Source organism: Aeromonas enteropelogenes (assembly GCF_020097295.1).
Lineage (GTDB): Bacteria > Pseudomonadota > Gammaproteobacteria > Enterobacterales > Aeromonadaceae > Aeromonas > Aeromonas enteropelogenes.
The window spans coordinates 3,454,172-3,569,514 of record NZ_CP083625.1; the positions used below are offsets into that span (position 1 = coordinate 3,454,172).

The window sequence follows — 115,343 nt, forward strand, 5'->3', positions numbered from 1 at the left end:
TCATTACGATCCGGCCCGGCAGATCTCGCTGCTGCTCACAGCGCAGGATGGTCATCCGTTGGCCCAGGCCCAATCCATCCGTCGTCACCGCCATCCGGAGCGGGCCGAGTTTTCCTGCATCGTGGCGGATCATTTCCAGCACAGGGGGGCGGGCAGGCGCATCCTGCTGGCATTGGCCCTGCTTGCCAGGTCGGAAGGGATCCGGGAGTGGGTGGCCGAGGTGCTGGCCCAGAACCGCCCCATGCTGACTCTGCTCAAGCGATTGGGGTTGCCCCTGACCCTGGTTACGGGGCGCGAGCTGGTGTTCGTCAGGCTGGATCTCAGCGTGCTGGATGAGTGGCTCCCCGTCCACGCCCTTAATACCAAGGGCGAATAGAGCCCCATTTTCCCCTGTGCTAAGGTCACAGCTATGAGCAGGGATGAAAAGGAAGATGTCATGGGACAGACGTTCAAACATATAGTGATCCTGACCGGTGCCGGGATCTCTGCCGAATCCGGGATCAAGACCTTCCGTGCCTGCGACGGTCTGTGGGAGGAGCACAGGGTGGAAGACGTGGCGACGCCGGAAGGCTATGCCCGGGATCCGCAACTGGTGCAACACTTCTACAACTCCCGCCGCAAGCAACTGCAGCAACCCCAGGTTCATCCCAATCCTGCCCACTATGCCCTGGCTCGACTCGAGCGCCTCTTCCCGGGGTCGGTGACCCTGGTGACCCAGAATATCGACAACCTGCACGAGAGCGCGGGCAGCAAGAACCTTATCCATATGCATGGCGAGCTGCTTAAGGCGCGTTGCCCCGAATCGGGGCAGGTGATCGAGTGGCGCGGCGATCTGTCTCAGCACGAACTCTGCTCCTGCTGCCAGTTCCCCCAGCCGCTGCGCCCGCACGTCGTCTGGTTTGGCGAGATGCCGCTGGGGCTGGATCGCATCTACAGCGCCTTGGCCCAGTGTGATCTCTTCATCTCCATCGGCACGTCCGGCGCCGTCTATCCTGCCGCCGGTTTCGTGCATGAGGCGGGTTTGAACGGCGCCCATACCATAGAGCTCAACCTGGAGCCGAGCGAGGTGGGCAGTCAGTTTGACGAGAAGCGTTATGGCCCGGCATCACTGCTGGTACCCGCCTATGTGGACGAGTTGCTCGAGGCGTGTGGCATCCATCAGCCCAGGATAGTGGATGGACACAACTGGATGGAGATGCGTGGCTCCTGACGTTTCGGAACTACTTGTAGGGGAAGGGAAAAATCCATCTTGATTACAATATCTACAGTTGCAATGGCTCATTGAAGTCGCCACACTGACAGCCAAATGATGGGATCTAGTTGGCGCAATAATCATGAATAGAATGAAGCAATGGAGTGCTTTTATCCTCCTGGTGCTGGCCAGTGCCTGTGCATCGGCCGCTTCCCCCCTGATAACGCTGGTGTTGCCGGATGGCCAGCAGCGTCAGCTCAATGAAACCGACCTGGCGACGCTGCCGCAGACCGAATTTCAGACCGTGACCCCCTGGACCCGAGGCACTCATCGCTATCGCGGTCCGACCCTGACGACCGTGCTGGCTGCGCAAGGAGTGCCACAGGCCCGCAAGATCGCCGTATCGGCTCTCAATGGTTATCAGCAGGAGGTGGATCTCGCCCTGTTTGACGGGGTGCCCCTGACCCTGGTTCGCCATGAGGATGACAAACCGCTGACCCGGCGCAACAAGGGGCCGCTCTGGCTGCTGATCCCCTTTTCCGACTATCCCAAGCTGGACGTGCCGGCCATCCACAACAACATGGTGTGGCAGGTGAACCGCATCGAGGTGATCCGCTGATGGGGCGTCGACGCCACAATGGATTGCTGATCGCCATTATCCTGCTGTTTCTGATCTCCTCCGGCTGCGGCCTCTATCTGCAGCACAAACAGGATCAGCTGCTCGATACCTACTACCGCAATGTCCACTGGAACATCAGCCAGGTGATGCTGGAGTCCCAGCGCTTTCTCTTCGATCTGCGCCTCTATCGGGCTGGCTGGCTGGAGATGGAGACCCTGAGCCTTCATTACGATCTGCTGTGGAACCGGCTCGATATCTTCCTTATCGGCAGCGAGACCGCCGAGGTTCGGGAGCGCTATGGATTAGGCAGGCATGTCGCCCGGCTGTTCGAGCAGCTCAAGCAGCTCGAGCCCCTGATGGATGGTGGGACAGTGCCTTGGCGGGAGTTGGACATCTTGCTGGCTCAGATGGGCGAGCAGACCCGCCAGATTGAACAGATAGGCGAACACATTCTCTCCGGCCAGGAGCGGGAGGTGTCGGTCAACCAGATCCGCGATACCCTGTTCTGGCTGCAGATCTGGCAGCTCGTCCTGCTGGCGACCGGTGGCGTGCTGGTCTATGCCCTGATCCGGGCCAATTTGCAGAACCGGCGTCTCTCCTTAAGCGATCCCCTGACCCGGCTCGGCAATCGTCGGGCACTGCAGGAGGAGCTGGCGCGCGCCCTGCAAACCCCCGGCGTACTGGCGCTGGTGGTACTCGATCTCAAGCGCTTCAAGCAGGTCAACGATCTGCTCGGTTATCAGGTGGGCGATCGGCTGTTGCAAACGGTGGCCAGCAAGCTGCAGCAGGCCCATCAGGGGAATGCCTACCGGCTGGGCGGTGACGAGTTTGCGGTGATCTTGACCGCCGGCAAGCAGCCGCTGGCGGTGCAGATCCGCGATCTGATGGCGCTGCTTCACTTCGAATTCGTGACCCGGGAGAGCCGTTTCGATCTCGCCTGCAGGCTGGGAGGGTCTGAGGTGTTGCCACCGCAGGATCCCGTGCGCCTGCTCGATCAGGCCATCCTCGCCCTCAATCAGGCCAAGCGAGATGGCAGCTGCGAGCCAGTCTGGTACCAGCCCGGCATGCAGCAACAACTGATGCTGAACCAGCAGCAGGCCCAGCGATTGCGCGACTGGCTGGCCGACGAGGCGCCTTGCCCCTTGCTGATCGACAGGCTGGCGCTGTGCAGTGAGCAGGGGGAGCGTTTGTGGCAGTGGTCCCTGCGCTGGCAGGAGAGTCTGGCTCCCTGTGAGGTGAGCTGGTTGCAGGAGGGGGGACTGCTTGGGCCCGTCATGGCCCGGTTGCTGCAAGAGGATGACACGGCGGCGAGTGAGGGCGAGTCACGGCTGGTGGCGCTGGATAATCAGGTGCAGTTGGCCCATGTGCTGGCTTATCTGCCGGATGTGCTCCCAAACCCCCTCGTGCTGCGAGTGCCCACCCTGCAAAAGGAGGCGGCGCTGCTGGCGCGGGTGCAAGCCTGCGGCTGCGTGCTGGCCCTCGCGCAATTGGGCTCCTGCACGCCCGCCACGCTGGCGGCTGGCTGGCCGGTACGCTACTGGTTGCCTGAGCCTGCAACCCACGGCGATTTGTTGCAGCCGCTGGCCAATCGACTGGGATTGCAGTGGCTGCGCCCGGTCGATACGCCCGAGGCGAACAACCCGGCAAATCCATGACAAAGGGCGACCCCGGGGTCGCCCTTGTTGTCTCTGCGAACGTGTCGGTTTAGGCCTTGGGGGGAGGGGCGCAGGAGGTTCTGATCACCAGATCCGGCTCGACCGTGATCATCCTGTTTTCCACCTGTTCGCCATTGATCCGCGCCAGCAGGCGAGTGACGGCGAGGCGTCCCAGCTCCTCCTTGGGTTGGTTGATGGTGGTGAGGGGCGGTGACATAAATTCTGCCAGCGCCACGTTGTCATAACCGACGATGGAGAGATCGCGGGGTATGTGCAGTCCCACTTGATGGGCGGCACTGATGGCTCCCATCGCCATCATGTCGTTGCAGACAAACAGGGCAGTGGGGCGCGAAGGTTGCGCCAGCAGACGTCTCATGGCCTGATGGCCGCTGGCACAGTCAAAGTCACCCTCCTGGATCCAGGCTGGGTTCACGGTGAGCCCCGCTTCCTGCATCGCCTGCTCGAACCCCGCCTGACGCTGGTTGGCGGGGGCGCGGTTGTGGGGGCCCGTGATGCAGCCGATGGCAGTGTGGCCAAGTTCGATCAGGTGGCGGGTTGCCAGGTAACCGCCGCGATGGGAGTTGTCGGCGATAAGATCCACCTCCCGGCTATCCATGCCCCAGTCCATCACTACCACCGGCAGGCTCTTGAGCCAGTCGAGCTGGTTGAACACCTCCTGCTGCCCCTCGCTGCACATGATAAGCAGGCCATCCACCCGTTTGCGCAGCATCATCTTGAGGTAGGAGAGGGCGGTCTCGGCTTGCCCCTCTGTGTTGCCCAGCATCAGGTTGTAACCCTGTTCGAAGCAGTAGCGTTCCACCCCGCGCACCACTTCGGCGAAGAAGGGGTTGCTGGAGGTGGTCACCAGCATGCCGATACTGTTGGTCTCTTTCACCTTGAGGCTGCGGGCCACCAGGCTCGGGGCATAGTTGAGCTCGCGCATGGCGGCAAAGACCCGCTCCCGGGTCGTATCGCTCACGAAGCGAGTCTCGTTGATGACGTGGGAAACGGTGGTGGTGGAGACCCCCGCCAGCGCCGCCACCTCCTTGATATTGGCCATCAGTGCCCCTGCGCTGCTTGGGCCTGCAGGAAGGTGTCGACCTCCTGCTTGCCGGGGATGGAGCTCTGGGCACCGAAGCGGGTGACGGAAAGCGCCGCCGCGCCGTGAGCAAAGCGTACCGCGCCGTTGAAATCGGCCCCGGCGAGCTGGGCGGCCAGCAGGGCGCCGTTGAAGGTATCCCCGGCCGCCGTGGTGTCCACCGCCTCGACCCGAAAGCCCGGAATGAGCTGTTGCTGCTGGCCGTTGCTGCAATAGACCCCTTGCGAGCCTAAGGTGATCATCACCTCCGCAATACCCATCTGGTGGAAGCGATTGGCCGCCTCGCGGGCGCTCGCTTCATCGCTCACCTTGACCCCGGTCAGCAGCTCGGCTTCGGTCTGGTTGGGGGTGATGAGATCCACCAGTGCCAGCAGCTCGGCCGCGAGGGGCCGGGCGGGCGCGGGGTTGAGCACCACCCGGGTACCATGGGCGCGGGCCTGGCGGGCGGCTTCAAATACGCTTTCGAGCGGCACTTCCAGTTGCAGCAGCAGGGTGTGGGCATCGGCGATCATGGTTTCATGGCGTTTTACCACAGCCGGGGAGAGGGCACCGTTGGCCTCGGCGGAGATGCCGATGCTGTTCTCCCCCTCATCACTCACATAGATGATGGCGATGCCGGTGGGGAGCTTGTCGTCGAGCTCCACCGCGCTGACGTCAATTCCGTCCTGCGCAAAGCCCTGACGCATCTGCCGGCCGATGGCGTCATCGCCGATGCGGGCGATAAAGGAGACTTCTGCACCTAACCGGGCGGCGGCGACCGCCTGGTTGGCCCCTTTGCCACCCGGCACCACCTGGTAGCTGTGGCCGGTCAGGGTTTCTCCGGGGCGGGGAAAGTGGGGAACGCGCAGTACATGGTCTGCATTGACACTGCCCAGAACGACGAGACGATTCATGTTGACTACTCCTGATGCATCTTGGCCTGGGGATCAGGTGGGCGTGAGCCCAGGCCGAGAGACACCGAGGGAAGGGGGAGGCGATCCTCCCCCCATCCGTTTACTCGATGCGCTTATTTGGTGACCACTTGCAGCGGTACCGGGATGGATTTCTCCACCGGCTGACCCTTGAGCACCTTGTCGGCGGTTTCCACGCCGATGGCACCGATGAGCGCCGGTTGCTGGGCCACGGTAGCGGCCAGTTTACCCTTGGCCACGGCAGCCTTGCCATCGTCGGTGCCGTCGAAGCCGACAATCATCACCTCTTTGCCGGCGGCCTGCACGGCGCGGATGGCACCCAGCGCCATCTCGTCATTCTGGGCAAACACCGCCTGTACACCCGGGTGGGCGGCCAGCAGGTTTTCCATGACGTTCAGACCCTTGGTGCGATCAAAATCGGCGGGTTGGGAGGCGAGCACCTCCAGCTTGTTGGCGGCCACGGCCAGGGCGAAGCCTTCGCCACGGTCACGGGCGGCGGAGGTACCGGCGATCCCTTCCAGCTGAATGACCTTGGCACCCGGGCCCAGTTTCTCGGTGATGAAGTCGCCAGCCAGCTTGCCACCGGCCACATTGTCGGAGGCGATGTGGGCCTTGACCTCACCCTGCGCGGCGCCGCGGTCCAGGGTCAGCACCGGGATGTTGGCCCGGTTGGCCAGACGGATGGCGTTGCCCACGGCCTCGGAATCGGTCGGGTTGATCAGGATGGCATTGACCTTGCGCACGGTGAGATCTTCCATGTTGGAGAGCTCCTTGGCCGGGTCATTCTGGGAATCCAGCACCACCAGCTCGTAGCCAAGCTCCTTGGCTTTGGCCTCGGCACCCTCCTTCATGGTGACGAAGAAGGGGTTGTTGAGGGTGGAGACCACCATAGCCAGGGTGTTGTCGGCGGCGTGGGCGGTGCCCAGCACGGACATGATGGCGGCAGCGAGCAGGGTATTGAGCTTTTTCATCATTTCATTCCTTGTGTGTGGCGTGGCTAGTGTTATCAACGGTTGCTTTTGTTATCGATCATCACGGCAAGCAAGATCACGCTGGCCTTGGCGATCATCTGGTAATAGGAGCTGACATCGAGCAGGTTGAGGGCGTTGTTGAGGAAACCGATGATGAGGGCACCGATCAGCGTTCCCATGATGCGCCCCTTGCCTCCCATCAGGCTGGTGCCGCCCAGCACCACGGCGGCGATGGCATCCAGCTCGTAACCCATGCCGGCGGTCGGTTGGGCAGAGGAGAGACGGGAGGTGACGATAAGGCCGGCCAGGGCTGCCAGGGCACCGCACAGACCATATACCGCGAGCTTCACCCGATCCACATTGATGCCGGAGAGGCGGGTGGCGGACTCGTTGCCGCCCAGGGCATAGATGTAGCGACCCAGGCGTGTGTGGTTGAGCATGAACCAGGCCAGCAGAAAGACGATGGCCATCAACCAGATGGGGACCGGCAGGCCGAACAGGTAGCCGGTACCGAGCCAGGCGAAGTGATCGGCGCCGTCGCTAAAGCCGGTGGAGATGGGGCGACCCTCGGTGTAGACCATGGTCACGCCGCGCAGGGCGGTCATGGTGACCAGGGTGGCGATGAAGGCCTGCACCTTGCCCTTGGCGATGATGAGACCGCTGATCCCGCCGAGCAGGGTGCCGGCGATCAGGGTGAAGGGGATCACCATCCAGATTGGCAGATCCATGGCCACCATGCTGGCCGCCAGGGCGCCGCACAGGGCCAGCACCGAGCCGACCGACAGATCAATACCCCCGGTCAGGATGACCAGCGTCATGCCGACCGCGATGATGGCGTTGACCGAGGTCTGGCGCAGGATGTTGAGCAAGTTGTCGGCGGTGAAGAAGTTGGGGCTCAGGAAGGAGACCACGCCGATCAGCACCAGCAGTGCGACCAGGGATTTGTTCTCGATCCACCATGCCTTGCTCATGACGCCGCGGCGGGGAAGGGTTTGGGTTGTCATTGTGCTGCCTCTTGCTCTGCTTGCCACTGTTTACCGACTGCCGCCGCCATCAATTTCTCCTGATTGGCGCCCTCGGTGTTGAACTCTGCGCTGATGCGCCCTTCGTGCATCACCATGATGCGATCGCTCATGCCGAGCACTTCCGGCATCTCGGAAGAGACCAGAATGATGCTCATCCCCTCCTTCTTGAACTGGTTGATAAGCTGATAAATCTCTTTCTTGGCCCCCACATCGACGCCGCGGGTCGGCTCGTCCAGGATCAGCACTTTGGGCCGGGTCAGCAGCCCCTTGGCGATGGCCACCTTCTGCTGGTTGCCGCCGGAGAGCAGCTTGATGAGCTGTTCACTGCTGGGGGTCTTGATGTTGAACAGGCGCACATAGTCGCTCACCGCCTGACGCTCGGCCTGGCCGTCGATGCGCCCGCCCTTGTTGAACTCGTCGAGGGCGCACAGGCTCATGTTCTCGCGTACCGACAGTTCCAGCACCAGACCGTCGCCCTTGCGATCCTCGGAGATGTAGGCGATGCCGGCCTTGAGGCCATCGGCAGGGCTCTTGGGGCGTAGCGGGTTGCCATCGATGCGGATCTCGCCATTGTGGATGGGGCTGGCGCCATAGATGAGCTTCATCAGCTCGGTGCGGCCGGAACCCATCAGGCCGCTAAAGCCCAGGATCTCCCCCTGGCGCAGGGAAAAACTCACCCCGCGCACGCCGGGGCCGGCAAGATCTTTCACCTGCAGGCTGACCGGGCCGAGCTCACGCACCAGACGCGGGTACTGCTCCTCCAGTCGGCGGCCCACCATCATCTCGATGATCTTGTCTTCATCGAGCTCGCTTACTGCCTTCTCTCCGATCCATTTGCCATCGCGCAGCACTGTGACCCGGTCGCAAATTTCGAAGATCTCCTTCAAGCGGTGGGAGATATAGACGATGCCGCAGCCCTGCTCACGCAGTTCGCGGATGACCTTGAACAACTGCTCGGTCTCGGTGTCGGTCAGGGCATCGGTGGGCTCGTCCATGATGATGACGCTGGCATCAAACGACAGCGCCTTGGCGATCTCCACCATCTGCTGTTCACCGATGGAGAGATCCCCGAGTCGGGTATCCGGGCCGTGCTTGACTCCGAGACGAGCAAGCAGGCTGGCGGCACGTTCGCGCAGCTGCTTGTGGTCGATATTGCCAAAGCGGGTGCGCGGTTCGCGGCCAAGGAAGATGTTGGCGGCAATGGAGAGTTCCGGCAGCAGGTTCAGCTCCTGGTGGATGATGCTGATCCCCTGATCCTGGGAGTCGCGAGGCCCTTTGAAGTGAACCGGCTGACCGCGATAGCTGATGGTGCCGCTGTCGGCCTGATAGATGCCGGTCAGCACCTTCATCAGGGTGGACTTGCCGGCGCCGTTTTCGCCGAGCAGAGCCATTACCTGACCCGGGTAGACCTTGAGGCCTGCCTCATCGAGCGCCCGCACTCCGGGGAAGGTCTTGACGATCCCGGTGAGCGACAGAATGGGCGAGGGGGTTGTACTCATGGCTGATTCCTTGAAAGGGCTTAAAACGCCACACCGGCGCAGAGGATCAGGTTGGCGTAGGGGGTCACCTCGCCACTGCGCACGATGGCCTTGCTCTGGCGAGTGCGGGCCTTGAACGCTTCGTGCAGGCAGTATTCGATGGTGATGGGTTTGCCCTGGCTGATGGCGTGGGCCTCGATCTGCTCAAGCAGTGCCTGGTGAGCCTCTGGACTGATCTGCTTGATCTCGCTCGCCATGATCACCTTCTCCACCACCAGATCGGTGAGCAGGGCGCCCAGCACTGTCTCGAGGCTGGGGGTGCCCGCCATCAGCGCCAGATCGATGCGCTCGGGGCCCGTCGGAATGGGCAGGCCCGCATCGCATACGGTGATCTCGTCGGTGTGCCCCATCTGTGCCACCAGGGCACTCAGGGGGGCATTGAGCAGTACGCCTCGTTTCATACAGCACCTCGTCAGGTCTTGGCCTGTCCATCTGTTTTTGTCTAAAGCAACCGGTTACGCAACCGGTTGCGTGATGGCGCAAAGATAGGCCTTTCGAGTGCCAAGAGCCATCCCGATGGGGCAAAAATGTGAAAACGATCTCAAAGGTGCCAACAGAAAGGGCGGCAAGGGTGCCAGCAGAGGCCAAGCTTCCAGATGAATGCAACTCCGTTGGCGAGGGGCTGGATAACGGCGTGCAGGTTAACCCGCCCTGATGGTTATGGAACTGACAGTGCCCAACCGCCTTGCAAGCCAGGCGAGTCAGACCTCGTGTTGTGCCGCCAAGGTTTCCCGCTCACTTTCTTGCAAATGAACGAAGCGATGGAAAGGGCGGCAGTGCAGATGCAGGGAGGATCAGGGCGCCTGCGTCCTTCGGCAGGGACTGAAAATATCGAGACGCTTGTCATAGACGGTCGTCTTGACGTCCCAGATCCCCAGCATGGACGAGAACAGATTGTCATGGGAGTAGGGGGTGGCGTTGGCATTTTTTTGCAGGCAGAGGATGTTCAGCTTCTTCTCCTTGATAAAGCCTGGCGACATCCAGATCTGCATCGGTATGCGAGTCTGTTCATCGGGGGCGATCCGGTACGGGGCCGAGTGCAGATAGAGCCCCATTTCACCGAGGGATTGGCCGTGATCCGATAGGTAGATCAGCGCCGTGTTGTACTTCTCTTCATACTGCTTGAGTCTGGCGATCAGCCGGGCAACCACCAGGTCGGCATAGCGGATGGTGTTGTCATAGGTATTAACCAGCTGCTCGGTCGTGCAGTTCTCGATGTCGCTGCGCGGACAGTCCGGCACAAACTTGCGCTGCTCACTGGGGTAGCGCTTGTAGTAGGTGGGGCCATGGCTGCCAAGCAGGTGAAAGGCGAGCATCTTGTCCCCCTTCATGTTGGCCACCTCATCATCCAGCCCCTGCAACAGTACCTCGTCGTAACAGGTGCCGCCCTTGCACAGGGTGGGATTGGTCGTGGGCTGGATCTGGATATTCGGGACCCGATCACAGACCCCTTTGCAGTTGCTGTTGTTGTCCTTCCAGTAGATGGAGATGCCTGCCTTTTGCAATACGTCCAGCAGTCCCTCGCTGTTTCGGGCCAGATTGCCGTCAAACTCCTCGCGCCCCATGTTGGAGAACATGCAGGGGACCGACACGGCAGTGGCTGTGCCACAAGAGCGCATCTGCCTGAAAGAGATGACGCCACCTGCCTTGCTGGTAAAGGGATTGGTCTCCCTGGCATAGCCATTCATCGAGTAGTTTTTGCTGCGGGCGGCTTCCCCCAATACCAGAAACATCAGGGTAGGTTTGGCCGAGCTGGCCGTCCGTTTGGCATCATCTCCCAGGGTTGTGAAGGGGATGGGCTCGACCAGAAAGCGCTTGTAGATAAATTTGGTGGTGCTGTTGACGACGTTGGCCGGCACGATTTCACGCTTGAGGCTCGAATTGTTGCGACCTACCGAGACGTAATCCTGATAATAGAGTGCGGCAATAGCTGTCACTATGGCCAGGGAGACCAGCATGGAGAGGGAACGAGCGAGGAGGCCTTTGTACCAGCGGTTGGCATAGTTGATCTTGATGAAAAACAGGCCGATCGCGGGGAGGATGCCGGTTACCGTCACCCAGGCGACGATGGGCGCACTGACATAGGCCAGGGCTTCGCTCTGGTTGGTCTCGAAGACGTTCTGGATCATGGTCTGATCAAACTGGACGCCATATTTGAGCATGGTGTAACTGGCAATGGCGCTGATGACGAAGAGGAGCGCGAAGAAGGGCTTGAGCAGATAGCGGATGGAGAATGGCACAAACACGAAGTTGAGCGCTGCGACCAGCAGGATGGGGAGCGAGATGACAAAGCCCGTCTTGACGCGCTCCAGCTGGGAGAGAATGTCATAGAGATGCAGCCAGATGGGCCAGTTGAACAGGCATGCAAACACGACCGCCAGCAGGGCAATGAAGGGGACAACTCTTGTTTCCATCACAAAGGGCATACAGGCATCCTGATCGCAGATGGTGAAAATGGCATTCACGACAACGGCAGCGGATCACTTGGCATGGTCGCCAATTTTCAGTGAATGACGCTGTGGATTACCGATATACGAAGTGGTTTATGAATGTGGCGTTAACGCTGGCATTGCTTGCCTGTGGCGCACGGCATGGCAGATTTGGTGGGAAAACAGCATAAAAACCCCCGGCGTGGCCGGGGGCAATGGACTTAATTGGCGTTGGCCACCATGGCCTTGAGCTGCAGGAAATACTGCTCGTAGAGCTGGGAGGCGTCCCCCACATCGGACTGGAACACCCCTTTTTGCTTGGTTTCGTCGCTTGGGAAGACCATGGCATTGTTACGAAACTCGGGAGAGAGCAGGGGGATGGCATCCTTGACCGGGGTCGGGTAGCCGATGGTTTCGGCCACCTTGGCCGCCACGTCCGGGCGCATCAGGAAGTTGATGAGGGCATGGGCCTCTTTCACGTGTTTGGCCTTGGCGGGAATGGCCAGGTTGTCCATCCACAGCACGGCCCCTTCCTCCGGATAGGTCATCTTGATGGCCGGGTATTCGCGCTGGGCGCCGTAGGCGGAGCCGTTCCACAGCATGCCGATGTTCACTTCACCGGCGATGAAGGGGTCCGCCGGGTTGTCGGAGTTGAACGCCTTGACGTTGGGCATCAGCTTTTTCAGGTACTCGAACGCCTCGGTGATCTGGGCCTTGTCCTGGGTGTTGGGGCTGTAACCCAGCTGAACCAGGGCGATATGGAACACCTCGCGGGCGTCATCCATCAGCAGCAGGCTCTCTTTCCACTCCGGTGCCCAGAGCTGCTTCCAGCTGGTGACGGGTTCGCTAATCATCTCGCTGTTGACGCCGATGCCGGTGGCGCCCCAGATATAGGGGACTGAGTAGCGGTTTTGCGGATCGTACTCGTGGTTGAGCAGGGTGGGGTCCAGGTGCTTGAAGTTGGGCAGCTGGGCACGGTCGAGGGGTTGCAGCATCCCCTCCTTGGCCATCTTGGAGATGAAGTAGGTGCTCGGCACCACCACATCGTAGCCGTCACCATGGGTCTTCAGCTTGGCGTAGAGGGTTTCGTTGGATTCATAGGTGGAGTAGATCACCTTGATGCCGGTCTCTTGCTGGAACTGCTCCAGCAGACCGTCCGGTACGTATTCCGACCAGTTGTAGAAGTAGACCACCTTGTCTTCGTTGGCCTGTACCGGCGTGCTCAGCAGCGGGGCGGAGAGGGTGAGGGCGACGGCCATCATGGCGCCCGCCTTGTACTTGATTGTCATCAGAAACTCCTTGAGGTAATGGGGCCTTGCGGCCCACCGTGACAGAGTTCGCCTGCGCCAGCGGTGTTGCTGCGTGACGCCGTCATGTGGCGAAAAGGGGCTGCGCCGGGGCGCAGCAAACAACCCGAGCAAACGGGCAGGCTACGCCTGCCGCTTGCGCAGTAACAACTGGGCGACCAGCACCATTCCCAGTGAGGCGATGAGCATCAGGGTGGCCAGGGCGTTAACCTCGGGGGAGATCCCCACCTTGACCATGGAGTAGATCTTGAGGGGCAGGATCTCGTAGGCCGGGCCGGTGACAAAGGAGCTCACCACCACATCGTCCAGGGACAGGGTGAAGGAGAGCAGCCAGCCCGCCATCACCGCCGGCAGGGCCAGCGGCAATATGATCCGGCGAAAGATGATCCCCTCGCCAGCTCCCAGATCCCGGGCCGCCTCCAGCATCCGCACATCGAAGCCGCACAGCCGCGAGTAGACGGTGATGACCACGAAGGGCAGGCAGAAGGTGATGTGAGCGATGAGCAGGGACCAGAAACCCAGGGCAACGCCGGTAGCCACGAACAGGGTGAGCAGCGAGATGGCCATCACGATGTCCGGGGACATCATCACCACGAACAGCATGCCGCTGACGTACTGCTTGCCCCGGAAGCGATAGCGAAACAGCGCCACTGCGGTGAGGGTGCCGATCAGGGTGGCCGACGTGGCGCTAAGGGCGGCGATGGTCAGGGAGTGCTGGGCCGCCTGCATCAGGCTGGCGCTGGCGAAGAGCTTCTCGTACCAGCTCCAGGTAAAGCCGCGCCAGTCGATGCCGTACTTGGAGAGGTTGAAGGAGTTGGCGATCAGCACCCCTATGGGGACATAGAGGTAGGTGAACACCAGCAGCAAAAATCCCGCTTTCAGTGCGCGCATCATGCCAGTTCCCCCTTCTTGCTCAGCAGTTTGCCCGCTCGCCAGTAGCAGTAGACCAACAGGGCCATCAGCACCGTCAGCATCACGCTGATGGCAGCGCCGAAGGGCCAGTCACGGCTGTTGAGGAACTGGGTCTTGATGAGGTTGCCGATCAGCAGGTGCTTGGCACCGCCCAAGAGATCGGAGACATAGAACATCCCCATGGCGGGCAGAAATACCAGCAGGCAGCCTGCGATGATACCGGGCAGGGTGAGCGGCAGCACGATGCGGTGCAGCCGCTGCCAGCCGTTTGCTCCCAGATCCCGCGCGGCTTCAAGCAGTCGGCCATCGAGCTTCTCGATGCTCGAATAGAGGGGCAGCACCATGAAGGGGAGCAGCACGTAAACCAGGCCGATGATGACGGCCACCTCGGTGTACATCATCTGCAGTGGCCGCTCAATGAGCCCCAGATCCAGCAACCAGCCGTTGATGAGGCCACGGGTGCTGAGCAGCACCTTGAGGGCATAGGTGCGGATGAGGGAGTTGGTCCAGAAGGGGACCACCACCAGAAACAGCAGCAGGGGGCGAATGCGGCTCGGCAGATGGGCCAGCAACCAGGCAAAGGGGTAACCCACCAGCAGACAGATAGCGGTGGCCACCAGCGCCAGCCACAGGGAGTGGAGCAGCACCTCAAAATAAAGGGGCTCCAGCAGTCGGCCATAGTTGCCCCAAGTGAAGATCGGGCTGATGAGGGTCGACTCGTCCCGGGTCAGGAAGCTGACCCCGAGGATCATCAGGTTCGGAAAGAAGACGAACAGGGTCAGCCAGCCGAGGATCAGCGCGATGGCCCCGTTGCGAAAACCGTTGTGGGCAAAGCTCAGGGGAGCCCGGCCGCGGCGTGAATTAGTGAGGTTCATAGGGCAGCACTACCTCCCAGCTGTCGACCCAGTGGATGGCCACCTCCTGGCCCAGCCGATAGTCGAAATCCGGGTCATCCTCGTCGAAGAACTCCGAGATCAGCAGTTGCTTGCCACTCTCGAGCTCGATCATCGAGTCCAGGGTTGCGCCCTTGTAGTTGCGCTCACAGATCTTGCCCGCCAGTGCGCCCGCCTGATCGTCCCCGTTGTCGAGAATGCGCAGATCTTCGGGGCGCAGCAGCACCAATACCTTGTCGGCGGGTTTGAAGGGCAGGGCTGTGTGGAGCAGGCACTCGCGTCCTTCCACCTCGGCGCGCCAGACGCCGGGTTCGCTCTGGCTGATCAGGGTGCCATCCATCACGTTGATCTCGCCGATGAAGCGGGCAACGAACAGGTTGGCCGGAGATTCGTAGATGTCGCGCGGGGTGCCGCGCTGGATGATGTTGCCCCCCTCCATCACCAGGATGCGGTCGGACATGGTGAGCGCCTCTTCCTGATCATGGGTGACGAAGACGAAGGTGATACCGAGGCGGCGCTGCAGTGCCTTCAGTTCGGTCTGCATCTGCTTGCGCAGCTTGTAGTCCAGCGCCGAGAGAGATTCATCGAGCAGCAGCAGGCGTGGCTTGTTGACCACGGCGCGGGCGATGGCAACCCGTTGCTGCTGACCGCCCGAGAGCTGATCCGGACGGCGGTTGGCCAGATCGGAGAGCTGCACCATGGCCAGGGTCTCCTCGACCCGCTGGCGGATTTCGCTTGCCGGCACCTTCTGCATCTCGAGGCCAAAGGCGACGTTTTCGAACACCGTCATATGGGGAAAGAGCGCATAGCTCTGAAACACGGTATTGATGTGTCTGTGTTCGGCGGGAATGTGGGTGATCTCGTCCCCGGCCAGGTGGATGGTGCCACTGTCTACCGATTCGAGCCCGGCCAGCAGGCGCAGCAAGGTAGTCTTGCCACAGCCGGAGGGACCCAGCAGCGTGAGGAATTCCCCGTCATAAATATCAAGGTCAAGGTCATTGAGAATCACCTTGCCATCGTAGTGTTTGCTGATCTTGTTCAGCGCGACAATTACCTGTTGGTTTTTCATCATCCGCCAGTCTCACCCCAGCCAGTGGCCATCGTGTTGAAAGAAGGGTCGCATTCTATTGCAGCCGACACATGAAATTAAAGGCTTTTTAGCCCGAACAGGACAGGAAAAACGGCTACGAATACCAGATCAAACCGCTATAATGTGCCACCTGATTCGTTCGTTTTCGATGTTGGATAGTCAATTGAGTAACAAAATGCGTATTGGTGGCTCCCTGGAGCAGTCCCTGAGCCAGGGTTATCGCCTCGATTTGAAAGGGGTGATCCAGGAGGGGTGGCAACAGACCCGCCGCACCGGATTTGGCCTGCTGCTGGCCATCGTCGGGGTCACGGCAATCTGGATCCTGCTCAGCAACATCTTGCTGGTGCCCTATATCGGTGACGATGCGCAGATGAACGTGGCCATGGTGCTGAGCCTGCTCATTACCGTCATCATGGCACCCATGACCAGCGCGCTGGACATGCTGGGGCTGCAGCAGTCGGTGGGGGTACGTGCCAGGGCCAACCAGGTGTTCGACTTTTTTCGCCACTTCGTACGCCTCGGCATGCTGAGCCTGCTCGGCAGCGTGCTCACCAGCCTGTTTGGCCCGCTGTTCGAATTGGTCGGCTTGCCGGTGGTGTTCTCTTTTGTACCTTCCGCCCTCATCGGCATGGGCCTTATCTTCACCGTGCCCCTGGTGCTGGAGCGCGGATTGACGCCGGTGCAGGCCATTGTGGTTTCCCTGCGGCTGTTTGTGCGAGGCTGGCCCAGCCTGGTGCTGTTTCATGGCGTCATGGCGGCGCTGCTGTTTCTCGCCCTGCTCCCCATGGGGCTGGGACTTATCTGGATGGCCCCTCTCTACTTCAACTGCAAGGGGATCCTCTATCGGGACCTGTGCGGTGTGGCAGTAGAGGTCAATGAAGTGACCGAACGGGAAGGGCCCGATCATTTCAACGCATGATGCATAAGGATATTGAATGACCTGTCGCAATGGAGTGACCTCGGCGTTGCGCCGTGCCCTGCTGGCAAGCCTCTTGCTGCCGGGACTGGCGGTGGCGGCCCCTACGCTGGATCTGCAATACAGCACCTTCTACAGCCAGATGAAGAGTGTGGCCAAGGGGGATTTCGGTAATGCCAGGCTGGGATTTTATCTGACCGATCCGCAAAATGGCCGGCGCTGTACTCTGACCTCGGCCCGGGTGTCGACGCCGGACAGGGATGTAGCCGCCGAGGTAACGGTGGACAGCGAACTGCGCCTGCCTTTTGACGGGGATCTCAATCTCGACAAGGCCACTGTGGTGGTGGAGCTGCAAGAGCCCCATACCAGCTGTGACATGGCGGTACAGGTGATGGCCGATGCGCCGGCAGGCAGCCAGTTTCCGGTAGCGGAGATTGCCACTCGCCAGCAGCAGATGCAGCAGTTGCTCGACAAGATGGCGGGCATGGTGGGCAAGTATTTCCTGCCGTCCATGGAGGGGGTGCACATCGCGTTGGTCGAACCGAGCGGGACGGCCTATCTCGTTGAGGGGGCCCGGCAGGAGGCGTTGCCCTGGCAAGATGGCCAGCTGCAGTTGAACAGGGCTCAGCTCGCCGATTTTGCGGACGGCACCTTGCGCCTGCAGGGGAAGGTGCTGCGACTGACCCCCTGGCTGCGCAAGGAGTAACGGGGCAGAGCCAGCCACAGGGATAGAAAAAAGGAGCGACGGGTCGCTCCTTTTTCATTGTTGTTGATTATTGCTGTTTTGGCAGCAGAGGGCTTAGCGCACCTCAATCACATCCAGCATGTCCATCTCGTCGATGTCGAGGTGGGGCACCTTCGGCATCTCGGGGGGATCAAACGCCTTGTCGCCGCCATCTATGATGCCGGAGTCGCGGTTGATGCTCTTGAAGTCAAACAGCTTGTGATCGAGCAGGTGGCTCGGGATCACGTCCTGAATGGCGGTGAACATGGTTTCGATGCGCCCCGGGAAGCGGCGATCCCAATCCTGCATCATCTGCTTGATGGCCTGGCGCTGCAGGTTCTCCTGGGAGCCGCACAGGTTGCAGGGGATGATGGGGAAGGCCTTGACGTCTGCATAGCGGATCAGGTCTTTTTCCTTGCAGTAGGCCAGCGGGCGGATCACCACGTTCTTGCCATCGTCACTCACCAGCTTGGGCGGCATGGACTTGAGCTTGCCGCCGTAGAACATGTTGAGGAACAGGGTCTCGAGGATGTCGTCGCGGTGATGGCCCAGGGCAATCTTGGTGCAGCCCAGCTCCTGGGCGGTGCGGTAGAGAATACCGCGGCGCAGACGCGAGCAGAGCGAGCAGGTGGTCTTGCCCTCGGGTACCTTCTCCTTGACGATGGAGTAGGTGTCCTCTTCGACGATCTTGTACTCGATGCCGAGGGTGTCGAGGTATTCCGGCAGGACGTGCTCGGGGAAGCCGGGCTGCTTCTGATCCAGGTTGACGGCGACCAGATCGAAATGGATGGGGGCGCTGGCTTTCAGGTTCATCAGTATGTCGAGCATACCAAAGCTGTCCTTGCCGCCGGACAGACACACCATCACCTTGTCACCCTCTTCAATCATGTTGAAGTCGGCAATGGCCTGACCCACGTTGCGCCGCAGGCGCTTTTGCAGTTTGTTGAAACTGTATTTTTCTTTGGCGTTCAGCTCTTCTAGCATGCTCGTAAAACCCGGGACACAAATAAGCGCGTTATTATAGCCATGTCCCGGGGGAGGGCAAGGTGCCTTATGCCTGATTGCGGCGGCTGTCCACCGGGCAGCTGTAATCGGCCGGTTTGAGGATCAGGATGTCGCACGGCAGCCTGTCCACCACATGCTCGGCGGTGTTGCCAAGCAGGGCGGCCGAGAGGCCGGTACGGCCGACGCAACCCATGATCATCAGGTTGGCATTGAGCTCTTCTGCCATGTCCGGCAACACCTCTTCGGGCAGGCCTTCCGCGACCCGGGTCCAGAGGTGGCCGATCCCGAATTTGTCGGCGTGGCTCAGCAGCAGGTTTTCGTGATGCTTGCGGATCGCCTCGTTGTAGGCTTTGGGATCAAACTCCGGCAGTTCGATGGCCACGTTGACCGGCGTGCCTGGGTAAGTGTTGACCAGATAGAGATTGGCCCCCAGCAGTTCGGCGATGTCTGTGCCCTCCTGGGTGATCCGCTCGTTGAGTACCTTCTGATCGGGGTCGTCGCTCGAGCAGTTGATGGCGGCGATGATGTTGCCGCCACGCTGCCAGTGCCCTTCTTTCACCAGCAGAACCGGGCAGGGGCATTTGCGCAATAGGTGCCAATCGGTGGGAGTAAAAATGAAGGTTTGCAGGAAACTGTGATGGTGGGTGGCCTTGACCACCAGATCGTGGCGCTGCTCCAGCACCTCCTGAATGACGCACTCGAAGGGGCGGTTGTGCCAGACGACTTTCACCTCGCAGGTGATCCCTTTTTCCCGGTAGGGAGTCAGGATCTCGTCCAGCCACTCTTGGCGCTGGGAAATGACACCGTGGCGCATCTCTTCCCGCTCCTCCGCCGACAACATGGCGGTCATCTCGTATGAGAAGTCATAGATGGTGAGCAGCAGGGTCAGATGGGCATTGTTGTCCAGCTCGGCGATCTTGACCGCCCGTTCGAGGGCGATTTGCCGCTCTTCTTCGGGGTTGATAACCACCAGAATGTTCTGATATTTGACCATCTTCTCCTCCTTGGAAAATACCAATGTCAGCAGGACTTTAGCATTTACAGCTTAGCGCAGGAGGCAGGTGGCGGTCGTGTGCCGGATCAAATTCCAGAGGAAAGGATCCGGCAGAGGAGAGGGGAAATGGCGGGGAGATCAGCCGCAGGTCGGACGGGTGGCGCCAGCCATCTGGCCGAGTGCTGCGTGATCGAGCACGGTAATGTACTTACCCTTGACGCTGATAAGACCGGACTTCTGGAAGCGACCAAGCAGACGGCTGATGGTCTCGACGGTGAGGCCCAGATAGTTGCCGATGTCGCCCCGGGTCATGGAGAGACGGAACTCCTTGGCGGAGAAACCGCGCTCGGAGAAGCGTACCGACAGGTTGTGCAGGAAGGCTGCCAGGCGCTCTTCGGCATTCTTCTTGGAGAGCAACAGGATCATCTCCTGATCGCCCATGATTTCGTTGCTCATCAGTCGCATGATCTGCTGGCGCAGCTTGGGCATCTTGCCGGAGAGATCGTCAAGCACTTCGAACGGGATCTCGCACACCATGGCGGTTTCCAGCGCCTGGGCGAAGGAAGGGTGAGCCTGTTTGTGGATGGCATCGAAGCCGACCAGATCACCAGCCAGATGGAAGGCGGTGATCTGCTCATCCCCTTGCTCTGTGATGGTGTAGGACTTGATGGTCCCGGAACGGATGGCGTAGAGAGACTTGAACTCGTCGCCGGCCTTGAACAGCTCTTCACCCTTCTGGATCGGCTTCTTGCGCTCGATGATGCTGTCGAGCTGATCCAGCTCGTTGTCGTTCAGGGTAAAGGGAATGCAGAGCTGACTGATACTGCAGTCCTGGCAATGAATTGCACAGCCACCGCTCTGGATACGTCTGCCAGGTTTCTTTTCCGGGATCATAGGCTCATACGAATAATTGATTTATATCAAACAAGTTTACCATCAACTCATCCGTTTTGGATAGGGTTTCAAAAGGATGCAATGCTAACCCACAGGGTGTGAACCCCATAAAAAATGAGCAACAGGGCGCCTCCGAGGCGCAAACTGCGCAAGGTCAGCCAGTAGCGCAACCGATCCGCGAGCCCCCCCAGAGCAAACAGAGTGGGCAGGGTGCCCAACCCAAACGCAAGCATGATGAGAGCGCCGCCGCTGGCCGAGCCCGCTGCTGCGCTCCAGGTCAGCATTGAGTAGACCAGCCCGCAGGGCAGCCAGCCCCAGACCATGCCAAAGGGCAGTGCCTGCAGGGGGGAGGTAAAGGGCAGAAACTTGCCCGCCAGCGGTTTGATGTGGGGCCAGAGTCTGGCGCCGATGCGTTCGAGTAGCAAAATGCCCTGCCACCAGCCTGCCAGATAGAGGCCGAGGGCGATCATCAAGAGGGCCGCGATGAGCCGCAGTCCGGCGATGGCGTGTTTGCCTGCCCCAAGCTCGCTGGTGGTGGCAAGCAAGCCCCCCACCAGGGCTCCGGCAATCACATAGCTGAGGATGCGGCCTAGGTTGTAGTTGAGCAGATAAGTGAGGCGTCCCCAGAAGTGCTGTTTGTCGGCCGGGATAGCCATGGCAAGGGCCGCCGAGACACCGCCGCACATGCCGATGCAGTGTGCCGAGCCCGCCAGTCCCACCAGCAGGGCCCCAAGAAGATCAAGATTGTGCGTCATCTGGGCTGTGCTTGGTTGGTTTCTGGGCAGGTTGGTCTTCATCAAACAGGATGTTGGAGCCCTGTCTGTCGAGGTCCTCAAACTGCTCGGAGCGAATGGCCCAGAAGAAGACGACTCCGGCGATGATCACAAACAGGATGGCGATGGGGATCAGGACAAAAATGATGTTCATGGTCTCTACCTTGGCAAATGCCTCCTTGGCGACTAAGCCCCATGGTAACCCTGTTCGGGTCGTCGGCCAGTCGCCACGAGTCAAAAATGTGGCCTGCGTCGGTGGCAGGCCATCGAGTCAATGGTCATGTCAGCGATTGAGGCGCATGGAGTTGGTGACCACGATGAGGGAGCTCAAGGACATACCGGCCGCCGCCAGATAGGGGGGCAACCAGCCGCTGGCGGCCAGCGGCAACACCAGCAGGTTGTAGCCGATGGACCAGGCAAAGTTCTCGATGATGATCTTGCGGGTGCGCAGGGCCAGCGTCCTGGCGTCCAGCAAACGATTCAGATCGTCGGCAAGCAGGATGGCATCGGCGCTGTTTTTGGCCAGGTCCGTGCCGCCCGCCATGGCGAACGAGGCATGGGCCCCGGCCAGCACGGGAGCATCGTTGATGCCGTCACCCACCATGATACTGATCTCCCCGTCAGCCTCCCGCCCCCTGAGGTAGGCGAGCTTGCCATCGGGGGTGACCCCCTTGATCAGCTCGTCCACACCAAGCTCACGGGCTATCTCGTCGGCCTGGGCCGAACTGTCGCCGGTGAGGATGGTGGTCTGCAAATCGGCCGCTTTGATGGCGGCGATGAGAGCCTTGGCGTCGGGGCGCAGGGTATCTTCCAGCTCGAAGCGGGCCAGGACCTGGCGCTCGTCGGCCAGATAGATGGCAAGGCCGCGGGGGCTGACGAGGTCATCGCCCAGTCCCAGCCAGCCAGCGCTGCCGATGCGATAGCGCATGCCATCGACAATCCCGGTGACACCGTGGCCGATGACGGGGGTGATGTCGCTCGCATGAGGCAGCAGGGCGATGCCATCTGCCGGCAGGCGGAAGGCGCGGGCGATGGGATGTTCGGACTGTGCCTCCAGGGCGCGGGCGATGGCAAGACAGGTGTCGCTGTCGAGATCCCCCAGCACCTGGGTGTGGCAGAGGCGAATTTCCCCCGTAGTCAGGGTGCCCGTCTTGTCCATCACCACTCGGTTGGCCTTGGTCAGCACATCCAGCACGTGACCGCGACGCAGCAGTATGCCGGAGCGGGTGAGGTGAGCCGTGGCCGAGGTGAGTGCGGTTGGCGTTGCCAGCGACAGGGCACAGGGGCAGGTGGCGACCAGCACCGCCAGGGTGATCCAGAATGCCTGCTCCGGCTGGTGAAAATGCCAGAAGGTCCACACCAGGGCCGCGATGATGAGCAGCACCAGAATGAAGTGGCGCGACAGCACATCGGCCATCTGGGCGATGGCGGGCTTGTCGTCGAGGGCGTGATCCTGCAGGCGCATGATCTGGGCGATCCGCGACTCCTCGATACGATGGCTGACCCGGATCTCGAGGGGGGCGTCAGTATTGATGGTACCGGCATAGACCTGATCCCCATGCCCCTTGAGCAGCGGCAGCTGCTCGCCGGTCAGCATGGATTCGTTAAGGCTGGCTTCCCCCCGCACTATGGTGCCGTCGGCCGGCAGGGTGGCGCCCGCCAGCACACGCACTCTGTCTCCAATTTGCAGGGTCTTGGCGGCGACCTCATGTTCACCGTCCTCGTCGATGCGGGTTGCCATGATGGGCACCAGTCGCGCCAGGTTGGAGCTCGACTCGGACGCCTTGCGTCTGGCCCTGAGTTCGAGAAAACGCCCCAGCAGCAGGAAGAAGACGAACATGGTGATGGAGTCGTAGTAGACCTCACCCGTGTTGAAGACGGTGGCCCACATGGAGGCGACAAAGGCGCCGATGAGGGCCAGGGATACCGACACATCCATCGAGAGGTGACCCTGCTTCAGGCTGCGCCAGGCGTTCACGTAAAAAGGCTGGGCCGAATAGATCATGATGGGGGTGGAGAGCAGCAGGCTTATCCACTTGAAGTAGACCATGAACTCCTCCTCCACGCTGATGAAGAAGTCCATGTAAAGGGCCACGGCGCACATCATCACCTGCATGGAGCCGAGCCCGGCAAGTGCCATCCGGAACATGTAGCGGCGCACCTCTTTGGCGTAAAGCGCCTCTTGCTGATGGGTCTGGAAGGGGTAGGCGCGATAGCCAACCTTGGCGAATCCCTTGAGGATGTCGCTTAAAGAGAGCTTGTCCGGATCCCACTTGATGCGGGCCCTGTGGGTGGTGGTGTTGACGTTGATATAACGCAGTCCGGGGAGGGTCATCAGGTGGCGTTCGATAAGCCAGGCACAGGCGGCGCAGGTGAGCCCCTCTACCGTCAGCTGGATCTCCCGCACGTTGCCGCTGTCGGTGACAAACTCCTGCTGCACCTCGGCCAGATCGTAGTGGGTGAGGGCGGCCAGCTCCTCGGGTACCAGATCCCCCTTGGCACCCGGTGCGGTGCGGTGATCGTAATAGCTGGCCAGGCCGCATTCCAGGATGGTTTCCGCCACCGCCTGGCAACCCGGGCAGCACATGGGACGGACAATGCCCTTGATCTCGAGGGCATAGTGACTGTCGGCGGGAACCGGCTCGCCACAGTGAAAACAGCCGGTCATGGTTTAACGTCCTTTGGGATCGAGTTCGACAGGGGCCTTGGTGGGCAGTTGAACCGTTTCTTGCAGTCGCCATTCGTGGTTGAAGGCATCGACCCTGAGGTGCCATTTACCGGTCAGGGGGCGTTCAAAGTGGAAGCGATAGGTGCCGCTGCCATCGGCGGTGATCAGGTGCTCGCTGTCCTGACCGGCCAGGGTGGGGTGGAACAGGGAGAGGTACAGCGCCTGTCCTGGCGGGATGTCGCCACTGAGCGGCTTGAGGGTCAGCTCCTGACCGTTGACCTCCAGCGCAAAGCGGATGTTGAGCGCCTCGGCCCGGTCAAACTTGCTCAGATCCTGATTGATCTCTTTCCCTTGTTTGTAATAGTCCTCTGCCACCAGATTTACTCCATCCTTGCTGGCGATGATGGCGGTGGCGATGCTGCCGACAACGGCGGCGGTGGGGAGGGCGATGATAAACCAGGGCCAGAATTGGCGATACCAGGGTCGGGTCATGATTGCTACTACCGTGAAACGAATGATTAACGAGGAGGGTGGCTTTTACGCAACACAAGATAACAAAAAGCCTCGAGTAGTCGAGGCTTTTTGCTGTGTAATCACGTGTTTATCACATGTTACTTCGGGTGTGGCCGACCTTATTTGTCAGTCTGTGGGTGAGACAGGCTGTAAACGTAGGAGGCCAGCAGGTGCACCTTGTCTTCGCCCAGAATGTCTTTCCAGGCCGGCATCACACCGTGGCGACCGTGGGTGATGGTCTGGACCACCACTTCGCGGGAGCCACCGTAGAGCCAGGTGCTGTTGGTCAGATCAGGCGCCCCGACGGCGATGCCGCCCTTGGCATCCGGACCGTGACAGGCGGCGCAGACCGCAAAGCGGGCTTCACCCTTCTTGGCTTCCACCAGATCAACCTTGCGACCGGACAGGCTCAGCACGTAGGAAGCGACTTCCTGCACGCCATCCTTGCCCAGGATCTCGCCCCAGGCCGCCATGATCCCCTGACGACCGCCCATGATGGTGGTCTTGATCTGATCCGGGGCACCGCCCCATTGCCATTCGCTGTCGGTCAGGTTCGGGAAACCGCGACCACCGCGGGCATCGGAGCCGTGGCACTGGGAGCAGTTCTGCAGGAACAGACGCTGACCCACCTTGCGGGCTTCCGGGTCGGCGGCGATCTCCTCGATGGGGCGATAGCTCTTGCCGTCAGCCTGGTAGGCCAGCTCGCGGAACTTGGCGCCGTAGATCTCGTCAGCCTTGGCGATCTCGCGGTCATATTCCACCGCACGACCTTCCGACTTGGCAGACTCGGTCGCAGCGCGGGATTCGGCCAGCGAACGGACATCCTGGTTGGAACTTTGCCAGCCCAACAGACCCTTGAAGTTGCCAAGGCCCGGGAAGGCGACCAGATAGACTAGACCGGTGACGATGAAGAAGAGGAACATGTAGGTCCACCACTTCGGCAGCGGGTTGTTGATCTCTTCGATGCCGTCGAAGGAGTGACCCATCGACTTGCCTTCTTCAACACCCATCTTGTCCTTGCGGCACCACATCAGCAGCAGGAAGCAGCCGAGGATGGTCCCCAGGGTAATGACGGTTACGAAAATACTAAACAGAGTGCTCATTATTGTTTCGCTCCTGCGTTCTTTTTATCAGCACCGGATTGCTCATCATCGGCGAAAACCAGATTGGCAGCCTCGTCGAAAGCGGTCTTGCGGCGTTTGCTGTAAGCCCAGACGAAGATGCCGATCATGATGGCCATCAACAGCAGGGTGTACAGACCGCGAAAAGTGCCGTAGTCCATCTCCACACTCCTTATTTCAGGGCATGACCCAGTGATTGCAGATAGGCCACCAGGGCTTCCAACTCGGTCTTGCCCTTGACGGCATCACCGGCGCCCTGAATATCGGCATCGGTATAGGGCACGCCGAAGTGGTCGCGGAACAGCGCCAGTTTCTTGCCCGTCATCTCGCCAGTCAGCACGTTGCGATCGAGCCAGGGGTAGGCGGGCATGTTGGACTCGGGCACCACGTCGCGCGGGTTGATCAGGTGAACCTTGTGCCACTCGTCGGAGTAGCGACCCCCGACCCGTGCCAGATCCGGACCGGTACGCTTGGAGCCCCACAGGAAGGGGTGCTCCCACACGCTTTCACCGGCGACCGAGTAGTGACCGTAACGCTCGGTTTCGGCACGGAACGGACGGATCATCTGGCTGTGGCAGTTGGTGCAGCCTTCGCGAATGAAGATATCGCGCCCTTCCATCTGCAGGGCTGTGTAGGGCTTGAGGCCCTCCACCGGCTCGGTAGTCTGCTTTTGGAAGAAGAGCGGGGTGATTTCGACCAGGCCACCCAGGCTGATGGCAAATATGATGCCGACCACCAGCATGGGAACGCTTTTTTCAAAGATCTCGTGACGGTTATTGTTGCTCATGCTTTGACCTCTTCAATCATGCTGGCTGGGCGACGGGTTCCAGGGAACCCTTGGGCGCGGTGATGGTGCGATAGGCGTTGTAGGCCATCAGCAACATACCGGTGACAAAGAAGCAGCCACCCAGGAAGCGCACGAAGTAGAAGGGATAGGAGGCCTGCAGGGCTTCCACGAAGCTGTAGGTCAGGGTGCCGTCTTCGTTGACTGCACGCCACATCAGACCCTGCATCACACCGGAAATCCACATGGCGACGATGTAGAGTACGGTACCGACGGTCGCCAGCCAGAAGTGCACGTTGATCAAGCGGATGCTGTACATGCGGCCCTGGCCGAACAGGTTCGGGATCAGGTGGTAAACCGCCCCGATGGAGACCATGGCAACCCAGCCCAGGGCACCGGAGTGAACGTGACCTACGGTCCAGTCGGTGTAGTGGGAGAGAGCGTTGACGGTCTTGATCGCCATCATGGGGCCTTCGAAGGTCGACATGCCGTAGAACGACAGGGAGACGATCAGGAAGCGCAGGATGGGGTCATAGCGCAGTTTGTGCCAGGCACCGGAGAGGGTCATGATGCCGTTGATCATGCCGCCCCAGGAGGGCACGAACAGGATCAGGGACATCACCATGCCGAGGGACTGGGCCCAGTCAGGCAGGGCGGTATAGTGCAGGTGGTGCGGACCGGCCCAGATGTAGAGGGAGATCAGCGCCCAGAAGTGCACGATGGAGAGACGGTAGGAGTAAACCGGGCGGCCGGCCTGCTTGGGCACGAAGTAGTACATCATGCCAAGGAAACCTGCAGTCAGCAGGAAGCCTACCGCGTTGTGACCGTACCACCACTGCACCATGGCATCCATGGCACCGGAATACATGGAGTAGGACTTCATGCCAGACAGCGGCACTTCCATGTTATTGACGATGTGCAGCACGGCGACCGTGATGATGAAGGCACCGAAGAACCAGTTCGCCACATAGATGTGGGAGGTGGTGCGCTTCATCAGGGTGCCGAAGAAGACGATGGCGTAGGCGACCCAGACCACGGTGATCGCCAGATCGATCGGCCACTCCAGCTCGGCATACTCTTTGGCGGTCGTGAATCCCAACGGCAGCGAGATGGCCGCAGAGAGGATGATTGCCTGCCAGCCCCAGAACACGAAGCTGGCGAGCGGGCCACCAAACAGCCGGGTCTGACAGGTACGCTGCACCACGTAGAAGGAGGTCGCCATCAGGGCGCTCACCCCGAAGGCGAAGATCACCGCGTTGGTGTGCAGGGGCCGCAGACGACTGTAAGTCAGCCAGGGGGTTTCGAAGTTGAGGGCAGGCCAGATCAGCTGGGCTGCGATCAGTACGCCAACCGACATGCCGACAATTCCCCAGACAATCGTCATGACGGTAAACTGGCGAACAACGGTGTAGTTGTACTCAGGATGGTTAGTTGTATGGCTCATCGTTATATTCCGCTTCCGATGCTGCTGTTGTTTGGTTTTTGTCCGGCGAGCCGGACCTGTTTCATCGAGTCACCGCCCACCAGTTGTTAACATCTGTTAACGAAAGGAAAAGCAAAAGATGACCATATGAAAACTGCATGGGAATGATACTGAAGTGACAGGTAAAATAACAGTATAAACAGTGATATATTTGGCTCCGTCCGGCCTCGTTTTAACCGCGATTTACCTTGTGCGAGATCACAAAAATACTATTTTTTCCGCATCTTATTGGGACCGCTTTTCATGAAAGAAAAACTCACTAGCCGTAAAGTCATGCACCTCGGACTGGTGCTGGCCCTATTATTGGGGCTCATTGCATACCGTACCTGGTTTTCAACCGAAAACAGCGCCGCACCCGCGCCGATAAAAGATCAGATTTGTGATCTTTCCCACAGCAGTTGCACTGTCTCTGTCGGCGAAAAACCCCTTACGGTGGCGGTGGCCGAGCTGCCGGTACGCGCCGAACGGGATTTTGCCCTGCGCATGACGGGGGGTGATCCGGCCATTACCCCGGTGAAGGCATGGCTGGAAGGGCGGGACATGTTTATGGGAACCATTCCGGTCAAGTTTGAACAAATAAGCGGTGGTTGGCAGGGAACGACCCTGGTGGGCAGTTGTACTTCTCCCACTATGGTCTGGCTGCTCAATATCGAATGGAGCAATGGCGAGCGCCAGCAATTGGCGTTGTCGGTTGCCCGGGAATAAGTCGTTGGCCGCAAAGGAGTGGAAAAAATATTTGAAATTTCCATGCCAGGCGTTACCTTCCCTTGGCCTACAGGGAGTGAAATCTATTTAATCATGACTGAGAAAAATCAATTTTATCGAACCCTCAATCAACAGGCGCGAGCCCTGCTGGAGGGAGAAACCGACCTGATTGCCAACCTGGCCAACCTCTCCGCCCTGCTCAATCAGGAGCTGGCAGATATCAACTGGGTCGGTTTTTATCTGTTGCAAGGGGACACCCTGGTATTGGGGCCCTTCCAGGGCAAGCCGGCCTGTGTTCGCATTCCCGTCGGCCGTGGTGTCTGTGGCACCGCCGTGTCAGAGGGCAAGACCCAGCTGGTAGATGATGTGCATCAGTTTGATGGGCATATTGCCTGTGACGGTGCCAGCAATGCCGAAATCGTGATCCCGGTGCGCCGCAACGGCGAGATCATCGGGGTGCTCGACATCGACAGTCCGATTTTTAACCGTTTCGATCAGGAAGACCGGATTGGCCTGGAAGAAACGGTGCAAATTTTGGAAAGCATGCTCTAAGTGATTGCTTAGATGGTTCGCAAAAGGCCCCAAGCTCTCTATAATGAGGCCTTTGTTGTGCTCGGGAAGTGCCCGTGCGTTTATATGAAAGCCAAGGTTATACATGGAAAACACTGAGAAGCTGAAGAACAGTAAAGAAATCGTTGCCTACCTGGTCGAGAAATTCCCGGCCTGCTTCGTTGCTGAAGGAGAGGCCAAGCCGCTCAAGATTGGCATCTTCCAGGATTTGGCCGAGCGTCTTGCTGACGATGCCAGAGTCTCCAAGACCATGCTGCGCTCTGCTCTGCGTCAATATACTTCCAGCTGGCGCTACCTGCATGGCCTCAAGGCTGGCCAGGCTCGTGTCGATCTGGACGGTAACCCGGGCGAACTGCTGACCGAAGAGCACATCGAACACGCCAAGCAGGCGCTGAAAGAGAGTAAAGAACGCGTCTTTGCCAGCCGTCGTACCAACAACAAAGAGAAGGATGACAAGGCCAAGAAACCCCGTCGTCCGGCTCCTCGCAAAACCGAGAAGGCGGATGTCGCCGCCAAGGCAAAGGCTCAGGAGAAAGCGCCTGTTGCCGATGCTCCGCTGGTCAAGGTGGATGCCGCTACCCTGAAAGTGGGTCAGGACGTCCGTGTGGTCATGGGCAAGTCTCCGGTTCCCGCAACCATCAAGGAAGTGACCAAGGACGACGTTCAAGTCCAGCTGCAGACCGGCATGACCCTGCGGGTCAAATCAGAGCACCTGGTTCTCTAAGGAGAGACATGTTGAAGCATGGCGTAATTCGTTTTTCCCTCGTTGCCTGTAGCCTGGCGCTTGCCGGGCTCGCACAGGCCATCGAGCCGGTGCTCAAGGAGAGTGATTTGCCTGTGTTGGCTCAAGAGAGCCAACATGCTACGGCCAGCAAGCGAATTGCCAATCTGTTTACCCGCTCGCATTACAAACAGTTCAAGCTGGATGATGCCTTTTCCTCCGTGATCTTCGACAAGTATCTGGAGAATCTGGATTACAGCCGCAACCTGTTTTTGGCCTCTGACATCAGCCGTTTTGAAAAGTACCGTAACGGGTTTGACACCGACCTCGAAAGAGGCCGTCTGGCGCCCGCCTACGAGATGTTCAACCTGAGTCAGCAGCGGCGTTATGAGCGGTTCGAATACGCCCTCAAACTGCTCGATACTCCTTTCGATTTTACCCAGCCCGACAACTATGTGTTCGATCGGGAAGGGGCAGCTTGGCCGAGGGATGAAGCCGAACTCAACGAGTTGTGGCGCCAGCGGGTCAAGTACGATGCCCTGAGCCTCAAACTCAGCGGCAAGGAGTGGCCCGAGATCAAGGAGCTGCTTGGCAAGCGTTACAACAACGCCATCAAGCGGATGTCCCAGACCGAGAGCGAGGATGTGTTCCAGCTCTTCATGAACTCCTTTGCACGCGCCATCGAACCACACACCAGTTATCTCTCACCGCGCAGCGCCGATCGTTTCAACACCGAGATGAACCTCTCGCTGGAGGGGATTGGTGCCGTGCTGCAGGCGGAGGATGACTTCACCGTCATTCGTTCCCTGGTGCCCGGTGGTCCTGCTGCCAAGTCCAACAACCTCAAGCCCGATGACAAGATCACCGGGGTAGGGCAGGAGGATGGCAAGATCGTTGATGTGATCGGCTGGCGTCTTGACGACGTGGTCGAGCTCATCAAGGGGCCCAAGGGCAGCAAGGTGAAGCTGGAGATCCAGCGCGGCAAGGGCGCCAGCGCCAAGACCGAGCAGATCGAGCTGGTGCGGGACAAGGTGCGCCTCGAAGATCGCGCCGCCAAGTCCAAGGTGATCAGCGCCGAAGGCAAGAAGATCGGGGTCATCGAGATCCCCAGCTTCTACGTCAATCTTCATGAAGATGTGATCAAGGAGCTCTCCAGCCTCAACAAGCAGAAGATAGATGGTCTCATCATCGACCTGCGCGGCAACGGTGGCGGTGCCCTGACTGAAGCCTCGGCCCTGAGCGGTCTCTTCTTTGCCAGCGGTCCCGTGGTGCAAATTCGTGATCACATGGGCCGCATCACGGTCAATGGTGATGACGATGGCCAGGTCTACTACGGTGGCCCCATGTCGGTGATGATCGATCGTTATAGCGCCTCGGCCTCCGAGATCTTCGCCGCCGCCATGCAGGACTACGGCCGCGCCCTGATCCTCGGGGAAAACTCGTTTGGCAAGGGGACGGTGCAGCAGCATCGCAGCCTGGCCAAGGTCTACGACTTCTACGAGCAGCCGCTGGGTCACGTGCAGTACACCATCGCCAAGTTCTACCGGATCAACGGCGGCAGCACCCAGAACAAGGGGGTTGCACCGGACATCAGCTTCCCGACGCCGGTTGCGCCGGAAGAGACTGGCGAGAGCCGCGAGTTCAACGCGCTGCCGTGGGACAAGATCGCCTCGGCCAACTACCAGGTGCTGGGCAATTTCACCAGCCAGCTGCCCAAGTTGCAGGCGGCCCACGATGCGCGGATTGCCAAGGATCCCGAGTTTGCCTACGTAATGCAGGACATCGCCGAGTACCAGGGGGAGAAAGATAAAAAATCTGTCTCCCTCAACGAGGCAGAACGTCTGGCAGAGCAGGCCAAACAGGACGAGAAGGCGCTCACGCGCGCCAACGAACGTCTGGCCCGCCTTGGCAAGCCTGCGGTGAAGAGCCTGGATGACTTGCCAGCCGATTTTGAGGCGCCCGATGAGTATCTCGTCGAGGCGGCCAACATCACGGCGGATCTGGCCAAGGCCGGCAAACGTAGTTGAGTTGGCCAAGCTGAATCTACAAGGGCGACGCGAGTCGCCCTTTCTTTTATCAGACCGCAAATCGTTTGACCCCGCCTGCCGGTTGTGCCAGCCTCTTTCTCGCCTTTAACAAGCGTGGAAGCAGACAATAATGACAAATCACTCCCAGGCCATGACGGCCAAATATCGTCAGGACTACCAGGCCCCTCTCTACTGGATTGATACCATCGATCTGGATTTCCAGCTGCAGGAACCCCTCACCCAGGTCACCGCCATCACCCGCATTCGACGCAACGGCGATCACAACGAACCTTTGGTGCTCGATGGCGAACAGCTGACGCTCAAGAGCATCGCCATCGACGGTGTGCCGTGCGAGCATTATGAGCTGGGGGAGGGTAGCCTGACCCTGTTCAACCTGCCCACCGAGTGCGTGCTGACCATAGTCACCCTGCTGGATCCGGCCGCCAACAGTGCGCTGGAAGGGCTTTACAAGTCCGGTGATGCCTACTGCACCCAGTGCGAAGCTGAAGGGTTTCGTCGCATCACCTATTATCTCGACCGGCCCGATATCCTGGCCCGCTACAGCACCCGCATTACCGCAGACAAGGCCAAGTATCCCTTCCTGCTTTCCAACGGCAACAAGGTCGACAGCGGCAATCTGGACGGTGGTCGCCACTTCGTGCAGTGGCAGGATCCCTTCCCCAAACCCAGCTATCTGTTTGCTCTGGTCGCCGGGGATTTTGACGTGGAGCGAGGCAGTTACGTAACCCGAAGTGGCCGCAAGGTGGCCCTCGAGATCTTCGTCGACAAGGGCAACCTGGATCGGGCCGGCTTTGCCATGGAGAGCCTCATCAACTCCATGCGCTGGGACGAGCAGCGTTTCGGTCTGGAATACGACCTCGACATCTACATGATCGTCGCGGTGGACTTCTTCAACATGGGCGCCATGGAGAACAAGGGGCTCAACATCTTCAACTCCAAGTTCGTGCTGGCCAACCCGGCTACCGCCACCGACGGCGACTACCACGGTATCGAACGGGTGATCGGTCACGAATATTTCCACAACTGGACCGGCAACCGGGTCACCTGTCGCGACTGGTTCCAGTTAAGCCTGAAAGAGGGGCTGACGGTGTTTCGGGACCAGGAGTTCTCCTCCGATCTCGGCTCGCGAGGAGTAAACCGCATCAACAATGTGCGCACTGTGCGCGGCCCGCAGTTTGCCGAAGACGCCGGTCCCATGGCGCACCCCATCCGCCCGGATGTGGTGATCGAGATGAACAACTTCTACACCCTGACCGTCTATGAGAAGGGTTCTGAAGTGATCCGCATGATGCACACCCTGCTTGATGAAGAACATTTCCAGGCCGGCATGCGCCTCTATTTCGAGCGCTTTGACGGTCAGGCTGTTACCTGCGATGACTTCGTACAGGCGATGGAAGATGCCTCCGGGGTGGATCTTGGCCGCTTCCGTCGCTGGTACAGCCAGTCCGGTACCCCCGAGCTGACTGTAACCGACGAATACGACTCCGCCAGCGGCATCTATCGCCTGCACGTGCGCCAGCACACGCCACCGACCCAGGATCAGCCGCAGAAGCTGGCGCTGCACATCCCCCTCGATATCGAGCTGTATGACGATCAGGGGCGCGTTATCCCGCTGCAATATCAGGGCAAGGCCATCGGTAACGTGCTCGACGTGCTGGAAGCGGAGCAGACCTTCGTGTTCGATCGGATGCCAACCAAGCCTGTTCCTTCTCTACTGCGGGACTTCTCAGCCCCGGTCAAGTTGCACTATGACTACAGCGACGAGGCGCTGGCCTTCCTGATGCGCTTTGCCCGCAACGAGTTTGCCCGCTGGGATGCCGCCCAGATGCTGATCAACAAGGCGGTGATTGACGGGGTTACCCGGGTACAACAAGGGCAGAACGTGGCGGTATCGGCCACCTTGCTGGATGCCTTTGTCGCCATTTTGGATGACGGCGAGCTGGATCCGGCGCTCAAGGCCGAGATCCTGGCGCTGCCGGGGGAGGCGACCCTGGCCGAACTGTTCGAGGTGGCTGATGTCGATGCCATCCATCGGGTGCGTGATGAGATCCAGCTGCGGCTGGCGCAGGCCTTCGGGGCGCGGCTGGCCGCCCAGTACGACAGTCTGAAGCTGCCGACTTATCGGGTAGTGCATGCCGACATGGCCAAGCGTGCCCTCAAGGGCGTGGTACTTGGTTATCTGGCGGCGCTCGACGCAGACAGCGCCGATCTGCTGGTGCGCCAGCAATATGCGGCCGCCGACAACATGACCGACACCCTGGCGGCGCTGCAAGTGGCCAACAGCCATCTGCTGCCGTGCCGCGCCGAGCTCTTGGCCGATTTCGAAGGCAAGTGGGCGCACGATGGTCTGGTGCTGGACAACTGGCTGCGCCTGGTGGGAAGCAAGCCGGCTGCCGATGTGCTGGCCGATGTGAAGCAGGCGATGGCACACCCCACCTTCAGCATTCGCAACCCGAACCGGCTGCGGGCGCTGATCGGCAGCTTTGCCATGAACAACCAGGTGCAGTTCCATGCCCGCGATGGCAGCGGCTACCGCTTCCTGACCGATCTGCTGATCGAGCTCAACGAAGTTAATCCCCAGGTGGCGTCACGCCTCATCACTCCCCTTATCCAGTTCAAACGGCTCGATGAAGAGCGCAAGGGGCTGATCCGCGCTGAGCTGACCCGACTGGCCAGCCTCGAAGGATTGGCGCGGGATCTGTTCGAAAAGGTGAGCAAGGCGCTGCTGCAGTAAGGAAACAGGGCAGGGGATGGGTCTCTTCTGCCCACTCTTGCCTGCGTTATGCCCGTGAAGATAAAGACAAGGCGAGCGGTTCGGTTGAACCCTCGCCCTTTTTGAAGGAGCCGACGTGAAACAGTTTACCTTTCGATTATCTCTGAGCCACGACGAGATCATGCTGATGTACCAGGGCCACGTCAGGCGCCTGGTGGTGGGAACCGAGCAAGGGCTCACCATAGAGATAGGGTTGGAAAAAATCCGCCCCTTTGTCGCCCACAGCGGGGTGTACGGCTATTTTCGCCTGAAAACCCAGGACGATTATCGCTTCATCAGCCTGGAACGCATAAATTAACATTTTTGGAACAGATTCCCGACTAGTTATCTCGCTTTTATCACTAACTATCCGGTAATTTTTCGCAAAGGCAGTGAGAATTTCTGTTTTTTTTATCATTGGCAAAATTTCTCACAGTTTAAGTCGTGATCTGCCCCCTGTTTTTAACAACTTATTAGCACTATCGCTCGCCTTCCCTTATTCAAGCCATTACACTTCGCAACAACTCTGTACCAGCGGGCAATCAGGGTGATTGCCTCTGCGTCGGTGGTTAATGTCGTCCGATAAGGAATATAAAAATGGCATTGAAAGACGCCCCTACCTCAGTTCTGCTCGAAAACGTTCTCAGCCTGATCAACCAAAAATTGCCCAAAAACAGTGCCTCCCTGGTCGAGCGCTTCGTTGCCAAGTTTTACGGCAACATGGCCAGTAGCGACCTGCATGATCGCAACGACAGCGATCTCTACGGGGCGGCGCTGAGCCTGTGGAATGCGCTCAACCAGCGCGTCGGCACCGCGCCCTGCATCCGGGTCTACAACCCGGAGCTGACCCGCCACGGTTGGCAATCTCCCCATACCATCGTCGAGATCATCTTGCAGGATGCCCCTTTCCTGGTGGACTCCATCCGCATGGCCCTCAAGCGCCTCAATATCACCGCCCACATGATGCTGCACCAGCCGCTGCACCTTATTCGTGACGGCGAGGGCAAGATCAGCGCCATTCTGGATCTCGACAACACGGATGGGCAGACATCGGTTGAAACAGCCTTCCTCATCGAGATTGACCATCTGACCAGCGAGGCGCAGATGGAGGCCCTGGCCGCCGAGCTCGACTCGGTTGCCGGTGAAGTGGCGCTGGCGGTAGGGGACTGGCAGCCCATGCTGGCCAAACTCAACGAGATCATCGATGAGTTGCCCAAACGCAAGCTCCCGGTCAGCAAGGCAGAGGTGGACTCTTGCGTCGCCTTCCTGAAATGGGTTGCCGCCCACAACTTCACCCTGATGGGCTACCGCCGCTATGACGTCAAGGCTGTGGAGGGGGATCACGAAATCCTGCCGCAAGCCAGCTCGAGCCTCGGGCTGATGAAGAACTCCATCAAGGAAGAGGGGCAGCGCCTCGGCACTATGCCGGCCAGCGCCCGTCACGAGGCATTGAGTTCCGATCTGCTGATCCTCACCAAGTCCAACAGCAAATCCCGGGTTCATCGTCCGGCCTATGTGGACTACATCGGCATCAAGCGTTTCGACGAGCACGGCAAAGTGATTGGCGAAGACCGCTTCATCGGCCTCTACGCCTCTTCCATCTACAACACCAGTGCGACCCAGATCCCCCTCATCAGCCATCGCCTCGAGCGGATCATGGCCGCCTCCGGGTTCGAGAAGGGTTCCCATGCCTACAAGGCGCTGCTGAACGTGCTGGAAACCTATCCGCGTGACGAGTTGATCCAGGCCCGTGAAGAGGAGTTGCTGGCCACCGGTCTCGGCGTGCTGGAGATGCAGGAGCGTGACATGCTGCGCCTGTTCGTGCGTCGCGACGTCTACGGCCGTTTCTTCTCCTGCATGGTCTATGTCACCAAGGAGCGTTACAACACGGCGCTGCGAGTCAAAACCCAGCAGATCCTGCAGAAATATTTCGGCAGCAACGAAGAGGTGGAGTTCAACGTCTACTTCACCGAAGGGGTGCTGGCGCGGACCCACTACATAGTGCGGGTCAACAACAACAACGTGGATGTGGATGTGAACGAAGTACAGAACAACCTGATTGAAGCCGCCCGCAGCTGGGACGACAGACTCGACTCCGTGCTGCTCTCCCACTATGGCGAAGCCCGTGGCAACGAACTGCGTCGCCGTTTCAGCGCCGCCTTCCCCCGTGCCTACAAGGAAGACGTGCTGCCGGGTTCTGCCGTCGCCGACATCATGGCGCTGGACAACCTGAGCGAAGCCGAGCCGCTGGGCATGCTGTTCTACCGCGCCCAGGAAGAGCAGAACGATCGCCGGGTGCGCCTCAAGCTGTTCCATCGCACCGAGCCCATCCATCTCTCCGATGTCTTGCCCATGCTGGAAAACATGGGGTTGCGGGTTATCGGCGAGACCCCGTATCAGGTCCGCACTCCGGCCGACGAGGTGTTCTGGATCCTCGACTTCTCCATGCTGCTGCACGGTGAGCAGCCGTTCGATCTGGAGCAGAGCCAGCAGCGCTTCCAGGAAGCGTTTGCCGCCATCTGGAACAAGAGTCTGGAAGATGACGGCTTCAACCGTCTGGTGCTGGGCGCAGGCCTCACCGGCCGCCAGGTCTCTGTGCTGCGGGCCTATGCCAAGTACATGCGCCAGACCGGGGTTTCCTTCAGCCAGTCCTATATCGAGGAGACGCTGACCCGCTACCCCGACATCGCACAGTTGCTGTTCACCCTGTTCGAGCAGCGCCTCAATCCTGCCATCACCCAGGATGCCAAGGTGCAGGCGAAGATCCACGAGCAGCTCGCCGCCAAGCTGGATCAGGTGGCTAACCTGGATGACGATCGCATCATCCGCCGCTTCATGGAGATGATCGAGGCGACCCTGCGCACCAACTATTACCAGAAGGACAAGGCGGGCAACATCAAGCCCTACATCTCCTTCAAGCTGGCCCCCTCCAGCATTACCGACATGCCGCTGCCGCTGCCCAAGTTCGAGATCTTCGTCTACTCGCCACGGGTGGAAGGGGTTCACTTGCGCTGGGGTAAGGTGGCCCGTGGTGGCCTGCGCTGGTCCGATCGCAAGGAAGACTTCCGCACCGAGGTACTGGGTCTGGTCAAGGCCCAGCAGGTGAAGAACACCGTCATCGTGCCGGTCGGCGCCAAGGGCGGTTTCTACTGCAAGCAGATGCCGGCTGGTGCCCCTCGTGCCGTTATCCAGGAAGAGGGCAAGGCCTGCTATCGCCTGTTTATCCGCGGTCTGCTGGATGTCACCGACAACATCATCAGTGGTGAGGTGATCCCGCCAAAAGATGTGGTACGCCACGACGAGGATGACTACTACCTAGTCGTTGCCGCCGACAAGGGCACCGCCACCTTCTCCGACATCGCCAACGAAATAAGCCTGGAGTACGGCCACTGGCTGGGCGATGCGTTCGCCTCTGGCGGCTCGGTCGGCTATGACCACAAGAAGATGGGCATCACAGCCCGTGGTGCCTGGGAGTCGGTCAAGCGGCATTTTCGTGAAATCGGCGTCAACTGCCAGACCACCGACTTCACCTGCATCGGGATCGGCGACATGGCGGGGGACGTGTTCGGCAACGGCATGCTGCTCTCTGAACACACCCAGCTGGTGGGCGCCTTCAACCACATGCACATCTTCATCGACCCGACGCCGGATGCGGCCAGGAGTTTCGTCGAGCGCAAGCGCCTGTTCGAGCTGCCGGGTTCGAGCTGGGATGACTACAACCGCGAACTTATCTCGGCAGGGGGCGGCATCTTCCTGCGCTCGGCCAAGTCCATCAAGCTGAGCCCCGAGATCCAGACTTTGCTCGGTACCGACAAGGCCAGCATGGCCCCGAACGAGCTGATCAAGGCGCTGCTCTGCCTGAATGTGGACTTGCTCTGGAACGGCGGCATCGGTACCTATGTGAAGAGCGCCCGCGAGAGCGATGCCGAAGTGGGTGATCGCAGCAACGACGTGCTGCGGGTCAATGGTCGTGATCTGCGTGCCCGCATTGTGGGCGAGGGCGGCAACCTGGGCTTTACCCAGCTTGGCCGGGTGGAGTACGCCAGCCAGGGCGGACGCATCAACACCGACTTCACCGACAACGTGGGCGGGGTGGATTGCTCTGATAACGAAGTCAACATCAAGATCCTGCTGAACCAGCTTGTTGCGGCAGGGGATATGACTCTCAAACAGCGCAACCAGATGCTCTATGAGATGACCGACGACGTGGCGCAAATCGTTATCACCAACGCCTATCGCCAGTCCCAGTCCATCTCGGTCACCAGCTTCCGCGGTGCCGAGCAGCTCAAAGAGCAGCAGCGTTTCATCCAGGGGCTGGAGCGTGAAGGCAAGCTGGATCGTGCGTTGGAATTCCTGCCCTCCGATGAGGAGCTCTCCGAGCGGATGGCGGCCGGGCAGGGACTGACCCGACCCGAGCTGGCGGTGCTGGTGGCCTATGGCAAGATGGTGCTCAAAGAGCAGCTCAATTGCCCCGAGGTGACCGACGAGCCCTTCCTCGCCAACATGCTGGTGACCAGCTTCCCGGCCCAACTGCAGCAGCAGTTTGGCGCGGCCCTTGCCCAGCACCCGCTGCGCGGCGAGATCATCGCGACCCGGGTGGCCAACATGCTGGTCAACGACATGGGCCTCAACTTCGCCAGCCGGATGAAGGACGAGACCGGCGCCTCCCTGGCCGAGGTGGCTTGCTGCTTTGCCATGGCTCGCGAGGTATTCGGCCTCAACGCCCTGTGGCGCGATATCGAAGCCTGTGACAACCAGGTGGGAGCCGAGACCCAGCTCGAGCTGATGTTCTACAGCCGCCGCATCGTGCGCCGTGCCACCCGCTGGTTCCTTCGCGCCCGTAACCGCAGCTGGAGCATCAGCGAGAATATCGCCTTCTTCCGTCCGGCCTTCGAGACCCTGGCCGAACACCTCTACGAGGTGATGGACGAGAGCGAAGTGACCGAGCACCGTCAGGTGGTGGCCAAGTGGATGGAGCGCCAGGTGCCCGAGCACATTGCCCGTCAGGTCGCCCATATGAGCAGTCTCTTCTCCAGCCTGGATCTGGCGCAGATTGCCGCGGAGCACAAGACCGACATCCTGCGCGTCGCCAATGTCTACTATCGTCTCGGTGCCAAGCTGGATCTGCACTGGTTCCTCGATCAGATCAACCATCAGCCGGTGGGCAACCACTGGCAGGCGATGGCTCGGGCCTCGTTCCGCGAAGATCTGGACTGGCAGCAACGCAGCCTCACTTCCGTGGTACTGGAAGGGTGCAAAGATCAGGGAGAATGCGCTACCATACTGGCCGACTGGATTTCGGAGCATGAGCAACTCTTGTCCCGTTGGACCCATATGTTGGCCGACTTCAAGACCACCAGCACCCACGAGTTCGCCAAGTTCTCGGTGGCCTTGCGCGAGTTGAACCTGCTCCAGTTGAATTGCCGAGCACTGTAATTGCCAGATAAGGCATAACACCGGCATAACACCCAAAGCCCCGGCCAGTTGCCGGGGCTTTTTTTAAGGAGCAAAGATGTTGTACCCCATCGCCAGGCATTTCCTGTTCAAGCTCAATCCGGAACAGGCTCACGATCTTTCTATGAAATATTTGCCCCGCCTTCTCGGTACGCCACTCGATTGTTTCTTCCGTCAGAATTTGCCGAAACGCCCCGTCACCGTCATGGGGCTTTCTTTTGCCAATCCGGTGGGATTGGCAGCAGGTCTTGATAAAGATGGGGAGTGCATTGATGCGTTGGGAGCCATGGGATTTGGCTTTATCGAGGTAGGCACTGTTACCCCCAAACCCCAGAGCGGCAACGACAAACCCCGCCTGTTCCGGGTTATTCCGGCAGAGGGGATCATCAACCGCATGGGTTTCAACAACAAGGGTGTTGACCATCTGGTCGCCAGAGTCAAAGAGGCGAAATATCAGGGGGTGATCGGCATTAATATCGGCAAGAACAAGGACACCCCCATTGAGCAGGGCAAGGATGATTACCTGTTCTGTATGGACAAGGTTTATGACCATGCCGGTTATATTGCCGTCAATATCTCCTCGCCCAATACCCCGGGGTTGCGCCAATTGCAATATGGCGAGGCGCTCGATGAATTGCTGGCCGCTCTCAAGGTTCGTCAGCAGGAGCTGGCGGCCAAATATAAGAAGTATGTGCCGCTGGCTGTAAAAATTGCCCCAGATTTGAGCCTTGATGAAATAGATCAGGTTGCCGCCTCTCTGGTTCGCAATGGTATCGATGGCGTTATCGCGACCAATACCACCCTGGAGCGGGGAATGATCTATGACATGCCCCATGCTGGTGAAGCAGGTGGTCTCAGCGGTCGCCCATTGCAGCACAAGAGCACCGAGGTGATCCGCCACTTGGCAAAGGCTCTCGATGGCGCCCTGCCCATCATTGGGGTGGGGGGGGTGGACAGTGCCATGGCCGCCCGTGAAAAGCTGGCGGCCGGTGCCAGCCTGGTGCAAATTTATAGCGGTTTTATTTATAAAGGCCCCGGGCTGGTTAAAGAAATCGTCGAAAATATATAAGAAATAACCTGGAGCCCTTTATTTGACGTTGCCGATTTTATCTACATGGAATAGAGTCATCAGATGCAATATCAAGAAGGGCTCCCACATGTTTATCCAACCGACCGATAGCTGGCAATGGCACTACGATGCTCAGAATGACCGTCTGATGTTGGAGCTGTCTGATAACATGTTATTTGCCACCGAATATAAAGGGCGACAATTGGTCCCCAATGCATTCACGACCCAGCCTTTTTGTGTCGATGATGCTGCACTTTATTATCAGCTGATGGATAAAGCTGCCGAACTGCAGTGGAGTATTCCCCATCAGGTACAACTGGTACTCAATGCCATCGCCGTCAGTCGATTTTATAAACCCCTGATGCCGCAAAGCTGGTTTTTCAACGAGCAACATTCAACCATCTGGCCAATAAATGGTGATTTGGTCTGGATGTGTACCCCTCACGGGCGTGGTGAGTTCATGGTCATTGAAGCAGGGGAACAGGCCAGCGTCTGTCTGAATTTGACCGATGATTTGATATTGACCACCAGCAAGCAATTACCCCGTTTCGGGGTGATCAAGGTCATGAATAACCGTATGGTTCCCCGTGTCGTCATGACGGAGCAATACCGTCAGGTTAGTTGAAGGTATTATTGTGCGGTGCCATTAAATAGCCTCAGGTGGCTATTTAATAGCACTGTTAGTCGTGTTCAACTGTGATCTTTCATATCTCTATTGCAGATATGCTGCGATGCTCTTCATGCCGTGTCGCGTTATGACTTGCTGGATTTTTCCTGCCATTCGAGATACCAGTTTTCAACCTGATCGATGGGTAATGGGCGACTGATGTAATAGCCTTGCGCCAATTCGCACCCAAGCAAGGCCAGTTGCTGCCAATCTTCCTGATTTTCTACCCCTTCTGCGACGGTTTTTAACCCCAATTTCTGACTCATCACGATGGCGGACGTCAATATTGCCAGCTTCTTGGGACTGGTGTGGGCATCGTGAACAAACTCCTTATCTATTTTGATTTCGGTGAAGGGGCAGCGAGAGAGTTGCTTCATGGATGAATAACCGGTGCCGTAATCGTCCATGGCAATGCCAAAACCGCGCAACCGTAAGCGTGCCAGGGTGCCGAGCGACATGGCAATATTCGACATGAAGGTGGTTTCAGTAACCTCAATGATGAGGGTTTGACAGGAGAGTTGATGTTCCTGAGCAATCGCGACCATGTTGTCGACCAGCTTGTCGGTAAGCAACAGGGAAACGGGCAGGTTCACCGAGCAACTGAGATCATCAGGCAGGACTGTCATATTGCGCAGCGCCGCACAGGTGTCATGTAAAAAGCGATAGAAGAAGTCCAGCGCCAGGGGGCCTTCTTCCAGATGATGCACGAAGCAGATCGGAGGGAGTAAGCCATGCTCGGGATGACGCCAGCGCACCAGTGCCTCGAAACCAAACAGCCGCGAGTCCACCATGGTGACCTTGGGTTGTAAAAACGGCACAAGTTGACCACTGTTCAGCGCTTGTCGCACATCCTCTGCGGTGAACGATAGCTGCATCCATTTGTTGCTTTCCCGTCGTACCTGGGGGTCGCAATGTCGCAACATATTGCGCAGGTCGTTTTTCTTGAGTGGTTTGGCCAGCACGCCGATCACCTCAAGGGTGCCGGCATCGGCGATGGAGTGAATGACGTCCAGTACATCCCGTTCGACCGCACTCATCACGGCGATAAACATCTGGTAGTTGGTGTCTTTTTCCAAATGGCCGATGAGCTCGACCCCATCCATGCCTGGCATGTTGAGGTCGGTCAGCAGCAGGTCCACATGGTCTATCTGTCGCAGCTTGTTCAGGGCATCCTGACCGTCGCTGGCGACATGGATCTGGCCAAAGCCCAGCTCCTGAAGCAAGCAGGTCACCTCATACTGCTGGGTGCGAGAGTCATCGACCACCAGGGCACAGCGGCCCTTCCATTGCACTAATGGCATAGTTGATCCCCTAGTTAATCTGACAATGTGAGGGTTTGGGCTATCTGCATGAGTGACATCACCTGATCCACCCCACCATGAGCTATCGCCTCTTTAGGCATACCAAATACCACGCAACTTGCTTCATCCTGGGCGATGGTTCGTGCGCCCGCATCGCGCAGCTCTCTCATACCCCTTGCACCGTCATCGCCCATGCCGGTCATGATGACGCCAGTAGCATTCTGGCCCGCGCTCACGGCGACCGAGCGAAACAGGACATCCACAGAGGGGCAGTGACGGGAGACGGGAGGACCTTCTTTCACCTCCGCCAGATACTGGTTGCCACTGCGCTGGATTAACAGATGCTTGCCCCCCGGTGCTATCAGGGCCACGCCGGGCAGCAGGCGATCACCGGTCACGGCTTCTCTGACCTCCAACTGCGAATGATGGTTTAGCCGCTCGGCAAAGGACGCCGTGAACCGTGCCGGCATATGCTGCACGATAGCAATTCCGGGGCAGGAAGCAGGCAAGCGGGTCAGCAGATACTCCAGCGCCTGGGTGCCTCCCGTCGAGGTGCCGATGGCAATGATCTTGTCTGTGGTGCGAAACCTGGGGTGTTCCGCAGGGGCAGAGAGCACGGCATCGGCGGTATTTTTCGGAGGAACCGCGATGGTGCCGCCACTCTTGTTGCCGGGTGGATTGAGATTGCGCAACTTTGCATGGGCCGCACAGCGGATCTCCTGGATCAGATCATTGGCCCCCTGTTGCAGGAAATCTTTAATTCCTACTCCGGGCTTGGTCACAATGGCAATGGCTCCGGCAGAGAGGGCCTCCAGAGTGATGCTGGCCCCCTCAGCAGTCAGCGACGAGCAGATGATGACCGGGGTCGGCCGCTCGGCCATGATCTTCTTGAGAAACGTCAGGCCATCCATCCTGGGCATTTCGAGATCCAGAATGATGACGTCAGGCCAGACCTTGTTCATCTGTCGCATGGCAAAGATGGGATCGAATGCGGCCCCCATGACCTCGATATCGGGCGCCTTGCCCAGCATCTGGGTCAACACTTCGCGTACCAGCGCAGAGTCATCCACGATCATCACTTTGATTGTCATCATTCGTCCCGGGTGAATTGGCAGCGATAGCGAGAGGTGGCTTCCTGCACCAGCGGAAGATCCGGTTGACGGATAGTCTCCGAATGCCCGATGAGCAGATAACCACCCGGTTTGAGCAGTTCACACAACTGTGACAAAACATGAACCTTGGTCGCTTCATTGAAATAGATGAGCACATTTCGCAAAAAAATCACGTCAAAGTCCCGCTCGATGAAATCGCGACATCCGAGCAGGTTGAGGTTCGAAAACGAGACTTTCCTGGCCAGCTCCGGCTTGACCCGGATCTTGCCTTCGTACTCGTCGTGGCCACGCTGAAAATAGCGCAGCCACAGATGGGGAGGGACATGCCTGGCCCGTTCGACGGTATATATGGCGCGCTGGGCAAAGGGAATGACCCGGGTGTTGATATCGGTGGCGTGGATGTCCCAGCGCTCATTGATCCCCAGCTGTTCTGCCAGCACCATGGCGGCGGAGTAGGCCTCCTCCCCGGTAGAGCAGGCGGCAGACCAGACGCGCAGCGGGGCGGGATCTTCTGCCAGGCGTTGCTCTGCGTAGTGCTTCAGCCAGCCGAAGTGCGGCATTTCACGAAAAAAATAGGTCTCGTTGGTGGAGAGCAGATTGATGGCGATCTGCCGCTCCTGACGGGCCTGCGGTTGATTGATCCGCTCCCAGTAGGCGCGGTAGCTGCCCAGGTGGAGCGTTCGCAAGCGTTTGGCCAGTCTGGATTGCACCAGTGCCCGTTTGCTCGGCGCAAGATCAATACCGGCGGACGCCAGAATAAAGCGGCGAAACAGCTCGAACTCCTGCTGGCTCAAGGTAGGATTAGGACCTGAGCCCGGAGTGCCGGGGGGAGGGACCATCAGCACTCTCCCGCTCCCGCATTGAACAGCTGGTTGGTGGCGGCTTCCGCCATGGCGCTCAGCTCGCTGATGGAGAGCGCCTTGGGCATATCGAGCAAGATGGCAAAGCGTTGGTCGATGGTAACCACGCCACGAATGAAGTCTCCCCTGATCTGGGTGCCAAAGGTCGGGGCCGGTTCGATGGCCTCTGTGGCTATCTCGAGTACTTCGCATACCGCGTCGAGCAGCATACCGATTTCCTGGGTACCGCCACTGCTGGTGGGCAGCGACAAGATGGCCACGCAGCTGGTGGACTGCCGCTCGGTCTGGCCCCGCCCAAACCGGATAGAGAGATCAATGACCGGCACCACTGCACCCCGTAGATTGATGATCCCCCTGACAAAACGCGGCATCATGGGCACCGGAGTCACCCCCTCGAACTCGATGATCTCGCGAATGCAGCCGATATCGACGCCGTACAGTTCCCCCCCGAGCATGAAGGTCACACAATGAAAATGAGATGCTTCGGCGTCCTGGGCAAGCGTTGCGCACATAGACGGACTCCTAGTAGTTGGTGAACTTGCCATCTTCGGGTTCGCGCTCCTGCATCGTTTCATGAAAGTGCGTCAGATCCAGCGGGTTCACTTTGCGGCTCATCCGGCCAGGTGCATGGTAAGTGCCGTGCAAGGGATAGCTTGGCTGACGATAACCGCTTCGCAAGATAAATTGTTGCATCAATTCTTGCAGTTGCTGGGCCGTTGCACTGAGCTCCTCCGAAGTGGAACTCAGTTCTTCGGCGGAGGCTGCCGACGCCTGCATGCCATCGCTTATCTGGGTGACGGCGATATTGATCTGGGAGACGTTGGCCCGCTGCTCGCGAGAGGCGGAGGCGATCTCCTGCACCAGGGTGGCGGTCTGCTCGATACCGGGCAACATTTCGCGCAGCAGGATCCCCGCCTGCTCGGCCACACCGACCGAACGGCTGGCCAATTCCCCGATCTCCTTGGCCGCGTTTTGCGAGCGCTCGGCCAGCTTGCGCACTTCAGCCGCGACGGTAGCAAATCCCTTGCCGTGCTCACCGGCCCGGGCTGCTTCAATGGCGGCATTGATGGCCAGCAAGTCGGTCTTGTTGGCGATGTCGTTGATCACCGTAATACGCGAGGCAATCTCTTTCATGGCATGCACCATTTCGCCTACCGCCCGGCCGCTTTCGGTAGCGCTGCTGGCCGCCTTGGTGGAGATGTTTTCTGTCACCTTGGCGTTGTCGGCATTCTGGCTCACCGTTGCTGTCATCTCTTCGACGGAGGCACTGGTTTGCTCCACGCTGGAAGCAAGTTCCGATGAGGTCTGGGAAAGGGAGTTTGCCGTGGCGGAGACCTGTTCTGAGGCTGATCCTATGGCCTGTGACATGGCACCCACTTCGCTGAGGGTATCGGAGAGGCGATGGGCCATGCTCTTGATGGCGTAGAGCAGGCTGCTGGTATCATCGGGGCTTAATTTGACCGGGGTTGAGAGATCGCCCTCAGCCACCCTGGCAACAATTTGCACCGTGTAAGAAGGGTCACCGCCGAGCTGGCGCAAGATACTGCGAGTGACCAGCAGTGCCAAGGCCAGACAAACCAGGAGTGCCGTCCCTGAAATCGCGATGAGTAGCTTGAGATTGTCATGATAGCCACTGCGGCTCTCTTCGAGTGAACGGGAGGCAAGCTCTGAATTGATCTCCACCAGTTTGGTCAGCATTGCATCAACGTCATCGAATGCGGGACGACCTTTATCGCTCATCAATCGCAATGCATCCCGCTCTGCCTGTCCATCCGTATTGGAAAGTTGGGCCAGTCGAAGAACATCGGCCGCATACTTTTTGTACGTCGTCCATGTTGCATTGAAGTGGGAGAGCTGTTCGACTTCCTGCGGGTCGAGTTCACTTTTGCGATACTGAACCATGGAATCCTGCATTGTCTGTTCGAATTTGTTTAAGTTGGCCAATACCTCTTCTTTTGATTCGGTATCAATCTCTCCAAAGTAACGATAGAGCGCGCGGTTGTGGTAAATCGCATATCTTCTGGCGTTGGCGAGATCCTTGATGGGCAACAACCGGTCTGCATACATGCCGTCGATCAGGTGCATCATGGTGTTGGTGGTGTTGTAACTGATGGCGCTCAATCCCACCAACAACAACATCAGGGTGGAAAAGGACAGCACCAGTTTTGTTCTGACCTGCAAGTTGTGAAACCAGTCCATGGTATTGACTCCCTAACGTAGATACTCAATGCCTGATGTTTAACAAGGCGTCATTGTGTTGATGAATGGCCTGGTATTCTCTGCGTCTGGCCAATCCGACCAGTTGCGGGACATCCAGAATGAGAGCCGGTTGGCCATTACCCAAAATGGTGGAGCCGCTGACATAACGCAGAGACTTGAACAGCTCGCCCAGCGGTTTGATCACGGCCTGTACTTCCCCGATCAGCCGATCCACCACGATACCGGCGCGGTTGTCCGCATAGTCGACCATCACTACAAATTCGGGCTCGCTTGCCGGTACGAGGCCAAACAGCTCGCGCAGCACGATAAAGGGAACCCACTGTCCGCGGATATTGAGCTGGCGTGCCGGGGTTGCGAGGGCATCCGATGGCAATTCGATGCACTCGACCATCATGTCCAGCGGGATCACCAGTGACGAGTGAGCCACTTCGATACGAAAACCGTCGATGATGGCCAGCGTCAATGGCAGCCTCAGGCGAAACGTGGTGCCTGCCCCTGGCTGGCTTTCGATAGTGATCTCTCCACGCAGGGACTCCAGATTGCGTTTGACCACGTCCAGGCCGACACCACGACCCGAGATATCGCTGATGCCGGATGCCGTCGAAAAACCGGGTTGAAACAGAAACTGGAATATCTCCTGTTCGCTCAATGCGCTGCCTTCCTGAAGCATGCCCAGAGTCTGCGCCTTGGCCAGTATCTTGTTGCGATCGATGCCGCGACCATCGTCACTGACCTCCACGACAACGGCGCCGGCATCGTGAAACGCGTTCAGGGTGATCACCCCCCGGGGCGCTTTGCCGGCACTGAGACGGTTTTCTTCTGCTTCGATGCCATGGTCGGCGGCATTGCGCACCAGATGCATTAGTGGATCGGTCAGCTTCTCCACCATGGATTTATCGATATTGGTCTCCGCATTGTTGATGCGCAGGGCGAGTTCCTTGCCGGTTTGCTGGGAGAGCTCATGCACCAGGCGCGGGAAGCGGTTGAATATTTCATTGATGGGGACCATGCGCAGGGCAAGGGCATCATCCCTGATCCCCTCGACCAGGGTGTTGACGGTGGCTACCGACTCGATCAGCTCGGGCAAACCTGATTGTTTGGCCTCCAGCGTCGTGCTGGAGGTGGCGATCACCAGTTCTCCTACCCGGTTGATCAAACGATCCAGCTTGGCGGCTTCAATGCGGATGTAATGCCCTTCACCGCGCAGAGGTTGCGGTTTGGTGGCGGCAGGCGCTTCGGCAAGCGGCTGGTTGTCGCTTGCCGTGGGGGCAAGGGAGGTATCAGGACCGGGCTGCACCGCCATTGGCGGTGTCTGGAGAGGCAGGCCATCCGAGATGGCAATCACCTCTTCATGGGTCAGGGCATCGGCTGCTTCCCAGCGCGCCAGCTGGTTTTCGAGTGGCTCATTGCGCCACTTGGCCAGCCGTTCCCCCTCTTTGGCAAATGCCGCCAGATCCTGATGGGGCGTTAACAGGGCAATGATGCTGGCATGGGCTACGAAATCGAAGGTGCTGCGTATGCGTTCGGGGGACTCGGCACTGCGCAGGCCAATCTCGTAACCCAGGAAGCACTCGGTCGGATCGAGCAGCTGCAAGGGGGGCCACTCCTGCCAGACTGGCTCAATGAAGTCGATTTGTCCGAGATTGCCGAGATAGCGGATAAATGCCAGCAGATCGAACCCATCCTGATAGAGAGCCGGGTAGAAGCGCAAGGAGAGATGCCATCTGCGCAAGTCTTGCTCTGCCGCAGTAATCGGGGCGGGCAGGGTAGGCGGTTCGGTTGGCAGGTTCTGATGCCCCTGCAATTGGGAAAGCAGTGCCAGGATCTGCTGGGTTTCGTTCTGTGGCAGCTCGGGATTGTGTTCGGCCCCTTGTAGCAGGTCGCGCAGCTGGTCATTACAAGCAAGTAGCAGGTTGATGAGATATTCATCCAGCCTGAGCTCGCCGCTGCGCAAACGCGTCAACATGTTCTCCATGGCATGGGTGAAGCGAACCAGCATGGTCATCCCCAGCATGCCCGCCGATCCCTTTATGGTATGGGCGGCGCGAAACATCAGGTTGTAGGTATCCGCATTATCCGGATAGGTTTGTCGATCGAGCAGGGCATGTTCAAGGTTATCGCACTGCTCGTAGGCCTCTTCAAAAAACAGGGCTCGCGCCTTATTGATGTCCATCATCGGTCTCCGCAATGTTCAGCAAGGGCAGAAAGCCCAGCTGTTTCAAGACCAATAGCGCCAGACTTTCTTCTGCCAGTCTTATCTGCAGTTGTTTGCCTTGCTGGTGGGCCTCCTGTTGCAGCAATCCGATGAGCTGGGCACCGCATCCATCCAGTTCCTCCAGTTGACTCAAATCCAGTATGGAAGAGGTAAAATTGAGCATGCTGAACAAGTCGTCTTGCAGATCCTCCAACGTCATGATGGTGAGTTCACCAGTCAGGGTGGCCAGCGGAGGGGTGTGCAGGATATCAAGTTCGAAGCTCATGCCTTCTTCCCTTTCATGGTTGCACCACCTTGTAGATGTGATCGAGCAACGCCAGTGGTTCAAATGGCTTGGTCAACCAGATCCTGGCGCCAGCCTCGAATCCTTCTTGGCGTATTTGCGGCGAGTTTTCCGTTGTCAGCATGATGAAGGGGAGGTAGCGAGTTGCCTCTTGTGCCTTGACCTGTCGGAGCAGAGTCATGCCATCCATGCCGGGCATGTTGAGATCGGAAATGATGAGGTGCACACGCTGCTGCTCAAGGCGAGTCATCGCCTCGTGACCATCATCGGCCTCAAGCACAGAAAATCCGGCGTTTTCCAGTGTCATGGTGATGGTTGCCCTGATGCTTGCTGAGTCATCCACCACGAGGACGGTTTTGGTCATAGGCATATCTGCTCTTTCATGATGAAGGTATTGATTTGCGACTTAATAATTGTTGTTCAATAACCCTGAGCCGGTGATTTTTTAATGTGATAGCACCAGTGTTTTTAGTTGTATTCGGTTTGTTGTCACCATGTCTGGTAAATGGATGATGTGTTTCGTGTTCCTGTTGAAATGAGATCAAGTCTCATTTATGATTTGTTATAACATAACAAAAGGAGCGGTAATGAAACCTCACATCCATCCCCAATATCGTCAGGTACTGTTTCACGACACAGCGGCTGATGCCTTCTTCCTGGTAGGTTCGACCATCACGAGCGACCGTCGCTACATCTGGAAAGATGGCAAGGAGTACCCCTATGTTGCGCTCGATGTCTCCAGCCAGTCCCACTCTTTCTACACAGGCAAGCAGAAACAGGTCTCGGCAGAGGGCAGTGTGGCCAGATTCAATAAGCGCTTTGGCGCTTTCGCCGGCAAGAAGGAGTCCTGACATGCAGGTCGTTTGTTCATTGAAATCTGCGCGAGCGCGCCATTCCGATTGTCAGCTGGTCCGTCGTCGGGGCAAGTTGTTCGTCATTTGCAAAAGCAATCCTCGCTTCAAGGCTCGCATGAAGTGATACCCTCTTAACCTTGGGCCCCTGATCCCATTTCGAGTGGACAGGGGTCTTCTCGGTTTTCAAATGGCCATTTTCCCGTCTGCCATCCCGCTGTTTTTCCCGACTTTTACATGCTCCAGGCCGCTCTATGAGGTATAATGCGGCACTATTTTTATGGGTTTCCCGTGAGCGTGATGAAAGAATTTTTTGCAACCTGCCCCAAGGGGCTGGAAAACCTGTTGGCCGACGAGCTGACCAATCTGGGCGCAGAGCAGGTCCGCGAGACCGTGGCTGGCGTCCACTTCAAAGGCGAACTGGCCATTGGCTACAAGGCCTGCCTTTGGAGCCGTTTTGCCTCCCGCATCGTGCTGGTGCTCTCCGAATTCCAGATGAATGACGATCTGGATCTCTATCTGGGTGCCCACACCATTCCGTGGGAAGAGCACTTCTCCGGCACCGCCACCATCGCGGTGGATTTCACCGGTACCAACGCCTCCATTCGCAACACCCAGTACGGCGCGCTGAAGATCAAGGACGCCATCGTGGATCGCTTTACCAAGCGCGGGCATGTGCGCCCGGACGTGGACAAGAAATCCCCCGACATTCGCATCATGGCGCATCTGGGCAAGGGCAAGGCCAATATCACGCTGGACTTGTCTGGCCCGGCGCTGCACCAGCGCTTCTATCGCCAGGGTACTGGTGAGGCGCCGCTCAAAGAGAATCTGGCCGCCGCCATGATTGCCCGTAGCGGCTGGGCCGGCGAGCCCATGATGGACCCCATGTGCGGCTCAGGTACCCTGCTCATTGAAGCGGCCTTTATCGCCGCCGACATGGCACCGGCCCTGCGCCGGGAGCGCTTCGGTTTCGATCGCTGGCTGCAGCATGACCGCGAACTGTGGCAGAGTCTGATGATGGAGGCGCAAGTGCGCGCCAAACGTGGCATGCAGCGCTGCGAGACCAAGCTGTTCGGTTGCGATGCCGACTCCCGCGTGCTGCTCAAAGCTCGTGACAACGCCAAAGCCGCCGGTGTGGCCCACCTCATTACCTTCAAGCAGGCCGATGTCACTGCCCTTGAAAATCCGCTGCCCATGGCCGCGGAAGGGGAGGCCCGTCAGGTCGGCATGCTCATTTCCAACCCACCCTATGGTGAGCGTCTTGGCGAGTTCCCGGCGTTGCTGGAAGTGCATCAGGCCCTTGGCGATGCCCTGCGTCGCAGCTTCCAGGGGTGGAAAGTCTCGATCCTTTCTGCATCCCCCGAGCTCTTGAGCTGTCTGCGCCTGCGCGCCGACAAGCAGTATCGTCTGTTCAACGGGGCGCTCGAGTGTCAGCTGCGCAACTACCAGATCGCACTGGACTCCGTGGCCTCCCAAAAAGAGGTGGCGCAGGACTTTGCCAACCGTCTGCGCAAGAATCTGAAGGCCCTTGAGAAGTGGGCGAAGAAAGAGAACCTCGACTGTTACCGTCTGTATGACGCGGACCTGCCGGAGTACAACGCCGCCATCGACCGTTATCAGGACTATCTGGTGGTGCAGGAGTACGCGGCGCCCAAGGACATCCCCGCCCAGAAGACCCGTCAGCGTCTGCTCGACATGGTACAGGCCGCCATCAAGGTGACCGGCATGGACGGCGAGAAGGTGATCCTGAAGGTGCGCGAGCGTCAGGAGGGCAAGCAGCAGTATCAGAAGCTCTCCGAAGAGCAGCACCGGATGGAGGTACAAGAGTACGGGGCACGCCTCTGGGTCAACCTCTACGACTATCTGGATACCGGCCTGTTCCTGGATCACCGTCAGACCCGCCGCATGCTGGGTCAGATGGCCAAGGGCAAGCGCTTCCTGAACCTGTTTGCCTACACCGGCAGTGCCACCGTGCACGCGGGCTTGGGCGGAGCCAGCGAGACCACCACGGTGGACATGTCGCGCACCTACCTGAACTGGGCACAGGACAACATGCGCCTCAACTCGCTGGTAGGCCGCGAGCACAAGTTCGTACAGGCGGACTGCCTGAAGTGGCTCTCCGAGGCGGACGAACAGTTCGATCTCATCTTCATCGATCCGCCCACCTTCTCCAACTCCAAGCGGATGGACGAGAGCTTCGATGTGCAGCGTGACCACCTGCTGCTGATGCAGCACCTCAAGCGCCTGCTGGCCGCCGATGGCACCCTGGTCTTCTCCAACAACAAGCGCCACTTCAAGATGGACCTGGCTGGCCTCGAGGCCATCGGCCTCAAGGCCCAGAACATCACCGGAAAGACCCGGCCGAAGGATTTCGAGCGCAACCAGCATATCCATAACTGCTGGATCATCACCCATGCCGAGGCGCAAGGCTGATGCTGACCCTGTTTCACACCGACGGTTGCCACCTGTGCGAACAGGCCTGGGCGCTGGTGGAGCAGGCGGATATCGCCGCCCAGACCCGCCAGTGCGACATCATGGATGATGCAACCTGGCTCGATGCCTATCGGGTGCGCATTCCGGTCCTGCGCGATGAGACTGGCCGCGAGCTGGGTTGGCCCTTCACCCTGGTGGAGTTGCAGGGCTGGCTCGCGCGTCAGGGGTGAGTTTGATGTGACGATAAAGCGGGGGCAGGCCCAGTCTGCCGCCCGTTTTTTCATATGAAATAAGGAACGAACATGGCTCTTTTGACATTGCACGGTGGCTGTCTGTCGTTCAGTGATTTTCCATTGCTCGACAAGGCCGAACTGACCATAGAGCGGGGCGAGCGCCTCTGTCTGGTGGGCCGCAACGGGGCGGGCAAATCCACCCTGATGAAGGTCATTGCCGGCGAACTGCCGCTCGATGATGGCCGTCTGGTGTTGCAGCAAGACTTGAAAGTGACCCGTCTCGAGCAGGATCCGCCCGCCTCCAGCGAACTGACTGTTTTCGACTATGCCGCCGAAGGGCTGGCCGGGGTGGGGGAGCTGCTCAAGCAGTATCACCATGTTTCCATGGCGCTGGCGAGCGATCCCTCCGATACCAACATCCGCAAGATGAGCCAGCTGCAGGAGCAGCTCGACTACCAGAATGGCTGGCAGTACGAGACCCGTATCAATCAGGTGCTCACCCTGCTTGGGCTCAATCCGGACGTGACTCTCGACAGCCTCTCCGGTGGCTGGCTGCGCAAGGTGGCCCTGGCTCGGGCGCTGGCGTGCGATCCTGATCTGCTGCTGCTGGACGAGCCGACCAACCACCTGGACATCGAGGCCATCAACTGGCTGGAAGAGTTTCTGAAAGATTTCCGTGGCGCCATCGTCTTTATCTCCCACGACCGTGAGTTCATCCACAAGCTGGCGACCCGGATCATCGATCTCGATCGCGGCGTGATCACCTCCTGGCCCGGCAACTACGACGAGTACCTGCAGGGAAAGGAAGAGTGGCTGCGAGTCGAAGAGCTGAAAAACGCCGAGTTCGACCGCAAGCTGGCCCAGGAAGAGGTGTGGGTGCGCCAGGGGATCAAGGCGCGCCGTACCCGCAACGAAGGCCGCGTGCGCGCCCTCAAGGCGATGCGCATGGAACGGACTCAGCGCCGCGAGCTGCAGGGCAAGGCCAAACTGCAACTGGACGAGGCGGGGCGATCCGGCAAGCTGGTGTTCGAAGCCGAAGGGCTGGGTCTCGATTTTGGGGATCGCACCCTGTTCCAGGGGCTGGCTCTGCAGGTGCTGCGTGGCGACAAGATTGCCCTGGTCGGCCCCAATGGCTGCGGCAAGTCCACACTGATCAAGCTGCTGCTCGGCCAGATCGACGCCACGCGCGGTTCGGTACGCCAAGGTACCAACCTGGAAGTGGCCTATTTTGACCAGTACCGCGAGCAGCTCGATCCCGAGAAGACGGTGGTGGACAACGTGGGGGAGGGTAAGCAGGAGGTGATGGTGCGCGGCCGCTCCCGCCACATCCTCGGTTACCTGCAGGACTTCCTGTTTGAGCCCAAACGGGCCCGCACGCCGGTCAAGGCGCTGTCGGGGGGCGAGAAAAACCGGCTGCTACTGGCCAAGCTGTTTCTCAAGCCCAGCAACCTGCTGATCCTCGATGAACCGACCAACGATCTCGACGTCGAGACCTTGGAGTTACTCGAAGAGCTGCTGGCGGACTACCCCGGCACCCTGCTGCTGGTGAGTCACGACCGTCGCTTTATCGACAACACGGTTACCGGCTGCTGGCTGTTTGAAGGGGATGGCCGCATCAGCGACTATGTCGGAGGCTATGCCGACATGATGGCCACCCGGGCCCAGCAACAGGCGGCACAACAGGCCAAAAGCGTTCCGAGCAAGGCCCCCGAGCCCGTGGTGGTGAGTGAAACGCCGAAGAAGAGCAAGAAGCTCTCCTACAAATTGCAACTGGAGCTGGATGGCTTGCCTGCCCGTCTCGAGCAGCTGGAAGCGGAGCTGGAGGCCCTGCAAGGGGAGATCAACCAGCCCGGATTCTTCTCCTTGCCTAGCGATCAAACCCAGCCGAAACTGGATGCCCTGAATGCGGCCGAGGCGGCGCTGGAAGAGGCGTTTGCCCGTTGGGAAGAGCTGGAAGGACTCAAAAATCAGGAGTAAGTTCCCTGTAATTAAAACTTAATCCAGTTCAGTGTCTTGTGTCACACAGGCCGGTTAGTCTGGCAGTTTTTGTTTGACCGCCCCTGTGCGCTGGAGTAAAGATGAAAGCGACCGATGGAAAATTGGTCGCTTTTTTTGTTCCACGAAGAGGGTCGTAGATGATGAAGAGACAGAAACGGGACCGTCTGGAGAGAGCTCGTGCTCGTGGTTATCAGGCTGGCGTTGTCGGCAAACAGAAAGAAGCGTGTCCGTATCAATGCCTGGATGCCCGCGGACACTGGCTTGGAGGTTGGCGTGAAGCCATGGAAGGGCGGGGCTCAGGCCTCTTCATGAAGTAACCGGTACTTCATCACTCATGACAAAAGGAAAGGGGCCATCGAGGCCCCTTTGCGTTGCTGTTCATCATCTGTTTTTGCAGCTCAGAATGCGGTGGTGTCCTTGAAAAGGCCCACTTTCAGGTCGGTCGCGCTGTAGATCGGACGACCATCCACCTCGACCACGCCATCGGCGATGCCCATCACCAGCTTGCGGTTGATCACGCGCTTGAAGGTGATCTTGTAGGTCACTTTCTTGGCGGTCGGCAGGATCTGGCCGGTGAACTTCACTTCACCCACACCCAGCGCACGGCCCTTGCCCGGGCCGCCTTTCCAGCCGAGGAAGAAGCCGACCAACTGCCACATGGCATCTAGGCCCAGGCAGCCAGGCATCACGGGATCCCCCGGGAAGTGGCAGTCGAAGAACCAGAGATCCGGCGTAATGTCGAGCTCTGCCAGGATCTCGCCCTTGCCATGCTCACCGCCGTGGTCGTTGATCTTGACGATGCGATCCATCATCAACATGTTGGGGGCGGGCAGCTGACTGTTACCCTCACCAAATAATTCGCCACGGCTGCAAGCGAGCAGCTCTTCACGACTAAAAGACTCTTTGCCCTGTTCGCACAGGGAAAGGCGGGCTTCCATGGTGGTATTGTCTGGGGTCACGCTGTATATCCTTCAAGTGGGTCAAAGCGGGGCCAATTTAGCGTACAGTTGTGCGCTAAACAACTCCGATCACTTCGTTACCTGTCCAGCAGCCGTGCCAGCAGGGCGCGCAGCCCGGTGGGCTTGACGCTGGTGCCATTCAATTCATCCAACCGCTCCTGAATGCGGCCAAACAGGGTATCCGGCATATCCGGCTCGCCGGCCACACAGCCTGTCAGCAGCTCGATGGCCTCCTCCACATGATCCACCGGATGGATATGGAACTGGCCTGCTTCCACCGCGGCGATCACCTCATCGGAGAGGTTCAGCTGCTGGGTATTGGTGCCCGGCAGAATGATCCCCTGTTTGCCGGTGAGACCGTGGATCTGGCACACCCGGAAGAAACCTTCGATCTTCTCGTTGACGCCCCCAACCGCCTGCACATTGCCAAACTGATCGACGGCGCCGGTCACCGCGAAGTGCTGGTAGATGGGCTGGCGGGCGAGGGCAGAGAGCAGGGCGCACAGACCGGTGAGAGAGGCGCTGTCGCCGTCAATCTCGTGATAGGACTGCTCGAACACCAGATTGGCCGAGAGCGGCGAGGGGTTCTCGGCACCAAATTTGTTGGAGAGATAACCGTGGATGATCATCATCGCCTTGGCATGGATATGGCCGGCCAGTTCGGCCTTGCGTTCGATGTCCGCCACATCGCCATCCCCCAGATGCACGGTGGCGGTGAGGCGTACCGGTTCACCGAAGTCATACGGGTGGCCCGAGACCTGAATGACGGAAAGGCCGTTGATCTGGCCTATCTCTTCGCCATCGGTCTGCAACAGGATCTGGCCATCGATAACCCCTTGATCTGATTGCTCAACCAGGTAGTTGAGGCGGTAATCCTGTTCCTCCAGCGCGCCGCGAATATGGGCGTCGGTGACTACTTCCGACTCCAGCTCCCGAGCCAGACTGTCCGACATGCGCATGATGGCGGAGAGCTGTATCTCGGACAGGGAGAGCCACTCCTGATGATCGCACAGGCGGCTGGCATGACGGCAAATGGCGGCGAGGGCTTCCGGGGTGAAATCCAGCAAGTTCCAGCGCTGGCGTAGCCAGGCCAGATATTGCAGGAATTCGGGCAGTTGTTCCTCGATATTGACCTCGGAAACCAGATCGGCGCGCAGGAAGATGCGCTCCGACATGTCCCGATCCAGCATCTGGAATTCCGCTACATCAAGGCGATCCCCCACCAGGATCAGCTTGAGCTTGAGTGGGGTCGCTTCCGGGGTGAAGAAGGGGGTCAGGGTTTTGCCTTCCTGATAGGCAATCCAGTCCAGCTCGCCTTTTTGCATGGCATTTTTCAGCTTGAACCAGAGGTGCGGCTGATCGAGCAACTCGTCCAGCTGCAGGATGAGATAACCACCGTTGGCCTGGCGCAGCAGACCCGGTTCCAGCAGATGCTGGTTGGCATAGACGGAGCCCTGTTCGGTCTGGTAGTTGATGGAGCCGAACAGGGTATCCCAGTTGAGATCCCGCCCGTAAATGATCGGCGCCTGCTGATCTTCGTGATGGATCAGCAAATTGATCAGCACGGGATGCTGGAACTCCAGCCCCAGGGCGACGTGGGCGGCGAGATCGGTCAGGAAGTCGTCAATCTTGGGATCGTTGTTCTGCTTGCGCATGATGCGGGTCACCAGACGCTCGGCGTCCAGATGGTGGCTCATCAACTTGAGCAGTTCACCCACCATCTCACAGAATTCGATGCCGGTTCCCGGTTGCAGCCGAAGCCAGATGGGCTTGAACGGGTTGTTGAGGTTTTCGGTATAGCAGAGGTCGAACAGGTCGCCATCCTTGCCGTTGGAATCGGCGATCAGCGTCTGGCAGACCCCCTCATAGTCGGCACCGGGAAAACCGTTGAGCAGCATGACCGGACAATCGCCATCGAAGCTGGCCAACCGTTTGACCGCCGAAATGGCTCTGGGCTGCAAGGCCGCAAAGGGGATGGGTTCAAGCTCACTGAGCATGGAAAACTGTTCAATTGCAAAAGCGGGTTTTAGTTGTTCTGATGTTAATTCAGCCACTTAAGACATCCGGTCGAAAAATAGGATCAATTGTTGCCATTATACACAGTTCAACTAGTGGTGACAGGAAACAAGGAGCCTGTTTATAGGCTCCTTGTTTCCTGCTGCATTAGGGTATGCAATTGATTTTTAGGCGTAAAATTCAGATCTTGGCACCGTGCTCGAAGGCTATGGCAACAGCCAGCGGGTGCTGCGATGACGTGATACCATCCAGCTTGTCAACAAGGAGGCCGCACCGCTTAGGGTGACCCATAGCGGGATCGCCCATACAGGGTTGCCTTCTTGCAGCATGGTGTAGTTTTTTAGCGGCCACAGGAAGATAGGGTGTAGTAGATAGATACCCAGACTGTGTTGACTGATGACATTCACGCCTTGCTGCCAAGACAAGGGCAATCTGGTGGCCCAGGTTCGTGCCAGGACAAATATCATGCTGGCGATCACCACGACATTGAGGGTCTTGTAGGAAAACCATAGCCCCACGCTGTACTCGCCCTGGGCAAGACTTAATGCGACCACTTCACTGACAGTGAGATAGAGAGCCCCCAATCCGGACAGTGTCAAAAGCAGCAGGCTCCATCGGTTGCTCGGCCACTTGTGGTACAACAGATAACCCAGTGGCAAATACCCGGAAAACAGCCACAAATCGTTGCTCCATAGCCCATCAACACCAAGCAGGAACAGGGTCGTTGTGATGAGCCACGGCACAACCAACCAGTAGAGGAGGGGATCACCCCAGCGCTTGACGCCCCATTGCAGAAACGGGATCACCAGATAAAGCGGGATGAAATAATAGAAAAATCCGAGATGGTAATAAGTTGCCTCTTGCGGGCTGGCGAGCAGGGTTTGCCAGGCCGTGCCGCCCTCAAAGCCACTGGTGCTCCATCCCGATAACCATGCATAGAACAGCGACCATACGACAAACGGGATAACTACTTTCCCCAGTCGACGCCGCACATAGTAGCGAAGATCAAATGGGCGCCGATCGCTTAGCATCAGCGCGCCGCTAATCAGAATAAATATGGGCACGGCCCAACGGCTCGCGCCGTTGATGGCAACTGCGGTCACCCATTGATTAAACGGTATCGTGCCGAGCGAGTCGCAATAGGTGGCGACTACATGGATGGCGATCACCGCAACAGCGGCCATCACTCGCAATAAACTGAAGAAAAAGACACGCTGCTGCATTTCTGTTCCTGTTTATGGGGGATGTGATATGGGTGAAGGCCAAATGTCATCATCCTGTGCCCATTGGCCGCATGATTGGACTGACTTGGCGTGTGATAAGAGCAAGAAGAGAAAATGGAGGGCTCGACGGAGTAGAGATCGTCGAAATGGTGCACGCCTGAATTGGCCATCACAGCGTGCAGGGGAACATAAAGTCGGGTTCTGGGATGACGGGTGACAAGCCACTGTTGCAGAAAAGCCAGCAGGAATGGACTTGCACCGGTTACCCATAATCATCCCGTTTGCGGTAGAAAATACACGGCAACAGCAAAAGCTTGCAGTTACCGTAGCACTCATTTTCTCGTCAGTTCGAAAACGGTACACCTAGGCAAGCGTCAATGAAATGCATCCAGCCATGCGGCGCGTCATGGGTTTACGCAGTAATCAGGCTAGGTGTGTCACTCGATACGAAAGAGACCAGCTAAGCAAACAAGCTGTAGGGAGTTAATTCCATGGGGATGCCTAGAGTTTATCTCTATATGTTATTTAACATAATATACATTATGCGCAGTGTCGTTGGGTGGGAAGCGTTGAGTTGGAGACCCGTGGTAACATTGAAAATCATGCAACATGCAAGTGGGATTTCTCATGGATTACACATTGATTTCAGGCATTCATCCATCGGATGCTGCATCGAAGGAGTTCGCTTTGTGGCAGACGCGTTGCAATCTGTTTGGTTCCGAAGAGGTTTCGCGATATACGCAGAGAATTATTGATACCAATGACGGGCCTCGGTCAGAAAGAAATGACGCGTTCGATGGTCTCCTCAAGGCAATGAAAACGGATCTGGCGAAATGAAATATGGCTTACCAAGCTGGATAGCTCTGTCAGCCATGAGATATATGATCGATTTCTGCAGTGCCGTCCGCCATTAACAAGTTAGCTAGGCCTGCGGAGATTCTTTTGCACAACACACTACCGGTCTGGTTCCCTGCAGATCGCCTGTAACCATACGCATTGTGTGACACCGCAGAGCACGCGTTTAGCAATGACGGAACCAATATGGGATCTGAATGACGCGTTGATCGAACAGATCATCCCAGTTGCCCATCATTTTTATCCAGGAGGCTCTTGTTGCTTTCGTTGAGGTATTTGTGGGTGTGTATAACCCCATCACCTTGCTCCATAATGCCAATGCCAATGCCAATGCCGATAAATGGGGTTATCGGCATTATTTGAGAATTTCAATTGGCCGAATTTATCTGTTTCTTCGATATGAGCATGCCCTTTAATCAGGCGATAGCGAAATGTTAGCCGGCCATCTTGTTTGACAACCCGAGACGCCTCTTCCAACCCAACTTCAATTAGCTTCCTGGCTATTTGGAAACAGAAGCTTCCATGACCAGCAGATCCACCCAGTTCCCCTCACCCACCATGATTGCGCGCTCAGCTGGATAATCCGGGAATGGCCTGTTCCTGATGGGAGACGTTATGCCACTGACAATGGAGTCCCCTCCCCCTGATCCGGCATCGTGAAGCCATATTTGGCAAGACGGGAAGTGGGCGATAAGAAGGGAAGATGTTGACGTCTGCGGGAAACAAATCACATGGCCATCCCTGGCCAAGGCACCATGCAAGGGATCCCTCCCCTGCCCCTGTAAATCAACCTAACGTCATAAAAGAAGCTGAGAGTTGAGTGTGGTGAATATATTGTTTCCTGTTTTGTTATCTCTCACTGTTTAGCCCAGTCGGTCCAATGGCTTTTTCTGGGCACTCTCATGTCGCTCGCTATTGCTGGTATGCAGATATTTCGAGGTGGTATCTATGCTGTCGTGGCCGGCATCGGCCTGGACATGGGAAAGCGGTCGGCCGTTGAGATTGATATCGTGAGTGATGCCGGTGTGGCGGATGGCATGGGGTGACAGTTGACGCATCTCGGCCGCATCCTGAGCAAAGCCATCCTGCTCGGCAAGATCGGCTCCCTTGGCGATCACCATCATGATGAGATCCCGCAATTGACGGATCCCGAGATTGGCGTTGAGTTGCCCCTGTTCGCGGCCATGCCCTGCCGCCTTGTGCCGGATAAAGAGTGGAGTCTGTTCGTCCGGCGCCGGCAACGGCGTCAAGCCCAGAAAACGGCGGTAGCGGCCAAGAGCCTCCAGCAGCGCCTGCGACACAGCCACGGTTCGCCGTTTGCCACCCTTGCTCTGGGGAATGTAATAGCCCCAGACGCCGGTTTTGCGATCCCGGCGAAATTGCCCCATCACGGGGGTAAAGCCGGGTCTGGCGGCCACTTCCGAGATCCGCAGATAACAGGCGTACATCAGTATGGTAAGAAACCGGCTGCGTTCGTGCTGCTCGGGATTGTCATTGGCCAGCCACTCGGCGGCCTGCATCACATAGGACCATTGCAGCTCGCTGAAGGATTGCACCTGATCATCCGGTTCCCTCTCCACCGGGCGTTTCGCCCGCTGCAACAACAGTACCGGGTTTTTGTCCATGTACTCTTCCTGGATAAGGTACTGGAAAAAGGCCGACAAGATGGCGAGCTTGGTCTTCATCGCCTGCTCGCTCAGCCGATATGGCAGGGCCCGCCCGAGATCCTTTTTGCCGAGAAAAGGGCGCCAATGGGGATTGGGCAGGCGCTCCCCCCACTCTTTGTCGAGCACGAACTGCGCCACATTGCGATAGGCAATCAGCTCCTGTGGTGGGGACTGGCAGTAGTCCAGATAGCGCATCATGATGCGGCGAGTCAGATCTTTGGGGCTGATGGCGGCCTCGCACAAGCACCAGTGGAAAAAAGTGGTCAGCTCGCTGCGGTAGGTCTTGTAGTTGTTTTCGTTATGGCGCTGCTCCAGCAGCCAGTCGACCGCCAGTTCGTAGAACAGCCCGGCGTCGGGGACATCGTTCAGACTGAGGTTGGCAAGGTAGAGATTGACCTGGGTATTACCGGCTTCCAGGTAGGCCAGACCGTCAAAGAGCGGTATGGCGGGTGGCAAAGAACAAGTTGGATGAGTCATGGTGTAGCTTGTAATGGTGGTGCTATGGCTTGGCAAGAGAGCGTTGATTCAAAGGCAAGTTCAGGGTTTGGATACAAAGCCAGCTCGGTTGCCAGCTAATCAGGCTCCCTGACCTGCGGGGCTGCGACTATCGATAAGTCGATGCTGTTAGACCCGGCATCAAGCCGATACGGTGCTGGCGACCGCACTCTGAATACGGCTCTGGTTTATGCAATGTATATGCAGTGTTGTTAAAAAATTATCGGGGTAAATATCGACTGAAATGACTATAAATGCTGATTGAGTGAATGCGGTAGATATTTACCCCAAGCGCGGCGTACCAGGGGGCCTTAGGCCACCTGCTTGAGCGGCTTCTCTTTGCGTTTGGTCGGCGCCTGTTCATCTTCCTTGCCGCCTGTCGTCTGCAGCTTGCCGCCACGCAGCAGGGTTTGCAGTCGATCACGCTGTTCGGCCAGGTAGAATGCCAGGCTCTCTTGCTGCTGCGGGGTCAGCTCGATGGGGGCCTCTTCCAGCAGCAGCATGAGCTCGTCCGCCGTATCCAGCAGTTTGTCATAGGCATCTGCCTCTTTCTTGCTGGCAAAGGTCATCTTCTCCACTCCCCCACGAACCACGACATATTTGATTTCGACAGCCATGATGGCCTCCTCTTGGTGTTGGTCAGTAGAGTATATGTATGGATATACAGTATTGCAAACAGGGGAAGGGAAAATTGCGATGGAGGAAGCAGCTATTGACGTCGTGAGATAGTAAAGTGTCATTTGGCTTCTAGGTCTGACTGGTCGGAGCATGGATTGATGACGATCGTACAACACCTGTTTCTCCTGCTGATGGTGGAGGTGCTGCTGCTCGGAGGCATTGGCCGCCTGGTGATGGAGCTCCCCTGGCTGTTGACCCTGTTGTGGGTGGCGCTGACTCTGCTGATGTTGCGCTGCCTAGTGGTGCTGGGCAGTTGGCTGTTCACCCGCTTTTACCCCTCCCCGGCTATCAGCCTCTGGGCCAGGGTCAAAATGATGGCCGGCGAGATGCTTGCCTACCTCTACACCTTCACCTGGCTGCTCCCCTTCGAGCCGCTGCTGATGGCCCCCGATCGGCTGCCACCCTGCCGGCGTCCCGTGTTGCTGGTGCATGGTTATGGTTGCAGCCGCGGGATCTGGCGCACCCAGCGAACCAGACTTGAGGCAGCTGGCCATGTGGTGGCGACCATCACCCTCTCTCCTCCCTTTGGGCATATCGACGAGATGGTGCCCCTGCTTGCCCGGCGGATTGACGATGTGCTGGCCCAAACCGGTGCCAGCCAGCTGCTGCTGATCGGCCACAGCATGGGGGGGCTGGTATGCCGCGACTATCTGGCTGTTGCCGGCGGTGACAAGGTGGCCGCGCTGATCACCCTGGCGACTCCTCATCAGGGCAGCCAGCTGGCGATGCTGGGGGTGGGTGCCAATGCCCGCGAGATGGAGCCGGGCTCCGGCTGGTTGCAACGTTTTGCCAGCGTGCCCCTGTGTGTGCCCGGGGTGTCGGTGCGCACCAGTCACGACAACGTGGTGATGCCTCAGGAGCGTCAGCGGCTGGACGGGATGGAAGATATCGAACTGCCCGCTCTCGGCCACCTCTCTCTGCTCTACTCCCGTCGCACCACGGATCTGCTGCAGGGGCTCTTGAAACGCTTCTGAAAAAAACGGGCCTGATCACTCAGGCCCGTTGTGTTTATGACTTCTTTCGTATTGCTAGAAGTGGATCCCCTTGATCAGGGTCGAGACCGCAACCTGATCGGCGGTTGCCTTGGATTGATCGCCATCTTTGGGGTCGGCAAAGGTGCGAAAACTCGTGTTCATGATCACCTGGGCCACTCGCGGGGCCAGGGCATGGACCACCTGACCGAAGACCCCTAGTCGGGTTGCCAGACGTACGTGCTTGTTGATGATGGTGTCGCACACCAGATCGGCCGCCTCTTCCGGCGTCATCATGGGCACCTGGTCATAGACCTTGGTCGGCGCCACCATGGGGGTCTTCACCAGCGGCATATTGATGATGGAGAAGTTCACCCCCTTGTCGGCAAACTCGGAGGCCGCGGTGCGCACCCAGGCGTCGAGGGCCGATTTGGAGGCAACATAGGCCGAGAAGCGCGGCGCATTGGTCAGCACCCCGATGGAGGAGATGTTGATGATGTGCCCCTTCTTCTTCTCGATCATCCCTGGCAGTACTCCCATGATCACCTTGAGCGCCCCGAAGTAGTTGAGCTGCATGGTGCGTTCCAGATCGTGGAAGCGATCGAAGGAGTCCTCAATGGAGCGGCGGATGGAGCGACCGGCATTGTTGATGAGGATATCGACCCCGCCATGATCCGCGACGATTTGTTGGGTGATGGCTTCCCCCTGTGCCAGATCGGCCAAGTCTCCCTGATAGACCTGCAGTGACAGGCCGAGCTCGGCAAATTCGGCCCGGGTCTCGGCAATCTTCTGCTCATCGCGGGCGATGGTCACGACGATGGCCCCCGCCCCTGCCAGTTTGCGGGCCGTGGCCCGACCAATGCCGGAAGTGGCGCCGGTGACCAGTACCACCTTGCCCTCGACTCGGCCGCGCAGGGTGCGGTCGATGAAGAGCTCGGGATCGAGGTGGCGCTCCCAGTAGTCCCACAGACGCCAGGCGTAACTGTGCAGCGGAGGCACTTCGATGTCGGTTCCTTTCAGTACGCGCTGGGTCTCCCGGCTGTCGAAGCGGGTCGGATAGTTGATGAGGCGAAATACATCCTTGGGCAGCCCCAGATCGGCGATGGCGGCATCGCGGATGCGGCGCACCGGCGTCATGGTCATCAGCATCGCCATCAGGTGGCGCGGGATAAAGCTGAACAGGGAGGCATTGATGCGGATGGCGGGTTCCGGGGCGTGGCGGCGCGGGAGAAGGTGCTGAGCATATCGCCGACCCGCATCGGGTTGGGATCCGTCAGGTGGAAGGTCTTGTTCTCCTCCCCCGCCTGATGAGAGATGTGGGCCATGGCATCGACCACGAAGTTGACCGGCACCACGTTGATGCGTCCTCCTTCCACCCCGATGGCGGGCATCCAGGGGGGGAGCAGGCGACGCAGTTTCTGGATGGTCTTGAAGAAGTAATAGGGGCCGTCAATCTTGTCCATCTCGCCGGTGTTGGCATCCCCTACCACGATCCCGGGTCGGTAGATGCGCCAGGGCACCATGCACTCCTTGCGCACGATCCCCTCGGCCTCGTGCTTGGTCTGGAAATAGGGCAGATCGAGCTGCTCGGCCTCCTCGAACATGTCTTCCCGAAACAGGCCGTCGAACAGGCCGGCCGCCGCGATGGAGCTGCAGTGATGGAACTGGCGGGCACCCAGCTGGGCCGCCAGTTGCACCGCCTGACGGGTGCCATCGACGTTGACCTGTTGCTGGACGCCCGCCTTGGCGTTGAGATCATAAATGGCAGCCAGGTGAAAGAAGTGATCGATCCGATCGTGAAGCTCCCCTTGCTGCGCCTCTGTCACTCCCAGCAGCGGCAGCGTCATATCCCCGAATACCGGAGTAGCTCGTCCTTCATCCACCTGCCAGTAGTCGTAAAGCTCGGGTAATTTATCCTGATTGGCGGCGCGCATCAGAAAATAAACGTGATTGTCAGGGGATTGTGCCAGCAATTTCTTAATCAACCTGCGCCCGATAAAACCACTTCCGCCTGTGATGAAATAGTTCATGTTATGGTTCCGCTACTGATTTTACTGTTAGTTGATGTTAGGTATATCACGATTCATATGGGAATCTTCAATACAATTACCGGTTCGTGAGCCATCCCTAAATTCAGTTAATCGACTATTTCGTTATTAGGTAGAACCCTCTATTTTTTGTCCATAGACTGAAGATGAAAAATCAGTAATGCCTCAACCGGATTGCCGTTGTCGTTGTCGCCATTACATGTATCTGCCGTTATTCAAGGAGCAATATCATGGCTAAAAAACTTAAAGCGCTGGCCGGTTCGGTCACCGACAACCAACTCGCCTCCACCATCAAGGAGTCGACCCAGCAGATCTGGTTGGCAGGGCTCGGTGCCTATTCCAAGGCCCAGGAAGAGGGTGGCAAGATCTTTGACGCCCTAGTGCAGGAAGGGGAAGCTCTGCAGGCCAAGACCCGCCAGAGCGCCGATGAGAAGATCGCCGCCGTGGCCGACAAGACTGCCGGTACCTGGGGTCGTCTGGAGCAAGTGTTCGAGGAGCGCGTCGCCCGTGCGGTGGCCAGCCTCGGGATCCCGACCCGCAAGGACATCGACAAGCTCTCCAAGCGCATGGCCGAGCTGACCGAGGTGGTACAACAGCTGCTGGATGCCCAGGAGGGCGAGGCCCCTGCCGCCGAAGCCAAACCTGCCCCGGCCAAAAAGCCGGCTCCCCGCAAGGCTCCGGTAAAGAAAGCGCCGGTCGCCAAGGCCAAGGAGGCGGTCGCTGAAGAGGCTGCGGATCTGCTCTCCGCCGCCGAAGAGGCGGTAAAAGAGGTTAAGGCCAAGGCGGAAAGCGTCCTCCCCTGATCCCCTGACGGTGCACTGCTAATCGATACCGGCCCATGCCCTGCGCTGGGCCGGTATCGTCATGAAAAGTGTCATGAAGAGTGTCATGGAGAGGGAGGCGACTATGAGTACGATCGCGATGGCCCTTGCCGGCGGCGGCCCGCTTGGTGGTATCTATGAAGTCGGTGCCTGTGCGGCGCTCTCCGACAGCATCCGTGGGCTGCGCCTCGAACATGCGGATATCTATGTGGGGGTCAGCTCAGGCGCCGTGGTCGCCTCGGCCCTGGCCAACGGCATTTCGCCGGAGAAACTGGTGCGGATCCTGCTCAGTGACGACGCCGGCGAGATCTTCGACCCCGCCACCCTGCTGCGCCCTGCCTTTCGTGAATATGTCGCGCGCCTTGGCACCATACCGCCGCTGGCGTGGCAGAGCCTGACCCACTATCTGGCCGCCCCCTGGAAACACAGTCTGTTCGAATCCCTGCAGGGGCTCGCCAAGGCGATCCCGACCGGTCTGTTTGACAACCGTGGGGTGGATCGCATCCTGACCCAGTTCTTCTCCCGCCCTGGTCGCAGCAACGATTTTCGCGAGCTCAACAGCCGCCTCTTTGTGGTGGCGACCGAACTCGATACCGGTCACCCGGTGGCTTTCGGCTGCCCGGGGTACGACAATGTGCCCATTTCGGCCGCGGTACAGGCCTCGGCCGCCCTGCCCGGCCTCTTTCCCCCTTCGCTTATCAACGGTCGTCACTATGTGGACGGGGCGCTGATCAAGACGCTGCACGCCTCGGTGGCGCTGCAGGAGGGGGCGGATCTGGTCCTCTGCATCAATCCGCTGGTGCCCTTCGATGCGGACATGGCGACCAGCGAGCCCACCAATCTGGTGGATAGCGGCCTGCCGGTGGTGCTGGCCCAGACGTTTCGCGCCATCATTCACTCGCGCATGCATGTGGGGATGGACCGTTACCAGCATCAGTACCCCGATGCCGACGTCCTGTTGTTTGAACCCTCCCCCGCCGATGGCGAGATGTTCTTTACCAATGTGTTCAGTTACCGGGATCGCCGCCGTCTGTGTGAGCACGCCTATCAGCACACCCGCCGGGATCTCTGGGCGCGGCGCGATACCCTGGCCCCTGTGCTGGCCCGGCATGGCCTTGAGCTCAATCTGGCGGCGCTGGCGGATAAACAGCGCTCCCTGCTCACCCCCAGCACGGATGCGGTGGCGGCTCTCGACCGCTCGCTCGAGCAGTTGCAGCACTGGCTCACCCGCCGCTATGGCCAGGGGGCGCGGCGCCCCGTGTCGAAGGAGTAGCATGGAGCGCAAACCCAAGCGGCGTACCCGTGAGCGGATCCTGACCACCGCCCTTGCCTGCTTCAACCAACAGGGTGAGAGTGCCGTCACCACCACCGCCATCGCGGCCGAGGTGGAGATAAGCCAGGGCAACCTCTATTACCACTTCCATAACAAGGAGGAGATAGTCAACGCCCTGTTCGGCGAATTCGAGCAGGAGATGACCCGTCTGCTCGATGCGGTCAGCGCCCCCTCCGACGAGCCGGAAGATATCTGGCTCTTCCTGCACCTGATGTTCGAGACCATCTGGAAATACCGCTTTTTCTACTACGACATCTCGGCTTTGATGAACGGCTATCACCGGGTCGAGCGGCACTTTTCCGCCTTGCTGCGGCGCAAGGAGCAGACCGCCGCGGCCATTTGTCACCATCTGCAAACAGTGGGGCTGATGTCGGGCACCTTGCAGCAGATGCAGTCGCTCGCCGTCAATATCGCGCTGGTGGGGACATTCTGGATTTCCTATCAACGGGCCCTGCACCCTGGCGAGGACGCTGATATCGCCCGCGGCGTGTTTCAGGTGATGCAGCTGGTGGCCCCCTATCTGCGCGAGGATGCCCGTGTCCATCTGGACGCCCTCGCCCACCACTACACCAGCAAGGTGTGAACCACATGCAACAGGGAGAACATGCATGACAACCTCACAGTCCCAACTCTCCGATTTCATCCCTTTCCCCTTTCCTGGCGGGGCCTATGAGTACCCGGGCGACGAGCTGGCCGAACAGTGGGCCAGGCTGCATCAGGGGGATGCCGAACCCTGGCCCGAAGATCCCAAGGTGCAGGATGCCTGGCGCGCCTACCACGCCGGGGATTTTGCCCGGGCGGTGGCCCTTGGCAACGACGCCGGGGAGGCAGGGATCAATGTGGTGAACAAGGCGCTGGTGATCCACGCCAGCTACCTGCTGGAGGACAAGTATGCCAAGCGGGCCGCCTTCGAGCTTGCCACCAGCAACGCCGAGAAGCTGCAAAAGCGGCAGCCTGACAATGCCAACGCCTGGTATTTTCACGCCTTGGCGCTGGGGCGTTACAGCCAGGTGATCTCCATCTCCAAGGCCCTTTCCCAAGGGAGCGGCGACAAGATAAAGAGCAGCCTGGAGAAGGCCCTGGCGCTTGCCCCCGAGCACGCTGAGGCGCATATCGCCTTCGGGGCCTGGCATGCGGAGATCGTCGACAAGCTCGGCGCCATGATAGGCGGCCTCACCTACGGGGCTAAAAAGGAGGAATCAGAGCGCCACTTCCAGGTGGCGCTGGCCCTTATTCCGGACTCCGCCATCGCCCGAATGGAGTATGCGAATGCTCAGGTGATGCTCTATGGCAAGAGCCGTCTGAAGGCGGCCGAGGCCCTCTATGCCGAGGCGGCCAGCTGCGAGCCGGCCGATGCCATGGAGCGGCTCGATGTGGAAGCGGCTCGTGAGGAACTGGAAGAGGAGTAACGATTCCCTTTAGCGCAAACAAGGAGGCCAACCGTCGGGTTGGCCTCTGTTTTTTAAGCAAAGGGCATGCGGGGTGGCGGCTCAGCCCAAGAGCGCATCCAGCCCGTTCGGGTCAAACAACAGCTCGGGATCCATCAACACCAGCAGCAACAGTTGCTCAAACTCCACCGCGAAGCGTTCCACTACGCTGTCGGGATCCGGCACCCTCAGCTTGTCGGTGATAAGGCCGAGCTGCACCTTGTTGTCGTAGGAGAGGATCGATACCCCGACCCCGATATCGCCGGCCTGGGGTACCCAGAACAGCGGCTGGCGCAGACGGGCTCCCGCCAGATAGAGGGTCTGCTGGGGGCCCGGCACATTGGTGATGACGGCGCTGGCCTTGGCCGAGAGCAGATCGACCGCCTGTTGCTGCACCGTCTTCGGGGCCATGCCCAGCACCTCCAGCAAATTGAGCACCACCACGGGTTGTAGCGAGCTGCGCAGAGCCTGCATGCGATCGCGCACCGTGAAGAGCCGTTGCAGCGGGTGCTCGATATCAAGGGGTAGCTCCAGGGCCACCAGCCCGAAGCGGTTGCCAAGGGCGCCATCATCGTCGGGCGCTCGCATATTGACCGGCACCAGGGCGCGGATCTCAATCTTGTCAGTGTCCTCCCCGTGGGCCTGCAGGTAGTGGCGAAACGCGCCGGCGGTGGCCGCGATCAGCAGATCATTGACCGAACAACCAAGCACCTTGCCCACCGCCTTGATGTCCGGCAAGGGGATCTGCTGCGACCAGGCCACCCGCTTGGTACTGCCGGTCTTGCCCTTGAGGCGGGAGGGGGAATCGTCCGCCAGAGTGGCGATGTTGCACAGCTCGCCCGCCACGTCACGGCCAGTCTTGAGATAATCCACCGCCCTGGTCGGGTGAGTGAGCACCTCGACGTATTTGGACCAGAGGGTGCCGGTGAGCTTGAGCCCGGCCCGCACCAGGCGGCTGCCTTGATGCGACTCCTCCTCTTCCTCGTCATCCTCATCCATGCGGGGTTCGGACAAGGGAATGGCTGCCGGCTTGGGGGTGTTGTCCATCATGGTGAGCATGGCCTTAACCAGGGAAAAACCGTCCCCCATGGCGTGATGGATGCGCACCACCAGCGCCTGACCGCCAAGCGAGGTGTCGGTCAGGTGCATGTCCCACAGGGGACGCTGCGGGTTGAGGGGGGTGGAGGCAAGATCGGCCACCAGCTTTTCGAGCTCCAGCTTGCCCGTCTCGCCCGGCAGGATCACCCGTTTGAGATGCTGATCGAGATCGAAGTCGGGGTCGTGGCGCCAGTAGTAGCTCCCCCCTTCCAGCACGGCACGCTGGTGGAAGCGTGGTTGCAGGGAAATGGTGTGACGAAGACCTTGTCTCAGGCGCGCTTCGTCGAGCTGTCCGTCAAACATCAAGACCCCGATGATCTGCATCAGGTTGTTGGGTCTGTCCATGCGCAGCCAGGCGGTATCGACGCAGGAGATAAATTCACTCAATGGCATCTTTGTTTCCCTACAAAATGCATTTTCGAGCTCATCAGTCATGCCGAAAGGCATATTGGCATGGGGTATGTGCACGGTGAAATGACAATAAAAAGAGACGGCTTGCAATTAAACAAAACAAAAAGAGTTATGTGGTATTCAAGCAGCCAGAGGCAGAATTATTTATTCCCTGGTTAAATAATCGGCGCGTTTCAAAAATAGATATTCAAACAAGGCATCTTGCGAAAATTTATTATCCGCGAGGCGCCTTTAATGAGTTTTAAACAGATTTCGGGCAAGGGAGCCGATGTTTCACATAATCGAGGATCTCCTGCTCCAGCACGCTGCGTACCGGCAACAGCATCAATCCCAGATGCACTTCAAGATGCAGGGAGTCTTCGTCGAGAGTGAGCAGCCCCTGTACCCCGGAGCCGCGAAAGCGCAGTTCCGTCTCCTCCTCGTTCGCCCATTCGCAGTCAAGCTGGTAGCTCTCCCCCATATCCTGGGCGATGGCTTCGGCGGCCAGTCGCGCTGCCGCCAGGCCCAGTTCATGCCGGCGGCTGACCTGAATGGTGGAAAGTGGGTTGCTGCCGCTGCGCGAGTCATAGAGGAACATGGCGAATACCTGCTGGGAAATGTTTATTGATATTAAACACATGTTCACGACAAGTGAAAGAGGTGTGCCGATAAATGGGACTCACTTAACAGAGTCGGTGGTCTGCTACTGGGCACCCGGGCTTGCCATTTATTCCCGGCCGCCGGCGCGTTACACTTTCTCTGACGCTATGGCAAAGCCACTGATTTTTCGACCCTTTGTTTATCCCCAGGCCAGAGAGCACGACATGACCCATCAGGATGACGCGAGTATCCAGGAGCGGCTCTATAGCCAGCTCAACCGGGTTGCCTCCCTGCGCGAGCAGATCCGCACCCACCCGCAAGACAGGGCGGACCGGGACAGGCTGCGCCAGTGGCAGGCCGATCGGCTGGGGCACACCCATCAGGATCTGCTGCAAAGCGATCGTTATGGCCCGGCCGCCGAGTTCTTCCTGACCGATCTCTATGGCCCCGGGGATTGTGCCCGCCGGGATGCGGACGTGATGCGGGTGATGCCGACCGCCGAGCGTTTCTTGCCCGAGTCCGGCCTCAAGGTGCTGGCCCAGGCGATCGAGCTTGATGCCCTCTCGGAGGAGCTCGACTATCTGATGGTAGTGGCGCTGCGCCGCATCGATGGCATCGACCCCATCAGCGCGACCCATTACGCCATCGCCTATCGCGCCGTGGGAGAAAGGGCGCGACGGGAGCAGCAGATAGCGCTGGTGGGTGAGCTTGGCGCGACCCTGGACCGACTGGCCCGAAAGCCCCTGCTCGGTACCACTCTCAAGCTGGTCTCCGGACCTGCCCATCTGGCGGGGCTGGGCGAGCTTTTTTCCTTCGTCGAGCGCGGCTATCGGGTCTGCCACCAGATGGGGCGGGCCGATGAGTTTCTGGCCACCATTGCCAACCGCGAAACGGCGATCATGGACGCCCTGTTTGCCGGGGATGCTGACGTGCTGACCTAAACGGAGGGATTTGCGGGCAGTCAGCGTGCTGCGCCTCTTTTCCGATAGCCAGGACAAGAAAAAGCGGGCCAGATGGGCCCGCTGTCGTAGTTGGGTTTTTTAGATGACCTGTGCGCCGGCAGATCAGATCACCAGCAGATCCATGAAGGTGTGGACCGGGGTGCTGGCCAGTTGCTTGCCATCCTGGCAGAAGGCTAGGATCTCCCCTACTCGCTTGGCCGGGAAACGGGTCGCCAGATTGTGGCGGAATTTCTCCACCAACAGCGGGATCCCCTCCTCACGGCGGCGGCGGTGACCAACTGGATACTCCACCTCCACCTTGGCGGTGTGGGTACCATCCTTGAAGAACACCTGGATGGCGTTGGCAATGGAGCGCTTGTCCGCTTCAAGATATTCGCGGCTATAACGTTTGTCCTCCTGTACCACCATCTTGTCTCTCAACGCATCGATGCGGGGATCGGCGGCGATATCGTCCTCGTAATCCTCGGCGATGAGGCGACCGAAGATGAGGGGTACCGCCACCATGTACTGCAGGCAGTGATCCCGATCCGCCGGGTTGTTGAGGGCGCCCACCTTGCTGATGATGCGAATGGCCGACTCATGGGTGGTGAGCTCGATGCGGTCGATCTCATCCAGCCGCCCCTTCACCTCGCCATGGAGCTTCATGGCGCACTCCACCGCGGTCTGGGCATGGAACTCGGCCGGATAGGAGATCTTGAACAGCACGTTCTCCATCACATAGCTGCCATACCCCTGATGAAGGGCGAACTGGTTACCCTTGAACAGGACGTCGTAGAACCCCCACTTGGGGGCGCTCAGCACGCCGGGATAACCCATCTCGCCGCTCATGGTGATGAGGGCCAGGCGCACCGCGCGGGATGTCGCATCCCCCGCCGCCCAGCTCTTGCGCGAACCTGCGTTCGGCGCGTGGCGATAGGTGCGCAGGCTCTGGCCATCGACCCAGGCCTGGGAGACGGCATCGATCACCTGATCCCGGGTGCCCCCCAGCATATGGGTCACCACGGCGGTGCTTGCTACCTTGACCAGCACCACGTGATCCAGGCCCACCCGGTTGAAGGAGTTCTCAAGCGCCAGCACACCTTGAATTTCATGGGCCTTCACCATGGCCACCAGCACATCGGCCATGGTCAGCGGCGCCTTGCCCTCGGCCACGCGGGTACGGGAGAGCCAGTCGGCGGTGGCCAGGATCCCCCCCAGATTGTCAGAGGGGTGTCCCCACTCGGCAGCGAGCCAGGTGTCGTTGTAGTCGAGCCAGCGAATGATGGCGCCGATATCCCAGGCCGCCTTGACCGGATCGAGGCAGAACTGGGTGCCGGGCACCCGGGCACCAAAGGGGACGACAGTACCGGGCACGATGGGCCCCAGGTGCTTGGTACACTCGGGAAAGCGCAGGGCCAGCAAGCCACAGCCCAGGGTATCCATCAGGCAGTGGCGGGCGGTGTCGAGGGCCGCCTGGCTGGTAATGGGGTGGCTGCAGACGTAATCGGCAATATCGACCAGTACCTGGTCAGGATCGGGTCTGTGGTTGACGTCGACGTTGGCGGACATCGTGATTTCCTTATCGTTGTTGTAGAGAGACAAAATGACGGGGGGCCGGGCCGACGTAATCGGCGCTCGGGCGGATGATCCGGTTGTGCTCGCGCTGCTCCATCACGTGGGCGCACCAGCCGGTGACCCGCGAACAGACGAAGATGGGGGTGAACAGCTTGGTCGGGATCCCCATGTAGTGATAGGCGCTGGCATGGAAGAAGTCGGCATTGGGGAAAAGCTCTTTTTCCTCCCACATCACCTTCTCCGCCTCGCAGGAGACGCGGTAGAGACGATCATCGCCGAAGGCTTGGGCCAGCTGTTCCGCCCACCCCTTGATAATGACGTTGCGCGGATCCGAGGTGCGATAGACCGCATGGCCAAAGCCCATGATCTTCTCCTTGGCCGCGAGTTTGGCCAGCAGCTCGCGTCGTGCCTGGGCCTCGTCCTGCCAATCCTCGATCATCGCCATGGCCGCCTCGTTGGCACCACCGTGCAGGGGCCCACGCAGGGTACCGATGGCGGCGGTGATGCAGGAGAACATGTCGGAGAGGGTCGAGGCGCAGACCCGGGCCGCGAAAGTAGAAGCGTTGAATTCGTGCTCGGCATAGAGGATGAGAGAGACGTGCATGACGCGCCGCTCCAGCTCGCTTGGGGCTTTCTGGTGCAACAGCGCCAGGAAGTGGCCGCCGATGCACTCTTCGTCGGTATCCAGTGGGATGCGCACGCCTTCGTGGCTGAACTTGTACCAGTAGATGAGAATGCCCGGAAAGGCCGCCAGCAGGCGATCGGCCACCTCGTGTTCATGCTCGAAGCCATCTTCCGGCTCCAGATCTCCCAGCATGGAACAACCGGTGCGCAGCACGTCCATGGGATGGGCATCGGCGGGAATGCGCTCGAGCACCTCCAGCAGCGCGGCTGGCAGGGCGCGCAGGCGACGCAGTTCGCGTTTGTACTCCTGCAGTTGCTGCTTGCTCGGCAGTTCGCCCTTGAGCAGCAGGTAGGCGACCTCCTCGAACTGGGCGTTGTCGGCCAGCTCCTTGATGTCGTAACCGCGATAGGTGAGCCCGGTGCCGCTCTTGCCCACGGTGCAGATGCTGGTCTCCCCCGCACTCTGTCCGCGCAGGCCGGCGCCACCCAACGGTTTTTGCTGTCCCATTGCCTCTTCCTCCTAGTCCCTGGATGTGAACAGACGATCCAGTGTCTGTTCGTAGTGGTGATAACCGAGGAAGTCGTAGAGCGACTCCCGGGTCTGCATGGTCTCCACGACGGCGCGTTGGTGGCCATCCTGGCGAATGTGTTGATAGACGTTGAGAGCCGCCTGATTGGCGGCGCGATTGGCACTCAAGGGGTAGAGCACCATGTCGACCCCGTGGGCGGCGAGCTGCGATTTATCAAACAGCTCGGTTTTGCCGAACTCGGTCATGTTGGCCAGGATCGGTACCCCGGCCGCCTGCTTGAAGAGATCGTACTGGCCAAGCTCGGTCACCGCCTCGGCGAAGATCATGTCGGCCCCGGCGGCCACGTAGGCGGCGGCGCGCTCCAGCGCCGAGCCAATCCCCTCCACTGCCAGTGCATCGGTGCGCGCCATGATGACGAAGTGTTCATCCTCGCGGGCATCCACCGCCGCCTTGATGCGATCGCACATCTCCTCCAGCGAGACCACCGCCTTGTTGGGTCTGTGACCACAGCGCTTCTGGGCGACCTGATCTTCCATATGGACGGCAGCCACCCCTGCCCGCTCGAAGGCCCGCACTGTGCGGGCGATGTTGAAGGCGCCGCCCCAGCCGGTGTCGATGTCCACCAGCAGTGGAACACGGGTCGCCGCCGTGATCCTTTCAGCATCGGTCAAGACGTCGTTCAGGCTGGTCATGCCAAGATCCGGCAGGCCGTAGGAGGCATTGGCCACCCCGGCACCGGAGAGATAAAGGGCCTGAAAACCGCTACGCTCGGCCATCAGCGCCATGTAGGCATTGATGGTTCCGACGATCTGCAGGGGGCGTTCATTGGCGAGGGCGGTGCGAAAACGCAGGCCCGCCGAGGGGGGCAAACTGGACATCATGACTCCTTTCATCTGTCTGGTTAACTCATCTAATATCACGTTTACGTTAACGTCAATCATACTTTCGTGGCAGACCCGCGCCAGGCAAGACAGATGACGGCTTTTAAGGTAAATTTCACCAATTCCTTCAACAGGTTGAATCGTATGATGGAGCCCGGTTCCATGATCGTTTGCCCGGCGTGTGACTTGCTCATTCAGCGCAAGGCACTGCCGCTGCGTCGCCATGCCCACTGCCCGCGCTGTCACCAGCATCTCTACGGCCGTTACGCCTTTCGCCCCTCGCAACTGATGGCGCTCACCATCACGGGGTTTATGCTGCTCCCCTCCGCTTTTTTTGAACCCCTGCTCTATCTGCGCCTCGCCGGTGTCAATTCGGACGCCAACCTGCTGCGGGGGATCATGGTGTTGTTTGAAGAAGGAGAGCTCTGGGTTGCCAGTCTGGTGCTCTGGTGCGCCGTGCTGGCGCCGGTGGGGTTGCTTGGGGGGATCTTTGCCCTCGCCTCCGGGCTCGCCAAGCGCTGGCATCTCCTGGCACCAACCTTGAAGGCAGTGGAGGTGTTTCGTCACTGGGCCATGCTGGAGGTCTACATCGTCAGCCTCCTGGTGGCCCTGTTCAAACTGGTCGATATCGCTGATGTGCGCCTCGGCGGCGGTTTGCTGAGCCTTGGCATCCTGATGCTGCTCAACATGACCCTGCTTATCCTGTTTGATCCCGCCCCTTACTGGGAGCGTATTCCTCTCAAGGAGCCGCAACGTGACCAGCGCCCGTGAACTGGGACTGTGCCGCTGCCACACCTGTGGCCTGCTGGTGCGCTATCAGGTCGGTAGCGTTTGCCCACGTTGCGCCAGCAAATTGCAGGTGCGGATCCCCCGTTCCCTGGCCTGGTCATGGGGCTTTCTGGCGCTCGCCACCTTCATGTTGCTGCCTGCCAATCTCTTGCCCATCACCCATTTTTACAACAAGGGGTTGCTGCAGTCCGACACCATCTTCAGCGGCATCATGGCCCTTTATCGGAGCAAGATGGGGGGCATTGCCACCATAGTGCTGACCGCCAGTATCCTGGTGCCGGTGGGCAAGATCCTGGGACTGGGCTGGATCTGCTGGCAGTTGCAGCGCAGCAAGCCGGTGCGTCGCAAGCGTCAGCTGTTGATGTACCGGGTGATCGATTTCATCGGCCGCTGGTCGATGCTGGATCTGTTCGTCATCTCCCTGATGGTCGCTCTGGTGGATCGCGGCGTCATGCTTAGCGTACGGACCGGCCCCGGTGCCACGGCCTTTGCCGGGGTGGTGGTACTGACCATGATGTCGGCCCGCATGCTCGATACCCGCCTGCTGTGGGACAAAGCGGCCCGTTGAATCATTCTCTGTATTTAGTCGATGCGCTGTCGAAGGCAGCCAATAAGGAGTCACTATGATCGGGGCTGAACCCGTCATTGAAAAACGTCGCTGGTTATCGCCGGTCTGGTTGCTGCCCCTCATTGCCCTGCTGCTGGCGGGCGGTTTTCTCTATCAGCAGATAGCGAGCCGGGGCCAGCTTATCCAGATCAACTTTGCCCAGGGCAACGGCATCCTGCCCGGCAAGACCCAGATCCGCTATCAGGGGGTTGCCGTCGGTGTGGTGCAGGAGCTGGAGCTGGCCGAAGATGGCCGCAAGATTGCAGTCATGGCCAAGATAGAGAGCAGCGCCCGCTCGCTAATCCGCAAGGGCTCCGATTTCTGGCTGGTGAGCCCGAAGGCGTCCCTCACCGAGATCTCGGGCCTAGATACCCTGGTCTCCGGCAACTACATCAACTTGCAACCGGGGCGCGAGAGCAACCCGTTTGAAGATACCTTCGATGCTCTGGAAGGCCCTCCCCCGGGCTATCAGGCGCAGGGGCGCATGCTGCACCTGACCGCGGATTCGCTGGGCTCGGTAGGCATTGGCTCCAAGCTCTATTTTCGTGGTATCGAGGTGGGCAGCGTCATCAACACCCGCCTCGGCCAGGACAACCAGAATGTGTTGCTGGATCTGGTGATCGAGCCCCGTTTCGAGCACCTCATCAAGGCCGATACCCGCTTTTGGAACATCAGCGGCATCAAGGGCTCCTTCAGCCTGGCCGGCGTCAACGTCGAGGCTGGCAGCCTGACTTCCATCCTGAGCGGCGGCATCGCTTTTGATTCACCAAAAACCTCACCTGAGGCTGAAGCGGGACAAATCTTCACCCTCTTCAAGGGACTGAATGAAGCAGCCCGGGGGACACGCATCGCCATCAATGCGGGGGACCTGCCAGTCAAGGAGGGGATGCCCATTCTCTTCGAAGGGATCGAGATTGGTCGCATCGACCCGATTGTCCTGACCGACAAGGGGCGGGACGTGACCGCGTTGATCAACCCGGAGCAGGCCTGGCGGATCACCGACAAGAGCCAGCTGGTCTGGGAGAGTGCAGCGCTCTCCCCCACCGGGGTCAAGCATGCGGATCGCCTGCTGGCGGGCCCAGCGATTCGTCTGGACTATGTAGCGGGCAACCAGGTCGAGCAGATGACGCTCACCGACCGAGCCCCCCAGACGGGGACCCGTATCAGCCTACAGGCCGACGATCTGGCCGGGCTCAATCAGGATGCACCTATCTGGTACAAGGGGTTGCAGGTGGGCCGCATCAACCAGCTCATCCTCGACAAGCAAGGCAATGCCAGCGTCGAGCTGATGATCCAGCCCGAGTACCAGCACCTGCTGGCTCGCGCCCGCTTCTACCGGGCGGCGCCGTTGCAGATCGCTGCTGACTTGAGTGGCATCAAGGTCGAAACCAGTCCGGCCAGTGCCTGGCTCGGCGGCGGCATCAAGCTGGTGCAGGCTGCCAGTGGTGAGCGGATCAACCGCCTCTATCCCAGCCAGGAGCTGGCGCTGCTCGGTAGCCAGGATGCCAAGCCGCAGCGCTGGTTGCTCAAGGCCGCCCAGGCAGATGGCATCGGCATCGGCACGCCCGTGCACTATCTGGGGCTGGAAGCAGGCAAGGTCACACAGTTGCGGGCCATCAACGAAGGAGTCGAAATAGCGCTCGAGATCGACGGTGTCTATGCGCCCCTGCTGGCGAAACAGCCGCAATTTTGGAAAAAGGCAGCGGTCGATGCCAGGGTCGGGGTCGATGGCGTCAAGGTGAAGGTCGGCAATCTCGCGACTTTGCTGCGCGGTGCCATCGAGTTCGATCTGCTGGGCACAGGTCGCAGCAGCCATCAGTTGTTTGACAGCAAGGAGCAGGCCACCGCCAGGGTGCGGCCACTCACCTTGGTTGCCGAGAGCAACCCAGGCCTTGGGGTGGGCAGCCCGATCCGCTATCGCGGTGTCGAGATCGGCAAGATTGAACAGATCGAACTGGAACCTGCGCTGGGTCAGGTGATCTTCAAGGCGCAGCTGGATGGTCAGTATGCCGAACGCTTCCTGCAATCCGGGGCTCGTTTCACTCTGGTACAGGCCAAGCTGGGGTTGGGGGGGGTGAATCATCTCGATACCCTGATCAAGGGCGCCTTCGTGGAGGCCTTGCCCGGCAAAGGGGCAGGTAAAGAACGTTTCCCGCTGAGTCAGACTGATCCCGTGGGGCTGGCCTTGACCCTCAAAAGCCCGTCAGTCAATGGCTTGAGCGTCGGCAGTCCCCTGCTGTTTCGCAAGATGGTGGTCGGTAGCGTGACCAGGGTCGCTCTGGCCCGTGATGGCAGCGAGGTGCTGATCGATGTGAACGTCAACAAGGAGTATGCCCATCTGGTACGAGCCCACTCCCGCTTCTGGAACGTCTCCGGCGTCAAGGCTGACATCGGTCTGACCGGCGGCACCATAGAGGTGGAAACGGTGCAGAGCCTGCTGGCCGGTGGTATTGCCTTCAACACCCCGGAGCAGGACATGGGGCCGACCGTCAAGGCAGGCCACCGCTATCCGCTCTATGCCAAGGCGGAAAAAGAGTGGTTGGAGTGGAGCCCCCGGATCCAACTCTGATCACCTCCTCTTTTTAACCACAAACCTTGACCACAAGCCCGGCTCTGCGCCGGGCTTGTTATTTTTCCCAGCACCAGCGTTCAGGATTTCACTGGGCATGTGGTAAAATACGCCCCTTTTTCAGGTCTGACGAGACGGCGCCGTGCACGACAATACCTACCTTCCCGATCATTTTTTACGTCATATCGCGGCCATCATGCCGGCTCACCTCGCCATGGAGGAGTTTGTAGCCAGCTGTCGGCGGCCGCTACGGCGCAGTATCCGGGTCAATACCCTGAAGATCTCCGTGTCTGACTTTGTGGCCAAAATGGCCCCCCTTGGCTGGCAACTCGATGCCGTGCCCTGGTGTGACACCGGTTTCTGGCTGACCCGGGCCGATGAAACCGTCCCTCTTGGCAACACGGCGGAACATCTGAGCGGTCTCTTCTATATCCAGGAGGCGAGCTCCATGTTGCCGGTGACGGCGCTTTTTGCCAGCGACCAGATCAAAACCGACGGCATGTTGCTCGATGCTGCCGCCGCCCCCGGCTCCAAGACCACCCAGATCGCCGCGCTGATGAACAACCAGGGGATGCTGGTTGCCAATGAGTACTCCAGCAGTCGACTCAAAGTATTGAGTGCCAATATCCAGCGCTGCGGTGTCACCAATGTGGGCATGACCCATTTCGATGCCAAGGTATTTGGCCAATGGTTGCCGGAGACCTTCGACGCCATTTTGCTTGATGCCCCCTGCTCGGGCGAAGGAACGGTGCGCAAAGACGAGGATGCCCTGCGCAACTGGAGCCTGGAGAGCATCGAGGAGATCGCGGCGGTGCAAGCCGGCTTGCTGGAGAGCGCCTTCCATGCCCTCAAGCCCGGCGGTGTGCTGGTTTACTCCACCTGCACATTGAGCCAGCAGGAAAACCAGGCCATCTGCCAATCCCTGCTGGACAAGTTTGGCGATGCCTTGAGCTTTGACTCGTTGGCGAACCTCTTCCCCGGGGCCGAGCAGGTATGCACAGGGGAAGGATACCTGCACGTTTGGCCCCAAATCTTCGATAGTGAAGGCTTTTTCGTCGCCAGATTGCGTAAGCACCACTCAGTGCCCAACACCATGTTCAAGCCGGGCAAACTCGGCAAATTCCCCTTCTCGCCGCTGCCGGCCAAGGAGGCAGACCCTATGGCGCACGACATCGCAACCACGTTTGGCGTGGCGCTGCAGGGACAGTTATTTGGCCGCAATGACGAGATCTGGTGTTTCCCCGCGCTGTTCGAACAGGTTCAGGGCAAGCTGCGCTTCGATCGCATTGGCTTCAAATTGGCAGAGACCTTCAAAAAAGGCTATCGCCTCACTCACGAGTGGGCCCTGGCCCATGGTGACCTGGCAACCCGGGGATTTGTCGAGCTCGACAGTACAAATGCACGGGAGTTCATGATGGGACGGGATGTCTGGCCCGAGCAGGAGGCTGGCGCCGGCGAGGTGATCGTACGTTACCAGGGACATACCCTGGGGATGGGGAAATGGGTCGGCAGCCGGGTCAAGAATGCCCTGCCCCGCGAGCTGGTGCGAGATACCAATCTGTTTGCCGAATGACCACAGGTTAGAAAGGGTTGGGCTCCGCCTCTGTTCGAGTCTGGAAAACCCACACTTCGGTTGAACTTTTCGTCGGATCTTGAAAAGCCGGGTTCATTGTCTAAGCTTAAGGCAATCCGAACACCAGTTAGCGCACGGCTCTGCAAGGAGCCAATTCCCCTATGCCAGGTACAAGGAATTGGTACCTGGCTTTTTTTATATCTGATGTTTCCCCTTCCCAGCTACTCGACAGGTTCGAGCAAGGTTTCCTCGACCGGGGATGGCGATGACAAGATCTCATGCTGATAAAGCAGATCGATCGCCTGCTCTATCAGGGAAGCCTGACTGTCTTCAAGATGAATACCCAATTCATGCAAACGTGCGGCATGGCGATTGCTGATCCAACACTGCAGACGGGTATGGGTTTCCTGTTTGCGCTTCACATGTTGGCGCTGACGCTCTGCATTATCGAGGGCCGAATTCTCTTTCGTTTCCTGACTCATAAGTGCTACAAACTTTAATTACCAACCTTGTTATCTCTCACCTTCAATACCGACAAGGTATGGACAAGAGAAACTCCCCGCTCCCCCGCTCGAAATGGGGGCCTTGTATAAGCGCGATAAATATACCACCAGATCAAAGAGATATCATTTAACATAAAATTGTGAGTGACGCGGTAATGATTACAGCAATCCATCAAGCGCATGGTCGGAGAACTTGTTTGCATCGTCGAAGTACTCCTGCAAGGTACGCATGTCTTTGTGGCGAGTCACTTCGATGATCTTGTTCATGGGTTTGCCTGCGGTCACCGCCGAGGTAATAAAGCCTCGGCGCAAACTGTGACCACTGACATAGAGATCATCAATGGCCTGGCCAGTACGACGCTTGATCATCAGGTTGATGCCTTGCGGACCGAGCGGTTCCTCCGTGAGTTGCCCCCAGCGGTTCATCCGGCGAAACAGTGCCCCCTCCTTGATACGGCTTTTTTCCAACCAGCGCTGTAGTCCCTGAACCGGACAATATTGCTTGCCAGGCACCAAAGCTATTTCGGTTTCGTGCAGCTGATGTTTGCTGGGTTTGAGACGAAGCCTTATCCCCTGCCCCACAAAATCCAGGTCGCAGACTTCAATTCGTGCCGCTTCCGATCGGCGCAATGCGCCACTGAACATCAGCAGCAACAAGGTATGGTCACGAAGGCCCGCCAAGGTTGAGGTATCGATCCCGCTCAGCACTCTGGCCAGAGGTTGTAGTGTCAGGGCACCAGTTTTGCGCTTTCGGTTGTCACCGAGCCGCACTATGCCGCGCATCATCTCCTTGATTTCGGGATGTTCGGTTGGCATGGGGTGAATGCCTTTTTGCTTGAAGGCATAGCGGATCCCAGCCAGTCGTCTCACCAGAGTAGCCGGCTTGCGCGGCTCGCCATTACGTAGCTCCCCCTTGCCCTCTTCCTTATCCAGCCATACCCAGTCGGCTAATACCCCATCGGCCTGATCCGCCAGAAAGTTCATGATGTCGTGATGGGTTGTTTGCAGTGGATCAAGCCCATGCAACTGGCACCAGAATACGAAGATGCGGGTATCCGCCTGATAGGCATTGAGTGTGGAATCAGCCTTGGCACTGCGTAGAAATCGCCTGGCCCGGCTATTTAGCTGGGCATCAAAGACGGTTTGCAGTGACTGATGTGCGGGGTTTGAAAAAGTAGGGTAAGCCACGTAACACTATGATTCTATGTGAAGTTTCGAAAGATCTTACAGGATCTTCAAGATCCTTCAAGTATCGATAATGAATATTATCGATACTTAAGTGGCTTCATTTAATAAAGTAAACACCGAGGGCAATCCTTTATTTTTTAAGACACTCGTTAACTCGTTTAGCAGCAACATTGGCATGAAGAAATATCTTTTGTGAGAGATAACGTATGGAGCACATGAAAAATGTGAATGCCATGGAGTCTGATGTTTAAAGAAAATGCCCCGCTTTTGCGAGGCATTTTGTGACTAAGGTTTGGCCAGTTTGAACAATTCGAAGAAATTCCGGCTAGTGGCTTCTGCCAATTCGGCCAGGGGGATCTGACGGAGATCTGCAATAAACTGGGCAACATCTCGTACAAACGCGGGTTCGTTCTCCCTCCCCCGATGGGGCACGGGGGCAAGATAGGGTGAGTCCGTTTCGACCAGCAGTCGCTCCAGAGGCAGCGCTTTGACCACGGCTTGCAAGGCAGATGCATTCTTGAAGGTCGCAATACCCGATATGGAGATATAAAACCCCATCGCCATGGCGGCTTCGGCCATTTCCAGGGATTCGGTGAAACAGTGCAGCACGCCGCCCACCTGATCAGCCCCCTCTTCACGCATGATCTGCAGCGTATCTTCCTGGGCATCACGGGTATGGATGATGAGTGGCTTGTTCAGGGCGCGCGCTACCCGGATATGTTCACGGAACGAAGCTTGCTGCACCGCCTTGTTTTCCGGCGAATAAAAATAATCGAGCCCGGTTTCACCGATGGCAACGACACGGGGATCGGCGGCCTGGCGCAACAGGAGATCGGCATCGACACCCGGCTCTTGATTAAGCGGATGCACCCCACAGGACGCAAACACCTGGGGATAAGGCGCAATCGCTGCCATCATGGTTGGAAACTGCGCCTGGGTGACGCTCACACACAAAAAATATCCCACATCCAGCTTCGCCGCCTTGGCCAGGACATCTGCCATATCGGTTTGCTTGCTGCCATAGCTGAGGCGGTCAAGATGACAGTGGGAATCGACGAGTAACATAAACAACCTTTCTTTTCAGATCTATAACCAGCGGCTGAGCCAGTTCATCAGATGGATGGTGGGATTGGAAAGCTGTCCCGGCTGACAAGCAGCCTTGAGGGCGAGCAGCTGCTGCTCCGCGTCGAGCAGTTTTTCGCTGGAGTGTTGCTCGGCCAGCTGTCCACTGAGCGCCGCCAGATCCGGCATCGCCAATTGATGATGGCCACAGCCAGCCTGGATTTTTAGAGCATCACATATAAAGAGCTGCAACCAGTGTAAGCGGACCTGTGTCTCCTGACCCAGTTGTGAGCAGAATACGGTTGCCTTGCTCGGCGCCTTGCCGAGGGCCACGAAGTGCTCCAACAATTCGCGACGGGCGCCATCCTGTTGCTGCTCGATATAGTCGAGTACCCGCAACGGTGCCCCCTGACAAATCCGCACCTGAGCCAGGGTCGCCTGATGCCCCTGCTCCGCCAACCAACGAACCGTCTCCCCTTCAGCGGGTAATTGACAGACATGCTTGTGGCAACGACTCAATATGGTGGGCAACAATCGGGAAACCTGGGAAGCAATGAGCAGCAGCAAGCTGTCGCCAGCCGGCTCTTCCAGCGTCTTCAGCAGCGCATTGGCCGCCGATTCCGTCATCCGCTCCGCATCGGGAATGATCACCACCTTGCCACGCCCCAGCTGGGCAGACCCCTGCAGCCGGTTGCAAATATCGCGAATGGCCTCGACCCCGATGGTTTTCCCCTCACGGGATAGCTGACCCAGATCCGGGTGATTGCCCTTGTCAAACAGTTGGCAGGAGTGACAATGACCGCAGGGCTCTCCCCGATCCGGTTGCTGACAGAGGTGAAGGAGGGCCAGGCGTTCCGCCAGCTGCTCCTTGCCAAGACCGGGATCGCCCAGCAACAACCAGGCATGGCCCAGCCGCCCACTGGCGGCTGTCTGGCTCAGGGCCTGCCAGTCGGGGATCAACCAGGGATACATAAATGCGTATCCAGCGCGCTTTCGATGGCGGCTTTTACCTGATCCGGAGTCTGCTCTGCATCGATCACCACAATGGAATCATCTTTGGCCGCGAGCTCAAGGTAACGGTGGCGGGTACGTTCAAAAAAACAGAGCTGTTCGAGCTCGATGCGATCCAGCTCACCGCGATGACGGGCCCGCTGTAAACCAACGGCAGGATCGATATCGAGATAGAGAGTCAGATCCGGTTTGAAGTCACCGAGCACCGCCTGCTTGATGGCACCAATCAAGTGGGCGTCGATGCCGCGGCCGCCCCCCTGATAGGCCTGGGAGGAGAGATCGTGGCGATCCCCCACTACCCAGATCCCCTCGGCCAGCGCCGGCTTGATGCGGGTTTCCACCAGTTGTACCCGGGAGGCATACATCAACAGCAGCTCGGCCTCGATGGTGAGCCGCTCGTCGTGCACCTCCTTGACGATGCTGCGCATCCGCTCGGCCAGCGGCGTGCCACCCGGTTCGCGGGTGCACTCGATGCGGTCGATGCCGTGGTTATGCAGATAATCGGTGACATAACGCACCGCGGAGCTCTTCCCTGCCCCTTCCAATCCTTCGATCACGATAAATTTAGACATTAGGACTTCTTCAATATGTATTCACGAACCGCCCGATTGTGTTCATCGAGGGTCTTGGAAAAATGGTGGGCACCGCCCCCTTTGGCGACAAAATAGAGATAATCGGTCGACTTGGGATTAAGGGCTGCCTCAATGGAGGCCTTGCCAGGCATGGCGATGGGGGTGGGCGGCAAGCCGTCGATCACATAGGTGTTGTACGGGTTCTTGTCGGTCAGATCGCTGCGGCGGATATTGCCATCGTAGCGATCCTTCACCCCGTAGATCACGGTGGGATCGGTCTGCAGCTTCATGCCAAGACGCAACCGGTTGACGAAGACAGAGGCAATTTGTGCCCGCTCCTCTGGTTTGCCGGTCTCCTTCTCGATGATCGAGGCCATGATCAGCGCTTCATAAGGGGTTTTGTAAGGTAGGTTGGCCTGACGTTTTTCCCAGCTCTGTTGCAGGAAGGCTTCCATATCCTGATGCGCCCGCCGCAAGATGGAGAGATCGCTGGCATGGGTGGTATAGGCATAGGTTTCCGGCAGGAACCACCCTTCCAGCTTGCCATTTTCAATGCCAAGCTCGCGGGCCAGTTCGTCCTCGGATTGCTCCACCGTCAGGCGCTCCAGATAAGGGGCGCTAGAGAGCTGCTTTTGCCAGTCCTCAAAACGGGAGCCTTCGACAAAGGTCAGACTGAAATGAAACTCCTTGCCCGAGGCAAACAGGGAGAGGGTCTCCTTGAGCGGGGCCCCTTCCTTGATCTCATAGGTGCCTGATTTGATTGCGACCAGTTCGGGATGACCCCGCAACCAGAGCCGCACCGCCCAGGGGCTGGTTTCCCCCTCCCCCAATTCGGCGATCAGACGAGCGGCATGGGCCCCTTTCTCCACCGTAAAGAGCCGGGTCGGCCCCTTGTTGGTGAGGGTCTCCACTTGTTGCCACTTGTAATGTACATAACCCCCGGCGGCGACCACTGTCAGGGCCGCCCCCGCGAGCAGGGTGTAAAGCCGATTAAACTTCAATGACCAAACGCTCCTGTAAACGACGACTCAATACTGCTGCGGGGTAGCGAAACTCTTCAATGCCGTTGACCGGCACCACACCCATCAGGGTGTTGGTGAGCCACACTTCTTCCGCTTGTCGCAGTGACTCCAGCGGAGCCTCTACCACACGCAACTCAATACTCATCTGTTTCAACATCATCATGATCTTGCGCCGCATGATGCCATCGACACCGCCACGGGCCAGATCGGGCGTGAACACCGTCTTGCCCCGACGCCAAAACAGATTGGCACTGACCCCTTCCACCAGACAATCCCTGCTGTTCAGTACTACTCCTTCGACTGCACCGCGACTGACTAGTTCGCTTTTAAGCAAAACCTGTTCCAGTCTATTCAAGGTCTTGAGACCTGCCAGCATGGGAGCATCGCCAATCCGCTGCCGGCATACCAGCATCTCGATCCCGCTTTGTTGCCATTCGCTGTAATGTTGCGGGAAAGGTGCAAGGGAGAGGATCCGGGTGGGATGCCGGCAGTCACTGCCATCATAACCACGTCCACCTTCGCCACGTGTCAGGACAACTTTGGCCACACACTCTGCTTGTTCGGCCACGAGCGAATCGAGTTCCTTTGCCAGCAGCTCCCAATCCGGGTCTGTGATCCCCAGACGGAGGTTAGCCTGCTGAAGCCTGGCCAGATGGGCAGGCCACTCCAGCACTCGACCATTCCTGACCGCCATGGTAGTGAAATGGCCATCTCCATAGGCAAGACCACGATCCTTGGCCGAGATTGCATCGACATTCATTCCATTGATAAGCAAGGGATCCCTCCGATAAAAAAGGCCCGATACCGGCAGTATCGGGCCCCTGTCATTGCCCTTCGGCAAATTATACGCGTTTGAAGATCAGTGAACCATTAGTACCGCCAAAACCGAAGGAGTTGGAGAGGGCGTACTCGAAGTTCCCCGGCTTGGCCACGTGGGGAACCAGATCCAGGTCACACTCCTCATCCGGGTTATCCAGGTTGATGGTCGGCGGCGCGATCTGATCACGCAGGGCCAGCACGGTAATGATCGCCTCAATGGCGCCTGCTGCCCCCAGCAGGTGACCGGTCATGGACTTGGTAGAACTGATCATCAATGACTTGGCATGCTCGCCAAATACCTCTTTCATGCCACGCAGTTCTGCAACATCGCCCAGTGGAGTGGAGGTACCGTGCGCGTTGATGTAACCGATCTGCTCGGGGGCGATCCCGGCATCCTTGATGGCGTTCTTCATGGCGCGAGCACCACCATTGCCGTCGGCGGGAGGCGCTGTCATGTGATAGGCATCGCCACTCATGCCAAAGCCAACCAGCTCGCCATAGATCTTGGCACCACGGGCCTTGGCATGTTCGTACTCTTCCAGCACCAGTACACCGGCACCGTCACCCAGCACGAAACCATCGCGATCCTTGTCCCACGGACGGCTCGCCTTCTGCGGTTCGTCGTTGCGGTTGGAGAGCGCCTTGGCTGCGGCAAAGCCGCCCATCCCCATCGGGGTGGAAGCCTTCTCGGCTCCACCGGCGACCATCACGTCCGCATCGCCATAGGCAATCATGCGACCGGCCATGCCGATGGCGTGAGTGCCCGTGGTACAGGCGGTGGTCACGGCGATGTTGGGGCCCTGCATGCCTTTCATGATAGAGAGATGACCGGACACCATATTGATGATGGTGGACGGCACGAAGAAGGGGCTCAACTTGCGTGGGCCACCGTTGACCAGGCTGCTGTGGTTCTGTTCAATCAGACCCAGGCCACCGATGCCGGAGCCGATGGCCACGCCGACACGCTCGGCATTCTCTTCGTTGATAACAAGGCCAGAATCATCCAGTGCCTGGATACCGGCGGCCACGCCGTATTGAATGAAGAGATCCATCTTGCGAGCTTCTTTACGGTTGATACCGTACTGCTCGGGATCAAAATCTTTGACCTGGCCGGCGAAACGGGTTGCAAACTCGCTGGCATCAAAGTGTTCGATGGGGGAAATGCCGCTCTGCCCGTTGAGCAGGGCTTGCCAGCTGGATTCAGCAGTGTTGCCCACCGGGGAAAGCATCCCCAAGCCGGTCACCACGACTCTGCGTTTTGACACTGAGGTAGTCTCCGAGAGGTATTTTGAAAGGGAACAAATATAAAAGAAGCGGCCCTTGGGCCGCTTCCTTCAGAACAGGAAATTATTCCTGATTAGCGGTGATGTAGTCGATAGCCGCTTGAACAGTGGTGATCTTCTCGGCTTCTTCATCAGGAATTTCGGTATCGAATTCTTCTTCCAGCGCCATTACCAGTTCAACGGTATCCAAAGAGTCAGCGCCCAGGTCGTCGACGAAGGAGGCAGCGTTCTTAACGTCTTCCTCTTTAACACCCAGTTGTTCGATGATGATTTTCTTTACGCGTTCTTCGATGTTGCTCATGACCTGAATTTTCCTTTAAAAATACGCTATTGCGTCTGGTTGGGGTAGTTTATTCAATTGCCGTGAGTTTGCAAGTAGCTTGCCGCTGGTCAAACCACGAAATGTGCCAAACTTCGGCGTACTATCGCAAATTTGAACAGATCTCACGACAAATTGATTACACCATGTACATCCCGCCATTAACATGCAGGGTTTCGCCAGTGATATAGGCGGCATCATCAGATGCCAAGAATACCACAGCGGCGGCAATTTCTTTTGGATCACCCAAACGGGCGGCAGGTACCTGGTTCATGATGCCTGCGCGTTGCTCCTCATTCAGGGCACGGGTCATGTCGGTTTCGATGAAACCGGGCGCAACCGCGTTCACTGTGATGCCACGGGATGCCACTTCCCGCGCCAATGATTTGGTGAAGCCCACCAGGCCGGCCTTGGCGGCGGCATAGTTGACCTGACCGGCATTACCCATGGTTCCCACAACGGAACCGATGCTGATGATGCGACCATGGCGCTTTTTCATCATGGCACGCAATACCGGCTTGCTCAGACGGTACAGGGAGGTGAGATTGGTGTCGATGATCTCGTTCCACTCATCATCCTTCATCCGCATCAACAAGTTGTCACGGGTGATCCCGGCGTTGTTGATCAGGATATCGATGTCGCCAAAACGCGCCTTGATGGCCGCAAAGACGGCTTCGATGGATTCCTGGCTGGTCACGTTCAGTGCCATGCCGCAACCCTGTTCACCCAGATAAGCGCTGATCGCCTCGGCGCCGCTTTCGCTGGTCGCCGTGCCGACTACCTTGGCGCCACGGGCCGCAAAAGTTTCAGCAATCGCACGGCCGATGCCACGACTGGCACCGGTCACCAACACAACCTTATCGGTAAAGCTCATTACTTGCTCCTGTTTACTTGGACTGGGCCAGCGCCTGCTCGAAAGAGGCGGCATCGTTGGCGTGGATACCTTCCACCCGCTTGTCGATGCGTTTGGCAAGCCCGGTCAATACCTTGCCCGGACCCATCTCGATCTCGAGGGTGATCCCCTCATTGGCCATCCGCTCGACAGTCTCGGTCCAACGTACCGGGCTGAACAGCTGACGCACCAGGGCTTGTTTGATGGCGACCGGATCCTGTTCGCAGGATACGTCGACATTATTGATGACCGCGATGCTCGGAACCTTGATCTCGATCCCGTCCAGCGCAGCGGCCAGTTTTTCGGCGGCCGGTTTCATCAGGGCGCAGTGGGATGGCACGGAGACCGGCAGTGGCAGTGCACGTTTGGCACCAGACTCTTTCATCAGGACGTTGGCACGCTCGACGGCCTCCTTGTGGCCGGCGATCACCACCTGACCCGGAGAGTTGAAGTTGACCGGAGAAACCACCTGCCCCTCTGCCGCTTTTTCGCAGTTGGCGGCGATGGCGTCGTTGTCCAGGCCGATGATGGCGGCCATGGCACCGGTGCCTTCCGGCACGGCTTCCTGCATGGCCAGACCACGCAGCTCGACCAGTTTGACCGCGTCGGTAAAGGCCAGCGCGCCACTGCACACCAGGGCGGAATATTCGCCCAGACTGTGACCTGCCATCACGGCGGGGGTTGCCCCACCCTGCTGTTGCCACAGGCGCCACAACGCGACAGAAGCGGTCAGCAGCGCGGGCTGGGTACGCCAGGTTTTGTTCAGCTCTTCGGCCGGACCGTCCATCACCAGGGCAAACAGATCGTAACCCAGCACCTGGCTCGCCTCAGCGAAGGTTTCCTTGATCACGGCGTGTTGTTCGGCCAGTTCGGCCAGCATGCCAACAGACTGGGAACCCTGTCCCGGGAAGGCAATGGCAAATTGGGTCATCGTTGATTCCTTTTAGCAAAGACAAAAATGAAATCGGTTACGGGATGTCACCAAGAGCATCCCGCAGAAGATCAGAGGCGAACCAGCGCCGACCCCCAAGCAAAACCGCCGCCGAAGGCTTCCAGCAAGACCAGTTGGCCCGGCTTGATGCGACCGTCCCTGACCCCTTCATCGAAGGCGATGGGAACGGAGGCAGCAGAGGTGTTGCCGTGCTTGTCGAGGGTCAGTACCACCTTGTCGAGGCTCATGCCAAGCTTCTTGGCGGTGGCGCTGATGATACGGAAGTTGGCCTGATGGGGAACCAGCCAGTCCAGCTCGCTCGGCTCAACGCCAGCGGCAGCCAGCGTCTCGGTAACGATCTCGCTCAAACGCGTCACCGCGACCTTGAACACATCGTTGCCTTTCATATACATGTAGGCTTCAAGCTCGGCGCCCGGCATGCCACGACGGGGGTGGGGCAACTTGAGCAGGTCGCCATAGCGACCATCGGCATGCAGATGGGTGGAGAGGATGCCGGGGGTTTCGCTGGCACCAATCACCACTGCCCCAGCCCCATCACCGAACAGGATGATGGTGCCACGATCTTCGGGATCGCACATGCGGGACAGCACATCGGCCCCAACCACCAGTACATGGCGGGCGGCACCGGATTTGACGAATTGATCGGCAATGGAAAGCGCGTAGGTAAAACCGGCGCAGGCGGCCGCTACATCGAATGCGGGAATGCCCGGCACGCCGAGCAGGCCCTGCAGCTCGCACGCTGCCGCGGGAAAGGCGTTTTCGGCACTGGTGGTTGCCAGCACTATCATGTCGAGATCGGCGGCAGTCAGACCTGCCGCGTCCAGGGCGCGCAAGGCGGCCAGGTAGGAGAGAGTCGCAACCGTTTCGTCGGCGCCGGCGATGCGGCGTTCACGGATCCCGGTGCGTTCCACGATCCACTCATCACTGGTCTCAACCATCTGCTCGAGATCGGCGTTGGTGCGCACAGAACTCGGCAGATAGCTGCCAGTACCCAGAATTTTGCTATGCATAGAGTTCTTATAGGTCCCTGTCGGAGAAGACAGCTTCAAGGCGATCTGCTATTTGCAGTGGGAGTTGATGTTTGGCCTCTTGTGCGGCCAGCAGGATCGCATTACACAGGGCGCGTCGTTCGGCTCGCCCATGACTTTTTACCACAATGCCGCGCAATCCTAACAGACTTGCGCCGTTATACTGGTCGGGGTTCAGGTAAGAAAAACGCCGTTTGAACAGAAATCCTGCGATCCGGCCAAGAAAAGTACGCTTCTTGCGGGGATATCCGGCCAGTTCGGCCATCATCCTCACTACCCCTTCCGCCGTTTTGAGGGCAACATTGCCGACAAACCCGTCGCATACAATGACGTCGCTATCGCCGCTGAAGATGCGATCTCCCTCGACAAAGCCAACATAGTTGAGGGCGGAGCACTGACGAATCAACTCGGCGCTGTGGCGCACCAGATCATTGCCCTTGATCTCCTCCTCGCCAATATTGAGCAAGGCAACCCGGGGGGCAGCAATGCCCTCGACCTTCTCAGCCACCACAGACCCCATCACCGCGAATTGCAGCAAGGTATCGGCATCGCAACTGACGTTGGCCCCCAGATCCAGCATCACGGTACGTTTGCCACTCAAGGTGGGCAGCGCCTTGATAAGAGCTGGACGGTCGACGCCGGGCAGGGATTTGAGCACACACTTGGCCATGGCCATCAGGGCGCCGGTGTTGCCGGCGCTGACGCAGGCATCGGCTTCGCCGGATTTCACCAAGTTGAGCACGACCCGCATGGAGGAGTCTTTCAGGGTACGCAGCGCCACGATCGGCTTGTCGCCCATTCCCACGACCTGGGAGGCATGCACGAAACGAACGCGAGGGTGATTGAGCAAGCCATGTTGCTGCAGCAGTGAGGAGGTCTGGTGTTGCTCACCGACCAGAATAAGTTTTAGCTGGGGTAAAAGAGACAGTGCCTGCACGGCGGCAGGCACTGTTTCCGAGGGGCCAATATCTCCCCCCATGATGTCTAGCGCGACAGTTTGCGTAGACAAAGGCAATCCTTAAGCGATTACCTTTTTACCGCGGTAGAAACCATCGGCAGTCACGTGGTGACGACGATGGGTTTCGCCACTGGTCTGATCAACAGTCAGGGCAGCGGTGGTCAGCGCATCGTGGGAACGACGCATGCCACGCTTGGCACGGGTTTTACGGTTCTGTTGTACGGCCATTGTAGGCTAACTCCTAAATTCACTTACGTTTAAGCTCTTCAAGAACTGCAAAGGGATTCGGCCGCTCATCAGCAGGTTCGATTTCACCCCAGGTCATCTCCATGTTGCCTCGCGGGCACGCATCTAAAGAATGCATGGCCACTTGAGGCAACGAGAGGATGAGTTCATCCTCCAGGATTTGATGAAGATCTATCTCGCCGTTTTCGTCCAACTCAATGGGCTCATAAGCTTCCGGCAGTTCTTCCTCGTTTGTTCTTTCGAACAGCGGAGTGTAGATAAATTCAGCTTCACAGAGATGTTCGAAAATCTCCCCGCAACGTTGGCAAACCAGGTCAACCTTGGCATGGGCAGTGCCTTTCATAACGGTCAACTTCTGGACATCTTTGCCAAAGTGCAGCGATACCTCGATATCACTCTGCAAGCCAGCGGTTGATTCCTCCAGCCTGGGCATCTGCGACTTTTCCACTATCCCGACATAATCGAGCAGCTTCGAGGCACTACGGACTGGATCAACCTTAACGGGCAACTTCACCTTTTGCATAGGGCGCGAATAATATAGGTCTAACAACTGATAGTCAAAGGAAAAAGTCCTTACCGCCGATGATTTTAACCTCACAAGTCCCTAGAATGCCGGTACTCGTTCTCATCGGTACCTGATTATGCCACAGAATCTGATCCTCGCCTCAACTTCTCGTTATCGCAAAGCCTTGCTGGAGAAGCTTGGCCTCCCCTTCGAATGCGCAGCCCCCGAGGTGGATGAATCCCCCCTGCCCGGTGAAACCGCCGAAGCGCTGGTGGCTCGCCTTGCCTACGCCAAGGCTGCGGCTATTGCCAATCAGGTTGATCATGGCTTGATCATCGGTTCTGATCAGGTGTGTGTATGCGATGGTCGTATCCTCGGCAAACCGGGCACAGTTGACAGCGCTGTTGCCCAGCTGATGGCGGCGCAGGGACGCAGTGTTACCTTCTACACCGGACTCTGCGTACTGGATGCCACTTCCGGCCGTGCCGAACAATTGGTAGAACCCTTTACCGTCCATTTTCGTACTCTGGGCGAGGATGCCATCCGGCGTTATGTGGAGGCCGAGATGCCACTCGACTGCGCCGGCAGCTTCAAGTGCGAAGGAATGGGAATAGTGCTGTTCAAAGGGCTGGAGGGACGCGATCCCAATGCGCTGATCGGCCTGCCGCTGATCGGCCTGATCGAGCTGCTAGAGCGCCACGGTCTTGCCCTCCCCTGACCTCATGACTCGGCATAAAATGCCACAAAATAAAACGGGAGCCCAGGCTCCCGTTTTTTTGATCAGCAACGACTCGAAAAGAGCGAGCCGGATATTGGCATCAGCGAGGCAACCCGTTCAGGAAGGTGTCGAGGTCGGGGGAAAGCGGCGCCTCGACCTGCATCTCGCGGCCATCGGCCGGATGGGTAAAAGTCAGCTTCCAGGCATGCAAAAAGAGACGTTTCAGCCCTTGGTTGCGCATTTTCTCGTCAAACGCGGCTTCTCCATACTTATCATCACAGGCGATCGGGTGACCGGCATGCAGGGTATGGACACGGATCTGGTGGGTACGACCGGTAATCGGACTGCATTCGACCAGGGTCGCCTCGGCGAATTGACGCACGATCCGAAAACGGGTTTCCGACGGCTTGCCATCGGCACTGACCCGCACGACCCGCTCGCCAGATTGCAGCTCATTTTTGCGCAGCGGCGCATTCACCACCCTGACATGTGACTGCCACTGGCCACGTACCAGCGCCAGATACTGTTTGCGCATGGTCTTGACCCGCAGCTGTTCGTGCAGACTGCGCAGGGCACTGCGCTTCTTGGCGACCAGGAGCACACCTGAGGTATCGCGATCGAGACGATGCACCAGTTCGAGGAAACGGGCTTCTGGGCGCAGGGCGCGCAGCCCTTCAATCACGCCGAAACTGAGGCCGCTGCCGCCATGCACAGCCATACCGGAAGGCTTGTTCAGTACGATCATGGCATCGTCTTCAAACAGGATCTGACTCTCGAGGCGCTGGATAACCCCAAGATTGGCCGAGGGCAGCTCATTTTTTTCGGCCACACGTACGGGGGGCACCCGCACTTCGTCGCCCGCGCAGAGTTTGTACTCCGGTTTGATGCGCTTTTTGTTTACCCGCACTTCGCCTTTGCGAAGGATGCGATAGATCAGGCTCTTGGGGACGCCCTTTAGCTGAGTCTTGAGAAAATTGTCGATGCGCTGCCCGTCATGCTCAGCTTCGATGGTGAGCAGCTGCACTTGTTGATGTATCTGTGTCATGGCGCGGATTTTAACACTGCCTGCGCCCCTTGGCTGCATGGTTTGTTGAAAAATGGCGCCTTGCTATAAAAGAGGTTTAAATGGGATAATAAACAAGGTTTTGTCATTGTGTTCAAGCCTTGTACTAAGTGGCCAAAAAGTATGCCACCCAATCCCGAAACACCGTGTATACAAGAACATGTCGGTTCCCGGGTGCGAGGTACAACGCATGGAGAACACAAACATCACCTTTAATTTGTCTCCACTGCGGCATCCGTAACGTCCCTTCTCGAGAAGTGATGACCAGAGCGCCCTCAGTTTGCGCCTCATGCATACCCCAACCGGGAGGTTGCCCCAGTATGCTGAAGACCCGAGGCCGGCGCCGGCAGGACCCAGGTGGAGGAAATCAAAATGACACAATAATGAGAACTCAATGAAAAGAATGCTGATCAACGCAACTCAAGAAGAGGAGTTGCGCGTAGCGCTGGTTGACGGACAACAGCTCTACGATTTGGATATTGAAAGTCCGGGCCACGAGCAGAAGAAAGCGAACATTTACAAGGGCAAGATCACCCGCGTAGAACCCAGTCTCGAAGCTGCTTTTGTCGACTACGGCGCCGAGCGCCACGGTTTCCTGCCTCTCAAGGAGATCGCCCGCAATTACTTCCCCTCCGGTTACTCCTATCAGGGTCGTCCCAACATCAAAGAAGTGGTCCGTGAAGGTCAGGAAGTTATCGTCCAGATCGACAAGGAAGAGCGCGGCACCAAGGGGGCAGCCCTCACTACTTTCATCAGCCTGGCCGGTAGCTACCTGGTACTGATGCCGAACAACCCCCGCGCCGGTGGTATCTCCCGTCGTATCGAGGGTGACGAGCGGACCGAGCTGAAAGAAGCCCTGAGCGGACTGACCGTGCCGGATGGCATGGGCCTCATCGTGCGCACCGCAGGTGTGGGCAAGTCTCCGGAAGAGCTGGAGTGGGATCTGAACGTTCTGCTCAACCACTGGGATTCCATTCACAAGGCCTCGCAACAGCGTGCCGCTCCCGTGCTGATCCACCAGGAAAGCAACGTGATTGTGCGCGCCATTCGTGACTACCTGCGTCGCGATGTAGGCGAGATCCTGATCGACAACCCGGTGATTTTCGAGCGTGCCAAGGCTCACATCGAGCTGGTTCGCCCCGATTTCCTCAATCGTGTGAAGCTGTACAAGGGCGAAGTCGCCCTGTTCAACCACTTCCAGATCGAGAGCCAAATCGAGTCTGCCTTCCAGCGTGAAGTGCGCCTGCCCTCCGGCGGCAGCATCGTCATCGATCCGACTGAAGCACTGACTTCCATCGATATCAACTCCTCCCGCGCAACCAAGGGTGGCGATATCGAAGAGACCGCTCTACAGACCAACCTGGAAGCAGCCGACGAGATTGCTCGCCAGCTGCGCCTGCGTGACCTGGGTGGCCTCATCGTCATCGACTTCATCGACATGACTCCGGTTCGCCATCAGCGCGAAGTGGAGAATCGTCTGCGTGAAGCCGTACATCAGGACCGTGCCCGCATCCAGCTGGGCCGTATCTCCCGTTTCGGTCTGCTTGAGATGTCTCGTCAGCGTTTGCGTCCCTCCCTCAACGAGTCCAGCAGCCACATCTGCCCCCGTTGCCAGGGCCAGGGCGTGATCCGCGACAACGAGTCACTGGCTCTGTCCATCCTGCGTCTCATCGAAGAAGAGGCCATGAAAGACAACACCGAACAGGTGCATGCTCAGGTACCGGTCGATGTCGCCGCCTATCTGCTGAACGAAAAACGTTCCTCCATCGCCAGCCTGGAGCAGCGTAATGATGTTCGCGTCTACATCATTCCGAATCAGCATCTGGAAACGCCGCACTATGAAGTGACGCGCATCCGCCAGAGCGAGATCCCGGAAGGGGCCAGCTACGAGCTGAAAACCGAAATTGCCAAGCCGGTCTATCAGCCCAAACAGGCTCAGGTGATCGAACGCGAGCAGCCGCTGCTGCAAGGCTTTGCCCAGCCGACTCCGCCAGCGCCTGTCGCCCAGCCGCAAGCGGCCGCGACCGTGGTAACTCCGGCACAGGGCAGTGGCTTCTTCAGCAAACTGTTCAAAGGGATCGCTGGTCTGTTTGGTAGCGAACCCGCATCTGCTGATGTGAAAGCGCCTGCCGAGAAAGCGGCCGCAGGTCGTGAGACGCGCAACAAGGAAGAGGCTCATCGTCACCAGCGTGAAGAGGGCCGTGGCCGTGGTCAACGTGGTCGTCGTGATGACAATCGCGGTAACCGCAACAATGCCGATGCGTCCGAGAAGCGTGACAACGCCGGCCGTGATAATCGCGAAGGAAGCGAAAACCGCAACCGTCGTCCTCGCAAGGAGCGTGAACCGCGTCAGGATCGTGAAGTACGCACTGAACAGCGTATGGAACGTGAACCTCGCGAGCCTCGTCAGGAACGCGAACAGCGTGAACCTCGTGCCCCGCGCCAGCCTCGTGCCCCCCGCGAACCTCGCGCGGAAGTGATGGTTGACGCCGTAGAGACCGCTGCCGTTGCCGCAGAACCGCGTCAGGAAAAAGAGCAGAAAGTGGCCGAGCGCCGCGAACGTCGTCAACTGCGCAAGCAGATCCGTGTCGATGTTGCTGCCGCTGATACCCCTGCCCTGCCGGTTGAGGACGTTCAAACTGCCGCCGTGGAAACAAATGTTGCCCACGAGCAGGATGAGCAGGCCGAAGGCCAGCGCCGTTCCCGCCGCACTCCGCGCAACCAACGCATCGAAGGCCAGCGTCGCAAACGCATCAACGAAGAGGCTCGTAGCCAGCGTGATGAAGAGCCGCAGGCAGAAGTGACAATGACTGCAGCGGCTCAATCCGATGCAGCCCAGGTCAAAGTGGAAGAGCCTGCAGTGCCGGTGATCACCATTCCGAGCGCCGAAGCTGTTGCGGCGGCCCTCCAGGCCTCTGCCGCCCTGACCGAGCATGTGGTCGCTGAAACCATCGCGGAAGAAGCTGCCGACAAGGTCGAAGCCACTGTTGCTGACGCTCAAGCAGAAACAACTGAAGTTGTTGTAGATGCAGCCCCTGCGACCATCGCCATCGAAGCCTCCCCCGAGGTCGAGAGCGTAAGCGTGATTGAGGCTGTTGAAACCGCAGAAGTTGCAGAGCCGGTTATCGCAGGCGAGCCAGTGGCTCCTGTGGTGGAAGACGTTGCCGCACCTGTTGTCACTACAACTGAAGAGGTTGCTGTGGAAGAATCTGCGCCAGCTGCGACTATCACCAAGCAGGTTATGCACGGTGCCGGTCTGCTGGCGCGCGCCCGCAAGGCATCTGCACCGATGGCTACTCCGGCCGAAGCCCCAGCCCTGCCTGCCCGCGAGCCGGTTGATTACCCGCCGCTGGTACGCAGTGAGGTCAGCAGCTCAGGTCGCCATGGTGGCAGCACCGCTGCCGTCAACGCGGCTTCCTGCCCGGCTGGTCGTCCGTAATCGCTTAATCAGTAAGCCTGATTTGCAAAGAGCCACTCTCAGGAGTGGCTCTTTTTATTTGTCGCACAATTAACGTTGGCAAAATATCAGTTTTGTCCTGTTGGATACAGGTATCTGCTACTTGCTTTGACTTGATCATCCAAGTACTACTGAGCCAGTGCCTTCTGACTAAGCTCCCTTTCCCATCCGTCAGATCTTCACTATTACTCTCATCATCTTGCCAATCGCCTCCTGACTATTTACTGCTAGGCTTTGTTATAGAGCTTTGCGGTTTCAGGTCTGGGTTTAAGATATTGTCATTAATATTTAGTTTGTTGGCATATATAGAGGTTCTTATCGACACATCTCTGTTCTCGGCCCCCCTTCCAAATCAACAACACGGCGGATGATGGATGATAACCAGTGGCGAGTTTCAATGAATAGGACCAGTGCATCACCTATCGATGAATTTGGGCCATTGATATGAGATAACAAACACGGAAATGGCTCGACAGGAACATCATCTAGCCCTTAAAGTTTCGACTCTTCGCTACATACGGCCGTCACGCATACAGAACAAACTGTGCCGCACGTTCAACCTCTGCCGACAGGCAATCTATTTTCGCCGCTAACCAACTAACTCACCTCTGCTCTCCCCTCACAACACCCCTGTGGCCATTCAAGTCTTGTCCTATGATTTCCTTCCCCTTGCCTTATCACCATCGTGAAAAGCCTGGAAATTAGGAGTCCCCTCTTGTCGCCAAGTAAAAGCAATCTGACAACAAAGCCCATTGAAAAGCTGTCTGCGCTTTTGAGAGTGTCAAGGCATCGACTGCTCTCAAGCTGCGGACAAGAAAAAAGGGCCCGCAGGCCCTTTTATAAAATTACGTTGCTGTTCAACCAAACAAATGATTGCTGATAATGAACAGGCCACTGGAGAGCAACATAGTCAGCGGTAGGGTCAGCACCCAGGCCATCAGGATGGTCTTGATGGTCTGGCTCTGCAGACCAGACTTGTTCGCCACCATGGTACCCGCAACTGCAGAAGAAAGGATATGCGTAGTGGATACCGGCATGCCGGTCAAGCTGGCGACCCCGATGGAGCTGGCTGCGGTGATCTGGGCCGCAATACCCTGGCTGTAAGTCATGCCAGAGGAACCAATCTTCTCCCCCACGGTGTGAACGATACGGCGCCAGCCCACCATGGTGCCACAACCGAGCGCCAGCGCGATGGAGACGATGACCCAGGTCGGTGCGTATTCGGCGGTCGCGGTCAGATCCTTGCGCCACTTGGCCAGATCGGTCAGCTCCTTGGCCGGCAACGGCAGTTTGGAGACCTTGCGAGCAGTATCGTCGATACAAAGCAGCAGACGGCGCACTTCACGACGATCACTCGGGCTCAGTTGATCGTAAGTACGCACGGCGTCAAGTCGGATATCCAGCGTCGCCATCGCCTGCAAGGCACTGTCGGCAGAGCAGTGAGTCAACAGATCTTCCTTGCTGGCTGCCGGCGCCGAGAAGTTGATCACCTCGCCCAAAGCCGCCTGATTGCGCTGATAGATCTCCATGATGCGATGATTGGCATCCTGGGTGCGATCCAGATCGTAGGCGCGGCTGTTCATGTCCAGCGCGAAGTAGGCCGGCGCCATGCAGATCAGCACCAGCATCACCAGACCGATCCCTTTCTGACCATCGTTGGAGCCATGTACAAAGCTCACCCCCATGGCCGACGCAACCAGGGTGAGACGAGCCCAGAATGGCGGGTGCTTTTTGCCATCGACCAATTGACGCTCTTCCGGCGTTTTATGGATTTTGTTGCTGGTCCAGATACGCTTCATTGCCAGCAGCAACAGGGCCGCGACGATAAAACCGATGGTAGGAGAGATGATGAGGGAGAGCATGATGTCGATAGCCTTGCCCACGTTGATCCCTTGGGTCACCGGTTTATGGCTGATCCAGGCATAGGCACCGCCAACCCCGAGAATGGAGCCAATCAAGGTGTGGGAGCTGGATGCCGGGATCCCGAAGAACCAGGTGCCCAGGTTCCACACGATGGCGGAAAACAGCAAGGAAAACACCATGATCAATCCCTGGGTGGAATCCATCCCGAGCAGCAGATCGATGGGCAGCAAGTGAACGATGGCGTAAGCCACCCCCAGGCCACCAAACATGACACCAAAGAAGTTGAAGATCCCGGAAGCCACAACCGCCAGATGAGCGGGCATTGCCTTGGTATAGATCACCGTTGCTACCGCATTGGCGGTATCGTGAAAGCCGTTGATGAATTCATAGGCCAGCACAAAAAAAACGGCCAATACCAAACCGATTGACCACCACAAACCCAAACCACTGAACATTTCAAACATAAAAAAAAGCCTGTTTATGAGTTGCGGCGGATTATGCCAGATGGCGGCCAACGCCATAGCCACCCATGAAATATTTCAGCCATAAAAAAAAAGAGCATTTTTCATCAGTACAGCTTAGGTACAGGTTCCATGCGGCCTGTCGAGGATTAATTAAATCAACCAATCATTGCTTAAAACGCGTTTTTTCATGTGCTTTCTAATTACAAAAACGCTTTTTTTACTATTTATAAATCCCAAAACGACCTAATCAAGGTCATAAAACGCACTGCAAAACTTCTTTTGTCGCTGGCCATGCCTCCTTTGATGACTCCTCATTCCCATGGTTGCCGACAGACGGATACAAAAAAGGAGCACTGAGTGCTCCTTTTCATGTTATCTGCCGCCACCTCAATCCTGGTTGATACGGCTCGCAACGGCGCCCTGCTGGCTCTTGTACTTGGCGTTTTCCCGCTTGTTGTAGGGACGTGCCGCAGTCCCCGAGAGCATCTCGAAGTTCAGCGCGCCGATCTTCATCTTGGGACGCAGCGCCAGCGGCAGCTTGCCGCCGTTGTAGAACTCCAGCACGATGCGGCCGGACCAACCCGGATCGATGCGGTGTGCGGTAACGTGCACCATGAGGCCAAGGCGCGCCAGCGAAGAACGACCATCCAGCCAGCCGACAATATCCGCAGGCAGGGTAACGGATTCATAAGTGACAGCCAGCGCCAGCTGGCCCGGGTGCAGATAGAAGGCTTCGCCATCCGGAATGTGGATCTCGTCGCTCATCACCCGATCGATGGCGTCGGCCATTTCACTGCTCGGGCCGCTCAAATCGATATAGGGGGCTGTGTGATCGCGAAATACCCGAAACTCGTTGCCGAGCAGCACATCGACGCTGACGCCACTGATCCGCTCCACACCGGGTCTGGGTTCGATGACGATCTTGCCTTCATCCAGATGACGTTCGATATCGGTATCACAAAGACGCATTGGGCGACTCTCCTGACAAATTATTCATTTAAAAAAGCCGGGCATCACCCGGCTTGTTTCATCTTAACCAATCAACATGTGGCGGATACGCGCCTTGAGCATGTCGATCGCGATACGGTTCTTGCCGCCACGGGGCACGATAACATCGGCATACTGCTTGGAAGGCTCGATAAACTGCAGGAACATGGGGCGCACGGTTTTCTGGTACTGCTTGAGTACGGAATCCATGGTGCGGCCACGCTCCTGCACGTCGCGCACCAGACGGCGCAGCAGGCAGATATCCAGCGGGGTATCCATGAAAATGGAGGCATCCATCAAATCGCGCAGACGGCTGTCGGTCAGCAGCAGGATCCCTTCCAGAATGATCACCTTGCGCGGCGCAAAGCGGGTCACTTCACTCATCCGTGTGTGCTCGGAGTAGGAATATTGCGGGATCTCGACTCCCTCCCCCTTGAGCAGAGAACCCAGGTGCTCTACCAGCAGGCTGTGATCCATGGAGCTGGGATGGTCATAGTTGGTTTTGACCCGCTCTTCCATGGTCAGGTGGGATTGATCCTTGTAGTAGCAATCCTCGGAGATGACACCGATTTCCCCAGCCCCCAGCTCAGCCACCAGCTCTTCATAAATGGTCTGGGCGATAAGACTTTTACCGGACGCAGACGCGCCCGCAATACCGATGATCACACACGAATGTTGAGTATCAGACATGACAAATACCTAAAAGAGAAGAGCTGTGGGGATGATTTAAACCGATCCATTATATGAAAAAGGGTGGGCCATGCCCACCCTCAATTCCTTTTCAAGCTATCGACAGCCGATTAATCACCCAGCGCCCGGGTGTAGAGGGGGGTCGCAATCGGTTTTGCGCTGAAAAAGAGTTCAGCCCCTACCCTGCGGGCCAGCTTCAGATAGGCCTGAGCCAGGGTGCCTTCCGGCGCACCGAACACGGTCGGACAGCCATCATCCATGTGCTGGCGAATGTCGATGTGCAGCGGCATCTGGCCAAGCAGCGCCACATGATACTGCTCCGCCATCTTCTGGCCACCGCCGGTGCCAAACAGCGGTTCGTGATGACCGCAAGCGCTGCAGACGTGGTAGCTCATGTTCTCTATGATGCCGAGCACGGGTACATCGACTTTGTTGAACATGGCCACCCCCTTGCGCGCATCGGCCAGCGCCACATCCTGCGGCGTGGTGACGATCACCGCCCCCGAGGTGGGAACCTGCTGGGCCATGGTGAGCTGGATGTCGCCGGTGCCTGGCGGCATGTCCACTACCAGATAATCCACTTCGCCCCAGCGCGTTTCACCCATGATCTGCGCCAGCGCCTTGCTCGCCATAGGACCGCGCCAGATGGTGGCGTCCTGCTCGGCAACCAGATAGCCGATGCTGTTGCTCTTGAGGCCGCACGCCATGACCGGCTCCATCATCTTGCCGTCATGGCTGACGGGTCGCTCCTTGAGGGTACCCATCATGGTTGGGATGGAGGGGCCATAGATATCCGCATCCAGAATGGCGACCCGCGCCCCCTCCTTTTGCAGCGCCAGCGCCAGGTTGACGGCGGTGGTGGACTTGCCCACCCCCCCCTTGCCGGAGGCGACCACGATGATGTTGCGAATGCCCTGCACCGCCGCCAGACCTTGGGCCCGCGGCATGCTGGCGACGTCTATCTCCAGCTGCCAGTCGATGCGGGAGACCCCGGTCGCCGTGCGCAGCCTGGCGTCGAAGTCCTCCTTGAGCTGCTCAAGCAGCGAGAGACCGGCAAAGGGCAGCACCAGCCGAATGGTGAGCCCCTTATCTTCATGGATGATCTCGCGCACGAAGCCGGCATCGACCAGATCCTTGTGCCAGCCGGCAGGCTTAAATTCGGCGAGGATCTGTTTTACTGAATCAATCACCATTAACTCCTCATTATCTCGTCATTATCTTGAGGTGAACGGTTACCGCACACAAATCAGTGGCTTGCCTGCCGCGCTCAACACGGCGTCCACCGGGCGGGGCAGCGCCACAACCCTAGGCAGGCTACCCCCAATTCGGGTAACATGCACGGCACTGTATCATCCCAACAAGCACATCAAGAACGTATTATGGCAACTGATCCTCGTACAATGCTGGTAACCTGCGCCCTTCCCTATGCCAATGGCTCCATTCACCTTGGCCACATGCTGGAACACATCCAGGCCGATATCTGGGTTCGTTATCAGCGAATGCGCGGTCATCAGGTCCACTTCATCTGTGCCGATGATGCCCACGGCACCCCGATCATGCTCAAGGCGCAGCAGATGGGGATCACCCCGGAAGAGATGATTGCGGCGGTTTCCAAAGAGCACCAGGCCGATTTCGCCGGCTTCAACATCAGTTTTGACAACTATCACTCCACCCACAGCGAAGAGAACCGCGAGCTGGCGAGCCTCATCTATACCCGTCTCAAAGAGGCCGGCAAAATCAGCAGCCGCACCATCTCCCAGCTGTTCGATCCGGAAAAGGCCATGTTCCTGCCGGACCGCTTCGTCAAGGGTACCTGCCCCAAGTGCAAGTCCCCGGATCAGTACGGTGACAACTGCGACAGCTGCGGCGCCACCTACAGCCCGACCGAACTCATCGATCCGAAATCCGCCGTCTCCGGCGCGACCCCGGTGATGAAAGACTCCGAGCACTTCTTCTTCGACCTGCCCCAGTTTGAAGCCTGGCTGGCCGGCTGGGTACGCGGCTCCGGCGCCATCCAGGAAGAGATGGCCAACAAGATGCAGGAGTGGTTCGAAAGCGGCCTGCAGCAGTGGGACATCACCCGTGACGCCCCCTACTTCGGCTTCGAGATCCCGGGCGCCCCTGGCAAATACTTCTACGTTTGGCTGGATGCCCCCATCGGCTATATGGCGTCGTTCAAGAATCTGTGCAACAAGCGCGGCGACATCGATTTTGACAGCTACTGGAAAGCGGATTCCGACGCCGAGCTCTACCACTTCATCGGCAAGGACATCGCCTACTTCCACTGCCTGTTCTGGCCATCCATGCTGGAAGGGGCGGGTTTCCGCAAGCCGACCAAGGTCAACGTACACGGCTATGTGACCGTCAACGGCGCCAAGATGTCCAAGTCCAAGGGCACCTTCATCAAGGCTTCCACCTACCTGAACCACCTGGATCCGGAGTGCCTGCGCTACTACTACGCAGCCAAGCTCAACAGCCGCATCGACGATCTGGACTTGAACCTTGAAGACTTCGTGCAGCGCGTCAACGCCGACGTGGTCAACAAGCTGGTCAACCTAGCCTCCCGTAACGCCGGCTTTATCGCCAAGCGCTTCGGCGGCAAACTGGCCGCCACCTGTGCCGAGCCCGAGCTCTATGCCGAGTTCGCCAACGCCCGCGCCGCCATCAGTGAAGCCTACGAGAGCCGCGAGTTCAGCCGCGCCATCCGCGAGATCATGGCCCTGGCCGACAAGGCCAACCGCTATGTGGACGACAAGGCCCCCTGGGTCATCGCCAAGCAGGAAGGGGCAGATGCCGAGCTGCAAGCGGTCTGCTCCGTCGGTATCAACCTGTTCCGCGTGCTGATGGCTTACTTGAAGCCCGTCATGCCCCAGCTGGCCGAGCGCGCCGAGGCCTTCCTGGGTGAGACCCTGACCTGGGATGGCATCGCCGCCCCGCTGGTCGACCACACAGTCGCTCCGTTCAAGGCGCTGTTCTCCCGCATCGAGCCGGCCAAGATTGAAGCCATGATCGAAGCCTCCAAGGAGGATCTGGCCAAGGAGCAGGCGCCGAAAGTGACCGGCCCGCTGGTTGATGACCCCATCAGCGAGACTATCGCCTACGACGACTTCGCCAAGATTGACCTGCGCGTGGCGCTGATCAAGAAGGCCGAAGCGGTGCCGGAAGCGGACAAGCTGCTGAAACTGCAGCTCGACATCGGCGGCGAAACCCGCCAGGTGTTCGCCGGCATCAAGTCCGCCTACAACCCCGAAGATCTGGAAGGCAAGCTGACCGTGATGGTGGCCAACCTGGCCCCGCGCAAGATGCGCTTTGGCATGTCCGAAGGCATGGTGCTGGCTGCCGGCCCCGGCGGCAAGGATCTCTGGATCCTGGAGCCCCAGGAAGGCGCCCAGCCCGGCATGCGCGTCAAGTAAGCGCAATTTCACATCCCATTCAAAGAGAGGCCCTTGGCCTCTCTTTTTTCATGCCCGCGCCGCTGCGCCAAGGGCTAACAAGAAGACTGCCCTCCTTCCTCGCGGATGGTTGTCGCCATCGTGCAATTTGCCTAGACTGGCGGTTCTCGTCGGGTCGCCGATCCGTCATTCATCACGGCAAGGAGTAAGCATGATCACCTTATATGGAACCCCTGTCAGCCGGGCACTGCGTGTCTCCTGGTTGCTGGAAGAGCTGGGTATCGAGTGGCAATTCCAGTTTCTCGACTTTGCCAAGGGGGAAAACCGCAGCGACTGGTTTTTGACCCTCAATCCGAGCGGCAAAATGCCGGTGATCAAGGATGGGGAGTTCGTTCTGACCGAGTCTGCCGCCATCATGCAGTACCTGGCCGAGGTCTACGGGCCAGAGTGGCTGCCAGAGAGAGGGACGCAGGCCTCGGCGCTGCACGCCCAGTGGGTCAGTTTCATCACCTGCGAGCTGGAGCAGCCGCTCTGGACCATCGGCAAGCATCGCTTCGCCCTGCCCGAGGCCCAGCGCCTGGCGGCCATCTTCCCCACCGCCAAGTGGGAGTTTGACAAGGCAGCTGCCATTGCCGAATCCTGGGTGCCCGAGCAGGGCTACCTGCTGGGGGAGCAGATCACCATCGCGGATCTGCTGCTGGCCCATACCCTGATGTGGGCGACCCGCTTCGAGCAGAGCATACCGCCAAAACTCGCGGCCTATCGGGATCGCCTGGCCAAACGCCCGGCCCTGCAGGCGGTGCTCGCCAAGACCCAGGCCATCGCCGACGCCGCACAGGCCAAATAATGCAAACAAAAGCGGGAGCCCACGGGGCTCCCGCTTCCTTTCGTCGATCTCAATTGGTATGAAAGCCCTGTCCCTTGGGCGGCGGCGCCTCTTCATACTCCATCCGGGTCACCCTGGCGGTACGCGGGCCATGCTCCAGCCAGCCCAGCATCATCTGTACCCCCTGCGTTGGACCGCAGATCAGGATCTCCACCGAGCCATCTTCCAGGTTGTAGGCATGCCCTCGCAGGCCCAGTTGCAGGGCGCGCTCGCGAGTGAAATAGCGAAACCCGACGCCCTGAACCTGTCCCCACACCCGAATGACAAACGATTGCTCTCCCATTTCTCACACCTTCTGCTTAAGGAATTGGCTGCCAAGACGATAATGTGCGCGACACTCTCTCTTCTGCAGGATGCAGCTCCATTATGAAAGAAGTTAAATTCCGTTGGGTTGACCGCTATCTCATTCACCTGACCATTGGTGAAAAATTCTACGTCTCGTTCTGGCTCCCACTGCTGATCATCGCCTTTCTCAGCTGGTACATGCTGGCCAGCAGTCATGAACAGGAGATCCAGCTCAGAGTCCAGCAGTTGCAAGAGCAGGTCGAAACAGTGGCTCAGCTGGTAAGCCAGCAACCCGGCCTCGCCCTGCCCGCCAATCTGCGTCTGGAGGCGCAAGGCAGCGCCGGCCTGCAGCAACAGGGGGAGCACTACCGGTTCAGCGCCGCAGCGGGCCAGGCGGGCTACGTCACCGGCCAGCTCGATGTCAGCAATCTATCCATGTGGGATGATCAGGGCTCAACTCTGATCCTCATCGCCGTCCTCGCAGTCCTGATGGCCCTGGTCATCCACTATATGATGACCTTTGTTTCCGGCGCCCTCTACTCCACCAACAAGGCGTTGCAGACCGTCGCCGACGGGGACCTCACCTTTCGTCTTAACTTCTTCCCGGTGCGGGACGAATTCTCGGTGCTGGCGGGCAGCATAGACCGCTTCACCGACCGTCAACACAAGATAGTCAAACTGGTGGAAGAGTCCGCCGAGGCGCTCACCCTGGCGGCGGACGAGTTTCGCGAGCACGCCGGCGAAGGGGAAGCCATGGCCCGCGCCCAGCGCCTGCACATGGATTCTCTCGCCACCGCCATGGAGCAGATGTCCGCCGCCATTCGGGAAGTGGCCCGCAACGCCAACGACACCCTGCAGCAGACTCGCCAGTCAAGCGAAGAGGCAACCAATGGTGCCGAGCGGGTGGCCCGTACTATAGAGGCTATTCGCACCCTGACCGACGAGATTGGCAACGCCTCCGGCGCGGTGGAGCGGCTGACCCACAACGCCAATCGCATCAACGAAGTGATCAACGTCATCAACGCCATCTCCCAGCAGACCAACCTGCTGGCGCTCAATGCCGCCATCGAGGCCGCCCGCGCCGGCGAGCAGGGGCGCGGTTTTGCGGTAGTCGCCGACGAGGTGCGCACCCTCGCCAGCCGCACCCAGCAGGCGACGGTGGAGATCCAGCAGATGATTGAAGAGCTGCAGGCCGGCACCGGGGCGCTGAACGACATCATGGAGAAGACCGTCGGTCGCGCCGCCAGCAGCCAGCAGCTGATCAGCGAAGTGGGGCTGGATATCGAAAAGCTCAGCAACCACAGCGATGCGGTGCTGGAGATGAGCACCCAGATCGCCACCTCCAGCGAGGAGCAGAGCTCGGTGGCCGCCGAGATCAGCCACAACCTGGATCAGGTGCGCCACGAGGCGGCGCAGGTGGAGGAGTCCGCCAGCGCCTCTGTGGCCGGCACCCAGGGACTGAAAGCCACCGCCAGCGAACTGACCCAGGCCCTCAAGGGGATCAAGATCTAATCGCGCATTTCGCCAGATCAGGCCAGAGGGCGTAAATGCGCCGGGTCGTTTGAGTTTTACCTGCGGGCCACATAGAATGTGGCCCCTTTTCTTTCTACCATCGGCAACTACCCATGAGCGCTTCCATCTATCTCGTCAAAGGCCGCGAAAAATCCCTGCTGCGTCGCCACCCCTGGATCTTCTCCAAGGGGATCGAGCGGGTTCAGGGCAACCCCATCGACGGCGACACCGTCGAGATCTACTCAAACGATGGCAAGTGGCTCGCCCGTGGCGCCTGGTCCGGCAGCTCCCAGATCCGCGCCCGGGTCTGGACCTTCGACAAGGACGAGATCATCGATCTCGACTTCTTTATCCGCCGCCTCTCCTATGCCCAGGAGTCCCGCGATCCACTGATCAAGCGCCAGGGTCTCACCGGCTATCGCCTGTGCGCCGCCGAGTCCGACGGCCTGCCGGGTCTGACCATCGATCGTTACGCCGATTTTCTGGTGTGCCAGATCCTCTCCGCCGGTGCCGAGTTCCAGCGTGACCTCATCACCCAGGCCCTGCGCACCCTCTACCCAGAGTGCAGCATCTATGAGCGCTCCGATGTGGCGGTACGCAAGAAGGAAGGTCTGAAAGAGCGCACCGGCGTGATTTACGGCGAGACTCCGAACGAACCCGTGATGATCGAGGAGAACGGCGGCGTCAAGATCCTGGTGGACATCCGCAACGGTCACAAGACCGGCTTCTATCTGGATCAGCGTGACAACCGTCAGGCGGCCGCCAAATATACCGAAGGCAAGCGGGTGCTCAACTGCTTCTGCTACACCGGCGGTTTTGGCGTCTATGCCCTCAAGGGCGGCGCCAAGGAGGTGGTCAACGTCGATCTCTCCCAGAACGCACTGGACATCGCCCGCCAGAATGCCGAGCTGAACGGCCTGGACACCAGCAATACCCGGTTCGTGCGTCACGACGTGTTCAAGCTGTTGCGCGAATACCGCGAGAAGGGCGAGAAGTTCGACGTCATCGTGCTGGATCCCCCCAAGTTTGCCGAGAGCAAGGCCCAACTGCTGGGTGCCTGCCGTGGCTACAAGGACATCAACATGCTGGCCTTCCAACTGCTGGCGCCGGGCGGCGTGCTGCTCACCTACTCCTGCTCCGGCCTGATGGAGCAGAGCCTGTTCCAGAAGATCGTCGCTGATGCGGCCCTCGATGCCGGTCGCGATGCCCAGATCCTGGAGCTGCTCTCCCAGGCCTCCGATCACCCCATCGGTACCGCCTATCCGGAAGGTTTCTACCTCAAGGGGCTGGTGGTGCGCGCCCGCTGATCGGCAAGCTCCCTCCCCTTTTGATCAATCAGGCCCCATTGCGGGCCTGATTTTTTTGCCGCGCCCTTGTTGTCTGTGCCGTACCCGCCCCCTCTCCTTTCACCTTCTCGCCCTGCTTGCTTGGCCCCTGTCACCCTTTACTGCGTGTTTTTGCACAATAAGTGCACATTTATGACTTTAATCACACTCGTATGACTCTCTTTTTCGTAACGTAAGCCAGCCTGAGGCGATCCTGCGTCCGGGAACTGCCCTATCAGGACTGAGGGGTCGGCACAACAACAAAAATCGATGTCAGGCCAAGCTGAACATCACAAGGGATAACGTCATGAATCAATCATTGCCGCTGTTAACGCCGCTGCGGGGCATCGCTGCCCTGATGGTGGTGCTGTTCCACGCCCGTCTGTTGCTCTTTCCCCAATGGATGGAGTCGATAGCTGGGGTCACCCAACTCATCGAGAATGGCTATCTCTGGGTCGATCTCTTCTTTATCCTGAGCGGGCTGGTGCTGGCCCATGTCTACGGTGAGGCCTTCACCGCCCCCCGCCGCACCGTCAGCTATGGCCGCTTTCTCTGGCTGCGACTGACCCGGGTCTACCCCCTCTATATTGTGACCCTGGTGCTGCTGGTAGGCTGGGAGCTTTACAAGGCGCGGCACGGAGTGGGCTTCTACGGCGGCCCCCTGTTCAAGATGTGGGAGTGGGAAGGAATGCCTCCGTTTGGTTCCCCCTTCACCCCGGCCGAGGCGCTGCCAAGTGCACTCTTGCTGCTGCAGGTAGTGACGGATCAGGGGCTGACCTGGAACTTCGCCGCCTGGTCCCTGAGCGTGGAGTGGATAAGCTATCTGTTGTTCCCGCTGCTCATTCCGCTCGCGGTCACCCGCAGCCGCTGGAGTCACCTCTCCCCCTTGCTTGCCCTGACGGTGCTGGCCTTTATCGTGCATAGCCGGGGGACGCTGGATGTCACCAGCGGGGCACTGGCGGTCGGTCGTGGAGTAAGTGAATTCGTGCTCGGCCTCTGGTTGCTGCCCAGGGTCAAGGCAGCGCGGAGTTTGCCCATGATGCAGCAGGATCTGCCACTGCTTATCGCCTTCCTTCTGCCCTTCGTGCTGCTGCAGTTCACCATGACGCCGCAACTGACCCTGCTGCTGATCTGCGCCTACGTGCTACTTATCTGGATTGCTGCCTCTCAAGGGAAGCGCCAAAGCCCACTACTGCGCCTGCTCGATAACCGCCTCACCAACTGGCTGGGGGATCTCTCCTACTCCATCTACCTGCTCCATGCTCTGGTGCTGCTCACCGGTTGTGAGCTTATCCACTACCTGGCGCCCGAGCTCACCGCATGGTGGTATGCCCAGACCAATCCACTGCTGGGAGTGGTGGCGACCCTGTTGATGCTGGCGGTGTTGATCGCGCTCTCGGCGGTGAGTTATCACCTTTTTGAGCGACCACTGCAGCGGCGCCTGCGCCGCGTTGGTCAGGCGCGCCAACCGGCATTGGAGCGGGCGGGATGATAGCGTCCCTCGGATGGGCCAGGCCGGTTAGCTCAGCTCGTCCAGACTGTTCATGACCCAGGCACTGGGATGCTGGCCAAACCCGAGGCGGGGGTAGTAATCCACCGCCTGGGGGGCGGCCAGCAGGATCAACTTGCAACCCGGTTGCAACTGCAGGAAGGTCTCTCGGATCAATGCTTTGCCAATCCCCAGCCCTTGCACCGCCTCGGTCACCGCCAGATCAGAGAGATAGCAACAGTAACAGAAATCGGTCACCGAGCGGGCCACCCCTACCAGTTCCTCTCCCTGCCAGGCGGTTACCAGCAAACCGGCGTTATCCAGCATGCCCTGAATGGTCGACAAATTCTCCGTGGGGCGCCTGGCCCCCAATGTGGTCTTCTCCAGCAACTGGACGAAGGCTTCTGGCGTGATGGGATGGTTGACCCGCAGTGTCGTGTTCACCTGAACTCCTTGTAATGTGCCATTTATGACCCATTTCTCCCGATAACGGGGCCAATTGTCCAGCAATTGGTCGTTTTGGCCATGAATTCCTGTTCGAACCTGCGGGGCCGATTGTGGCATAATACCCCATCCTGTGGCCCTTGACGGGGCTACGCTGGCGCATCTGGTCGCCCCCTTTCCCCGTCCGGCTTGGCAGCCCTGCGTGACTGCCTGCGCCGCCGCCTTTGATGGCAACCAAGGCCACCCGTTTTTTGCGGTGCATTCCGCCCGTTTATCAAGGCGCCCCACCGGAGCGCCTGCACAAGCAAGGGGGTAAGTATGTCTTCCATTCGTCTGACCCAATACAGCCACGGCGCTGGTTGTGGCTGCAAAATCTCTCCCAAGGTGCTCGATACCATTCTCAAGAGCCAGATCCCGGGGTTCAACGATCCGACCCTTATCGTCGGCAACAGCAGTAAGGATGACGCGGCCGTGGTCGATATCGGCAACGGTCAGGGCATTGTCTCCACCACCGACTTCTTCATGCCCATCGTCGATGATCCTTTCACCTTTGGCCGCATCGCCGCGACCAACGCCATCAGCGACATCTACGCCATGGGCGGCAAGCCCATCGTCGCCATCGCCATCCTCGGCTGGCCCATCAACACCCTGCCCGCCGAAGTGGCCCAACAGGTGATCGACGGCGGTCGTCAGGTATGCCACGAGGCAGGGATTTCACTGGCCGGCGGCCACAGCATCGATGCCCCCGAACCCATCTTCGGCCTGGCGGTGACCGGTATCGTGCCACTGGACGCCATCAAGCAGAACGACACCGCCAAGGTGGGTGACACCCTCTATCTGACCAAGCCCCTTGGCATCGGCATCCTCACCACCGCCCAGAAGAAGGGCAAGCTCAAGCCCGAGCACGAGCAACTGGCCCCCAACGCCATGTGTACCCTCAACAAGATCGGCCAGCAATTCGCCGCGCTGCCGGGGGTCCACGCCATGACTGACGTGACCGGTTTTGGTCTGGCCGGTCATCTGCTGGAGATGTGCGAAGGCTCAGGGGTCAGCGCCCGCCTCGACTTCAAGGCGCTGCCGCTGCTGGATGAGGTGGATTACTACCTGAGTGAGGGTTGCGTGCCGGGCGGTACCCTGCGCAACCACGACTCTTACGGCCACAAGCTCGACGCCATGGACGATCGCACCCGCAACATCCTGTGCGATCCGCAGACCAGTGGCGGCCTGCTGGTAGCCGTGGGCAAGGAGAGCGAGGAAGCCCTGCTCGCCATCGCCCGTGACGCCGGCCTCTCCCTCTCGCCCATCGGCGAGATCAAGACCCTGGAAGGCAACCGCTTTATCGAGGTTATCCAATGAGCGGATTGCCGCTGATCACCGACTACGCCAGGGTCTTCCTGGACGACATCCCCCTGATTGACCTGCGTGCCCCCATCGAGTTCAAGGAGGGGGCCTTCCCCTGTACCACCAACCTGCCCTTGATGACGGACGATGAGCGTGCCCAGGTGGGGACCTGTTACAAGAAGCAGGGTCAGGCCGCCGCCATCGAGCTTGGTCACAAGCTGGTGGGGGGAGCGGTACGCGCCGAGCGCATCGAAGGCTGGCTGGCGCAGTTGCGCCAGCAGCCGGATGCCCTGCTCTACTGCTTTCGCGGCGGCCTGCGCTCGCAAACCGTGCAACAGTGGCTCCATGAGGCAGGGGTTACCCGTCCGCGCATCGCCGGTGGCTACAAGGAGCTGCGCCGCTTCCTGATTGATACCCAGGACAGGGCCTCCGCCGAGTGTCACTGGAGCGTGCTGACCGGCATGACCGGCTCCGGCAAGACCCATATGCTGGATCAGGTGACCCAGGCGGTGGATCTGGAGGGCCATGCCCACCACAGGGGGTCGTCGTTTGGCCAGTTGCCGGGGGGCCAGCCCAGCAACATCAATTTTGAAAACAACCTGGCCATCGAGCTGCTCAAGCGTCGTCACCACGGCGAGCAAGCGTTCGTGGTGGAAGACGAGAGCCGCCTTATCGGTCGCTGCTGCCTGCCGCTCTCCCTCTACGAGACCATGTGCCAGGCACCGCTGGTGGTGGTGGATGTGCCGCAACACGAGCGCGCCGAGCAGATCCGCGAGGATTATGTGCATGATCTCTGGCTGCGTTATCAGGCCATGTATGGCAATGAAGAGGGCTGGCCCCTGTTTGCCGCCTACCTGACCGACGCCCTGGCCCGCCTCAAGCGCCGCCTGGGGGATCAGGCCCACCGCGAGCTGGATCAGCTGATGCAAACGGCCCTTGAAGAGCAAAGCCGCAGCGGTGATACCGAGCTGCATCTGGCCTGGATCACCCTGCTGCTGACCCGCTACTACGATCCCATGTATCTCTACCAGCTTGGCAACAAGCAGGAGCGCATCGTGTTTCGGGGCGACAAGCAGGCCTGTCTCGACTATTTTGCCGAGCAGCACGCCAACCAGGCGATCTGATCCGGCCCTTATCAGCAAGAGCTGCAAGAGGAATTCCCATGTTGAAATTCGAGGTGATCCCGGTCACCCAGTTCGCCCAGAACTGCTCCCTCATCTGGTGTGACGAGACCCATGAGGTGGCCCTTGTCGATCCGGGCGGTGAAGCGGACAAACTGTTGGCCGCCATCGCCAAGCGGGGGCTGACCCTGACTCACATCCTGCTGACCCACGGTCATCTGGATCACGTGGGCGCCGCCGCAGAGTTGCGGGAGAGAACCGGCGTCAC

The 115,343-nt window shown here is 58.8% G+C and carries 104 protein-coding genes and 1 pseudogene (2 of these 105 running past the window's edge); 42 read left to right on the forward strand and 63 right to left on the reverse strand.

The genetic code is table 11. The annotated features are described in order from the left end of the window. From LA321_RS16030 to LA321_RS16045, 4 genes are all read left to right on the forward strand, one after another. Positions 1 to 376 carry the 3' portion of a GNAT family N-acetyltransferase gene (locus tag LA321_RS16030; RefSeq protein ID WP_042069325.1) on the forward strand. The gene continues 257 nt to the left of window position 1, outside the view, so only the last 376 of its 633 coding nucleotides appear in the window; the start codon falls outside the window, past its left edge; the stop codon is at positions 374 to 376. A 60-nt stretch (positions 377 to 436) separates the two neighbouring features. After that, on the forward strand, positions 437 to 1,210 hold the full coding sequence (gene cobB, locus LA321_RS16035; RefSeq protein ID WP_042069327.1) for a Sir2 family NAD+-dependent deacetylase: 774 nt from the start codon (positions 437 to 439) through the stop codon (positions 1,208 to 1,210). A gap of 124 nt (positions 1,211 to 1,334) precedes the next feature. Beyond that, the gene (locus tag LA321_RS16040; protein ID WP_026457662.1) at positions 1,335 to 1,811 is read left to right on the forward strand and encodes a hypothetical protein; all 477 of its coding nucleotides are present in this window, start codon (positions 1,335 to 1,337) and stop codon (positions 1,809 to 1,811) included. Continuing rightward, the gene (locus LA321_RS16045) at positions 1,811 to 3,466 is read left to right on the forward strand and encodes a GGDEF domain-containing protein (protein WP_042069330.1); all 1,656 of its coding nucleotides are present in this window, start codon (positions 1,811 to 1,813) and stop codon (positions 3,464 to 3,466) included. The genes LA321_RS16040 and LA321_RS16045 overlap by 1 nt, the downstream gene beginning before the upstream one ends. Positions 3,467 to 3,515: 49 nt before the next feature. On the opposite strand, the gene LA321_RS16050 is transcribed toward LA321_RS16045, so the two are convergent. The 11 genes from LA321_RS16050 to potA form a co-directional block, all read right to left on the reverse strand. Next, positions 3,516 to 4,526, reverse strand: coding sequence for a substrate-binding domain-containing protein (locus LA321_RS16050; RefSeq protein ID WP_042069331.1), 1,011 nt, complete (start codon positions 4,524 to 4,526; stop codon positions 3,516 to 3,518). After that, positions 4,526 to 5,458 (reverse strand): ribokinase, encoded by a 933-nt coding sequence (gene rbsK / locus LA321_RS16055; protein ID WP_042069333.1) that lies wholly within the window; start codon positions 5,456 to 5,458, stop codon positions 4,526 to 4,528. Before rbsK ends, LA321_RS16050 begins: the two co-directional genes overlap by 1 nt. A 113-nt stretch (positions 5,459 to 5,571) precedes the next feature. Then, positions 5,572 to 6,447 carry a ribose ABC transporter substrate-binding protein RbsB gene (gene rbsB, locus LA321_RS16060; protein WP_026458219.1) on the reverse strand — a complete coding sequence of 292 codons (876 nt, stop codon included), beginning with the start codon at positions 6,445 to 6,447 and terminating at the stop codon, positions 5,572 to 5,574. A 35-nt stretch (positions 6,448 to 6,482) separates the two neighbouring features. Beyond that, positions 6,483 to 7,451 (reverse strand): ribose ABC transporter permease, encoded by a 969-nt coding sequence (gene rbsC / locus LA321_RS16065; protein ID WP_042026171.1) that lies wholly within the window; start codon positions 7,449 to 7,451, stop codon positions 6,483 to 6,485. Continuing rightward, entirely contained in the window at positions 7,448 to 8,971 is a 1,524-nt protein-coding gene (rbsA, locus tag LA321_RS16070; protein ID WP_042069334.1) for a ribose ABC transporter ATP-binding protein RbsA, read from the reverse strand. The genes rbsC and rbsA overlap by 4 nt, the downstream gene beginning before the upstream one ends. 20 nt (positions 8,972 to 8,991) lie before the next feature. Further along, entirely contained in the window at positions 8,992 to 9,411 is a 420-nt protein-coding gene (gene rbsD, locus LA321_RS16075) for a D-ribose pyranase (RefSeq protein ID WP_042069335.1), read from the reverse strand. Between the two features lie 393 nt (positions 9,412 to 9,804). Beyond that, positions 9,805 to 11,436, reverse strand: a complete 1,632-nt coding sequence (locus LA321_RS16080) for a phosphoethanolamine transferase (RefSeq protein WP_042069336.1) — start codon at positions 11,434 to 11,436, stop codon at positions 9,805 to 9,807. 224 nt (positions 11,437 to 11,660) lie between these two features. Continuing rightward, entirely contained in the window at positions 11,661 to 12,728 is a 1,068-nt protein-coding gene (locus LA321_RS16085) for an extracellular solute-binding protein (RefSeq protein WP_042069337.1), read from the reverse strand. A 141-nt stretch (positions 12,729 to 12,869) separates the two neighbouring features. Beyond that, entirely contained in the window at positions 12,870 to 13,640 is a 771-nt protein-coding gene (potC, locus tag LA321_RS16090) for a spermidine/putrescine ABC transporter permease PotC (protein WP_042069339.1), read from the reverse strand. After that, a complete protein-coding gene (gene potB / locus LA321_RS16095; protein WP_042069341.1) occupies positions 13,637 to 14,533 on the reverse strand; it encodes a spermidine/putrescine ABC transporter permease PotB in 897 nt (298 codons plus the stop codon). The genes potC and potB overlap by 4 nt, the downstream gene beginning before the upstream one ends. Next, entirely contained in the window at positions 14,520 to 15,623 is a 1,104-nt protein-coding gene (potA, locus tag LA321_RS16100) for a spermidine/putrescine ABC transporter ATP-binding protein PotA (protein WP_042069342.1), read from the reverse strand. Before potA ends, potB begins: the two co-directional genes overlap by 14 nt. A 193-nt stretch (positions 15,624 to 15,816) precedes the next feature. Here potA and LA321_RS16105 point away from each other — a divergent pair, with 193 nt between their 5' ends. Both LA321_RS16105 and LA321_RS16110 read left to right on the forward strand, forming a co-directional pair. Then, positions 15,817 to 16,560 (forward strand): hypothetical protein, encoded by a 744-nt coding sequence (locus LA321_RS16105; protein WP_042069344.1) that lies wholly within the window; start codon positions 15,817 to 15,819, stop codon positions 16,558 to 16,560. 16 nt (positions 16,561 to 16,576) lie between these two features. Further along, entirely contained in the window at positions 16,577 to 17,263 is a 687-nt protein-coding gene (locus LA321_RS16110; protein ID WP_042069346.1) for a DUF2987 domain-containing protein, read from the forward strand. A 93-nt stretch (positions 17,264 to 17,356) separates the two neighbouring features. Here LA321_RS16110 and ttcA read toward each other — a convergent pair whose 3' ends face one another. The 11 genes from ttcA to ccoN form a co-directional block, all read right to left on the reverse strand. Further along, positions 17,357 to 18,265: a tRNA 2-thiocytidine(32) synthetase TtcA gene (gene ttcA, locus LA321_RS16115; protein WP_042026184.1), complete on the reverse strand. Its 909-nt coding sequence runs from the start codon at positions 18,263 to 18,265 to the stop codon at positions 17,357 to 17,359. A 67-nt stretch (positions 18,266 to 18,332) separates the two neighbouring features. Beyond that, positions 18,333 to 19,280 carry a universal stress protein UspE gene (uspE, locus tag LA321_RS16120; RefSeq protein WP_026458104.1) on the reverse strand — a complete coding sequence of 316 codons (948 nt, stop codon included), beginning with the start codon at positions 19,278 to 19,280 and terminating at the stop codon, positions 18,333 to 18,335. A gap of 138 nt (positions 19,281 to 19,418) precedes the next feature. Then, positions 19,419 to 20,174, reverse strand: coding sequence for an FNR family transcription factor (locus tag LA321_RS16125; protein WP_026458105.1), 756 nt, complete (start codon positions 20,172 to 20,174; stop codon positions 19,419 to 19,421). 68 nt (positions 20,175 to 20,242) lie between these two features. Next, positions 20,243 to 20,929, reverse strand: coding sequence for a sulfite exporter TauE/SafE family protein (locus tag LA321_RS16130; RefSeq protein ID WP_042069347.1), 687 nt, complete (start codon positions 20,927 to 20,929; stop codon positions 20,243 to 20,245). Then, positions 20,913 to 21,101: a cbb3-type cytochrome oxidase assembly protein CcoS gene (gene ccoS, locus LA321_RS16135; protein ID WP_026457736.1), complete on the reverse strand. Its 189-nt coding sequence runs from the start codon at positions 21,099 to 21,101 to the stop codon at positions 20,913 to 20,915. The genes LA321_RS16130 and ccoS overlap by 17 nt, the downstream gene beginning before the upstream one ends. A gap of 129 nt (positions 21,102 to 21,230) precedes the next feature. Continuing rightward, positions 21,231 to 23,615 carry a heavy metal translocating P-type ATPase gene (locus tag LA321_RS16140; RefSeq protein ID WP_042069349.1) on the reverse strand — a complete coding sequence of 795 codons (2,385 nt, stop codon included), beginning with the start codon at positions 23,613 to 23,615 and terminating at the stop codon, positions 21,231 to 21,233. 3 nt (positions 23,616 to 23,618) lie between these two features. Further along, positions 23,619 to 24,107, reverse strand: coding sequence for a FixH family protein (locus LA321_RS16145; RefSeq protein ID WP_042069350.1), 489 nt, complete (start codon positions 24,105 to 24,107; stop codon positions 23,619 to 23,621). A 140-nt stretch (positions 24,108 to 24,247) separates the two neighbouring features. Then, positions 24,248 to 25,231, reverse strand: coding sequence for a cytochrome-c oxidase, cbb3-type subunit III (gene ccoP, locus LA321_RS16150; RefSeq protein ID WP_042069352.1), 984 nt, complete (start codon positions 25,229 to 25,231; stop codon positions 24,248 to 24,250). Continuing rightward, the gene (locus LA321_RS16155) at positions 25,231 to 25,410 is read right to left on the reverse strand and encodes a CcoQ/FixQ family Cbb3-type cytochrome c oxidase assembly chaperone (protein ID WP_026456585.1); all 180 of its coding nucleotides are present in this window, start codon (positions 25,408 to 25,410) and stop codon (positions 25,231 to 25,233) included. Before LA321_RS16155 ends, ccoP begins: the two co-directional genes overlap by 1 nt. A gap of 11 nt (positions 25,411 to 25,421) precedes the next feature. After that, positions 25,422 to 26,036 carry a cytochrome-c oxidase, cbb3-type subunit II gene (gene ccoO / locus LA321_RS16160; RefSeq protein ID WP_042026191.1) on the reverse strand — a complete coding sequence of 205 codons (615 nt, stop codon included), beginning with the start codon at positions 26,034 to 26,036 and terminating at the stop codon, positions 25,422 to 25,424. Between the two features lie 16 nt (positions 26,037 to 26,052). Then, positions 26,053 to 27,477: a cytochrome-c oxidase, cbb3-type subunit I gene (gene ccoN / locus LA321_RS16165; protein WP_026456586.1), complete on the reverse strand. Its 1,425-nt coding sequence runs from the start codon at positions 27,475 to 27,477 to the stop codon at positions 26,053 to 26,055. A gap of 282 nt (positions 27,478 to 27,759) precedes the next feature. Here ccoN and LA321_RS16170 point away from each other — a divergent pair, with 282 nt between their 5' ends. From LA321_RS16170 to LA321_RS16210, 9 genes are all read left to right on the forward strand, one after another. Then, a complete protein-coding gene (locus LA321_RS16170; protein WP_042069355.1) occupies positions 27,760 to 28,221 on the forward strand; it encodes a hypothetical protein in 462 nt (153 codons plus the stop codon). 93 nt (positions 28,222 to 28,314) lie between these two features. Continuing rightward, entirely contained in the window at positions 28,315 to 28,773 is a 459-nt protein-coding gene (locus tag LA321_RS16175) for a GAF domain-containing protein (RefSeq protein WP_042026193.1), read from the forward strand. A 103-nt stretch (positions 28,774 to 28,876) separates the two neighbouring features. Further along, positions 28,877 to 29,515 (forward strand): RNA chaperone ProQ, encoded by a 639-nt coding sequence (gene proQ, locus LA321_RS16180; RefSeq protein ID WP_042069356.1) that lies wholly within the window; start codon positions 28,877 to 28,879, stop codon positions 29,513 to 29,515. An 8-nt stretch (positions 29,516 to 29,523) separates the two neighbouring features. Next, positions 29,524 to 31,539, forward strand: a complete 2,016-nt coding sequence (prc, locus tag LA321_RS16185; RefSeq protein ID WP_042069357.1) for a carboxy terminal-processing peptidase — start codon at positions 29,524 to 29,526, stop codon at positions 31,537 to 31,539. Between the two features lie 130 nt (positions 31,540 to 31,669). Beyond that, positions 31,670 to 34,294, forward strand: a complete 2,625-nt coding sequence (gene pepN / locus LA321_RS16190; RefSeq protein ID WP_042069360.1) for an aminopeptidase N — start codon at positions 31,670 to 31,672, stop codon at positions 34,292 to 34,294. Positions 34,295 to 34,409: 115 nt separating this feature from the next. Further along, positions 34,410 to 34,631: a DUF2835 family protein gene (locus LA321_RS16195; protein ID WP_042026198.1), complete on the forward strand. Its 222-nt coding sequence runs from the start codon at positions 34,410 to 34,412 to the stop codon at positions 34,629 to 34,631. A 278-nt stretch (positions 34,632 to 34,909) separates the two neighbouring features. After that, entirely contained in the window at positions 34,910 to 39,748 is a 4,839-nt protein-coding gene (locus LA321_RS16200) for an NAD-glutamate dehydrogenase (protein WP_042069361.1), read from the forward strand. 76 nt (positions 39,749 to 39,824) lie between these two features. After that, on the forward strand, positions 39,825 to 40,835 hold the full coding sequence (pyrD, locus tag LA321_RS16205) for a quinone-dependent dihydroorotate dehydrogenase (RefSeq protein ID WP_042026201.1): 1,011 nt from the start codon (positions 39,825 to 39,827) through the stop codon (positions 40,833 to 40,835). An 88-nt stretch (positions 40,836 to 40,923) separates the two neighbouring features. Beyond that, entirely contained in the window at positions 40,924 to 41,460 is a 537-nt protein-coding gene (locus tag LA321_RS16210; RefSeq protein WP_042069362.1) for a cell division protein ZapC, read from the forward strand. 128 nt (positions 41,461 to 41,588) lie between these two features. Here LA321_RS16210 and LA321_RS16215 read toward each other — a convergent pair whose 3' ends face one another. Genes LA321_RS16215 through LA321_RS16250 form a run of 8 tightly spaced genes read right to left on the reverse strand, consistent with a single transcriptional unit; the run spans position 41,589 to position 49,857 of the window. Continuing rightward, positions 41,589 to 42,803 carry an EAL domain-containing response regulator gene (locus tag LA321_RS16215; RefSeq protein ID WP_026456956.1) on the reverse strand — a complete coding sequence of 405 codons (1,215 nt, stop codon included), beginning with the start codon at positions 42,801 to 42,803 and terminating at the stop codon, positions 41,589 to 41,591. Between the two features lie 14 nt (positions 42,804 to 42,817). Then, a complete protein-coding gene (locus LA321_RS16220) occupies positions 42,818 to 43,897 on the reverse strand; it encodes a protein-glutamate methylesterase/protein-glutamine glutaminase (RefSeq protein ID WP_167335315.1) in 1,080 nt (359 codons plus the stop codon). Then, a complete protein-coding gene (locus tag LA321_RS16225; RefSeq protein ID WP_042069366.1) occupies positions 43,894 to 44,754 on the reverse strand; it encodes a CheR family methyltransferase in 861 nt (286 codons plus the stop codon). The genes LA321_RS16220 and LA321_RS16225 overlap by 4 nt, the downstream gene beginning before the upstream one ends. Beyond that, a complete protein-coding gene (locus LA321_RS16230; protein WP_082043339.1) occupies positions 44,754 to 45,287 on the reverse strand; it encodes a chemotaxis protein CheW in 534 nt (177 codons plus the stop codon). Before LA321_RS16230 ends, LA321_RS16225 begins: the two co-directional genes overlap by 1 nt. Positions 45,288 to 45,297: 10 nt before the next feature. Continuing rightward, positions 45,298 to 46,974 (reverse strand): methyl-accepting chemotaxis protein, encoded by a 1,677-nt coding sequence (locus LA321_RS16235; protein ID WP_042069369.1) that lies wholly within the window; start codon positions 46,972 to 46,974, stop codon positions 45,298 to 45,300. Positions 46,975 to 46,999: 25 nt separating this feature from the next. Continuing rightward, a complete protein-coding gene (locus LA321_RS16240) occupies positions 47,000 to 49,171 on the reverse strand; it encodes a chemotaxis protein CheA (protein ID WP_224212220.1) in 2,172 nt (723 codons plus the stop codon). After that, entirely contained in the window at positions 49,155 to 49,475 is a 321-nt protein-coding gene (locus LA321_RS16245) for an STAS domain-containing protein (RefSeq protein WP_042069371.1), read from the reverse strand. The genes LA321_RS16240 and LA321_RS16245 overlap by 17 nt, the downstream gene beginning before the upstream one ends. A gap of 13 nt (positions 49,476 to 49,488) precedes the next feature. Then, a complete protein-coding gene (locus LA321_RS16250; RefSeq protein WP_042026474.1) occupies positions 49,489 to 49,857 on the reverse strand; it encodes a response regulator in 369 nt (122 codons plus the stop codon). A 223-nt stretch (positions 49,858 to 50,080) separates the two neighbouring features. Here LA321_RS16250 and LA321_RS16255 point away from each other — a divergent pair, with 223 nt between their 5' ends. The 6 genes from LA321_RS16255 (at position 50,081) to rmf (ending at position 55,325) form a co-directional block, all read left to right on the forward strand. Beyond that, positions 50,081 to 50,344: a type B 50S ribosomal protein L31 gene (locus LA321_RS16255; RefSeq protein ID WP_042069372.1), complete on the forward strand. Its 264-nt coding sequence runs from the start codon at positions 50,081 to 50,083 to the stop codon at positions 50,342 to 50,344. Position 50,345: 1 nt separating this feature from the next. Beyond that, entirely contained in the window at positions 50,346 to 50,471 is a 126-nt protein-coding gene (gene ykgO, locus LA321_RS16260) for a type B 50S ribosomal protein L36 (RefSeq protein ID WP_082043340.1), read from the forward strand. Between the two features lie 137 nt (positions 50,472 to 50,608). Beyond that, complete coding sequence (gene rlmKL, locus LA321_RS16265) at positions 50,609 to 52,777, forward strand: bifunctional 23S rRNA (guanine(2069)-N(7))-methyltransferase RlmK/23S rRNA (guanine(2445)-N(2))-methyltransferase RlmL (protein WP_042069374.1); 2,169 nt, start codon at positions 50,609 to 50,611, stop codon at positions 52,775 to 52,777. Next, positions 52,777 to 53,007, forward strand: coding sequence for a glutaredoxin family protein (locus tag LA321_RS16270; protein ID WP_042069375.1), 231 nt, complete (start codon positions 52,777 to 52,779; stop codon positions 53,005 to 53,007). Before rlmKL ends, LA321_RS16270 begins: the two co-directional genes overlap by 1 nt. A gap of 72 nt (positions 53,008 to 53,079) precedes the next feature. Beyond that, entirely contained in the window at positions 53,080 to 54,987 is a 1,908-nt protein-coding gene (gene uup, locus LA321_RS16275; RefSeq protein WP_042069378.1) for an ATP-binding cassette ATPase Uup, read from the forward strand. 158 nt (positions 54,988 to 55,145) lie between these two features. Further along, entirely contained in the window at positions 55,146 to 55,325 is a 180-nt protein-coding gene (gene rmf, locus LA321_RS16280; RefSeq protein ID WP_185378225.1) for a ribosome modulation factor, read from the forward strand. Between the two features lie 81 nt (positions 55,326 to 55,406). Here rmf and fabA read toward each other — a convergent pair whose 3' ends face one another. From fabA to LA321_RS16295, 3 genes are all read right to left on the reverse strand, one after another. Beyond that, positions 55,407 to 55,967 (reverse strand): 3-hydroxyacyl-[acyl-carrier-protein] dehydratase FabA, encoded by a 561-nt coding sequence (fabA, locus tag LA321_RS16285; RefSeq protein WP_042069379.1) that lies wholly within the window; start codon positions 55,965 to 55,967, stop codon positions 55,407 to 55,409. Positions 55,968 to 56,044: 77 nt separating this feature from the next. After that, complete coding sequence (locus LA321_RS16290) at positions 56,045 to 58,021, reverse strand: Lon protease family protein (RefSeq protein ID WP_042069380.1); 1,977 nt, start codon at positions 58,019 to 58,021, stop codon at positions 56,045 to 56,047. A gap of 168 nt (positions 58,022 to 58,189) precedes the next feature. Beyond that, positions 58,190 to 59,206 (reverse strand): acyltransferase, encoded by a 1,017-nt coding sequence (locus LA321_RS16295; RefSeq protein ID WP_042069381.1) that lies wholly within the window; start codon positions 59,204 to 59,206, stop codon positions 58,190 to 58,192. Positions 59,207 to 59,833: 627 nt separating this feature from the next. Between LA321_RS16295 and LA321_RS16300 the strand changes: the two genes are divergently transcribed. Next, positions 59,834 to 60,043: a hypothetical protein gene (locus tag LA321_RS16300; protein WP_156140834.1), complete on the forward strand. Its 210-nt coding sequence runs from the start codon at positions 59,834 to 59,836 to the stop codon at positions 60,041 to 60,043. 881 nt (positions 60,044 to 60,924) lie between these two features. Here the strand turns inward: LA321_RS16300 and LA321_RS16305 are convergent. Next, entirely contained in the window at positions 60,925 to 62,205 is a 1,281-nt protein-coding gene (locus LA321_RS16305; RefSeq protein WP_042069383.1) for a tyrosine-type recombinase/integrase, read from the reverse strand. A gap of 329 nt (positions 62,206 to 62,534) precedes the next feature. After that, the gene (locus tag LA321_RS16310; protein WP_042069384.1) at positions 62,535 to 62,840 is read right to left on the reverse strand and encodes a YebG family protein; all 306 of its coding nucleotides are present in this window, start codon (positions 62,838 to 62,840) and stop codon (positions 62,535 to 62,537) included. Between the two features lie 159 nt (positions 62,841 to 62,999). Here LA321_RS16310 and LA321_RS16315 point away from each other — a divergent pair, with 159 nt between their 5' ends. Continuing rightward, positions 63,000 to 63,875, forward strand: coding sequence for an esterase/lipase family protein (locus LA321_RS16315; protein WP_042069386.1), 876 nt, complete (start codon positions 63,000 to 63,002; stop codon positions 63,873 to 63,875). A gap of 54 nt (positions 63,876 to 63,929) precedes the next feature. Here LA321_RS16315 and LA321_RS16320 read toward each other — a convergent pair. Continuing rightward, positions 63,930 to 65,902, reverse strand: a pseudogene (locus LA321_RS16320) (SDR family oxidoreductase). Positions 65,903 to 66,150: 248 nt separating this feature from the next. Between LA321_RS16320 and LA321_RS16325 the strand changes: the two are divergent. The 4 genes from LA321_RS16325 to LA321_RS16340 all read left to right on the forward strand — a co-directional run bounded on the left by LA321_RS16325 (position 66,151) and on the right by LA321_RS16340 (position 69,483). After that, positions 66,151 to 66,723, forward strand: coding sequence for a phasin family protein (locus tag LA321_RS16325; RefSeq protein WP_026457568.1), 573 nt, complete (start codon positions 66,151 to 66,153; stop codon positions 66,721 to 66,723). A 103-nt stretch (positions 66,724 to 66,826) separates the two neighbouring features. Beyond that, positions 66,827 to 68,014, forward strand: a complete 1,188-nt coding sequence (locus LA321_RS16330; protein WP_042069388.1) for a patatin-like phospholipase family protein — start codon at positions 66,827 to 66,829, stop codon at positions 68,012 to 68,014. Position 68,015: 1 nt separating this feature from the next. Next, complete coding sequence (locus LA321_RS16335; RefSeq protein ID WP_042069389.1) at positions 68,016 to 68,657, forward strand: TetR/AcrR family transcriptional regulator; 642 nt, start codon at positions 68,016 to 68,018, stop codon at positions 68,655 to 68,657. Between the two features lie 25 nt (positions 68,658 to 68,682). Next, a complete protein-coding gene (locus tag LA321_RS16340; protein WP_042069390.1) occupies positions 68,683 to 69,483 on the forward strand; it encodes a tetratricopeptide repeat protein in 801 nt (266 codons plus the stop codon). Positions 69,484 to 69,564: 81 nt separating this feature from the next. On the opposite strand, the gene LA321_RS16345 is transcribed toward LA321_RS16340, so the two are convergent. Next, entirely contained in the window at positions 69,565 to 70,992 is a 1,428-nt protein-coding gene (locus tag LA321_RS16345) for a wax ester/triacylglycerol synthase family O-acyltransferase (RefSeq protein WP_042069391.1), read from the reverse strand. Positions 70,993 to 71,251: 259 nt separating this feature from the next. Beyond that, positions 71,252 to 71,629 carry a polyhydroxyalkanoic acid system family protein gene (locus LA321_RS16350; protein ID WP_185378040.1) on the reverse strand — a complete coding sequence of 126 codons (378 nt, stop codon included), beginning with the start codon at positions 71,627 to 71,629 and terminating at the stop codon, positions 71,252 to 71,254. Positions 71,630 to 71,813: 184 nt separating this feature from the next. On the opposite strand from LA321_RS16350, the gene LA321_RS16355 reads away from it, so the two are divergent. Beyond that, entirely contained in the window at positions 71,814 to 72,530 is a 717-nt protein-coding gene (locus tag LA321_RS16355; RefSeq protein WP_042069394.1) for an FFLEELY motif protein, read from the forward strand. Positions 72,531 to 72,653: 123 nt separating this feature from the next. Here the strand turns inward: LA321_RS16355 and LA321_RS16360 are convergent, their stop codons facing one another. The 3 genes from LA321_RS16360 to prpB are packed head-to-tail and all read right to left on the reverse strand — an operon-like array spanning position 72,654 to position 76,137. Continuing rightward, positions 72,654 to 74,099, reverse strand: coding sequence for a bifunctional 2-methylcitrate dehydratase/aconitate hydratase (locus tag LA321_RS16360; RefSeq protein ID WP_042069396.1), 1,446 nt, complete (start codon positions 74,097 to 74,099; stop codon positions 72,654 to 72,656). Between the two features lie 10 nt (positions 74,100 to 74,109). Further along, positions 74,110 to 75,237, reverse strand: coding sequence for a bifunctional 2-methylcitrate synthase/citrate synthase (gene prpC, locus LA321_RS16365; protein ID WP_042069398.1), 1,128 nt, complete (start codon positions 75,235 to 75,237; stop codon positions 74,110 to 74,112). A 12-nt stretch (positions 75,238 to 75,249) separates the two neighbouring features. Then, the gene (gene prpB / locus LA321_RS16370; protein ID WP_042069399.1) at positions 75,250 to 76,137 is read right to left on the reverse strand and encodes a methylisocitrate lyase; all 888 of its coding nucleotides are present in this window, start codon (positions 76,135 to 76,137) and stop codon (positions 75,250 to 75,252) included. 147 nt (positions 76,138 to 76,284) lie between these two features. On the opposite strand from prpB, the gene LA321_RS16375 reads away from it, so the two are divergent. The 4 genes from LA321_RS16375 (at position 76,285) to rsmF (ending at position 81,678) form a co-directional block, all read left to right on the forward strand. Continuing rightward, positions 76,285 to 76,911: a paraquat-inducible protein A gene (locus LA321_RS16375; protein WP_042069400.1), complete on the forward strand. Its 627-nt coding sequence runs from the start codon at positions 76,285 to 76,287 to the stop codon at positions 76,909 to 76,911. Further along, entirely contained in the window at positions 76,895 to 77,497 is a 603-nt protein-coding gene (locus LA321_RS16380; RefSeq protein WP_042069401.1) for a paraquat-inducible protein A, read from the forward strand. Before LA321_RS16375 ends, LA321_RS16380 begins: the two co-directional genes overlap by 17 nt. A 55-nt stretch (positions 77,498 to 77,552) precedes the next feature. After that, a complete protein-coding gene (locus LA321_RS16385) occupies positions 77,553 to 80,105 on the forward strand; it encodes an MlaD family protein (RefSeq protein WP_042069402.1) in 2,553 nt (850 codons plus the stop codon). Positions 80,106 to 80,247: 142 nt separating this feature from the next. After that, positions 80,248 to 81,678: a 16S rRNA (cytosine(1407)-C(5))-methyltransferase RsmF gene (gene rsmF / locus LA321_RS16390; RefSeq protein ID WP_042069403.1), complete on the forward strand. Its 1,431-nt coding sequence runs from the start codon at positions 80,248 to 80,250 to the stop codon at positions 81,676 to 81,678. Positions 81,679 to 81,899: 221 nt separating this feature from the next. On the opposite strand, the gene LA321_RS16395 is transcribed toward rsmF, so the two are convergent. From LA321_RS16395 to yceD, 15 genes are all read right to left on the reverse strand, one after another. Next, a complete protein-coding gene (locus LA321_RS16395) occupies positions 81,900 to 82,160 on the reverse strand; it encodes a RepB family protein (RefSeq protein ID WP_082043341.1) in 261 nt (86 codons plus the stop codon). A gap of 180 nt (positions 82,161 to 82,340) precedes the next feature. Continuing rightward, positions 82,341 to 83,369 carry a site-specific integrase gene (locus LA321_RS16400; RefSeq protein ID WP_156130438.1) on the reverse strand — a complete coding sequence of 343 codons (1,029 nt, stop codon included), beginning with the start codon at positions 83,367 to 83,369 and terminating at the stop codon, positions 82,341 to 82,343. Positions 83,370 to 83,654: 285 nt separating this feature from the next. Next, the gene (locus LA321_RS16405) at positions 83,655 to 84,434 is read right to left on the reverse strand and encodes a TatD family hydrolase (RefSeq protein ID WP_042069404.1); all 780 of its coding nucleotides are present in this window, start codon (positions 84,432 to 84,434) and stop codon (positions 83,655 to 83,657) included. Between the two features lie 21 nt (positions 84,435 to 84,455). Beyond that, positions 84,456 to 85,403, reverse strand: a complete 948-nt coding sequence (holB, locus tag LA321_RS16410) for a DNA polymerase III subunit delta' (RefSeq protein ID WP_042069405.1) — start codon at positions 85,401 to 85,403, stop codon at positions 84,456 to 84,458. Beyond that, positions 85,388 to 86,014, reverse strand: coding sequence for a dTMP kinase (tmk, locus tag LA321_RS16415; protein WP_042069406.1), 627 nt, complete (start codon positions 86,012 to 86,014; stop codon positions 85,388 to 85,390). The genes holB and tmk overlap by 16 nt, the downstream gene beginning before the upstream one ends. Next, positions 86,014 to 87,015 (reverse strand): endolytic transglycosylase MltG, encoded by a 1,002-nt coding sequence (gene mltG, locus LA321_RS16420; RefSeq protein ID WP_042069407.1) that lies wholly within the window; start codon positions 87,013 to 87,015, stop codon positions 86,014 to 86,016. Before mltG ends, tmk begins: the two co-directional genes overlap by 1 nt. Beyond that, on the reverse strand, positions 87,005 to 87,811 hold the full coding sequence (gene pabC / locus LA321_RS16425; protein WP_042070014.1) for an aminodeoxychorismate lyase: 807 nt from the start codon (positions 87,809 to 87,811) through the stop codon (positions 87,005 to 87,007). The genes mltG and pabC overlap by 11 nt, the downstream gene beginning before the upstream one ends. 67 nt (positions 87,812 to 87,878) lie before the next feature. Then, positions 87,879 to 89,120, reverse strand: coding sequence for a beta-ketoacyl-ACP synthase II (gene fabF / locus LA321_RS16430; protein ID WP_026457724.1), 1,242 nt, complete (start codon positions 89,118 to 89,120; stop codon positions 87,879 to 87,881). Positions 89,121 to 89,202: 82 nt separating this feature from the next. Beyond that, positions 89,203 to 89,439, reverse strand: coding sequence for an acyl carrier protein (gene acpP, locus LA321_RS16435; protein ID WP_005300909.1), 237 nt, complete (start codon positions 89,437 to 89,439; stop codon positions 89,203 to 89,205). 157 nt (positions 89,440 to 89,596) lie between these two features. Then, a complete protein-coding gene (gene fabG, locus LA321_RS16440; RefSeq protein WP_042069408.1) occupies positions 89,597 to 90,331 on the reverse strand; it encodes a 3-oxoacyl-ACP reductase FabG in 735 nt (244 codons plus the stop codon). A 13-nt stretch (positions 90,332 to 90,344) separates the two neighbouring features. Then, on the reverse strand, positions 90,345 to 91,280 hold the full coding sequence (fabD, locus tag LA321_RS16445; RefSeq protein WP_042069409.1) for an ACP S-malonyltransferase: 936 nt from the start codon (positions 91,278 to 91,280) through the stop codon (positions 90,345 to 90,347). Between the two features lie 71 nt (positions 91,281 to 91,351). Further along, positions 91,352 to 92,311 (reverse strand): beta-ketoacyl-ACP synthase III, encoded by a 960-nt coding sequence (locus LA321_RS16450; RefSeq protein ID WP_042069410.1) that lies wholly within the window; start codon positions 92,309 to 92,311, stop codon positions 91,352 to 91,354. A gap of 7 nt (positions 92,312 to 92,318) precedes the next feature. Beyond that, positions 92,319 to 93,338, reverse strand: a complete 1,020-nt coding sequence (plsX, locus tag LA321_RS16455) for a phosphate acyltransferase PlsX (RefSeq protein ID WP_042069411.1) — start codon at positions 93,336 to 93,338, stop codon at positions 92,319 to 92,321. A gap of 9 nt (positions 93,339 to 93,347) precedes the next feature. Beyond that, positions 93,348 to 93,515, reverse strand: a complete 168-nt coding sequence (gene rpmF / locus LA321_RS16460) for a 50S ribosomal protein L32 (RefSeq protein ID WP_026458762.1) — start codon at positions 93,513 to 93,515, stop codon at positions 93,348 to 93,350. A 19-nt stretch (positions 93,516 to 93,534) separates the two neighbouring features. After that, positions 93,535 to 94,056 (reverse strand): 23S rRNA accumulation protein YceD, encoded by a 522-nt coding sequence (yceD, locus tag LA321_RS16465; protein ID WP_042070015.1) that lies wholly within the window; start codon positions 94,054 to 94,056, stop codon positions 93,535 to 93,537. 118 nt (positions 94,057 to 94,174) lie between these two features. On the opposite strand from yceD, the gene LA321_RS16470 reads away from it, so the two are divergent. Beyond that, the gene (locus tag LA321_RS16470) at positions 94,175 to 94,756 is read left to right on the forward strand and encodes a Maf family protein (protein WP_042069412.1); all 582 of its coding nucleotides are present in this window, start codon (positions 94,175 to 94,177) and stop codon (positions 94,754 to 94,756) included. A 100-nt stretch (positions 94,757 to 94,856) separates the two neighbouring features. On the opposite strand, the gene rluC is transcribed toward LA321_RS16470, so the two are convergent. Next, positions 94,857 to 95,801: a 23S rRNA pseudouridine(955/2504/2580) synthase RluC gene (rluC, locus tag LA321_RS16475; RefSeq protein WP_201939487.1), complete on the reverse strand. Its 945-nt coding sequence runs from the start codon at positions 95,799 to 95,801 to the stop codon at positions 94,857 to 94,859. A gap of 412 nt (positions 95,802 to 96,213) precedes the next feature. Between rluC and rne the strand changes: the two genes are divergently transcribed. Continuing rightward, on the forward strand, positions 96,214 to 99,258 hold the full coding sequence (gene rne, locus LA321_RS16480) for a ribonuclease E (RefSeq protein ID WP_042069414.1): 3,045 nt from the start codon (positions 96,214 to 96,216) through the stop codon (positions 99,256 to 99,258). Between the two features lie 875 nt (positions 99,259 to 100,133). Here rne and LA321_RS16485 read toward each other — a convergent pair. The 4 genes from LA321_RS16485 to apbC form a co-directional block, all read right to left on the reverse strand. Continuing rightward, positions 100,134 to 101,603: an inorganic phosphate transporter gene (locus LA321_RS16485; protein WP_042069415.1), complete on the reverse strand. Its 1,470-nt coding sequence runs from the start codon at positions 101,601 to 101,603 to the stop codon at positions 100,134 to 100,136. Between the two features lie 387 nt (positions 101,604 to 101,990). Then, the gene (gene dcd, locus LA321_RS16490) at positions 101,991 to 102,572 is read right to left on the reverse strand and encodes a dCTP deaminase (RefSeq protein ID WP_041207718.1); all 582 of its coding nucleotides are present in this window, start codon (positions 102,570 to 102,572) and stop codon (positions 101,991 to 101,993) included. A gap of 63 nt (positions 102,573 to 102,635) precedes the next feature. Continuing rightward, positions 102,636 to 103,280, reverse strand: a complete 645-nt coding sequence (gene udk, locus LA321_RS16495) for a uridine kinase (RefSeq protein ID WP_026457952.1) — start codon at positions 103,278 to 103,280, stop codon at positions 102,636 to 102,638. Positions 103,281 to 103,390: 110 nt separating this feature from the next. Next, positions 103,391 to 104,473, reverse strand: coding sequence for an iron-sulfur cluster carrier protein ApbC (gene apbC, locus LA321_RS16500; protein WP_042069416.1), 1,083 nt, complete (start codon positions 104,471 to 104,473; stop codon positions 103,391 to 103,393). Between the two features lie 186 nt (positions 104,474 to 104,659). On the opposite strand from apbC, the gene metG reads away from it, so the two are divergent. Both metG and LA321_RS16510 read left to right on the forward strand, forming a co-directional pair. Next, positions 104,660 to 106,693, forward strand: coding sequence for a methionine--tRNA ligase (gene metG, locus LA321_RS16505; protein WP_042069417.1), 2,034 nt, complete (start codon positions 104,660 to 104,662; stop codon positions 106,691 to 106,693). Positions 106,694 to 106,883: 190 nt separating this feature from the next. Then, a complete protein-coding gene (locus LA321_RS16510; RefSeq protein WP_042026260.1) occupies positions 106,884 to 107,519 on the forward strand; it encodes a glutathione S-transferase family protein in 636 nt (211 codons plus the stop codon). A gap of 49 nt (positions 107,520 to 107,568) precedes the next feature. On the opposite strand, the gene yccX is transcribed toward LA321_RS16510, so the two are convergent. Further along, positions 107,569 to 107,841: an acylphosphatase gene (gene yccX, locus LA321_RS16515; RefSeq protein ID WP_026457925.1), complete on the reverse strand. Its 273-nt coding sequence runs from the start codon at positions 107,839 to 107,841 to the stop codon at positions 107,569 to 107,571. Positions 107,842 to 107,924: 83 nt separating this feature from the next. Between yccX and LA321_RS16520 the strand changes: the two genes are divergently transcribed. From LA321_RS16520 to LA321_RS16530, 3 genes are all read left to right on the forward strand, one after another. Then, the gene (locus LA321_RS16520; RefSeq protein ID WP_042069418.1) at positions 107,925 to 109,355 is read left to right on the forward strand and encodes a methyl-accepting chemotaxis protein; all 1,431 of its coding nucleotides are present in this window, start codon (positions 107,925 to 107,927) and stop codon (positions 109,353 to 109,355) included. A 113-nt stretch (positions 109,356 to 109,468) separates the two neighbouring features. Beyond that, the gene (locus LA321_RS16525; RefSeq protein WP_026457448.1) at positions 109,469 to 110,662 is read left to right on the forward strand and encodes a class I SAM-dependent methyltransferase; all 1,194 of its coding nucleotides are present in this window, start codon (positions 109,469 to 109,471) and stop codon (positions 110,660 to 110,662) included. 325 nt (positions 110,663 to 110,987) lie between these two features. Then, the gene (locus LA321_RS16530; RefSeq protein ID WP_042069421.1) at positions 110,988 to 112,172 is read left to right on the forward strand and encodes an acyltransferase family protein; all 1,185 of its coding nucleotides are present in this window, start codon (positions 110,988 to 110,990) and stop codon (positions 112,170 to 112,172) included. Between the two features lie 27 nt (positions 112,173 to 112,199). Here the strand turns inward: LA321_RS16530 and LA321_RS16535 are convergent, their stop codons facing one another. Further along, a complete protein-coding gene (locus LA321_RS16535; RefSeq protein ID WP_042069422.1) occupies positions 112,200 to 112,613 on the reverse strand; it encodes a GNAT family N-acetyltransferase in 414 nt (137 codons plus the stop codon). Between the two features lie 318 nt (positions 112,614 to 112,931). On the opposite strand from LA321_RS16535, the gene selD reads away from it, so the two are divergent. The 3 genes in view from selD to LA321_RS16550 are tightly spaced (at most 38 nt apart) and all read left to right on the forward strand, a layout consistent with a single transcriptional unit that may run on beyond the window. Beyond that, entirely contained in the window at positions 112,932 to 113,969 is a 1,038-nt protein-coding gene (gene selD / locus LA321_RS16540) for a selenide, water dikinase SelD (protein ID WP_042069423.1), read from the forward strand. Beyond that, on the forward strand, positions 113,966 to 115,078 hold the full coding sequence (mnmH, locus tag LA321_RS16545) for a tRNA 2-selenouridine(34) synthase MnmH (RefSeq protein ID WP_042069424.1): 1,113 nt from the start codon (positions 113,966 to 113,968) through the stop codon (positions 115,076 to 115,078). Before selD ends, mnmH begins: the two co-directional genes overlap by 4 nt. Before the next feature lie 38 nt (positions 115,079 to 115,116). Further along, on the forward strand, positions 115,117 to 115,343 hold the beginning of the coding sequence (locus LA321_RS16550; RefSeq protein WP_042069425.1) for an MBL fold metallo-hydrolase. The gene runs 418 nt beyond the window's last position; the window shows 227 of its 645 coding nt (coding positions 1–227); its start codon is at positions 115,117 to 115,119; the stop codon falls past the right edge of the window.

Excerpts from the sequence above, each read along its gene's own strand:
- LA321_RS16215 (WP_026456956.1), bottom strand. The coding sequence starts at position 42,803 with ATGCCATTAGTGCAATGGAAGGGCCGCTGTGCCCTGGTGGTCGATGAC.
- mnmH (WP_042069424.1), top strand. The coding sequence starts at position 113,966 with ATGAGCGGATTGCCGCTGATCACCGACTACGCCAGGGTCTTCCTGGAC.
- dcd (WP_041207718.1), bottom strand. The coding sequence starts at position 102,572 with ATGCGTCTTTGTGATACCGATATCGAACGTCATCTGGATGAAGGCAAG.
- LA321_RS16525 (WP_026457448.1), top strand. The coding sequence starts at position 109,469 with ATGAGCGCTTCCATCTATCTCGTCAAAGGCCGCGAAAAATCCCTGCTG.
- rbsC (WP_042026171.1), bottom strand. The coding sequence starts at position 7,451 with ATGACAACCCAAACCCTTCCCCGCCGCGGCGTCATGAGCAAGGCATGG.
- proQ (WP_042069356.1), top strand. The coding sequence starts at position 28,877 with ATGGAAAACACTGAGAAGCTGAAGAACAGTAAAGAAATCGTTGCCTAC.
- yceD (WP_042070015.1), bottom strand. The coding sequence starts at position 94,056 with ATGCAAAAGGTGAAGTTGCCCGTTAAGGTTGATCCAGTCCGTAGTGCC.
- rbsK (WP_042069333.1), bottom strand. The coding sequence starts at position 5,458 with ATGAATCGTCTCGTCGTTCTGGGCAGTGTCAATGCAGACCATGTACTG.
- LA321_RS16295 (WP_042069381.1), bottom strand. The coding sequence starts at position 59,206 with ATGCAGCAGCGTGTCTTTTTCTTCAGTTTATTGCGAGTGATGGCCGCT.
- LA321_RS16105 (WP_042069344.1), top strand. The coding sequence starts at position 15,817 with ATGCGTATTGGTGGCTCCCTGGAGCAGTCCCTGAGCCAGGGTTATCGC.
- rbsB (WP_026458219.1), bottom strand. The coding sequence starts at position 6,447 with ATGAAAAAGCTCAATACCCTGCTCGCTGCCGCCATCATGTCCGTGCTG.
- LA321_RS16405 (WP_042069404.1), bottom strand. The coding sequence starts at position 84,434 with ATGTTACTCGTCGATTCCCACTGTCATCTTGACCGCCTCAGCTATGGC.
- potC (WP_042069339.1), bottom strand. The coding sequence starts at position 13,640 with ATGATGCGCGCACTGAAAGCGGGATTTTTGCTGCTGGTGTTCACCTAC.
- LA321_RS16240 (WP_224212220.1), bottom strand. The coding sequence starts at position 49,171 with ATGATGGACATCAATAAGGCGCGAGCCCTGTTTTTTGAAGAGGCCTAC.
- LA321_RS16220 (WP_167335315.1), bottom strand. The coding sequence starts at position 43,897 with ATGATGACAATCAAAGTGATGATCGTGGATGACTCTGCGCTGGTACGC.
- LA321_RS16145 (WP_042069350.1), bottom strand. The coding sequence starts at position 24,107 with ATGACCCGACCCTGGTATCGCCAATTCTGGCCCTGGTTTATCATCGCC.
- ccoN (WP_026456586.1), bottom strand. The coding sequence starts at position 27,477 with ATGAGCCATACAACTAACCATCCTGAGTACAACTACACCGTTGTTCGC.
- rne (WP_042069414.1), top strand. The coding sequence starts at position 96,214 with ATGAAAAGAATGCTGATCAACGCAACTCAAGAAGAGGAGTTGCGCGTA.
- selD (WP_042069423.1), top strand. The coding sequence starts at position 112,932 with ATGTCTTCCATTCGTCTGACCCAATACAGCCACGGCGCTGGTTGTGGC.
- LA321_RS16510 (WP_042026260.1), top strand. The coding sequence starts at position 106,884 with ATGATCACCTTATATGGAACCCCTGTCAGCCGGGCACTGCGTGTCTCC.
- LA321_RS16175 (WP_042026193.1), top strand. The coding sequence starts at position 28,315 with ATGACTGAGAAAAATCAATTTTATCGAACCCTCAATCAACAGGCGCGA.
- LA321_RS16395 (WP_082043341.1), bottom strand. The coding sequence starts at position 82,160 with ATGAGTCAGGAAACGAAAGAGAATTCGGCCCTCGATAATGCAGAGCGT.
- LA321_RS16270 (WP_042069375.1), top strand. The coding sequence starts at position 52,777 with ATGCTGACCCTGTTTCACACCGACGGTTGCCACCTGTGCGAACAGGCC.
- LA321_RS16385 (WP_042069402.1), top strand. The coding sequence starts at position 77,553 with ATGATCGGGGCTGAACCCGTCATTGAAAAACGTCGCTGGTTATCGCCG.
- LA321_RS16310 (WP_042069384.1), bottom strand. The coding sequence starts at position 62,840 with ATGGCTGTCGAAATCAAATATGTCGTGGTTCGTGGGGGAGTGGAGAAG.
- LA321_RS16085 (WP_042069337.1), bottom strand. The coding sequence starts at position 12,728 with ATGACAATCAAGTACAAGGCGGGCGCCATGATGGCCGTCGCCCTCACC.
- LA321_RS16170 (WP_042069355.1), top strand. The coding sequence starts at position 27,760 with ATGAAAGAAAAACTCACTAGCCGTAAAGTCATGCACCTCGGACTGGTG.
- pyrD (WP_042026201.1), top strand. The coding sequence starts at position 39,825 with ATGTTGTACCCCATCGCCAGGCATTTCCTGTTCAAGCTCAATCCGGAA.
- fabD (WP_042069409.1), bottom strand. The coding sequence starts at position 91,280 with ATGACCCAATTTGCCATTGCCTTCCCGGGACAGGGTTCCCAGTCTGTT.
- LA321_RS16230 (WP_082043339.1), bottom strand. The coding sequence starts at position 45,287 with ATGTGCGCAACGCTTGCCCAGGACGCCGAAGCATCTCATTTTCATTGT.
- rlmKL (WP_042069374.1), top strand. The coding sequence starts at position 50,609 with ATGCGGCACTATTTTTATGGGTTTCCCGTGAGCGTGATGAAAGAATTT.
- LA321_RS16360 (WP_042069396.1), bottom strand. The coding sequence starts at position 74,099 with ATGTCCGCCAACGTCGACGTCAACCACAGACCCGATCCTGACCAGGTA.
- LA321_RS16130 (WP_042069347.1), bottom strand. The coding sequence starts at position 20,929 with ATGACGCACAATCTTGATCTTCTTGGGGCCCTGCTGGTGGGACTGGCG.
- LA321_RS16300 (WP_156140834.1), top strand. The coding sequence starts at position 59,834 with ATGGATTACACATTGATTTCAGGCATTCATCCATCGGATGCTGCATCG.
- LA321_RS16450 (WP_042069410.1), bottom strand. The coding sequence starts at position 92,311 with ATGCATAGCAAAATTCTGGGTACTGGCAGCTATCTGCCGAGTTCTGTG.
- prpC (WP_042069398.1), bottom strand. The coding sequence starts at position 75,237 with ATGGGACAGCAAAAACCGTTGGGTGGCGCCGGCCTGCGCGGACAGAGT.
- yccX (WP_026457925.1), bottom strand. The coding sequence starts at position 107,841 with ATGGGAGAGCAATCGTTTGTCATTCGGGTGTGGGGACAGGTTCAGGGC.
- tmk (WP_042069406.1), bottom strand. The coding sequence starts at position 86,014 with ATGTCTAAATTTATCGTGATCGAAGGATTGGAAGGGGCAGGGAAGAGC.
- LA321_RS16140 (WP_042069349.1), bottom strand. The coding sequence starts at position 23,615 with ATGACCGGCTGTTTTCACTGTGGCGAGCCGGTTCCCGCCGACAGTCAC.
- uspE (WP_026458104.1), bottom strand. The coding sequence starts at position 19,280 with ATGGTCAAATATCAGAACATTCTGGTGGTTATCAACCCCGAAGAAGAG.
- uup (WP_042069378.1), top strand. The coding sequence starts at position 53,080 with ATGGCTCTTTTGACATTGCACGGTGGCTGTCTGTCGTTCAGTGATTTT.
- LA321_RS16050 (WP_042069331.1), bottom strand. The coding sequence starts at position 4,526 with ATGGCCAATATCAAGGAGGTGGCGGCGCTGGCGGGGGTCTCCACCACC.
- LA321_RS16125 (WP_026458105.1), bottom strand. The coding sequence starts at position 20,174 with ATGATCCCGGAAAAGAAACCTGGCAGACGTATCCAGAGCGGTGGCTGT.
- LA321_RS16520 (WP_042069418.1), top strand. The coding sequence starts at position 107,925 with ATGAAAGAAGTTAAATTCCGTTGGGTTGACCGCTATCTCATTCACCTG.
- prpB (WP_042069399.1), bottom strand. The coding sequence starts at position 76,137 with ATGTCCAGTTTGCCCCCCTCGGCGGGCCTGCGTTTTCGCACCGCCCTC.
- metG (WP_042069417.1), top strand. The coding sequence starts at position 104,660 with ATGGCAACTGATCCTCGTACAATGCTGGTAACCTGCGCCCTTCCCTAT.
- potB (WP_042069341.1), bottom strand. The coding sequence starts at position 14,533 with ATGAACCTCACTAATTCACGCCGCGGCCGGGCTCCCCTGAGCTTTGCC.
- ccoS (WP_026457736.1), bottom strand. The coding sequence starts at position 21,101 with ATGAACATCATTTTTGTCCTGATCCCCATCGCCATCCTGTTTGTGATC.
- LA321_RS16485 (WP_042069415.1), bottom strand. The coding sequence starts at position 101,603 with ATGTTTGAAATGTTCAGTGGTTTGGGTTTGTGGTGGTCAATCGGTTTG.
- LA321_RS16210 (WP_042069362.1), top strand. The coding sequence starts at position 40,924 with ATGTTTATCCAACCGACCGATAGCTGGCAATGGCACTACGATGCTCAG.
- LA321_RS16315 (WP_042069386.1), top strand. The coding sequence starts at position 63,000 with ATGACGATCGTACAACACCTGTTTCTCCTGCTGATGGTGGAGGTGCTG.
- acpP (WP_005300909.1), bottom strand. The coding sequence starts at position 89,439 with ATGAGCAACATCGAAGAACGCGTAAAGAAAATCATCATCGAACAACTG.
- LA321_RS16080 (WP_042069336.1), bottom strand. The coding sequence starts at position 11,436 with ATGCCCTTTGTGATGGAAACAAGAGTTGTCCCCTTCATTGCCCTGCTG.
- holB (WP_042069405.1), bottom strand. The coding sequence starts at position 85,403 with ATGTATCCCTGGTTGATCCCCGACTGGCAGGCCCTGAGCCAGACAGCC.
- LA321_RS16325 (WP_026457568.1), top strand. The coding sequence starts at position 66,151 with ATGGCTAAAAAACTTAAAGCGCTGGCCGGTTCGGTCACCGACAACCAA.
- ykgO (WP_082043340.1), top strand. The coding sequence starts at position 50,346 with ATGCAGGTCGTTTGTTCATTGAAATCTGCGCGAGCGCGCCATTCCGAT.
- LA321_RS16335 (WP_042069389.1), top strand. The coding sequence starts at position 68,016 with ATGGAGCGCAAACCCAAGCGGCGTACCCGTGAGCGGATCCTGACCACC.
- ccoP (WP_042069352.1), bottom strand. The coding sequence starts at position 25,231 with ATGAGCACTCTGTTTAGTATTTTCGTAACCGTCATTACCCTGGGGACC.
- LA321_RS16375 (WP_042069400.1), top strand. The coding sequence starts at position 76,285 with ATGATGGAGCCCGGTTCCATGATCGTTTGCCCGGCGTGTGACTTGCTC.
- LA321_RS16040 (WP_026457662.1), top strand. The coding sequence starts at position 1,335 with ATGAATAGAATGAAGCAATGGAGTGCTTTTATCCTCCTGGTGCTGGCC.
- rbsA (WP_042069334.1), bottom strand. The coding sequence starts at position 8,971 with ATGAGTACAACCCCCTCGCCCATTCTGTCGCTCACCGGGATCGTCAAG.
- LA321_RS16255 (WP_042069372.1), top strand. The coding sequence starts at position 50,081 with ATGAAACCTCACATCCATCCCCAATATCGTCAGGTACTGTTTCACGAC.
- pepN (WP_042069360.1), top strand. The coding sequence starts at position 31,670 with ATGACAAATCACTCCCAGGCCATGACGGCCAAATATCGTCAGGACTAC.
- fabG (WP_042069408.1), bottom strand. The coding sequence starts at position 90,331 with ATGAGCTTTACCGATAAGGTTGTGTTGGTGACCGGTGCCAGTCGTGGC.
- LA321_RS16350 (WP_185378040.1), bottom strand. The coding sequence starts at position 71,629 with ATGTGTTTAATATCAATAAACATTTCCCAGCAGGTATTCGCCATGTTC.
- rluC (WP_201939487.1), bottom strand. The coding sequence starts at position 95,801 with ATGACACAGATACATCAACAAGTGCAGCTGCTCACCATCGAAGCTGAG.
- cobB (WP_042069327.1), top strand. The coding sequence starts at position 437 with ATGGGACAGACGTTCAAACATATAGTGATCCTGACCGGTGCCGGGATC.
- LA321_RS16250 (WP_042026474.1), bottom strand. The coding sequence starts at position 49,857 with ATGACCAAAACCGTCCTCGTGGTGGATGACTCAGCAAGCATCAGGGCA.
- LA321_RS16235 (WP_042069369.1), bottom strand. The coding sequence starts at position 46,974 with ATGGACTGGTTTCACAACTTGCAGGTCAGAACAAAACTGGTGCTGTCC.
- rpmF (WP_026458762.1), bottom strand. The coding sequence starts at position 93,515 with ATGGCCGTACAACAGAACCGTAAAACCCGTGCCAAGCGTGGCATGCGT.
- LA321_RS16305 (WP_042069383.1), bottom strand. The coding sequence starts at position 62,205 with ATGACTCATCCAACTTGTTCTTTGCCACCCGCCATACCGCTCTTTGAC.
- LA321_RS16340 (WP_042069390.1), top strand. The coding sequence starts at position 68,683 with ATGACAACCTCACAGTCCCAACTCTCCGATTTCATCCCTTTCCCCTTT.
- LA321_RS16330 (WP_042069388.1), top strand. The coding sequence starts at position 66,827 with ATGAGTACGATCGCGATGGCCCTTGCCGGCGGCGGCCCGCTTGGTGGT.
- LA321_RS16530 (WP_042069421.1), top strand. The coding sequence starts at position 110,988 with ATGAATCAATCATTGCCGCTGTTAACGCCGCTGCGGGGCATCGCTGCC.
- LA321_RS16345 (WP_042069391.1), bottom strand. The coding sequence starts at position 70,992 with ATGCCATTGAGTGAATTTATCTCCTGCGTCGATACCGCCTGGCTGCGC.
- apbC (WP_042069416.1), bottom strand. The coding sequence starts at position 104,473 with ATGGTGATTGATTCAGTAAAACAGATCCTCGCCGAATTTAAGCCTGCC.
- LA321_RS16355 (WP_042069394.1), top strand. The coding sequence starts at position 71,814 with ATGACCCATCAGGATGACGCGAGTATCCAGGAGCGGCTCTATAGCCAG.
- udk (WP_026457952.1), bottom strand. The coding sequence starts at position 103,280 with ATGTCTGATACTCAACATTCGTGTGTGATCATCGGTATTGCGGGCGCG.
- LA321_RS16155 (WP_026456585.1), bottom strand. The coding sequence starts at position 25,410 with ATGGACTACGGCACTTTTCGCGGTCTGTACACCCTGCTGTTGATGGCC.
- ttcA (WP_042026184.1), bottom strand. The coding sequence starts at position 18,265 with ATGCTAGAAGAGCTGAACGCCAAAGAAAAATACAGTTTCAACAAACTG.
- LA321_RS16200 (WP_042069361.1), top strand. The coding sequence starts at position 34,910 with ATGGCATTGAAAGACGCCCCTACCTCAGTTCTGCTCGAAAACGTTCTC.
- ccoO (WP_042026191.1), bottom strand. The coding sequence starts at position 26,036 with ATGAGCAACAATAACCGTCACGAGATCTTTGAAAAAAGCGTTCCCATG.
- LA321_RS16225 (WP_042069366.1), bottom strand. The coding sequence starts at position 44,754 with ATGGTCCCTCCCCCCGGCACTCCGGGCTCAGGTCCTAATCCTACCTTG.
- potA (WP_042069342.1), bottom strand. The coding sequence starts at position 15,623 with ATGATGAAAAACCAACAGGTAATTGTCGCGCTGAACAAGATCAGCAAA.
- LA321_RS16045 (WP_042069330.1), top strand. The coding sequence starts at position 1,811 with ATGGGGCGTCGACGCCACAATGGATTGCTGATCGCCATTATCCTGCTG.
- rbsD (WP_042069335.1), bottom strand. The coding sequence starts at position 9,411 with ATGAAACGAGGCGTACTGCTCAATGCCCCCCTGAGTGCCCTGGTGGCA.
- rmf (WP_185378225.1), top strand. The coding sequence starts at position 55,146 with ATGATGAAGAGACAGAAACGGGACCGTCTGGAGAGAGCTCGTGCTCGT.
- LA321_RS16470 (WP_042069412.1), top strand. The coding sequence starts at position 94,175 with ATGCCACAGAATCTGATCCTCGCCTCAACTTCTCGTTATCGCAAAGCC.
- LA321_RS16110 (WP_042069346.1), top strand. The coding sequence starts at position 16,577 with ATGACCTGTCGCAATGGAGTGACCTCGGCGTTGCGCCGTGCCCTGCTG.
- LA321_RS16245 (WP_042069371.1), bottom strand. The coding sequence starts at position 49,475 with ATGAGCTTCGAACTTGATATCCTGCACACCCCTCCGCTGGCCACCCTG.
- prc (WP_042069357.1), top strand. The coding sequence starts at position 29,524 with ATGTTGAAGCATGGCGTAATTCGTTTTTCCCTCGTTGCCTGTAGCCTG.